This window comes from Streptomyces sp. NBC_01317, from assembly GCF_035961655.1.
In the GTDB taxonomy this organism is placed as follows: domain Bacteria; phylum Actinomycetota; class Actinomycetes; order Streptomycetales; family Streptomycetaceae; genus Streptomyces.
In genome coordinates this window covers 4830328-4945670 of the sequence record NZ_CP108393.1, presented here as the reverse complement: position 1 = coordinate 4945670, position 115343 = coordinate 4830328, and the positions used below count along the sequence as shown (strand labels likewise).

Genomic DNA, 115343 nt, shown 5'->3' with positions numbered 1-115343 from the left:
CCTGCGGAACCCCGCCCTTGGGCTCTTCGCTCTCCGGGGCCCGGCCCTGAGGGACTTGGCCCACAGGAACCTGGCCCACCGGAGCCTGACCCTGCGAGGGCTGGTCCTCGGACACCCGGCCCTCGGAAGCCGCACCCTCCGGGAGCCGGCCCTGCAAAGCCCGCCCGCCGAACGCCTCGTCCTGGGGGACCTGGCTCCCGGGAGCCTGACCCCGCGAGGCCTGGTCCCCGGACACCCGGCCCTCGGAAGCCGCACCCTCCGGGAGCCGACCCTCCGGCGCCCGCCCGCCGAACTCCTCGCCCCGCGAAGCCCGACCGCCCTCGGACACCCCGGCCTCAGGAGCCGAGTCCTGCGGGATCCGGTCCTGCGGAACCTGACCCTGCGAAGGCCGCCCGTCGGACGCCTCGTCCTGCGGAGCTTCGCGCTGCCGGACCTGACCCTCCGGGGCCCGCCCCTGTGAGGGCTGGTCCTCGGGCGCCCGGCCCTTCGGAGCTTCGCCCTGCGGGAGATGACCCTCCGGCGCCCGCCCGTCGAGGGCTTCGCCCTGCGGGACCTGGCTCCCCGGAACCTGTCCCGGCGACGGCCGGTCCTCGGACGCCCGGCCCTTGAGAGCCGCGCCATCCGGGAGCCGGTCCTCCGGCACCCCGCCGTCGGACGCGTCGCCCTGCGAAGCCCGGTCACCCTCGGACGCCCCGGCCTCAGGAGCCGAGTCCTGCGGAGCCCTGCCCTCGGATCCCCCGCCCTCCGGGACCCTGTCCTGCCCAACCTGATCCCGCGGAGCCCGGTCGCCCTCCGCCGCACCGGCCCCAGAGGCCCGGTCCCCCGGAGCCCCGCGCTTCGGGATCCGTACCCCTCGGGTCTCCGGGACCTCCCGGACACGCGGTGTCTCCCGGGCGTCCGGTGTCTCCCGGGCCGACGCGGCCTCGCGCGTCTCCGGAGCGGGCTCCCCGGTCCTCCGGGCCCCCTCGCGGTCCAGCTCTCCGGTCACCGTCCGCAGCACCTTCGTCGCGCCGTCCGCGGGGGTCTCGGGCGCGGCTTCGCGGAAGACCGCCAGGCGCGGGTCCCGTTCGCCCGGAGTCGTCTCCCCCGACGACTTCTGCTGCTCCGACTTGCCGGGGGACTCGCCCGCCACCGCGTCTCCTTCATGTCTCATACGGCACCTCGCGCGACGCGCCGTACTGTCCGAACCATCTACGAGTTTCCTGTCCGGAACCGCTGTCCCGGTGCTAGACGAGAACGACATACATAACGGTTCCCGCACAAAGCACCCAGGCACTCTCGACAGACCATTGTGAGAGGGGTCACCCTGTCATTCATCCACGCGGGGAGGCATGGATGGGCAAGAGCCGCAGAACAATTCCGGAGGAGCTTCTGCTTCTCGCTCTGGACCCGGCCACGGGTACCACAGCGCAGCCGCAGTCGCTCGACCTCGGCCTGGCCGGGGCACAGCTAGTAGAGCTGGCTCTGGCAGGACGGATAGCCCCCGATGGGGATCGTATCGCCGTGGTGATGCCACGGCCGACCGGAGATCCGACTCTGGACTCCGCACTGGAACTGCTGCGCAGACGCGGCAGCCCGGTTCGGGCTGTCCATTGGATTGGCGGGCCCCGCCTGGGGCTGCGCCAGACTTACCTCTCGCACCTGGAGCGGTGCGGCATGGTGCATGCCGTTTCGACCCAGATGTGTGGAGTGCTGCCGACGACTCGCTACCAGGCGACGGAGACGGCGATCAGCCGGGAGATCAGGGCCCGGCTGGACAGTGCGATCCGCACCGGCGTACCGCCGGACCCGCGGACCGCGGCGCTCGCCGCGCTGGCCCACGCGGTCGGACTCGGCAAGCACCTGTACCCCGGGAACGAGGGGCGCTCGTCGCGCTCCCGCCTCCGGGACCTGATCAGACACGACCCCATGGGCGGTCTTGTGGCGCACGCCGTCATGGACGTCCAGAACGGTGCGGGCGCTCAATCGCACCGCGGCCAGCCGGAACGGAGCGCGCAGGGCGCTCCCGCCGGACGGCCGGGGGGCGTGCCGATGCAGCCGCATCACGTGAGTGGCATGGCTCGCGTCGCAGCGCACTGACCGTCGTACGTACGGACAGTCGTACGGACAGTCGCGCTGACAGTCGCGCGCCCGCGCCACACCACGCGGGTCGGTAACGCCGCACCTGTTGTTCCGTCTTGACCGCACCGCCGCAGAACCGCACCACCACGCAATCCGCCGCACCGTCGTCCCCAGACCCGGTTCGGGAGCCGCACAGGACACGCGGGGCAGACCTGACTCCAGGGCTGCCCCGCGTGTTGCGTTCCGGGCACCCGCCCACGCCTGTGGCCCTCCGGCGCCGCCCCCGCGCGGAAACCGGCGTATTCGTCTCTGTGGCCGTTTTCCCGCGCAGTTGGGACCTTTGGTGGCAGTCTGCTGAGCAGTAGATACGTACAGCTATCAGCTATGCAGCCGGAGGTGCAGTTTCCCGTGGCGCCCAACGTCAACCCCACCGTCAGGCGACGCCGATTGGGACAGGAGCTTCGACGGCTCCGTGAGCTCAAGGGCATGACGGCCGAGGAGGTGGCGGAACGCCTGTTGGTCTCCCAGTCGAAGATCAGCCGTCTGGAGAACGGCCGCCGCTCCATCAGCCAGCGCGACGTCCGCGACCTGTGCGGCGTGTACGAGGTCGAGGACACCCGCATCGTCGACTCGCTGATGCAGATGGCCAAGGACTCCCGCCAGCAGGGCTGGTGGCACGCCTTCGGCGACATCCCGTACAGCGTGTACATCGGCCTGGAGACCGACGCGGCCTCGCTGCGCGTGTACGAGCCCCAGGTGGTCCCCGGGCTGCTCCAGACCCGCCGGTACGCCGAGGCGCTCATCAACGGCGCGCTGCCCGAGTCCGCGGCCGGCGACGTCGAGAAGCGGGTGGGGGTACGGATCCGCCGCCAGGACCGCGTCACCACCACTGAGGAACCGTTGCGCCTGTGGGCCGTCGTGGACGAGGCGGCACTGCGCCGGGTCGTCGGCGACCGCCAACTGATGCGAGAGCAGCTCGAATACCTCGTGGAGCAGTCCCAACTCCCGCATGTGACCGTGCAGGTGCTGCCGTTCGACATGGGCGCGCATCCCGGCATCTCGGGTCACTACGCGATTCTCGAATTCCCGGACGCGTCCGACTCCAGCGTGGTCTATATCGAGGGCGTGACGAGCGACCTCTATCTGGAGAAGGCGAATGACGTGCAGCGGTACAGCGTGATGTACGAGCATTTGCGCGCGCAGGCCCTGAACGTCGACCAGACACGGCAGTTCATCGCGGAAATCGCCAAGGAATACGCCCGCTGAGGCGGTCGGGGGGCGGCGGCCGCGCGCCGGCCGCCCCCCGGCACCGCTTCCGGCATCACTTCCCAGCAGCTTCCCAGCAACTTCCCCGCAGCTTCCCAAATGTCTCGTACGTCCATTTCCCCGCCGGGGTGAGGGCACGCTACACCTCAACCGCCCCAACGCGGAAGGCTGCCCTCCGATATGCCATCCGGATGAGTGAACGCCCGTCCCGCCCATCGAGGCGGACGAGTAGCGTCGATCATGCCAGCAGGAAGTTGGCGTGATGTTCCACCACTTGCTGAACCGGAGCGAACATGGCAATTCTTCAGGGCGCTACGGACACGTGGACGAAGTCCTCGTATTCCGGCGGTAACGGCGCTTGCGTCGAGGTCAAATCACCCGAGGTCCAGTCCATCGCCGTACGGGATTCAAAGGCACCCGAGGGTCCCTCGATCTCCTTCGTCCCCGCATCGTGGAATTCCTTCGTCCAGGAAATGAGCAGGGGCGCGTTCGACATCGGCTGATCGCGGCCGCGTTCGCACCCCCCTTCGCACCCCAAGGTGAGAGCCCTCTCGACCGGTCCGCCGTCCTGGCCGAGGGGGCTCGGCCATGCCCCAGCGCCTTACCGCCTCACTTCCCCACTCCCTCACCCGACCGCACGGGACCCGCATCCCGGCGGTCGTCTTTTTTTGCCTCCGAACGACCGGACGCTTCGAACGTCGGCCTCATCGACCTCTTCGAACTCTGACGAAGTGCTCGCTCATCGTGTGGTCGTCGTCACGTTCACGACAACGCCCCGTAGAGTCAAGAACAAGTAAAATCGTTCGGCTTTCTGATCCATGTTCACATTTATGACCTCGGGAGGCCTTGACCCGCCGCCGCGCCAAGCGGTTCAATCCCCGAAGTCCCCGCTCCCGCACGGGGCCACCGCTGATCCGGACGTACTGACGAAGAGCATCGACGTTCACAAGGCGGACCCCTGGAGGGGGCACATGAACAGCCTCGACTGGATCGTGCTCATCGCATACTTCGGTGTGATGGTCGCGATCGGCATCTGGTCGCACAAGCGCGTGGACAACGTCAGCGACTTCTTCACCGCCGGCGGCAAGATGCCGTGGTGGCTGTCCGGCATCTCGCACCACATGTCCGGCTACAGCGCGGTGATGTTCACCGGCTACGCGGGCATCGCGTACGTCTACGGCGTCACGTCCTTCGTGACCTGGTCCCTGCCCATCGCCATCGGCATCGGGATCGGCTCGAAGCTCTTCGCGCCACGCCTCAACCGGCTGCGCTCGCGGCTGCACGTCGCCTCGCCGCTGGAGTACCTCAAGAACCGGTACGACGTGAAGACGCAGCAGGCGCTCGCCTGGTCGGGTCTGCTGCTGAAGATCGTGGACGTGGGCGCCAAGTGGGCCGCCATCGCCACCCTGCTCTCCGTCTTCACCGGACTCTCCCTCAACCAGGGCATCCTCATCACCGGTGTCATCACGGGCATCTACTGCACGGTCGGCGGCCTGTGGGCGGACGCGCTCACCGAGCTGGGCCAGTTCATCATCCAGCTCTTCGCCGGGATCGCGATGCTCATCGCCGTCATGGGCAAGCTCGGCGGCTTCAGTTCGCTGTGGACGGTGTGGGACAAGCTCCCCGACGGGCACGCGGACCCGGTGGCGGGCCCGTACACCGTGACGTTCCTGCTGGCGTTCCTCTTCATCAAGACCTTCGAGTACAACGGCGGCATGTGGAACCAGGCGCAGCGCTACATGGCGACCGCCAACGCCCGTGAGGCCACCCGCTCGGCGCGGCTGTCCTCCATCCTGTGGCTGGTCTGGCCGCTGGTCCTGTTCTTCCCGATGTGGTGCGCCCCGCTGCTCGTGAAGGCGCAGAAGCCGGACGCCTCGGACTCGTACGCCCTCATGGTCGAGCAGCTGCTGCCGCACGGGCTGCTGGGCCTGGTCATCGTCGGGTTCTTCTCGCACACCATGGCGATGTGCTCCTCCGACGCGAACGCCATCTCGGCCGTCTTCACCCGCGACATCGCGCCCGCCCTCTCCAAGGCGGCGCGCGGCTGGTCGGAGCGGGCAGGGCTGGCGGCGGCGCGGCTGTCGACGATCTCGTTCCTGGCGCTGTCCATGGCGATCGCCACCCAGGTCAACTCGCCGACGTTCAAGGACATCATCACCGTGGTCATCAAGTGGGTGGCCGGCCTGATGGGTCCGATCGCGATCCCGTTCATGCTGGGTATGCTCAAGACCTTCCGCAGGTCGGGTCCGACGGCGGCGCTGGTCAGCTGGGCGTTCGGCCTGCTGGCCTTCTGGCTGGTGAACTACCCGATCAACTGGAACGTCGACGGCGGGGTGCCGCTCCAGTACCAGGTGTCGGTCCCGCTGGCCGTCTCGCTGGTGCTGTACATCGTGATCGGCTTCCTCAAGCCCGAGGACACCCCGGAGCGCGATGTGCTGCTGGCGCGGATCAACGGCCAGGGAGACGGGGACGGTTCGGGCCTGACGGCGGCGTCGCTGAACCTGCCGGGGCAGGCGGAGCCGCGGGACGCGAAGGTGGTGGGCGGGAAGGCGTCGTCGGACGGCTGACCGCTGGCCCGGCGGTCGCGTACATGAGTACGTGAGCGCCGGGCGGGCTTCGGTTCGTTCCAGGCCCGTCCGGCGCTCCGTACGCCTCGTTCAGCCCCTCGGGTAGCGCGCCAGCCAGCCGGACACCGCGACCGTCGGGCTGTGCAGGGCGGGCCCCTGCGTCATCTCCATCGCGAAGTCGTCGGCGAGTTCGAGGAGGGTCGGCCGGCCCTCCAGCTCCGCCAGCCAGGCCGGCGGCAGCGCCGTCTCCCCGTGCAGGGTCCCGAGCAGCGCCCCGCACAGCGTGCCGGTGGCGCCGGACGGGCCGTCGTGGTTGACGGCGAGGCGCAGCCCGTGGCGGATGTCCTCACCGACGAGCGCGCAGTACACGGCGACGGCCAACGCGTCCTCGGCGGCGCGTCCTTCGCCGAGTTCGGCGATACGGTCAGGACCCGGAATGCCCTGTCGTACGGCGCCGAGCGCCGCCTGGAGGGCCTGGGACACCGGTTCGTGCCCCGGGCGCGGGCCGAGCAGCAGCAGGGCTCGCGCCACGGACGCCTCCAGCGCCTCCCCCCGGGCCAGACCGTGCACGATCACGGCGAAGGCACCGGCGGAGAGGTACGCGGTGGGATGGCCGTGCGTCTGCGCGGCGCACTCCACGGCGAGCTGGCACACCAACTGCGGCTCCCACCCCACGAGCAGGCCGAACGGCGCGGACCGTACGAGCGCCCCCGCGTCCCTCGCGGTGGGGTTCTTGGGCTTGTCGAGCGTGCCCATGACGGTGTCGCCGAACCCGGTCAGGCACGAGATGGTCGGGTCGCGGCGTACGTACAGCCACTCCTCCTGCGCGAGCCAGCCGTTGTCCTTGCGGCGGAGGTCCGGCCCCCAGTCGCGCTGTGTGGCCGCCCAGCGCAGGTGCGCGCGGTGCACGTCGGTCGGCGGGTGCCAGGCGCCGGTGTCCCTGCGGACCTGGGCGCGGATCAGTCCGTCCACGGTGAAGAGGGTCAGCTGGGTGGCGGCGGTGATCGCACCGCGGCGGCCGTACGCGCGTACGTAGTCGACCACGGCGTCCGAGCCGTGCACGCCCCGGATCTCGTCGAGCGTGAGTCCCGCGACGCCCGCCCCGAGCGCGTCCCCGACGGCACCACCGAGCAGACAGCCCCGTACCCGGCTGCGAAAGTCCTGCTGCTCCGCGCGCCCCCAGACGGCGGCTCCGGACGGTGTGCTCACGCGCCCCTCTCCCTTCGCCGCGCCTCGCGCCGCACCTCTCGGCGGCTCGGTGCGCAGCACTGTAATCGAACGGGGACGGGGGGTGGCGGCGCGGGCGGAAGCGGCGTGATCTAGACGCTGTCTTGTCGGTGATGCCGGGCTCGTGAGAGTGCGGCGGCCGATTCCGCGCGTATCTGTTCCCGGTATTCGATGGCCCACGCGTAGTCGGGGCGCAGCGCGATCGCGCCGTCCAGGTCCGTCAGTGCCTCGGCGACGCGGTGCAGGCGGTGGCGGGTGGCTCCGCGGCCGGCGAGGGCCGAGGGGTGGGTGGGGTTGAGCGTCAGGGCGCGGGTCAGTTCGCGGTCCGCTTCCTCGTAGCGGCCCGCGAGGCGGTGGATGTCGCCCCGCTCCGACGCGATCCAGTCGCTGTCCGGCGCGATCTCCGCCGCCCGGTCCAGGTCGGCGACGGCCCGGTCGTGCTCACCCAGGGCGCAGAACAACCGCCCCCTGCGCACCAGCGCCCACAGGTAGCGGCCGTCCAGGGCCACCGCGCGGTCGAGGTCGGCGAGGGCCTCGGTGTGGCGTCCCAGGCGGTGCAGGGCGCTGCCGCGGACCGCCGTCGCGTACGCGTCCCCCGGCGCGGCCTCGATCGCCCGGTCCAGCAGGGCCACCGCCTCCTCGTACCGTCCCGCCGCGCGCAGCGTCTCACCCCAGGCCCGGAGGATCTCGGGGGTGTCCGGGGCCAGTTGGCCGGCGCGGCGGAAGTCGGCGAGGGCCGCCGGGGTGTCGCCGCGCCCGCGGTGGGTGACGGCCCGGTCGAGGTACGCCTCGTACCGGCCGGGGACGAGGGCGAGCGACCGGTCGAGGTCGGCGAGCGCCGGCTCGTACCGGCCCTCGGCGCTCAGGACCCGGCCGCGTATCCGGTGCGCGACCGCGCGGCCCGCCGTGTCCAGGGCGCTGCCGTCCAGGAGGAGGCCGAGGGTGGTCCGTACGCCCGTCCCTACGCCTGCGTCGTCTTCGTCGAGCGCGGCGCCGAGCCGCCGGCCCCACTCCCGTACCACCGCGTCGTCCGTGTCCTCCCCCGCCTCCGCCAGCGCCAGCGCGCAGCGCCGTGCCGCGCCCACGCTCTCGCGGCAGGCCTCCGCCACGTCGCGCAGGGCGGCGGCGAGGGCCGTCCCCGGGTTCGCGCAGAGGGAGTGGTACGTCTCTTCCAGGCGCAGCGCGCGCCAACGGCCGCTCTCCCAGCGGTCGTCCGCGCGCGGGCCCGTCTCCTCCTCTTCCCGCCAGGCGGCGAAGCGGCGGGCGAGCGCGGTGTGGCGGGCGCTCCAGCCGCGCGGCGAGCGGGTTCTGCGCAGGCGGAGCATGGGGGCGCGGACGACGTCGTGGTAGCGGAGTCCGGCGGCATGCGCGGTGGTCTTCGCGCTGGCCTTCGCGCTGGTCTTCGCGCTGGTCTTCTCCGTGACGAAGGGCAGGGCGCGGAGCCAGTCGTACAGTCCCGCCGCGTCCTCCCCCGCGTCCTCCCCCGCCTCCGCCTCCTCCACCACCGCCAGGAACACGTCCTCGTCCAGTCCGCGCGGCAGCGCGCACTCCAGGGCGACGCGCCTCCGCAGCGGATCCCGCTCCCACTTGAGGAAACGGTCGACGGCGGTCGCGCTCGGGTCGCCGACGTCGTCCGGGTCGGCGGGGCGGTTCTGGGCGAGGGTCGAGACGAGGACGGGCAGTCCGCCGGAGAGCCGCAGCACCTCCGCCACCACCGTCTCCTCCGTGACGGACCTCGCCGCGAGGAGCCTGCGTGTCTCGTCCTCGGTGAAGGGGTCGAGGCGTACGTCCGTCATGAAGTCGGCGAAGCCGTCCCACAGAGTGGTGTCGAACGGTTGCCGGCCGGCGAGGGTCACGACGACCTGGAGGGGGAGCTTCCCGTACCGCTCGGTCGTCATCAGGTCGTGCAACCAGCCGCCCAGGAAGGGTGCGGTGCGTTCGTACGTGTCGAAGAAGAGCGTGATCCAGGGGACTTGGCGGAGGACCTCCGTCAACTCCCCGACCAGGACGGGCGTCAGGACCTGGTCCGGGGTCAGGACGAGCCGTACGTCGTCGGGGTTGCGGAACCGCGCGCTGAGCGCGGCCCGCAGCCGGTCGGCCCCCTCGGCGAGGTGGGCGGTGTCCAGCACTCCGGCGAAGGCCCCGACGACGGGGACCATGCCGAGGCCGATGGTCCCGGCGGTGGCGAGGGCGGTGCCGGCGGCGGAGGGCGGCGGGCGGCGCTCCTCATTGCCCGTCTCCCCCGTCTCCGCCGTCTCCGCCGGATCGGCGAGCGAGGCGGACTCCGCCTCGTGGCGGCGTTGCCGGTACGTCTCCAGGAGCCGGTCGAGCCGCTTGAACGGGTGCCCCTGGCGGGCGAATTCGGCACTGAGGGCGGCCAGGGCCTCGGGCACGCTGTTGGCGGCCTCGTCCACGTACGCGGTCAGCGCGTCGCACTCGCGCGCGGTCTTCTCCCACTCCCGGACGAGCGAGGTCTTGCCGACGCCGGCGATGCCGTGGACGTGGAAGAGGAAGCGGTGGGCCTCGTCGTCGGGGGCGAGGCCCAAGTTGTCACGGAAGGCGCCCAGTTCGGCCCGCCGCCCGACAAACCGCTGCCGCCGCCGGATCAACTCGGCCATGGACACCTGCCCATGCCCACTCCCCCGCCCCTGCTCCCGCCCCGCCATACGCCTCGGCCCCTCCCCGTCACGGTCGCTCCAGTGTGGCAGCCGGGCGGGGAGGGGCCGAGGGACCCGAGGGGGGTCAGCAGAAACAGGGTTCGTGGCCGAAGCCCACTCCGGGCAGGTCCCTCGCCGAGAGCGTTCCGGAGAAGACCCTCACCTCGTCCACGGCGCCGTGCAGGTACTCGCCCCACCCGTCGGCGGTACGACCACGTCCGACCTGGAGGGGGCCCGTGCTCTTCCACGCGTGGTCGAAGGTGACGAGGGAATCGCCCTGGCCGCCCTCGCCGTCCACGTACAGACGGAGCTCTTCGAAGACCTCGTCGTGGACGACGGCCACGGTGTGCCCGATCCCCTGTCCGCCGTCCGCCATGGCGAACCGGCTCAGAACGGTCTCCTCCGCGCCCTGTTCGTCGGCGTGGGACATGACCAGTTGGAGCTGCGACGTCGACGGTTCGTAGCGGACCTTGAAGGCGTCCGTGTTCGTCCCGCCCTGGGACAGCACGGTCATCGGGCGGTCCGGCTCACTGTCGGCCAGGCGGAACACGGCGGCGACGGTGAAGCTCTCGTCCGTGCCGACCACGGGTCGGTCCGTCGCGGCGAAGCCGGTGACACCGTCCAGTTCCAGGTGGCCGCGGCCCACGAGGGCGTCGAAGGGGCTGCTGTAGATCGAGGTGCCGGGTCCCAGGACCAGCGGCGCCCCGCCGTGAGTGTCCTGGGCGAGGCCGTCCGACGCGCTCTCCAGCGCCCAGTGCCCGAGCTCCTTGGCCTTGCGCAGGGGGAGCGCCGTCACCTCCTCCGGGACCACGACCCGGTCGAAGACCCGGACGTCACCGATCTCGCCCTGCCAGCGCTCCCGGTAGCCGTCGGCGCCGCGTGCCCTGCCGATCTGGAACGCTCCGGGGCTCGCGACGGCGGTCGCCCGCTGTTCCGTACCGACGTCCCGGCCGTTGACGGTGAGCCGCAGCAGGCCGGTCTCGGCGTCGTACTGACCCAGTACGTAGTTCCACTCGCCGGCGTCCGGGTCGCCGCCCGACACGCGGGCACCGCCGAAGGCGAACGACCACACCGGCGCGCCGTCCTCGACACGTGATCCGAGGGTGAACCCGGGTGCCGCGCCCGCGTCCTGGCTGGCGATCGTCCGGGTGCCCTCCAGCTGACCGGACCGCACCCAGGCGCCCACGGCGAAGGTCTTCGTGGTGTCGATCACTGATGCGTCCGGAGTGAGGAAGCCGTGGCCCGAACCGTCCAACCGGACCACCGAGGTGAGGGGCGTACCGGACGGCCCGGTGGCTCCGAAGGTGACCCCGGTCCCCGCGCGGGCGGCGGGGCCGGTCACGGCGGACGCGGCGGTGGAGCCCGCCGCGTCGGCCAGCGTCCATCGCGCGACGGGGGCGTCCGGGCCGTTCACCTTGAAGGAGAAGGTGGTGCGGTCGCTACCGTTTCCGGCGCGGTCGTACGCCTGCACACTCAGCGTGTTGACACCCCACTTCAGCGGAAGGTGGCGGATCGCCACCGGGCCACCGGGCACGTCCGGCCGGACGGTGACCGGCACGCCGCCGATGAAGTGGTACATGTACGAGACGACCTCGTCCGAGGGCGAGTCGACGGTGAACGTCGCGTACCGGCCCGCCCCGCCCGAGGCCACCGTGTCGTCAGGGAAGTCGGGAGCCACCACCACGGGCTTCTCGGGTGGTGTCCTGTCGTACACGAACTCGCAGGCCGGGCCGTCGCCTTCGTCGCTCCAAGGGGAGAGGGCCCTACCGTCGTCCGCGCGGACCCGCCACGAGATCACCGTCTCCGCGGGAATGTCCGACGGGAACCGCAGGGTCCAGAAGTCGCCGGAGCGTTTTCCCGGGGTCGTGTAGGTCTTGCGCTGCTCCACACCCGAGTCGTCCCGCCACCACAACTCGAACTGCGCGCTCAGGGTGTCGGGCAGGGTCTGGCCCTGCCCCAGTTGGTCATACAGAGTGGCCCTGACCGTCGGAGCGACCCGCACAACGGGCCTGTCCACGCCCTCGGCGCACTCCTTGCCCTCGGTGAGCAGATCCGCCGCCACCGGCTGCCTCGGCGGCAGATTCTCGGCAGCCGTCGCCGCCACCGCCCCGCCGTGTCCCGCCACCACCGCCGCGACGGCGAGTGCCGCCGTCGCGAGGCGTCTTCGGCCTGCGTGCCTGGTCATGTGCTGTCCCTCCCCTTCGGCCGCCGGGTCTCGACGGGCCGAAGGGGACACTAACAACGAGCACTGGCACAACCCACCGGTTTTCAGACCTCGTTCGGCACCAGCGGCAGCAGTTCCGGCAAGTGGCCGTCCGAGGCCTTCGCCGCCGCCACCCGCTCCTCCGGGACCTCGCCGTACAGCGTCGTCCTCGGGCGGGACGGGCGGCCCGCCGCGTCGGCGATGGCGATCAGGTCCTTGACCGAGCGGTACGAGCCGTAACTGGAGCCCGCCATGCGGGAGATGGTCTCCTCCATCAGCGTGCCGCCCAGGTCGTTCGCGCCGGAGCGGAGCATCTCCGCCGCGCCCTCCGTGCCCAGCTTCACCCAGCTCGTCTGGATGTTGGTGATGTGGGGGTGCAGGAGGAGGCGGGCCATCGCCATCACCGCGCGGTTGTCGCGGTCCGTCGGGCCGGGGCGGGCGATGCCGGCCAGGTAGACGGGGGCGTTGGTGTGGATGAAGGGCAGGGTCACGAACTCCGTGAAGCCGCCCGTCTCCTGCTGGATGCGGGACAGGGTGCGGAAGTGGCCCAGCCAGTGGCGCGGCTGGTCGACATGCCCGTACATCATCGTGGAGCTGGAGCGGATGCCCAGCTCGTGCGCCGTTTTGACGACCTCGATCCACGTGGCCGTCGGCAGTTTGCCCTTGGTGAGGATCCAGCGCACCTCGTCGTCCAGGATCTCCGCCGCCGTACCGGGGATCGAGTCAAGTCCCGCTTCCTTCGCCGCCGTCAGCCACTCGCGGATCGAAAGGCCCGTGCGCGAGGCGCCGTTGACGACCTCCATCGGGGAGAACGCGTGGACGTGCATGCCCGGGACGCGCTTCTTCACCGCGCGCGCGATGTCGAAGTACGCCGTCCCCGGCAGGTCCGGGTGGATGCCGCCCTGCATGCAGACCTCCACCGCGCCCACCTCCCACGCCTGTTCGGCGCGGTCGGCGACCTGGTCGAGGGAGAGGGTGTACGCGTCGGCGTCCGTACGGCGCTGGGCGAAGGCGCAGAAACGGCAGCCCGTGTAGCAGACGTTGGTGAAGTTGATGTTGCGCGTGACGATGTACGTGACGTCGTCGCCGACCACGTCCCGGCGCAGCGCGTCGGCGATACGGGTCAGCGCGTCCAGCGCCGGACCGTCCGCGTGCAGCAGCGCCAGCGCCTCGTCGTCGGTCAGCTTCGTCGGGTCCGAAGCCGCCTGGCTGAGGGCCTGCTTCACGTCCGCGTCGATGCGCGACGGCACCATGCCGGGCGCGGCGGCCTCGCGCAGTTCCTCCCAGTCGCCGTAGACATGGTCGAAGTCGTCACGGCGGTCGGACGTCCGGCCCTCCGTGTCGATCGTGTGGTGCAGATCCGTACGGCCGGAGGCGGTGAAGCCCTCGTCCGGCTCCTGCCAGGGGATGCCGGCCGGGGTGACGTCCTCGCGCGCCAACCCCGTCTCCGGGTCGGACAGCGCCCGGACATGCGGCATCAGCCGGGGGTCCAGCCACGGCTCGCCCCGCTGGAGGAACTCCGGGTAGATGGTGAGCCGTTCACGCAGGACGAACCCGGCGGCGGCGGTCCGCTCGGACAGTTCGTCCACCATCGGCCACGGGCGCTCGGGGTTCACGTGGTCGGGGGTGAGCGGCGAGACACCGCCCCAGTCGTCGATGCCCGCGCCGATCATCAGCGCGTACTCGCGGTCGACCAGGTTCGGCGGCGCCTGCACGCGCGCCGACGGGCCCATGATGTGCCGGGTCACGGCGATCGCGGCGGCCAGTTCGTACAGATCGGCGTCCGGCATCCCGCGCATGGCCGTGTCCGGCTTGGCGCGGAAGTTCTGGATGATGAACTCCTGGAGGCCGTGGTAGGCCCGGCTGGTCTTGCGCAGCGCGAACAGCGCCTCGGCGCGCTCCTCGTACGTCTCCCCGATGCCGATCAGAATCCCGCTGGTGAAGGGGACGTTGGAGCGGCCCGCGTCCTCCAGCACCCGCAGCCGCACGGCCGGCTCCTTGTCGGGCGAGCCGTGGTGCGGGCCGCCCGGCTCGCTCCACAGCCGGGTCGCGGTGGTCTCCAGCATCATGCCCATCGACGGCGCGACCGGCTTGAGCCGCTGGAGGTCGGTCCACGTCATGACCCCGGGGTTGAGGTGGGGCAGCAGCCCCGTCTCCTCCAGGACGCGGATGGCCATGGCCCGTACGTACGCGAGGGTGTCGTCGTACCCCTCGGCCTCCAGCCACTCCCGCGCCTCCGGCCACCGGTCCTCGGGCCGGTCGCCGAGCGTGAACAGCGCTTCCTTGCAGCCCATTTCGGCGCCGCGCCGGGCGATGGCCAGGACCTCGTCGGGCGAGACGAACATGCCGTGCCCGGCACGGCGCAGCTTGCCGGGCACGGTCACGAACGTGCAGTAGTGGCACTTGTCGCGGCACAGCCGGGTCAGCGGGATGAAGACCTTGCGGGAGTACGTGATGATCCCGGGGCGGCCGACCGCCTCCAGTCCGGCGTCCCGGACGCGGGCGGCCGAGGCGCAGAGGTCGGCGAGGTCGTCGCCGCGCGCCTGGAGGAGGACGGCGGCCTCGCCGACGTCCAGCGCGACGCCGTCCCGGGCCCGTTTCAGCGCCCGTCGCATGGAGTTGGCCGTGGGGGTGGCGGGGGCGGTGGGGGCACTGGGAGTGGTGGGGGCTTCGGCGGTCGGCGCGTCGGCCCGGGTGTCGGCCTGCGCTGCGGTCGGTCGTCCGGCCCTGGGCTGATCAGGCGCGTGCGTCGTCATCCTTCGAGGATACGTACGCCCGCGTGAAAGGGCCGGGGCCTCCGTCCGGACAACCGGGGCGGGTACGGAAGCGGGTACGGAGGGGGCTACCGAAGCGGGTACGGAGGCGGGTGGACGTGCCGCGAGGCTTGCGCGACCTCCGGACCCGCAGTAGAAGACAACCAAGATCTCACCTGCGGGGGACATGGCCCGGCCGACCCCCACGGCACACCCCGCGCGCGAGTGACCCGCCCCCACTCAGGGCGGTACGGACCCCTGTCCGCTCATTTCCCCTCGTCCCCCCACACGCTGTACCTGAGGAGTTCTGATGCGTTCTCTTTCCCCTGCCCTTTCGCGGACCACTCCGCCGACCACCTCGCCGACCACTCCGGCAGCCGGTGCGCCCGCGCGGCGCCGCCGCCGCAGGACCGCCCTGCTGGGCGCGGCGGTGACCGCGGCCTTCGTCGCCGGCCTCATGGCCCCCGCGTCCGCGTCCGCCGAGTCCAACGGCGGTCTGCGGATCATGCCGCTCGGCGACTCGATCACCGCCGGCTCCAACATCGCGGGCGCCTACCGCAACCGCCTGTGGGAGCGCGCGGCGGCCGACAAGCGCCTGGTCGACTTCGTCGGTACGCAGTACCACGGGCCCACCTCGCTCCCCGACCGCGACAACGAGGGCCACTCCGGCTTCCGTATCGACCAGATCGACGCCCAGGTCGTCGACTGGGCGAAGCGCGCGAATCCCCGTACGGTCCTGCTGCACATCGGCACGAACGACATGACGCAGAACTACGACCTCGCCGGGGCGCCGGCCCGGCTGTCCGCCCTGATCGACCACCTCACGGCCGCCGCGCCGAACGCGGACGTCTTCGTCGCGAGCATCATCCCCTTCACCAACCCGGGGGTGGAGGCGCGGGGCAAGGCGTACAACGCGGCGATTCCCGGCATCGTGAACCAGTGGGCGCAGAAGGGCCGCCGCGTCCACTTCGTCGACATGCACAGCGCCCTCACGGCCGCCGACCTCGCGGACGGGGTGCATCCCACGGCGACCGGGTACGCCAAGATGGCGGACCGCTGGTACACGACGTTGCGGACGGGGCCCTGGATCTGACGGCCGCGTAGCCCTTGGCGCTTAGCAAAGCAGCACCACGGCCGCGCCACCGACCACCGGGCCGGGCGGCGCGGCCGTTCGCGGATACGTGTCCTGCCGCGCACCGATCCTCCGCCGCCTGCCCGCCATCCGCCCATCCCCCTCCCTTGCCCACCGGTTCACGGCCGGCCCCCAGACTTCACGGGCACGATCTCGCGACCGCTTGTGTCCTTCTCGACCGCCGGGGGAATCGCCGCCATGCAGCTGGACGACACAGACACCAATGCCCACACCGACTCCGACAACACGCCGGACCGACGGACGCTCCTGATGACGGGAGCCGCCGCCGCGCTTACGTTGAGTACCGTGAGTTTCGCGAGCCCAGCCTCCGCCGACGGCAACAACGACGACCCCCTGACCGGCGACGACGTCCCCCACGTCACCAGAACCGTGCGCGGCACCCTCCCGCCCGGCTCCCCCGACTTCGTCTACCTCCCGGTGGAGATCCCGCGCGGCGTCCGCGAGATCCACGTCTCGTACGCGTACGAGCGCCCGGCCGTCCCGCCGGGCACCCAGGGCAACGCCCTCGACATCGGCATCTTCGACGAGCGCGGCACGGCTCTCGGCGGCCGGGGCTTCCGGGGCTGGTCGGGCGGCGCCCGCACCGAGTTCTTCCTCCGCGCCGACGACGCCACCCCCGGCTACCTCCCCGGTCCGGTACTGGCCGGCACCTGGAACATCGCGCTGGCCCCGTACACCGTCTCCCCGCAGGGTCTGGCGTACGAGGTCACCCTCACGCTCAGCCTCGGCGCGCCCGGCACCACCCCCGCCCCCAGCTACCCGCCGCGCCGGGCGAAGGGGCGGGGCCGGGCCTGGTACCGGGGCGACTGCCACCTCCACTCCGTGCACTCCGACGGCCGCCGCACCCCGGCCGAGATCGCCGCGCTCGCCCGTACGGCCGGCCTCGACTTCATCAACACCAGCGAGCACAACACGTCCGCCGGGCACCGCGCGTGGGACGGCCTGTGGGGCGACGACCTGCTGATCCTCACCGGCGAGGAGGTCACGACGCGCAACGGCCACGTCCTGGCGATCGGGATGGACGCCGGTACGTTCGTCGACTGGCGCTACCGGGCCCGCGACAACCGCTTCGGGCACTACGCCCGCGAGATCCGCCGCGCGGACGGTCTGGTCGTCCCGGCGCACCCGCACGCGACCTGCATCGGCTGCAACTGGAAGTTCGGCCTCGGCGACGCGGACGCGGTGGAGGTGTGGAACGGCCCGTACACGGTGGACGACGAGGTGTCCCTGGCGGACTGGGACAACACCCTTGTCGTGGCGGCCCGTTCAGACCATTCAGCCATGGCCTGGACCCCGGCGATGGGCAACAGCGACGCCCACCGCGACCCGGACGCGATCGGCACCCCGCAGACGGTGGTCCTCGCCGAGGACCTGACCCGCGAGGCGATCCTCGCGGGCATCCGCGCGGGCCACAGCTACGTCGCCGAATCGGCCCGCGTCTCCCTGACGTTCACCGCCTCGGGCGGCCGGGGCGCCCACGCGGGCATCGGCGAGCGGCTGCGCGTGGCGGACGACGCCCCGGTGACGGTACGGCTGGAGGTCACCGGCGCCCCGGGCTGCACCGCCCACTTCGTCACCGACCAGGGCACGCTCCACACCACGACGCTCCCGGCCTCGGGAACCGGCACGGCGGAGTGGCGCACGACACCCGCGTACGCCACGTACGTCCGCGCGGAGGTCCGCCACCCGGCCACGATCCCGGGCCTGCCGGGCCCGCTGGCTGCCTTCACGAACCCGGTGTTCCTGGGCGACTAGCGGAGCCGGGGCCGACCCCGTACCCACCGCCCGCTAGCATCCCGATCATGACAAGTCGGGGGTGGTGGCGGACGGTTGCCGTGACAGTGGTGGCGGTGCTGGCGGCGGTCTGCGTCTCCGGCTCGGAGCCCCCGGACGTCATCCGCACGGCGTCGGACCTCGGCCCCCTGCCGTCCGACCGCTACGACTACACGCCGGAGGACTACCAACGGGAGAAGCGGGCCTCGGGGTTGCTGGTCCGGCGGTGCATGGCGGCCCGCGGCCACCAGGACTTCCCGCTCGACCCGCGGTATCCCAGCGACCCCCAAGTGGCCACCCTCACCGCGGTCAGCACCGAATACGGCCTTCTCGACCTCGACGCCGCCCGTCGCTGGGGCTACGGCTGGGATCCGGCGCGGCAGCGGTCCGACCTGCCGAGGGGCCGCCGCATGACCGCCGCCGAGTACGCGGACTGGCCCGCGTGCAACGCCGAGGCGGGCCGACCGCTCATGCGCGGGGTCGACATCAAGCGGGACTGGCTCTACGCGAACACGCGGACGACCGGGATCAACAAGGCCGTCAAGGGCGACCCGCGGCTCCGCGCGGCCTGGGACGTGTGGTCCCGCTGCCTTGCGGAGCAGGGATTCGGCACGTACGCCGACCCCGTCGCGGCGTACACGGACGACGCCTGGCAGCGGGACAACGAGGGGAACACCCGTCATACGCGGCGGGAACGGGCCACCGCCGTCGCGGACGTCACCTGCAAGCGCCGCCACCACACGGCCGAACTCTGGCGCGACGCGAAGGAACGGGCGCAGGCCGCGGACATCGCACGGCATCGCGACCGCTACACCGCCGGGCTGCACGCGCTGCGCACGTACCGGGCCAACGTCTCCGAAGTGCTGCGGAAGCTCGGTTAGGGCCTGACCTCGCCCTATCGGAGCCGACGGTACGGAAAATGACGCAGGCGCCGGCGTCGCCCCGCTCGGCGGTATCGGCGGTATCGCTCACCTTCCAGTCCCGGCCCGGACACGATCCTGTTGAAGCCTTGTGCAGACCGGTCCTCCCTGCTGACGCGCCCACCTCCGACAAGGCAGACTGTCGAAGGCAATAGGCGATATCGGAAGTAGCGATACCGGTGGGGCGATACCGCGAAAGCCTCACCGGCGGCGGTGATACGGCAGCGGCAGGAGCGGGGGGCAGGGAGCCATGGACCGTGACGGCGGGCCGCGTGGAGCGGATCAGCGGGCCCAGGTGACGCCCGGTGGGACGGATGAGGCCGGCGAGGCAGGCGGCGCTCTTCGGTTCAGCCTGCTCGGGCCCGTCCGTGCCTGGCTCGGGAGTGAGGCCCTGCCCACCGGGTCGCCGCAGCAACGCGCCCTGCTGGCCGCCCTCCTGCTCCGCGAGGGCCGTACCGCCACCGCCGGGGAGCTGATCGACGCCCTCTGGGGTGACGACCCCCCGTCGCAGGCGCTCGCCGCCGTACGGACGTACGCCTCCCGCCTCCGCAAGGTGCTGCCCGGCGGGGTGCTGGTCAGCGAGTCCGGTGGATACGCCCTGCGTGCCAGACCCGACGCCCTCGACCTCGGTCTCGCCCAGGAGTTGGCGGCCGACGCGGAGAAGTCGCGGGCCGCCGGGGACCGTTCGCAGGCGCGGGCGCTCCTCAACAAGTCGCTCGGGCTGTGGGACGGGGAAGCTCTCGCCTCCGTACCGGGGCCGTACGCCGAGACGCAGCGCACCCGGCTGGAGGAGTGGCGGCTCCAACTCACCGAGACCCGGCTCGACCTGGACCTGGAGCTGGGCTGCCACGCCGAGGCCGTCTCCGAGCTGACCGCCCTCACCGCCGCGCATCCCCTGCGGGAGCGGCTGCGCGAACTGCTGATGCTGGCGCTGTACCGCAGCGGACGGCAGGCCGAGGCGCTCGCCGTCTACGCCGACACCCGCCGCCTGCTCGCCGACGAACTGGGCGTCGACCCCCGGCCCGAACTCGCCAAGCTCCAGCAGCGGATCCTCCGGGCGGACGCGGAGCTGGCCCGCCCGGTGGAGGAGCCCGCGCCCGTCCACACCGTCATGCGCCCCGCGCAACTGCCCGCGAACGTGCCGGACTTCACCGGTCGCGCCTCCTTCGTACGGGAGCTGGGCGACCGGCTCGCCGCCGCCGACGGGTCCGTGATGGCGGTCTCCGCGCTGGCCGGCATCGGCGGGGTCGGCAAGACGACCCTCGCCGTCCACCTGGCGCACGAGGCCCGGCCGCACTTCCCCGACGGCCAGTTGTACGTGGATCTCATGGGCGCCGGGCCCCGGGCGGCCGAACCGGAGACCGTACTGGGCGCTTTCCTGCGGGCGCTGGGCACGCCCGACACCGCCATCCCGGACACGCTGGAGGAGCGGTCCGCGCTCTACCGGTCGACGCTGGACGGCCGCCGCATCCTCGTCCTCCTGGACAACGCGCGCGACGCCGCGCAGATCCGGCCGCTGCTGCCCGGGACGACGGGCTGCGCGGCGCTCGTCACCAGCCGGGTCCGGATGGTCGACCTGGCGGGCGCGCACCTGGTCGACCTGGACGTGATGTCGCCGGAGGAGGCGCTCCAGCTGTTCATCCGCATAGTCGGCGAGGAGCGGGTGAACTCGGAGCGCAAGGCGGCGCTGGACGTCGTCGGCGCGTGCGGGTTCCTTCCGCTGGCGATCCGGATCGCGGCGTCACGGCTGGCGGCCCGCCGCACGTGGACGGTGTCCGTCCTGGCCGCGAAACTCGCCGACGAGCGGCGGCGGCTGGACGAACTCCAGGCCGGCGACCTGGCGGTCAAGGCCACGTTCGAACTGGGCTACGGGCAGCTGGAGCCGGCGCAGGCGCGCGCGTTCCGGCTGCTGGGGCTGGTGGACGGCCCGGACATCTCGCTGGCCGCCGCCGCTGCCGTACTGGACCTGCCGCCGCACGCGGCGGAGGACGTCCTGGAGTCGCTGGTCGACACGTCCCTCGTGGAGTCCGCCGCGCCGGGCCGCTACCGCTACCACGACCTCGTACGGCTCTACGCGCGTGCGTGCGCCGAACGCGACGAACACCCCCCGGCCGGGCGGGAGGCGGCACTGTCACGGCTGCTGGACTTCTACCTGGCGACGGCGGCGAAGGTCTACGCGATCGAGCGGCCCGGCGACCGGCTGGTGGACCACCTGGAGCCGACGGCGTACGAGGGCCTGTCGTTCGACGACCGGCACGACGCGCTCGACTGGCTGTACGCGGAGGCGGACTGCCTCCTGGCCTCCGTACGGCAGTCCACCGGACCCGGCGTGCTGCGCCGGGCCGTCGATCTCCTCTGGGCGGCCAAGGACTTGGGCGAGTCGGGCGCCAACTCCAAGCAGTACGAGTCCTCGGCTCTCGCGGTCCTGGAGGCGGCCAGGGCCGCCGACGACGCGCGGGCCGAGGGGCGCGCGCGGACGGCGCTGACCAACGTGCACCTGGTGGCCGGGCGTTTCAACGAGGCCGACGAGGAGGCCAGGCTCGCCATGCTGCTGGCGGACAAGGCCCGGGACCCGCTGCCCAGTTGCTGGGCGCCCAACGACCGCGGCATCATCGCGATCTACCAGGAGCGGCCCGCCGAGGGGGAGGGCTTCCTGCTCCAGGCGATCGAGAACTTCCGCGCCGACAACAACCTCGTCGGCGAGGCGAGCGCGCTGTGCAACCTCTCGCGCATCCACCTGTCGCTCGGCCGGACCTCCAGCGCGATCGAACTGGCCCAGCAGGGCATCGACATCTACGACGACATGGGGCTGACGCTGCGCCTGGCGAACGGCCGGTACGCCCTGGGCATCGCCCTGACCCAGGCCAACCGCCTGGCCGAGGCGCTCGACCAACTCACCGAGGCGCTGGAGCTGTTCCGCGACAACCGCCAGCCGTTGTGGGAGGGCGTGACCCATTTCCGCCTGGCCGAGGTCCACCTGGTCGCCCGCCGCCCCACGCTCGCCGCGTCCCACGCCGAACAGGCCATCGCGCTGCGGGGCATCGGCGGCGAGTGGCGGCGCGGGACGGTGCTGACCGTGCTCGGCAAGGCGCTCGACAGCATCGGCCAGTCGGGCCGGGCCCGCGCCTGCTGGCGGGAGGCGCTGGACATCTACGAGCGGCTCGGCTCCCCCGAGGCGGAGGAGACCCGGAGCCTTCTCACGCCCCTCGCGGCGGCGTGAGGTCAAGATCACTGGGCTCGTTCATCGTTCGTTTATCGGCGCACGGCAGTCTTACGCCCATCGAACCGTCGCGTCGGGGGGCAGACGGTCGATGGGGGGGAAGCCGGGCCACTTCTGCGGAACGGCTACGGGAGCCCGACCGACAGTCCCCGGGGGAATTGTCGGTCGGGCGTCCTTGATCATGTATCAAGACAGATAGGGGAGTTGACGACGATGAGCGACGTTACGAAGCCTGCCAAGAAGCCTGTGGACGGCCTGAAGCCACTCGACAACCACGCGTCGGGCGCGGAGGTGGGCGGCACGACCACCACGCCGAAGCCGCAGCCGGTCGCCGCGGGCGACATCGCCACGCTCGACAACCACGCCTCGGGTGAAGAGATCACCACGATGGACAACCACGCGTCCTCCCCGCCGCCGAAGCCGTGAGCTGAACGACCACGACGGGGGAGGAGCGGCCGCGGCGGCGCGGAGGGGGAGCCGCCGCGGCCGCTTCTTGCACGACGCTTCTTGCACAGCGTTTCTTGCACGGCGCTTCACATACGACGGCCGAGGGGCCGGGCGGGTCGCCCGGCCCCTCAGTCATGCCTCAGCTCGCGACGCGTGCCGTCGCCGCGCAGTCGGTGACGTTCCTGACCACCTTCGGGCTCTCCATGCGGACCCGTACCGTCGTGGACTCGCCGCTGTCCAGGGTGACTTCGGTGTCCGCGTTGTCCAGTACGGCGCCCGTCGCGCCCCGGAAGTCCACGTCGACCTCGTAGGTCGCGGTGGTGCCGGTCGGGGCCTGGACCCGTACCGTCGCGTACGTGACGGCCTTCCGCTTGCCCTTGGCCTTGCGGACGCAGGTGACCACCTCGGCCACGACGTCGCTTCCCGAGGTCGCCCCGGCGGTCGGGGCGCTCGTGTACGAGTCGCCCGACGAGTAGTCCGCGTCGGTGCCGGAGTCCGAGTCGTAGTCCGAGTCGGATCCGTTGTACGAAGAACCGTTGCTCTTCTTGGAGTTGGAGCAGCCTCCCCCGCCGCCGCCCGACCCCTTGCTCTTGCCGCTCTTGCTTCCGTGGCCCGACGAGAAGCCCGTCAGAGCCAGGACCACCGCGACCAGCACCGCCGCGAATTTCAGACGTCGACGTATCAAGTCCGTTTCTCTCCCCCGTTGTCGCTCATGGATCGACACCGACGCTACCGCGCCCCGCCACCCCCGCGCCCGGTGGCCGTCCCCTTCACCGCGTCCAGCGCGTACACGCAGCGGTCCTTGCTGCACGCGTACACCACACCCCGCCGCGCCACCGGCGACCCGGTGATCTCGCCGCCCGTCGCCAGCTTCCAGCGCAGCTGGCCGCCGCTCGCGTCCAGCGTGTACAGCACGTGGTCCGCCGAGCCGAAGTGGAGTCGGCCGTCGGCGACGACCGGAGCTCCGATCACCTCGCCGCCCGCCGCGAACCGCCACTTGGGCGTGCCCGTCACCGCGTCGAGCGTGTAGAGCGCGCTGCCGCTGCCGACGTGGACGTTGCCGTCCGCCACCAGCACCGGCTCGATGGACTGGCGGGACTCCGTGGCGATGCGCCAGCGGTCCTTGCCGTTCGCGGCGTCGAGCGCGTACACCGTACCGAGGTAGTCCGCGAGGTACACCCCGCCGCCCGTCACCGCGGGCCCCGGCGCGAAGGCCGGGGGCGAGAGGAAGACCGCGGGGGCCTCGAAGTGCCAGTGGACCCGGCCGCTGACGATGTCGATCGCGAGCACGCGCGTCCCTGCGGAGACGTACAGCCGCCCGTCCGGCGCGGGCCTGACCCGTACCGGCACACCCCCGCAGGACGCGGCGTCGCCGACGGGGTACGACCAGCGCTCCGCGCCGGAGCGCGCGTCGAGCGCCCGCAGCCGGGCGTCCTGCCACACGTACACCGTGTCGTCGAAGACGGCCGGACCGGCCTCCGGCGTCTCGAAGTCCGTCTGGGCACCGGACGTCTCCCACAGCTTCTGCCCGCCGGCCGCGTCCCAGGCCTGTACGCCGCCCCCGCGCGTGCCGGTGACGACCGTGCCCCGGTCGACCTTGAGGGAGTACACCCAGGCGTCGGTCTGGAGGCGCCAGCGCTCGCTGCCGTCCTGGCCGTCGAGGGCGTACAGCGTCGGCCCGTCCGAGGCGTGGATACGGCCCCCGGCCACGGCCATCGCCCAGGCCACGTCCCGTGTCTTGAACTGCCGGCGCCCGCTGCCCACGTCCAGCGCGTGGACCTCGAACGACGTCACGTACAGCAGATCGCCGTCGACGACGGGGGTGCCCCAGACGTCGTTCGACATCCGGAACCGCCAGGGGCGCCAGCGCCCCGGCGCGCCGTCCGGCGCCTGCGCGGGCGCCGGGACCGGCGGGACGACCGGGCTGGTGACGCTCTCCGCGCCGGCGACGGTGAGGCCGGCGGGCGGGCGGATCCAGCCGGTGGCGGGGCCCGCTTCGGCGGCCACCGCGCCGCGCGCGTCCGCGACCCGGGGGCCCGGCCCGATCGGCACGGGCGAGCCCGCGAGCCGTACCGGACCGGCGGCGGCCGGGGACTGCGGAGACTGAGGGGACTGCGGCGACTGCCCCGCCGGGAAGGACGCGGGCGGGGCCGGGCGGGTCCCGCCACCGCCGCGCGGGTCGTTGCCCTGGCGCCGGGCGGACTGCCACTCCGGGTGGTGCGGCGGACGGGGCGGCGGGGGCGGCAGCACGGGCGCCGGAGGCCGTACCGCCGGTACGGGAGCGGGGCCGCGCCCGCCCGCCCTCCGGCGCTCGATCATGGCCGTGGCGAGATCCGGCAGCCACGCGGACGCCGTACCGCTGTCGTCGCTGCCCGAGGCGAAGAGGTGCGGCGCCAGCTGGGCCTGGAGGTCGGCGGGCGAGGGGCGGCGGGTGGCGTCCATCTGCATGCAGGAGTCGATGAGGGGTCTCAGCTCGTCCGGCAGGCCCTCCAGGTCCGGGCCCTCGCGCAGCAGCATGAAGACCGTCTCGACCGGATTGCCGCCGTGGTAGGGCGCGTGCCCGGTCGCGGCGAAGACGAGGGTCGAGCCGAGCGAGAAGATGTCGCTGGCGCCCGTGACACTGCGTGAGTCCCTGGCCTGCTCGGGCGACATGTACGCGGGGGTGCCGACGGCGACGTTGGTCATGGTCAGCCGGGTGTTGGAGACACCGGAGGCGATCCCGAAGTCGATGACGCGCGGGCCGTCCTCCACCACCAGGACGTTGGAGGGCTTCATGTCACGGTGGACCAGATTGGCGCCGTGGATGGACTGGAGCGCCTCGGCGATCCCCGCCGCCAGCCAGCGCACCGCCTGGGCCGGCATCGGACCGCACTCATTCACTATTTCTTCCAGCGAGGGCGCCGGTACGTAGGCGGTGGCCAGCCAGGGCACGGCGGCCCGGGGGTCGGCGTCCACGACGGCGGCGGTGTAGAACCCGCTGACGGCGCGGGCGGCCTCCACCTCACGCGTGAAGCGGACCCGGAACAGCTGGTCCTCGGCAAGTTCGGTACGGACCGTCTTGATCGCGACCCGGCGTCCCGATGCCGAACGCGCGAGATAGACCAGCCCCATGCCGCCGGCACCGAGCCGTCCCAGCACCTCGAAAGGGCCGATACGCCTCGGGTCGTGCTGCGTCAGCTGCTCCACTTGCCTGCCACCTCCCCGTACGGGCCACAAAGGTACGGCCCCGTGCCCCCTGATTCTTCCTGTCGGAGGCATCGGTTGCGAACCCGGGGGCGGATCGGAGTGTCCTACCGCGATCCGGACACCACGTGTGCCCCGCGCTTACGCCGATTGCTCCGCTTCCTCGTCGCTCTCCGCGCTCTCTTCGCTTTCCTGCGTCCCCGCCCCGGGGTCCGGCTTCTCTTCCGGTTCCTCCAGTACGGCGAAGGACGCGCCCTGGTTGTCGTTGAACACCGCCATCCGCCCGTACTCGATGTCGAACGGCGGGGCCGTCACCCGGCCGCCGAGCCGGACGACGGCGGCGGCCGTCGCGTCGCAGTCGGCCACCGCGAAGTAGCTGAGGAAGTGGCCCGGCATCTCCACCGGGAAGGCGTCGGTGATCACGCTGCGGCCGCCGATCGCGGTGTCCGGGCCCGGTTCCGTACCGGCCGGGGACCACATGCGGAAGTCCACCGCGTCGTCGGACACGTCCGTGCCCCGGAAGCCGAAGACGGTCTCGTAGAAGGGGTCCACGCTCGCCTTGTCGCGGGTGTAGACCTCGGTCCAGCAGAAGGATCCCGGCAGGCCCTTCTTCTCGAAGCCCGTGTTGTCCCCCGTCTGCCAGAGGCCGAAGACGGCGCCGGCCGGGTCCGCCGCCAGCGCCACGACGCCGAGCACGCCCAGCGACATCGGCTCGCGCACCATCTGGCCGCCCGCGGCCGTGATCGTACGGCTGAGGGCGGCGGCGTCGGGGGTGGCGAAGTAGACGCCCCAGACGGTCGGCATGCGGCCGTCGCGCTTGGCGGTGAGGCCGGCCACGCGCTTCCCGTCGCTGAAGGCTTCCGCGTAGCGCCCGGGGGCGGGAGTGCCTTCGCCGCCGCCGCCTTCGCCACTGCCGCCACTGCCGCCGCCTTCGTCACCGTCGTCGCCGAAGGTCCAGCCGAACAGCTCTCCGTAGAAGCGCTTGCCCGCCTCCAGGTCGGGAAGCGACACATCCACCCAGCACGGCGTGCCTTCCGCGAATGCGGCCATGAGCCAGGATCCTTCCGTGCGCCTTCCGCGTGTGGTGCCCGTCACAGCCAAGTTAAGGCGCTACGGGGCGGGGCGCAGGCCAGGAAAATAGAACATATGAGCCATTAAGATGACATCACCCCTGTGGGCGCTTGGATCGCGCACCAAAGTTGTCCACCGAAGTTGTCCACAGGCTGTTGATAACACTATTGGCGGGCGGGGTGGTGCCGATCTGGTTCCGAAGCACTTCCGGAGCCATACGAACCCGGGCGGACCCCTGGGGACCCGTACGCGGAAGGGGTGGTTCCCCATTTGCAGTCGGTCAAATCGCGCTCAGATCACCCGTCGGTAAGCTGACGGCATGACAGGACAAGTACGCACCGTCGACGGCCGCGTGGCTGGTCGACGCGGCCAGGCGACGCGGCAGAAGCTGCTCGACTGCCTCAGCGAGATGCTCAGCTCCTCGCCGTACCGGGACGTCAAAGTCATCGACGTCGCCCGGAAGGCGGGGACTTCACCTGCGACCTTCTACCAATACTTCCCGGATGTCGAGGGCGCCGTCCTCGAAATCGCCGAGGAAATGGCCAAGGAGGGCACCGGGTTGACCGGACTGGTCTCCGGCCGCTCCTGGGCCGGCAAGGCCGGCTGGCAGACATCGGAAGATCTGGTGGAAGGTTTCCTCGACTTCTGGCGCAAGCACGACGCGATCCTGAGGGTCGTCGATCTGGGCGCCGCGGAGGGGGACAAGCGGTTCAACAAGATCCGCATGAAGGTCCTCAACTCCGTCACCAACTCCCTTACGGATTCCGTGAAGGAGCTCCAGTCCAAGGGCCGGGTGGACAAGGACGTCAGCCCGGCGGCGCTGGCCGGTTCCCTGGTCGTCCTGCTGGCCTCGGTGGCCTCGCACCAGAAGAGCTTCCAGGGCTGGGGTGTGAAGCAGGCCGAACTGAAGCCGAACCTGGCGCTGTTGGTGCACCTCGGCATCACCGGCAGGAAGCCCACGAAGTAATCGCGCCGCGCGAGCCGGCGCAGCGGCCGGCGGGCACGGCACGGGCGTGCCCCACTTCCCCTGTTTTCCCCGTCTCCCCGTCCTGTCACGCCGGCGGCGGATCAGACGACTGATCCTCTGATCCCCGCCGGCGCTCCCGTCCCAGGAGGGGGCGGAGGTCAGGCCGTGTGGGGGCGAATGCCAGGCCGTACGGCGGCATCGGTCCGTGCGTGCGTGGCGGCGTCAGGCCGTATCGGCGGGAAGCAACCGTTCCACCAGCGCGGCGAGCAGCGCGCCCGCGTGCGGGTGGGTTCCAGCCGCATTTCGAGCAGGGCGCGGTAGCCCGTACGCAACGCGGTGACCCGTTCCACCACCTCCCCCTCTTGCACCAGCTCCACCAGCCACGCACGGGTGGCGGGTCCCTCGGCCATGACGGCCGGCGTCGCGTTGCCGGGGCGCGGCCGCTCGTAGATAGGGCCGCCGGCCTGAGTGAGAGGTCGTCGCGGCCGGCGAAGCAGTTGGGCGCGGTGCCGCCGGGGGGTGGAGGCGGCCGGGTTGAATGGCGTGCATGGACGACGAACGAGGCGAGGGCCAGGACGAGCGCCGGGGCGAGCGCCGGCAGGAGGCCTTCCGTGCGCTGTTGCGCGCCCAGCGCGTCTGGGACACCGAGCTGCCCGCCTTCGACCCCGCCACCGCACCCGGCGAACCGCTGCCCCTCTTCCACCGGTGGTTCGCCGAGGCGGTGGCGGCGGGCCAGCCCGAGCCCCACACGATGACCCTCGCGACCGCCGACGAGCGGGGCCGGCCCGACGTGCGGACCCTGATGCTGCACGACGCGGATGTACGGGGCTGGCACTTCGCGACCCACGTGACCAGCGCCAAGGGCCGCCAGCTGGCCGCCCGGCCCGAGGCCGCGCTCGGCTTCTACTGGGCGGCGCAGGGCCGTGCGGTACGGCTCCGAGGGGCGGTGGCGACGGCCGACGCGGCGGAGACCCGGGCGGATCTGCGGGCCAGATCGAAGGGCGCGCTGGCCGCCGCGCTGGTGGGGCGCCAGAGCGAAGTCCTCGGCTCCCTGGAGCAGTTGGCGCGGATGAGCGAGGACGCGTGGGAGCGGGCCGGACACGATCCGGCGCCCGAGGCCCGGTCCTGGACGGGGTACGTACTGGTGCCGGACGAGGTGGAGTTCTTCCAGGGCGACGCCCGCAGACAACACGTACGGCTGCGCTACCGGCGCGAAGGCGCCACCTGGGCAAGGGAGTTGCTCTGGCCCTGAGCTTGTCGTCCAGCCTCCGGTCAGATTCGGCTGCCGGAGACTCCGTGATCATGCTCCAGGGGTGGTGGGCTTCGTCGCGCCGAGACCCTGCCCCGTACTCGGAGCCCGCCCACATGACCGCCGGCGTGCCCAGCGCGTGCGGCGTGCCCTGCGGGCGGGGCGTCCCCGCAGCCGGCCGCGAGAGCCAGGACGACCGCGAGAGCGGCGGTTCGGGCGGCGTGCCGCAGTACGGTCGTTCCACGGACGGCGAATGCTTGTGGTTGACGGACCGGGGGGTGGGGGCGTGCTCCGAGGCGCCTTATGCCAAGCGGTTGCGCAGCTCTTCGGTCTGGGTGGAGCGGCGTTGTGTCTCGCACAGGGCCAGGGCCTGTTCCCATGCTTCGCGCGCTTGGTCCGGCCGGTTCATGGCGTGGTACGTGTCGCCGAGGTTGGTGAGGGTGTCGGCCTCGTTGTAGGTACTGCCGACATGGCGGAAGAGCGACAGCGCCTGCCGGTAGTGGTCCAGGGCTTCGGTGTGCCGTCCGGTGTGGTGGGCGATGTAGCCCAGGCTGTCGTGAGTTGACGCCTCGTCACCGCGCTGTCCGTCCGCGCGGAAGAGGGCGAGGGCCTGTTCGCAGTGGTCCTGCGCCTCGGAGTGGAGCCCGAGTTGGGCGTGCATCCAGCCGACCGCGTTGAGCTGGTTGGCCAGCCAGACGGGGTTGTCGAGCCTCCGGTACAGGCGCAGAGCGCGGACGGCGTGGTCGAGGGCCTTCTCGTCGTCCCCGTGTTGTTCCCAGGCCCGGCCGAGGGTGCGGCAGATGTGCGCCTGGCCGGCGAGGTCGTCAGTCTGCTCGGACAAGGTGAGGGCCACGTGCAGGTGGTCCAGGGCCTTGGCGTGCTCTCCGGTCTGTGCGTGGGCCTGTCCCAGACGCCAGTGGGCCAGGGCCCGGGGAACGGGAGCGCTGCCATGGCGTTCGGCCGCGGTGAGGGCGGCACGCCAGACGGCGAAGTAGTCCTGTAGGTGGTGGCCGCCCAGGTGGTAGGAGATCAGTGTCCAGGCCAGCTGCCACACCTGCGCGTACCGGCCCTGCTCCAGGGCGAGGATCTGGGTGGCCAGCAAGCAGGAATGTTCGGTGGAGAACCACTCCAGCGCGGCTGCCGTGTCCGCCAGCGGGAGCGGGGCGCAGCCCGGGGCGGGCGAGTCCAGTTCGGGCCGGAAGGGGGTGTGCGGGCCGTCGAGGAGCTGGTTGGCGGCGAAGGCCGTGTGCAGATGGAAGTCGACCAGCCGGGTCAAGGCAGCGGCGGTGGAAGTGTCACCGGCAGCGGAAGTGTGGGTGTCCGTGTCGGTGTCTGTGTCCGTGTCGGTGTGAGTACGGGTGTCAGGGACCTGGCCCGCGTCGCCCAGTTCGGCGGCGAACAGTCCGATGAGGTCGTGCATGCGATAGCGGCCGGGGCGGTACTGCTGGATCAGATGCGCGGCCTCCAACTCGGCCAGGAGTCGGCGGGTCCGGGGCAGGGGAAGAGCCGCGAGGGAGGCGGTGGCGGGCAGACCGATGTCCGGGCCCGGCGCCCGCCCCAACAGGGCGAACAGGCGGCCGGCCGGCGGGGTCAGGGCGCGGTGGGAGGTGGAGAACACCGCGCGCAGGTTCACGGACACGTCTCCCGTGGTCAGCGCGTCGAGCCGGCCGGTGGCCGACCGGAGTTCCTCCGCGAGGACGGCGAGAGGGAACCCGGGATGCGTGACGGCGCGCGCGGCCACGATGCCGAGGGCGAGAGGGAGACCCGCGCAGTGCTCGACCAGGGCGTCGACCGCCTCGGGTTCGGCCGTGGCTCTGTGCGCGCCGAGATGACGGGTGAGCAGCTCGCGGGACTGGTCCGCCTGGAAGGCGTCAAGGCTGACGAGGCCCGCGCCGTGCGTGGTGACAAGGGAGGCGAGGCGGTCACGACTGGTGATCAGTACGCGGCAGGACGGGCTTCCGGGCAGCAGGGGACGGACCTGGTCGGCATCGCGCGCGTTGTCCAGCACGATCACCATGCGCCGCTCCGCGAGCAGACTGCGGTAGAGGCCCGCCTGGGCTTCCAAGTCGGCCGGAACGGCGTCAGGGTCGACCCCCAGAGCGCCCAGGAATCCGCGCAGGGCGACCGCCGCCGGCAAGGGTGCCGAGGACGGCTCGAAGCCGCGCAGGTTCACGTACAACTGCCCGTCAGGGAAGTGTTCCACGTTGTCGTGCGCCCAGCGCAGCGCCAGCCACGTCTTGCCGACCCCGCCGATCCCACCGATCGCGGAGATCACCACGGCGCTGCTCCGGGAGGTCCGTTGGACGTCAAGGGCGTAGGTGAGCTGCCCAAGCTCTCGGCTCCGGCCGGTGAACACCGGTGGGGAGGAGGGGAGTTGACGCGGTGCGCCGCGTAACGCGGACGGCGGCGCGGCCGGGGCGGACAGCGCGGCGGCGCCGGTGAGTATCTTCCGGTGCAGCTCCCGGAGCTGCGCGCTGGGGTCGGTGCCGAGTTCTTCGGCGAGCCGTTCCCGGGTGCGCTCGTAGTGCGTGAGCGCGTCGGCCGGGCGGCCGCACCGGTAGAGGGCGAGCAGGTACTGGACCGCCAGGCGCTCGTCTAGGGGTTGATCGGTGACCAGCTTCGCGAGCTCCGGGAGGATCGCGTCGTGGCGGCCGAGGTGGAGTTCCGCCTCGTACAACTCGGCCAGCAGGCCCAGTCGTTCCTGGTGGAGACCCGCTCTGTGCCGGGCCGCCCAGTCGCCGCCCACGTTCCCCAGCGCCTCACCGTGACAGAGTTCGGCGGCCCGGCGGTAGAGGTTCCGGGCCTCCTGGTGGTCCTGCTGTCCCGCGGCCTTGCCACCCCGCTGGACCAGCGCCCGCATCACGTGGACGTCGACCTGTTCCGGGTCCAGCGCCAGAACGTAGCCGCCCGACTGCTGGGCCAGCGGAGAGCTCGTCCCCGCAGAACCACCGCCGTGGTCCAGCAACTTACGGAGCCGGGCGACGTAACTGTGCAGGCCGGCCCGGGCCGCGCGGGGCGGGGCGTCGTCCCACACCCGCTCGATCAAGGTGTCCACGCTGACGAGCCGGCCGCTCTGCAACGCGAGAACCGCCAGGACGCACGCCTGCTTCGCGGGACCGGCGGAGACGTACGCGCCCTCAGCGGTCTCCACCATGATCCGGCCGAACAGGCGGATGCGGGGCTGAGCGGAGACGGGGCTCTCGATACGGCTCATCCGGCAACCGTCTCACAACGCGGTCCCGCCATCCTCCCGGATTCCGGCCGCCTGGCGGCCGGAATCCGGCTGCCGGGCCGGCGACCTCACCGCCGCACCTCCCCCGGCCCGTACGACCCTAGTAGGCGGGAGAAGCTGACGAGACACTGTCTCCTGACAGGCGATCCCGACCGCGTGCCGGCGGGGTTCGACAGGTCGGCTGCGCCGGCTCTGCCAGTAATCCGGTGACGGGATGTCAGTACCCCTTGATAGACAAGGGCCATGGATGCCGAAGCTCTTCCGCAGTCTGTAGATCACCCTTCCGAGGCCTCGTTCAGGCAGGGCTGTCTGGCCCATGAGTCAGGGCAGTGGGAGCACGCCCAGGAACTGTTCGAGGAGGCGGTTCGTGGTTCGGGCCCGCAGATGCTCTGGCGCGTGGCAGAAGCCTGCCTGTACTGCGACGAGGCGGCGTCGTGGATGCGGCGGGCCGTGGTCACGGAGAGCGAGCCGGGCGGTATCACGGTCGGCCCCGAGGCATTCGGGATCCTTGGGGGCCATGGCGACGCGCTGGTGCAGAACTGGGGGATCGTCGTCGAGTCGGACGAACCGGCCCGCGCGGTCACCGCACTCACCGCTGCGAAACCTCGGCTGATGCGCGTGTTCGAGGACGGCCGCGAACTCTCTCCGGAGGAGGCCGAGGTCCTCTGGGACGAGGCCTCGCCTCCCTACAGTCCCAACTACGCCGCCGTCGAAGCCACAGTGCCCCGCATCTGGATGGACTGCAAGGACGGGATCTACCCGCACATGGCCCGCACCGCACTGCGCGTCGTGGCCGACGAACTCCGCAAAGCCGGGGTGCGGCAGGCACACCTGTTCAGCCCTTCCCACCGCTAGGGCGTGTCCAGGGGAGCATGGCGTCCCCACTACTAGGAGTGGGGACGCCCGCGGAGGGAGCGGCTTACACGTAGACCCACAGGTGGAAGCGGCCGTCCGCCATCGGCCCACGGCACTGAGGACGCTGCCCCTGGTAGGCGAGTTGGGCGGCTCGGCCGTCACAGAAGGTTCGGTTGGGGAAGGTCTCCCCGGTGTGGATCCACGTGGCGGGAACGGTGGCCGAAGCGGTGGCGGCGGAGGCCTCCGCCGTGGCCGCACCGGCGGTGGCGGGCAGCGCCATGGCGGCGACCGCGGCAACCGCCGCGACTGCGGCAGCAGTTCGTGATCTCATTCAGTCTCCCTGGTTGATTCGGGCACGTGGCAACCATGGCGAAGAGACCTTGGGGAAACCTTGGGAAACCCTTGGACACGTGAACGCACCCGGGGCCGCCGCTCGTTCCGCGACGCGACGCCGGTACGCCCACGCTCGGCGTCCTCGCGGACAGGGCGCGAGGATTGGGCAAGAGTCCGGGAGGATCGGTCTTTCCCCGGGTCGGGGGCGGCGGTTGGCTGGGGGTGACACATCCCGTACGGAGCCAATCGGACTCCGCAGGCCCAGGAGGCACCCCATGAACGTGGCCGTCGTCACCGGCGCGAGCTCAGGCATCGGGCAGAGCGCGGCTCTTCACCTCGCCCGGCGGGGCGCCGGCGTCATCCTGACGTACAGCTCCAACGAGCACGGGGCCCAGGACACCGTCGCGCGGATCGAAGAGCAGGGCGGTACCGCCGTGGCCCTGCGCCTGGACCTCGGCGACAGCGCCGGATTCCCCGCCTTCCGGGCGGAGGTGGCCGATGTGTTGCGCCGTACCTTCGAGCGGGATTCCTTCGACCAGCTGGTCAACAACGCCGGATTCGCCGGGATGGCGATGATCGAGGACGCCCTGGAAGAGGAGTTCGACCGGCTCACACGCGGTCTGTTCAAGGGCCCCTTCTTCCTCACCCAGGCCCTGCTGCCGCTCCTGGCCGACGGGGGCGCCGTCGTCAACGTCACCAGCAATTCCGCCCTGCCCCACGTGACCGCGCCGGGATACTCCGTCTACGCGGCCCTCAAGGGCGCCCTGGTCGTGCTCAGCCGCTACATGGCCAAGGAGTTCAGCGCCCGGGGCATCCGCGTGAACTCGGTCGCCCCGGGCGCGACCGTCACACGTTTCGCCGGTGACGCCTTCGCCAAGAACCCCGAGATCATCCCGGAGCTGGCGAAGTCGTTCGCTCTCGGCCGGGTCGGCGAGCCCGACGACGTGGGCATGGTCATCGCGATGCTGGTCTCCGAGGAAGGCCGCTGGATCACCGGTCAGGACATCGAGGTCTCCGGCGGGCAGAACCTCTGAACCCCACCTCTGACGCCGACGCCCGGGTGAGCGGTCACCAGGCCGCTCCGCGCGACACCGGCACCATGGATCCGCTGGACGAGATGCGCGCTCTCCTGCTCCGGCGGGCGCCCGCCGACATGACCACGGCGATCGACGGGGTCCGGGCCTGCCGGTTCGACCGTACGGACGCTCCCACGCCCGGCATGTCCGGGACCGTGCTCGCCGTGATCGCCCAGGGCCGCAAGCGTCTCGCGCTGGGCGAGCACCGCTACGAGTACGGGCCCCGCCAGTACCTCGTCGCCTCCGCCGATCTGCCCGTCACCGGGCACGTCGTCGACACCAGGGACACCAGAGACACCGGCGCCACGGACACCGGCGCCAGGGACACCGGCGCCACGGACACCGGCGCCGGGGACACCGGGCGGCCCACCCTCGGCTTCGGCATGACCCTCAGCCCCGCCGTCCTCGCCGAACTCCTCCTGGCGGCCGACCCCCACGACCTGCCGCCCCCCGCGGACACCACCGCGCCACCCGGCATCGCGGTCTCCACGGCCCCGCCCCCGCTGCTGGACGCCGTCGTACGCCTGCTGCGGCTCCTGGACCGGCCGGCCGACCGCAAGGTCCTCGCCCCGATGATCAAACGTGAAATCCTCTGGCACCTCCTGCGCGGCGAGCAAGGGGGCGCCATCCGTCAACCGGGCCTGGCGGACAGCGGTCTGGCCCACATCAACCGCGCGGTGCGGCGGATCCGGGAGAACTTCGCCGACCCGTTCCGCGTCGAAGACCTCGCGCAGCTCGCGGGCATGAGCGCGTCCGCCTTCCACCGCACCTTCCGGACGGTCACCGGCATGAGCCCCATCCAGTTCCAGAAACGCATCCGCCTCCAGGAGGCCCGGCTCCTGCTGGCCGGCCGCCCGTCCGACATCAGCGGTGTCGGCCTCCGCGTCGGCTACGACAGCCCCTCCCAGTTCAGCCGCGAATACCGCCGCCTGTTCGGCACACCGCCCAGCGAGGACACCACCCTGCGCGCTCCCTCGGCGGAACACGCCACCGCCCTGCCCTGACGGCCCCATCGGCCCTGATGTCCCGCTGCGCTCGCCCCGGAGCGTGGTCTCAGCCCCCCAGCGAGACATCCAGCAGTACGTCCGGGTCCGTGGCCAGCCTGGCGTGTTGGTGGACGTCCTGGAAGGCGTCCGTACGGCCGGAGGCGAACATCCCGTCCCTGATGGTGCCTTCGTACGGGTAACCGCACCGCTCCGCGATCCGGCACGAGGCGTCGTGGCCCAGCGCGTGGCCCAGGTCGATCCGGTGCAGGCCGACCTCCTCGAACCCCCACCGGCCGCACACCGCCAGCGCGCGGCTGGCGACGCCCTTGCCGCGGGCCTCCGGCAGGACCCAGTACCCCACACGCGCGCTACGCATCCGCAGGTCGATCAGGGCCAGGCCGACATGGCCGAGGATCCGCCCGTCCACCGCGTCGGTCACGCAGAAGTGCGCCATCTCGCCGCTCTCCCGGCCCTCCGCGCGCTGGCGGATGTGCTCCGCCGCGCCGGCCTCGTCGGTGACGGGGACGAGCGGGGTGTTCCAGCGCAGGAACTCGGGGTCGGTCTGGCCGCGCACCAGCGTGGCCTCGTCGCCGGTACGCCACGGGCGCAGACGGAGGCCGTGTCCGAGGATGTCGGCCGGTGGGGGGAGGCGGCGGCGGTCGTTGTATATGTCGTGGTTCACGCGCCCATTCAACCTCTCGCCACTCGACCTCTCACCACCCCGCGTGATCGATTCGCAACCGAACCCCGGCTTGACCGAGACCAAACAATTGGTGTCGCGATTACGCTCGGTACATGGCCGCCGACACCGACCCCAGCACCGACCTGCCCGTGTACGTCATAGGCGGTGGCCCGGGTGGGCTCGCCGTCGCCGCAGCCCTGCGCGAACGGGGCGTACGTACCGTCGTACTGGAGAGGTCCGAGGCCGTCGCGGCCTCTTGGCGCCGCCACTACAGCCGGCTGCGTCTGCACACCACCCGGCGGAAGTCGGCACTCCCGGGGCTCAAGATCCCGCGTTCGGCCGGGCGTTGGGTGGCACGGGAGGACGTGGTCCGCTACCTGGAGACGTACGCGGAACACCACACGCTCGAAATCGTCACCGGTGTAGAGGTCACGCGGATCGAGCGCGCCCCGGGCGGTGTCGGCTGGTTGCTGCACGCGACGGGCGGACGGCAGCTGACCGGGCGCGGAGTGGTCGTGGCGACCGGCTACAACCACACGCCCAAGCTGCCCGACTGGCCCGGACGCGAGGCGTACGAAGGGGAGTTGCTGCACGCGGGCGAGTACCAGGACGCGCAGCCGTACGCGGGCAAGGACGTGCTGGTCGTCGGCGTCGGCAACACGGGCGCGGAGATCGCGGTCGACCTGGTCGAGGGCGGCGCGGCGCGGGTACGGCTCGCGGTGCGCACCGTCCCGCACCTCGTGCGCCGCTCGACGCTGGGGTGGCCGGCGCAGTCGTCCGGCATCCTGATCCGCCGCCTGCCGGCCCGGCTCGTGGACCCGCTCGCCTCGCTCCAGGCCCGGATCGCCCTCCCCGACCTGACGTCGAAGGGCCTGCCCCGGCCGGACACGGGCCTGCTGTCGCGGGCGCGCGAGGGCGCGATTCCGGTGCAGGACGTGGGCCTGGTCGACGCGGTCCGCAAGGGCCGGGTGGAGCCGGTCGCGGCGGTGGAGTCCTTCGAGAAGGACAAGGTCGTCCTCGCGGACGGCACCCGGATCGCCCCGGACGTGGTGATCGCGGCGACGGGCTACCGGCGCGCCCTGGAGGGCCTGGTGGGCGACCTGGACATCCTGGACGCCCGGGGCCGCCCCCGCGTCCACGGCTCCCGCACCGCCCCCGACGCCCCCGGCCTCCACTTCACCGGCTTCACGAACCCGATCAGCGGGATGCTCCGCGAACTGTCCCTGGACGCGCGGCGGATAGCGAAGGCGCTGTCCCGGTGACCGGTGGGTCCGCCGGGGCCGGGAGGCGTACGACGTAGCACGTATCGAGTACGAACTCGGTGTCGCTGTACGTGCGCGGCGCGAGGCGCTCGGGACGCCCCCGGCGCAGCCGCGATCCGGCCCCTCACACCCGCACCGAGGCCGCGCCGCCCCAGTAGTAGGACGGCGCACCCGAACGGCAACACGCCCCGCGCCCGGCGCGCCGCCGCTCTCACGCCACCGCCACCACCGCCGGCTTGACCGGCGGCACGCGGCGGATCACCAGCGCCATCAGCGCCGCCGCCGCGCACAGCGCGCCCGACGCGTACCAGACCACGTCGTACGAGCCGAAGACGTCTCGCGCGACGCCGCCCGCGAACGCGACGACCGCCGCGCCCACCTGGTGGGAGGCGAGGACCCAGCCGAAGACGATCGCGCTGTCCTCGCCGTAGTGCTCGCGGCACAGGGCGATCGTCGGCGGGACCGTGGCGACCCAGTCCAGGCCGTAGAAGATGATGAAGAACAGCATCGGCGGATGCACGGCCGGCGCCAGCAGCATCGGCAGGAAGAGCAACGAGACGCCGCGCAGGGCGTAGTAGACCGCCAGCAGCCGCCGCGCCTCGAAGCGGTCGGTGAACCAGCCGGAGGCGATCGTGCCGATCACGTCGAAGACCCCGATGACCGCGAGCAGCGAGGCCGCCGCCGTGATCGGCATGCCGTGGTCGTGTGCCGCCGGTACGAAGTGGGTCTTGACCAGGCCGTTGGTCGAGGCGCCGCAGATGGCGAAGGTCCCGGCCAGCAGCCAGAACGGCCCGGTGCGGGCCGCCGACACCAGCACCTTGACCGCTCGCCGCGCCGCCCCCGGCACCGGCCCCGGCTTGGGTACGTAGGTCTCCGCGCCGTACGCCGCCAGCCCGACGTCCGCCGGGTGGTCCCGCAGCAGCAGCCAGACGAACGGGACCACCGCGATCGCGGAGAGCGAGACCGTGATCGAGGCCGGCCGCCAGCCGTGGTTCTCCACCAGCCAGGAGAGGAACGGCAGGAACACCAGCTGCCCGGACGCGCCCGCCGCCGTGAGGATGCCGGTCACCAGTCCGCGCTTGGCGACGAACCAGCGGTTGGTGACGGTCGCCGCGAAGGCCAGCGCCATCGAGCCGCTGCCGAGGCCGACCAGGACGCCCCAGAACAGGACGAGTTGCCAGGCCGCCGTCATCCAGACCGTGAGCAGCGCGCCGACCGAGATGATCGTCAGGGCGACGGCCACCACCCGGCGGATGCCGAAGCGGTCCATCAGCGCGGCGGCGAACGGCGCGGTCAGCCCGTACAGCGCCAGGTTGACCGAGACGGCGAACCCGATCGTGCCGCGCGACCAGTCGAACTCCTTGTGCAGCGGGTCGATCAGCAGTCCCGGCAGCGAGGCGAAGGCCGCGGCGCCGACGATCGTCACGAACGTGACGACGGCGACGAACCACGCCCGGTGGATGCGGCCCGGGGCGCGGGGAGCGCCGGTGGCCGTCGCCGGGGGCGCGGGAGCGTCGTCCGCGGAACGTTCGGTTGTCTGTGTCACGTCAATCAGGATCTCGGAGGCCGGGGACACGGGCGAGTGGCCCGACGGACAGCGTTCGCTAGGATCGGGCCATGGGAGGAGAGAAGAGGATGCGCTCGGTGACCCCGGCGCCACCCCTGGAGAAACGTCACTTCACGCGCCTCAGCCCCCGCACCGGCCGCGCCGCCAGCAGCACCCCGCACACCCCCACGTTGATCACCGCTCCCGCGACCAGCACGTCCCGTACCCCGATCGACTCCGCCACCGGGCCGGCCAGCGCCCGGCCCACCGCCAGCATGATGAGCGAGCCCGCCACGTCGTACGCGTGCAGCCGGTTGAGCGCCTCGTTCGGGATCTGCGTCTGTACGGTCGTCGACCACATCACCAGCCAGAACGCCAGCGAGACCCCGCCCACGAAGAAGCCCCCGGCGAGGACCGGCACCGGGACGTCGTACGCGAGCACCAGCACGTTCGGGATCACCCCGAACAGCGCGAACGTCCCCGCGAAGAGCGGCCGGCGGGGCCGCAGCCGCATCGCGATCAGCGCGCCCACCACCTCGCCCGCGCCGTTGAAGGTCATCATCAGCCCGTACATCGCGGAGCTGTGCCGGTCGGTGACCACCACCGCCTCCAGCGGGGTGATCGGGCCGAGCACGGTGATGCCGTACACCGACCACACCGCGATGACCCCCCACAGCCAGGAACGGGCCCGGAACTCCCGCCAGCCGCCGACGAGTTCGGAGAGCATCGACTCCCCCTTCACCGGCTCCATGGAATCCATCCGGATGAAGAGGAAACAGATCCCGCTGATCCCGAAGGTCGCCGCGTTGACCCCGAAGATCATGCCGGGGCCGCCGAACCCGGCCAGCGCGCCCGCGATCGCGGGACCCGCCATCGCGGTCACCGACTCCGCGACCCGCAGCACCGCGTTGCCGCGCTGCACGTCGGGCGCCATCAGCGGCAGCATGCTGGCCACACCGGGCTGGAAGACGGCGGCGCCGAGGCCGTTGAGGGCGCTCAGCGCGTACACCAGCCAGAGCGGCGGCGCCCCGGAGGCGAACGCGCCGGCCAGGACCACTGTGCTGACCAGCCGCACCACATCGGCGAGGACCATCATCCGGCGCGGGGTGAAGCGGTCGGCCAGCACCCCGCCGACGATCACGAACCCGGCGAAACACACCATCCACGAGCCGAGCGCGAAGCTGACGGCCGAGGCGCCGTGCCCGGTGTCGAGCAGCCCCGCCGCGAGGGCGACGGGCACCATGCCGTCGCCGAAGCGGGCCACGGTACGGGCGAGGAAGAAGAGCCGGAAGTTACGGTTCCAGAGCGTGGCCCCCGGGTCGACGTCGTGGTCGTCCGGCGGGGCCGGCAGCGGTTCGGGGGAGGCCTGGGCCGTTATGTGTGGGTGGGTCACAGACTTGTGGGTCACAGAAGGGACAGATATCAAGGAACTGGTCTGGACCACCAGGGGGTATCCAGCACGCGGACCACGGAACGGCAGCCGGGCAACGACCGGACAGCGACCCGACAGGAGAGAGCGCCATGCAGGACCGACCGCCCCACCGCGTCGTCGTACTGGCCCTCGAAGGGCTGCTCCCCTTCGAACTCGGCATCCCCCACCGGATCTTCGGCCGCCCGGCCGACGCGGAAGGCAGGCCGCTGTACGAGGTCGTCACGTGCTCGGTCCGGCCCCCGGGACCCGTACGTACCGATTCGGACTTCTCGATCCTCGTCGAGAACGGGCCCGAGGCGCTCGCCACCGCCGACACCGTGATCGTCCCGGCCTCGTACGAGCTGGGTCCGGTCTACGACGAGGGCCGTCTCACCGAGGAGTTGGCCGCCGCCTTCGCGCACCTGCGGCCCGGCACCCGGCTGGTCTCCATCTGCACGGGCGGCTTCGTGCTGGCGGCGGCCGGGTTCCTCGACGGCCGCCCCGCCACCACCCACTGGTCCAGCGCTGCCCACTTCCAGCGGCTCTTCCCGCAGGTCAAGGTGGACGCGGACGTCCTGTTCGTGGACGACGGGGACGTGCTGACCTCGGCGGGGGTCGCGGCGGGGATCGATCTCTGCCTGCACATCGTGCGGCGCGACCACGGCACGGCGGTCGCCAACGACGTGGCGCGCCGGACGGTCGTCCCCCCGCACCGGGACGGCGGACAGGCCCAGTACATCGAACGGCCCCTGCCCGAGCCGCAGTTGGCCTCCACCACCGGGGCGAGGACCTGGGCGCTGGTACGCCTCCACGAACCGATCCAGCTCCGGGACATGGCGGAGCAACAGTCCATGTCCGTACGGACGTTCACGCGCCGCTTCCGTGAGGAGACGGGGATCAGCCCGGGGCAGTGGCTGGTGCGGCAGCGGGTCGAACTGGCCCGGCACCTGCTGGAGTCGACGGATCTCTCCGTCGACCAGGTGGCGCGGGACGCCGGCTTCGGCACGGCCCAGTCGATGCGCCAGCACCTCCAGTCGGCGCTGGGTGTCGCGCCGACGGTCTACCGCCGTACGTTCCGGGCGGGAGCGGCACCCGCCGGGTGACCCGGGGGCTCCCGCTCCCGCGCGTACGCCTCATGCCGTACGGGTCACGGCCCGCGACGACCGGTAGGCGGGCGCGGGCGCCGGAGAGGCCGGGACCTTCGAAGGGGGAGGCGGGGAGAGGGGGGCCGGCGGCCTGGCGGGCCGGGAGGTGACGGCCGGGGGTGGCGGCGGAGTGGCCTCGGCCGCGAGGGCCGCGCGGGGCGGTTCGGGTGTCCCCGCCGCCGTACCCGCCGCTGTCCCCGTACCCGCATCCGATCCCGTCGCCGACTGCGGCGTACATCGGTCCACTTCGCACCAGATGCGCTTGCCCGCTCCCTCCGGCTGCCAGCCCCACCGGTCGGCGAGTCCGTCGACCAGTTCGAGACCGCGGCCGTTGGTGGCCTCGCTGGTCGCGTGGCGCGGGCGCGGCGGGCAGGCGCTGGAGTCCGCGACCTCGACCCGTACGGTCCCCGCCTCCGCCGCGCCCGAGCCGAAGAGCATCCGCAGCACGGCCGGACAGCCCGTGTGCACCACGGCATTGGTCACCAGCTCGGAGATCAGCAGGATCAGCGTCTCCGCGACCGGCTCGTCATCCTCCATCCCGGAACCCACGAGCCTCGACCGGGCCCACCGACGGGCCCGCCCCACCTCCGCGGGATCGGGCCCAACCTCCAACTGAACCAGAAGCACCTGCACCGCTCACACCATCCGAACCGGCGGACACATCGCCTCGCGCGTCGACAAGGTCCTCAACAAGGTCACAGAACGTGATTCCCTTGCGACACAGCATGGTTGACGTACAGTCACCGCAACAAGCGCTTCGGGCATATTCCAGCGCGAAGGAGTACGCGTGGTGCATACTGTGCGACGCACGTCACGGGGAGTCGAACACGGGCGCGCACGGCGCCCTGACGGCGTGCGAGCGGCGCGCATTCGGGCTTCCGGCGCCGCCGTACCGGCAGCACCGCGACCCTCGCGCCTCAGGACCTCTCGCACCCGAGCGAGCGTACCGGAGCACCCGCGCGACTCCGGGCCGTGACGGCCCGCCGTAAGGACACAACCCGGTATCGACCTCGGAGCGCGGGCGCTCACCACACAGGGTGACGCAAAAGAGTGCTGAGGCCAGAGCTTTTGGGCGCGGTCGACCCGGTGTCGGCCCGGTGTCGGAGCGCCGGGCACCGGCGCCCTCTCAGAGCCGTCGGGCACAGGTGGGGGCCGGGTGGTCGGCCGGCCCCGGCACTGTCAGGGCTCGGGCGTGACGTAGTACGCCGCGAAGCCGGTGAGGATCTCGTCCTCCTGGATCCGCCCGTCGCCGTCCGCGTCGAGGGCGGCGGCCGCCAGCGCGGCGGCGTCCGGGGCGACACCCAGGACGCGCAGCGCGCGCTCGGCCGCCGCCGGGGTGACGCCGTCACCGTCCTCGTCGGCCACGGCGATCACCGCGTGCAGGAACGGCCGGGCGATCTCGGCGAACCGCTGCGGGCTGTCGCGCAGCCGCTTCACCGCACCGGTGATGAACTCCTGCTTGCTGACACGCTGGTCGCCGTCGACGTCCGCGATGCCCGCCATGCCCTGCCAGAACGCCTCGGCCCCGCTGTAGAGCGCCTGCCCCTTGTCGGAACGTGCCGTCACACCGAACTCGGCGAGCAGGTGCGCCGCGGCGCCGCTGAAGTCCTCGCGGTCGATGAAACCGTTGCCGTCCTGGTCGAAGGCCGCGAACCGGCGGGCGATCTTGCCCTCGTACTCTGTGCTGTCCATGGCGGGAGCGTACGACGACGGACCGCCGTCGTGTGGGGGGTCAGGCGGACAACGGCCTGGCCCGGACCTCCACGGCGCTCGCCACATCGGGGTAGATCTGGAACAGACGCCGGACGCCGAGGGCGGCGAGGACCCGGTTGACATGGGATCCCTCCTCCGCGCCCCGGGCCGGCAGGACGATGTGCAGACTGCCCCCGCAGGAGCGGATCAGCCGGCGGGCCGCGATCAGGACGCCGACCCCGCTGGAGTCGCAGAAGAAGACCTGCGAGAGGTCGAGCACCAGCGCGTGGCGACCCGCCGCGACGGCGTCATGGACCCGCTGGCGGATCTCGGGGGAGGTGATGAGGTCCAGCTCGCCTGTGATGCAGAACACGGTCCACGGTCCCCGCTCGGTCTCGTCCACCTTGAGCGTCACGTGCCCGAACCCCTCTCTTCAGTTTGTGGGGGATTCCGGGGCTCTCCTCCAGCTCCCCCATGGACTGGGGCGTTTCCCTGCCTCATCTCCGCCAAACGAGATCGATGAAGAGTGGCGCGATCCCGACTCCACCCGGCCGAAGAGGGGCGCACTTGACGTAAAGGGGCGTGCGTTGTCGGTCCCGCCGACTACATTCGAAGAGGCAGCGGGCTGCCGCGTCATGGGGGACAGTGACACGGAAGCGGAAGAAGAGAAACGGTAGAAGCGGAAGCGGGGCAGAGGCAGCGGCACGGCCGGCAGGCCGAGGACAGGGGTGGGGGTCGCATGGCGAAGGAGACACCGCCCCGCTGGGACCGCAGGATGCAGCAGCGGCTCTCGCGGGGCGAGGCCGCCGCGCTCGGTGAGCTGTACGACCGGTTCGCGTCGCTGGTGCACAGCCTCGCCCACCGGGTGCTGGACGACGACGCGGACGCGGACCGCGTCACCCGCGAGGTCTTCGGGCACGTGTGGGAGAACCCGGACGCGTACGACCCCCGGCAGGGCTCCCTGCGGTCGTGGGTGGCCAGGCTCGCCCGGCAGAAGGCCGTGGAGCGGCTCCGGCAGACCGAGTCCGCCGCGTACGAGGCGGCCGGTCAGGACACGGCGGAGGGGCTGGCGGAGCTGGAGCTGAAGGTGCGCCGGGCCGCCGCGGCGGCCCGCGCGGACTACATAGTCAGCTCGATGCCCACGTCCTTGCGGGACGCGCTGGAACTGGCTTATTTCCAGCGCAGGGACTACCGCCAGACCGCGGCGGACCTCGGGGTCACGGAGGACGAGGCACGCCGCCGGCTGAGGCTGGGACTGCAACTGCTCTCCACGGCCAACACTCAAGCGCTGGAGGGCTTCTCGCCTCCGGGGAACGGACGCTCCCTGTGACCGGCCCGCTGGACGGCGACCGCGGTGACGGGCGGGCCGGGCCCGACGGGCCGGGTGGCCGCCAGAGGCGTTTGCCCTGGCTGCCGGGTCCGCGCGCGGCCCCCGACGACCTGGAGCCGGGGCCGATGACCCGGCCTGCGCAGCCGGCAGGGCCCGGCACGCTTGGCCCGCCCGCGCCCATGCCTGCCCTGCCCGCGCACCCGGATCCCCCGGAGCCTGCCGACCCACCCGAGCCCGGCGGCCCACCCCAGTCCGGCGGTACGTCCCCGTCCGACGGCCCACCCGCATCCGGCGGTACGTCCGCCTCCGACCGGGCCGGCAAGCGGCACGAGGGCCTGTCGCACCAGGTGCTCAAGTCGCTCCTCGGCGCCTGGGCGCTCTCCGCCTGCTCGGCCGAGGAGACCGACCTGGTCGAGGCGCACCTCACCGAATGCGCCCCCTGCGCCGACGAGGCCCTGCGGCTGAGAGACGCCGTCGGGCTGCTCCAGGACGACCGCAGCCTCGATCTCGACCCGATGCTCCGCTCCCGGGTGCTGGAGAACTGTCTCGGCCGGCGCCCCGCCCGCATCCCCGTGCCCGGCTGGGCCGCTTCGTACGACGCCGAGACCGCCCGGCTCGACGCGCTGCTGCGGGACTTCGGCGACGACGAGTGGCGTGCGCCGGTGACGCTCAAGTGGTTCCAGGACGAGCGGACCGCGTCGCGGAGGACAACCGTCGCCGGGGTCATCGGCCATCTGATGGCCGTGGACGGCCTGGTCTCCGCCGCCCTCGGGCTGGACGACCCGCTCGCGGCCCCGCTCGGCGAATCGCTCGGCGCGCCCGTGCCCGTGGCTCCGGCGGACCGTACGGCGCGCTTCTGGCGCGACTCCGCGTTCCCGACCGCCCCCACCGTCCGGGGCCCGTGGCGCGAGCAGAGCCACACCCTCATCCGCACGGTGTCCTTCGCCGGGCGCGGGGCCGCCGAACTGTCCGTGTCGTACGGGGACTTCGCGCTGCCCCTGCGGGACGCGCTGCTCGACCGCGCCTTCGAGTGCTGGGTGCACGGCGGGGACATCGCGGAGGCGGTGGACTATCCGTACGACCCGCCCTCGGGACCTCATCTGCACCGGATGGTCGACCTGGCGGCCCGGCTGCTGCCCGCCGCCCTCGCCGCGCGCCGCCGGGGCGGTCTCGCCTCCCCCGCCCAGGGGCTGGTGATGCCCGGCGCTCCCGGCCGGTCGCTGCACCTGGAGGTCGAGGGCCCGGGCGGCGGGGACTGGTACATCCCGCTCGACTCCCCCGCCGCCGTCGGCTCCCGCGAGCTGGCCGTGGCCCAGATCGCCCTGGACGGCGTGGAGTTCTGCCAGCTCGTGGCGGGCCACGTGTCGCCGGAGGAAGCGGCGGCGGGGCAGGACGGTGACCGCGAGGCGATCAGGGATGTCCTGCTCGCGGCGGCGTCGATGAGCCGCCTCTAGGCGGTGGCCTCTGCCCGGTGTCCGTTGCGCTTACTGATTGTCCTCAATCGCCGGACGGGCTGGGTTTGTCGTGGTGACGGGGGCCGGGGCCTGCGGAGGTACGTATGTCCGGACTGCATGTTTTACGGCGCCTCAGGAACTCGTCCAGTTCACCGGTAGCCACGCGCCACAAAACACGCTTTACGTCCGGACACACGCACCTCCTCCGACCCCACCCCCCTCACGCCGAGGGTGAGCCGAACGACCCCGCCGGCCCGGGGAGCCTCGCCTCCGCCCGGTGGACAGTGCCGCTTACCAACGTCCTCAAACGCCGGACGGGCTGGATGGTGCCCCTGCCCGGTGCGCGCGCGGCTTACCAATGTCCTCAAACGCCGGACGGGCTGGAGTGTGGCCTCTGCCCAGTACGCGAGCGCGGCTTACCAATGTCCTCAAACGCCGGACAGGCTGGATTTTGGCCTCTGCCCGGTGCCGGGTGCGGGTTACCGCGTCCTCAAACGCCGGACAGGCTTGATTTGCCTTGACGCGGGCGTGAAAGGGGGACGGGCAGGGGTCGTGTCCGGAACGTAGAGCGTGTTTTGTGTCGCGTGGCGAACCCGAACCAAACAAGGTCCCGAACGCGACGTAAAACATGCAGTGCAGGACACGACCCCTGCCCGGCCCCCGGCAACAACCCGCACCCAAACCACCGGGCCGCAGCGGGCACAACCAAGCCCGTCCGGCGATTGAGGACAATCACTAACCCGCACCCGAGCGCACCGGGCAGACGCACAAACAAGCCCGTCCGACGACTGAGGACAACACGGAACCGCCTCAGGCGAAAACGACCGTCCGGTGCCCGTTCCGCAGGATCCGCCGCTCCGCATGCCACTTCACCGCCCGCGCCAGCGCCCGGCACTCCACATCGCGCCCGATCGCCACCAGTTGCTCCGGTGTCACCCCGTGGCCCACCCGCTCGACCTCCTGCTCGATGATCGGCCCCTCGTCCAGCTCCGCCGTCACGTAGTGCGCGGTCGCGCCGATCAGCTTCACCCCGCGCGCGTGCGCCTGGTGGTACGGCTTCGCGCCCTTGAAGCTCGGCAGGAAGGAGTGGTGGATGTTGATGATCCGGCCGTTCAGCTGCTTGCACAGGTCGTCCGAGATGACCTGCATGTACCGCGCCAGCACCACCAGCTCGACCTCCTCCGCCCGGACCAGCTCCAGCAGCTCCGCCTCCGCCTCCGCCTTGGTGTCGGCGGTCACCGGGATGTGGTGGAAGGGGATGTCGTACGAGGCGACCAGTTCGGCGAAGTCGGTGTGGTTGGAGACCACGGCGGCGATGTCGACCGGGAGCGCGCCGGTCCTGGACCGGAAGAGCAGGTCGTTCAGGCAATGCCCGAACTTGCTGACGAGCAGCACGATCCGCATCCGCTGGTCGGCGTTGTGGATCTCCCAGTCCATCCGGAACGCGTCGCCCACGGCGGCGAAGCTCGCCCGCAGCTTCTCCAGGGTGGTCACCGGCGTCTCGGCCGAGAAGTGCACCCGCATGAAGAAGAGACCCGTGTCGTGGTCCCCGAACTGCTGGCTGTCCTCGATGTTGCAGCCGGTGATGAAGAGGTAGCTCGACACGGCGTGCACGATCCCCTGCTTGTCCGGGCAGGACAGCGTGAGGACGTACTGCTGCGTTCGCGAGGGGGTGGTCATGACGTCAGAGGATCCCACATCCTCCGGGCACGGGCCGGTTTCCGCCAGAACGTGGACAACACGCGGAAGAGCCCGGGCCGGACGGCCCTACGCGCTGCGCGTCATGATCCGCAACACGTCCAGCGAGCGCGGCAGCTCGTCCGGATCGTCGCCGTCACTGGCCGCCAGCCGTACGTGCGCCTCGCGGGCCGCCCGTACCGCCTCCGGCCACCCGTGGTGCTCCAGATAGGCCGACACCGGCGCGTCCGCCCCCACCTGGTGCATGATGCGCAGCACCCGCAGCACGGCGAGATCGACCAGCGCGGCCTCTCCGGAGTCGCGGAATATGGTGCCGACGTATTTCTCGGCGGACCAGTTGTCCAGCCAGGTGTCCTCGACCAGCCGGTAGACGGCGTCGGTGACGTCACCGAACCCCTCCCGGCCTGGCAGCCAGTACTCCTGGTGGAAGACGGGATCGGAAAGCATATGCAGCGCCGAGCGCACATTGGTGCGCCAGCGCCACCACGGCATGTCATTGAGCGGCATGCCGCCCATGGTGGGGGAGCGACGGGCAGGACGGGAAGAGTTCTCGGAACCTTGCTGCACGGTCGTTGATCGTACGGTCCGTCCGCAGACGGAGATCGCGACCCCCGCAATTCACCTCGCCGCCACCGGATGTTGCGGCACCCTCACTCCGTCGTTACCCAGGAGGCGGAAGGGTCTCTACCTATGACAGGTCGGCGACGCCCCATCACTGTCCGTACGCACACGAATACCTGGAGCGCGAGGATCCGCGCGCTGTGTACGGCGGTGGCGGGAGCCTCGCTGATCACCGGCTGCGGTGTGATCCCCGGCACCTCGGGCGGTTCGCCCTCCCCCATCACCGTGATGACCTTCGCGCCCGTCGGCACGAACGCCACCAACATGCCGGGCATGCCGGCCATGGCGAAGGCGTACGCCCGCTGGGTCAACGCCTCGGGCGGTCTCGACGGGCACGAGCTGCGCGTCCTCACCTGCAACGAGCGCAACGACTCGTCGGCCGCCGCCAACTGCGCGCGCCGGGCGGTGAAGGAGGACGCGGTCGCGGTGGTCGGCTCGTACAGCCAGTTCGGCAAGGAGATCATGGCGCCGCTGGAGGCCGCGTCGATCCCCTTCATCGGCGGGTACGGCATGTCCGAGGAGGAGTTCACCAGCTTCCTCTCGTACCCGGTGAACGGCGGTCAGGCGACCCTCCTCGCGGGCAACGGGCGGCAGCTCGCCCCCGACTGCGACCACACCGCGCTCGTACGGCCCGACACGATCACCGGCGACGACCTGCCCGACCTCCTCGACTCCGGTCTGGCCCACGGGCGCAGGGCCTCGGCGGCGGACATACGCGCGGCCGAGGACGCGACGGACTACACGAAGCCGGCCGAGCAGGCGCGGGAGCGCGCGGGGGACGGCGGGTGCGTGACGGCGGTGCTGGGCGAGAAGACGGAGACGTTCTTCGACTCGTACCGCCGGGTCCCCGAGGACGGCAGGAACGTCCGGGTCTCCTCGGTGCTCGGCAGCGTCGGGCAGCCCCTCATCGACAGTACGGGCGGGAAGAACGGCCCCTTCGAGGGGGCGCTCCTCACCGGCTGGTACCCGGTGGCGACGGATCCGGCGTGGAAGCCGATGCGGGACGTGATCGAGAAGCACGCCTTCCAGGACGACGCGATCGACCCGGCGGACCCGGGGGTGCAGACCACGTGGATCGCGTACACGGCGCTCAAGACGGTCGTCGAGTCGATCCATGAGGACGTGATCACGCCCGGGAAGATCACCAACGCGCTGGACCGGGGCGTCACGGTGGACACCGGCGGCCTCACCCCGCCCCTGCGCTGGCGGTACGAGGACATGCTGGGCGCGCCGGGCTTCCCGCGGATCGTGAACCGGGACGTCACGTTCCAGGTGGTACGGGACGGCCGGCTGATCGCGGAGCGCAAGGGCTTCGTGGACGTGGGCAGGACGCTCGGGTCGTAGCGCGCGGCCGACGAGGGGCCCGGGGGCCCGAGGACCGCGGTCCTCGGGCCCCCGGGCCCCTTCGCTACAGCTGGGTCGAATCCCGCTGCGAGAGGTCGTACTTGCTCGCGATGCCGTTCCACAGGCCCGAGGCCTTGTTCTTGGCCGCCGTGGCCTCGCCGCTCGCCTGGTTGCCCTTGGCCGCTTCCCGGGTGGTACGGGCCCGCCCCTGCTTGCAGCCCTTCCCCGTCCGGGCCTCGCGGGCCCACTGCGCGTAGTGGTCGTCGGCGGAGGCCGACGCCTGCCAGGCCGTGGTCAACGAGGACGCCAGCTCCTGGTGGTCGGGCAGTTTGTCGATCGGCAGGGACTTCAGCCGGGTCACCAGGTCCCTGCGCTGCACCGCCGCGTCGTGCAGGTCGGTCGCCGCCTGGTCCAGGTTGCTGCACGTCTTGATGTCGTTGACCGCGCGGATCACCGTCTCGCGGCTGTTGTTGCTGTCGCCCAGCAGCTTGTCGAGCCCCTCGGCCTGCGCCTTCACGGGATCGGCCGCGTCCTGGGTGGCGGGCTGGGAGGCGGGGGTGCTCTCCGACGCCACGTTCTTCCCGGTGTCCTGCGGGCCGTCGTCCCCGCCGCTCATCAGCGCGCCCGCGCCCAAGCCGAGCACGGCGCAGCCGACGACCACCGCCGCGATCAGCGGGCCGCGCGACCTGCGGCCGCCCGTGTCGCGCCCCGGCGGGGGCTCATAGGGAGGGGAGGGGGGCTGCTGACCGTACGGCTGGGGGGCGCGGCCCTGCGGCGGGCGGCCCCGGCTCACGTCGATCGCGGGCATCTGCTGCGTGGAGTTGGCGCCCGAGCCGTCGTCCGTACGGAAGAGGTTGTCGAACTCGGCGGGCGGCGGGCGGTCGCCGGGCTCGCCGGGGCGCACCGCGTACGAGGGGTCCTGCGCGGGTACTGGGGCGATGAACTGGGTGGCGTCCGCGTCCGAGCCGTGCGCCGGGACCGGTGCGATGAACTGCGTCGCGTCCGAGGAACGCTCCGGGGGCAGCAGGCCGGGGCCGGGGCCCTGCGGGACCGGTGCGATGAACTGCGTGGCGTCCGCGCTGCCCGCGGCGGGCACGGGCGGCAGGAACTGGGTGGCGTCGGCGTTCCCGGCGGCGGACGTCTCGGCGGGGAGCGGATGTCCGTACCCCTGGGACCCCTGGGCCTGGTCGTAGGACTGGCCCTGCCCGTAACTCTGGCCGCTCTGGCCGTACTGCTGGTCCTGATGGCTCTGGTGGCCCTGACCTTGACCGTACGGCGGCTGCTGATCCTGCCCGTACGGCTGACCCTGCCCGTATCCCTGATCCTGGCCCTGTCCGTACCCCTGCGGCTGCCCCTGGTCCTGCCCGTACGGCTGGTACGGCTGCTGGGCGGCCTGCTGCTGGGGCTCCGGGGGCTGCTGGGCGCCGTAGCCGCCCTCGCCGTACCCCGGCTCCGTCCCGGGCCGTCCGCCGCCGTCCTGCGGCCCCCAGGGCTGTCCCCACGGCTGGCCGCCCGCCGGGGCGACCTGCTCCCCGGCGACGCCCCCCGCGACGCTGGGCGGAATCCAGGGCTCGCTGCCGTCGCCGGGCAGCACGACGCCTTCGTGCGCGGGGCGAGCGGCCGGGTACTCCCGCTCGTCCCCTTGTCCGCTGTGCGTCACCGGGACTCCTACGTCGTGGAACGTGTGGACCTACGGAAATCGTCGGTTCACGCTACCGGGTGAATCACGGGCTCTGCCACGCCCGTGGATCCGCTCCCGTTCCGTCCCGCCAGGACACGGCTGTAGCGACCGAATTCACCCGTTCTGCCGGTGACTTGATATGCACCACACCCTCACACCCGCAGACCTTCGCCCCCTTCTACCCCCACCGCACTCCCCCACTCCCCCACGCTCCCGTTCACGCACGCCCCCACGCCCGCGCTCACGCCGCCTGGATCTCCAGCCGGGCCGTGAACTCACGGACGGACGGCTCGCTCCCGTACGGCTCCAGGCGCTGCTGGAGGTCGTCCAGATACTCCGCGCCCCGGCTGGAGCGCAGCGTCCCCATCAGCTCGATCGCGCGAGTACCCGTCCGGCACGCCTCCTCGACCTCCCGCTGCTGGACCTGTGCCGTGGCGAGCAGGACCATCCCGATCGCCCGCCGGCGTGCCCGGGACTCCGGATGGCCGTCGATCGAGTCCCCGGCATGCCGGGCCGCGGCGTCCGGCCGGCCCAGGTCGCGGTAGCAGTGCGCCAACTCGTCGGCGAGATAGGCGTGGTCGAAGTGCGCGATCCACTCGGGGTCGTCACCCGAGCCGTCCTCCGCCTGCTCCAGCGCCGCGAGCGCCCGGCCCGCGACCTCCTGGCACTGGCGCAGATCGCCCATGAGCGCGTGCCCCCGCGCCTCCGCCGCGTAGAACATGGCCTGCGCGCGCGGCGGGACCTGCCCCCGCGCCCCTTCCTGCGCGGCTCTCGCCAACTGGGCGATCTCCCGCGGATTCCCGAGCTGCGCGGCCAGATGACTCATGGACGCGGCCAGTACGTACCCGCCGTACCCCCGGTCCCCCGACGCCTGCGCGAGCCGCAGCGCCTGGATGTAGTACCGCTGGGCGAGGCCGGGCTGGCCCGTGTCGACCGCCATGTAACCAGCCAGCTCCGTCAACCGGGAGACGGCGGCGAAGAGCCGGCGGCCGACCGATTCGCGGTACGAGCCCGACAGCAGGCCCGACACCACGCTGTTCAGGTAGTGGACCAGGACCGGGCGGACATGGCCGCTGCCGAAGCGGTGGTCCAGGTCGATCAGCGCCACGGTCATGGCCCGGACCGCCTCGACGTCCGAATCCCCCACCCGCGCGCCGGTGTTCCGCGCGACCGCCGGGTCCGCGCCCGTGATCAGCCAGTCCCTGCTGGGCTCGACCAGCGCGGACGACGCGACCGCCGAGCCGGACAGGAAGTCGCGGCGCCCCACGTCGCTGCGCCACAACTCGCAGACCTGCTCGACCGCGCCGACGACGGTCGGGGCGAACTGGAGGCCGACGCCCGACGCGAGGTTCTTGCCGTTGGCCATCCCCGTCTCGTCGATGGTGACCGTACGGTTCAGCTTCCGGCCCAGCGCCTCGGCGATGACGCCGGGCGCCCGGCCGCGCGGCTGCTGCCCGCGCAGCCACCGTGCCACCGATGTCTTGTCGTAGCGCAGGTCGAGGCCGCGCTCGGCTCCGACCATGTTGACCCGCCGGGCGAGCCCGGCGTTGGAGCACCCGGCTTCCTGGATGAGTGCTTGGAGCCGTTCGTTCGGCTGGCGCGCGACGAGAGGCCTGGCTGCCAATGGATACCCCCTGTGGCCGCAGTGATCAGCTCACTGATCACTGCCCGGCAGAAATGCAGAGAATGCGCGGCTTGGGCTGAATCGGCGATATTTAGAGGAACCTCATGAAACATGGCGTGTTTTGGCCATGCGGGTGTACTTGCTCTGATGTGGGCCGCACCTGTCCCATCGTGCCCGACCACGGACGGTGCGTACCCGCCAACCGGCCTCCGCGGGCCCGCGCGCCCCCGTCCATGCATCCATGCGCCCCACATGCGGGTCGGCGCGCGGTACGCCCGTAACCGGAGGTGACGGCGGGAGTTGTGCTCTGCGTGGAAGAGACCCTCGGCGTCACGGGCGCGGCACAGATCCCTCATCAGCGTGGCGAACTGCCGCTGGACTGCGCGGTGCGGTACACGGAAGAACGGCACTGGGACGTGTTCCCCGGCACCTGGCTGGAGGCGGTGGCGGGCACGGAGCGTTGCTCGTGCGGCGACCCGGCCTGTGCCTCGCCGGGGGCGCACGCGACGGGCGCCGACTGGGCGCAGCAGGCCACGGGCAGTGCGCCCGCGGCGCGTCGGCTGTGGTCGGAGCGGCCCCGGGCCGCGGTCCTGCTGCCGACGGGACGTACCTTCGACGCTCTGGACGTACCGGAGTCGGCGGGATTCCTGGCGCTCGCCAGGATGGAGCGGATGCGCCTGACGCTCGGTCCCGTGACCTGGACCCCGGACCGGCGGCTGCTGTTCTTCGTCCTGCCGGGCGCGGCCCTCAAGGTGGACGGCCTCGTGACGGCGCTGGGTTGGGTGCCCGCCGCGATCGACCTGGTCACGCACGGCGAGGGGGAGTACGTGGCGGCGCCGCCGACCCGCCTCGGCGGCCACGGGGCGGTGCAGTGGGCCCGCCGCCCCACCCCGGCCAACCGCTGGCTGCCGGACGCCGACGAGCTGATCAGCCCGCTGGCGTACGCGTGCGGACGGGACGCGGCGGCGGAACGGGCGCGAAAGAGCTGATCACGCCCGGGCAGACACAGCCGACGGGCGTACGTAGGGTGGTCGTCCCGGTCGGTACGGGAACCGGCGCGGGGAGACCGAGAGGTAGTGCTCCATGCCGGAAGAACAGCACGGACCGGGCAGGACGTCCGCGACAGCGGGCCCCCCGGTGGACATAGGAACAGCTCCGCCCGTCGTGGGGACGGCCCCGCCCGCCACGGAAACGGCCCCGCCGGCCGTCCAGGTCGAGGGACTGTGGAAGCGCTTCGGCGAGCAGATCGCCGTCGCGGGCATCGATCTCGCCCTGCCGGCGGGCAGGTTCGTCGGACTGGTCGGGCCGAACGGCGCGGGCAAGACCACCACCCTCTCCATGGTGACCGGCCTGCTCCGGCCCGACCAGGGACGGGTACGGGTCGCCGGGCACGACGTGTGGGGCGACCCGGTGGCGGTCAAGGCCCGCATCGGGGTGCTGCCCGAGGGCCTGCGGCTCTTCGAACGGCTCTCCGGGCGTGAACTCCTCGGCTACACCGGGCGGCTGCGGGGGCTGCCCGGCGCCGAGGTCGACCAGCGGGCCACCCAGCTCCTCGACGTACTGGACCTGGCGGGCGCGCAGCACAAGCTCGTCGTGGACTACTCGACGGGCATGCGGAAGAAGATCGGGCTCGCCGCCGCGCTCCTGCACAACCCCGAAGTCCTCTTCCTGGACGAGCCGTTCGAGGGCGTCGACCCCGTCTCCGCGCAGACCGTGCGGACCGTGCTGGAGCGCTACACCGAGTCGGGCGCGACCGTCGTCTTCTCCAGCCATGTGATGGAACTCGTCGAGTCGCTGTGCGACTGGGTCGCCGTCATGGCGGGCGGCCGCATCCGCGCGCAGGGGACGCTCGCGGAGGTACGGGGCGGCGCGCCGTCCCTCCAGAGCGCCTTCCTCGAACTGGTCGGCGCGCACGGGCGCGGGACCGGGGAGACCCTTGACTGGCTGGGCGGGGCCCGGTGAACACGGCCGCGCTGACCCCGCTCTTCGTACGGCTGAAGCTCTCGCTCCTGCGCAACGGGCTACGGCAGTCGTCCGGCCGCAAGGCCGTGTATATCACCTCGCTCGTCATCACCCTGCTCTTCGCGGCGCTTCAGCTCCTCGGCCTCGTCCTGCTGCGCGGGAACGCCCACGCGGCCACCGTGACCGTGCTGTTGGCCGCCGTACTGGCGGTGGGCTGGGCGGTGATGCCGCTGTTCTTCCCCGGCGGCGACGAGACCCTCGACCCGACCAAGCTGGTGATGCTGCCGCTGCGCCCGCGCCCGCTGATCGGCGCGCTGCTCGTGGCGTCGCTGGTGGGGATCGGGCCGCTGTTCGCGCTCTGCCTGCTGGTCGGCTCGGCGGTGGCGTCGGCGCGGGGCGCGGCGGGGGTGGCCGCGGCGGTGGTCGCCGTACCCCTGGCGCTGCTCGTGTACGTGGCGCTGGCGCGGGCGGTCGCGGCGGCGAACATCCGGCTGCTGACCTCGCGCAAGGGCCGTGACCTCGCGGTCCTGAGCGGGCTGGTGATCGCGGTCGGCGCGCAGTTCGTCAGCTTCGGGGTCCAGCGGCTCGGCGACGCGGGCGGCCTCGCGGAGCTGACGCCGGCGGCGGACGTCGTACGGTGGCTGCCGCCGGCGTCGGCGCTGGGGGCGGTGGACTCGGCGAGTGAGGGCGCGTACGGAAGCGCGGCGCTCCAACTCCTCTTGTCCGTCGCCGCCTTGGGCGCACTCCTCTACGCCTGGCAGCGGTCGCTGGTGAAGCTGATGACGGCGCCGGACGGCTCCACGCTGTCGGCGGCGGAGCCGACGCGGAAGGGTTCGCGGTCCCTCCTGTCCTTGCCGTCCTCGCTCCGGCTGCCGGAGGGGCGTACCGGCGCGGTGGTCGTACGCAGCCTGCGGTACGCGTGGCGGGACCCGAAGACGAAGGCGGGCTGGGTGACGTCGCTGGCGGTGGGTCTGATCGTGCCGCTGCTCAACGCGGTGCAGGGGAGCGGGTCGATCTATCTGTCGCTGTTCGCGGTGGGGATGATCGGGGTGCAGATGAGCAACCAGTTCGGGCAGGACACCTCCGCGTTCTGGATGGTGGCCCTGACGATCTCCTCCCCGCGCGACGCGTACCTCGAACTGCGGGCGCGGGCGCTGGCGTTGCTCCTGGTCTCGGTGCCGTACTCGCTCCTGGTGGTCGTACTGACGGCCGCGGTCCTGGGCGACTGGGGCGCGCTGCCCGAAGCGCTCGGCCTCTCCTTCGCCGCACTGGGCGCGCTGCTGGCGACGGGCGCGGTTTCTTCCGCGCGCCTGGCGTACTCCATTCCGCAGGACAGCGGCTACAAGAACGTGGCGCCGGGCCAGGCGGGGCTGGCGTGGCTGTCGATGCTGGGGGGTGTGGTGGTGGCGGGAGCGGTGTGTGCGCCTGTGGTGGCCGTGACGTTTTGGCTCGATGCCGGGTGGGTCTTGCTGCCGCTGGGGGTGGCGTACGGGTGCCTCGTGGCCGAGGCGGGGCTCCGTGTGGCGGCGCCCCAGACGTCTCGGCGTCTGCCGGAGATCCTGTCGGCGGTAAGTAAGGGTTGACGCTGGCTGCGCTTGGTTGTGGCCTCTGCCCGGTGTCCGTTGCGCTTACTGATTGTCCTCAATCGCCGGACGGGCTGGGTTTGCCGTGGTGACGGGGGCCGGGGCCTCCGGAGGTACGTATGTCCGGACTGCATGTTTTACGGCGCCTCAGGAACTCGTCCAGTTCACCGGTAGCCATGCGCCACAAAACACGCTTTACGTCCGGACACACGCACCTCCTCCGACCCCACCCCCCTCACGCCGAGGGAGAGCTCAACGACCCCGCCGGCCCGGGGAGCCCCGCCTCTGCCCGGTGGACAGTGCCGCTTACCAACGTCCTCAAACGCCGGACGGGCTGGATGGCGCCCCTGCCCGGTGCGCGCGCGGCTTACCAATGTCCTCAAACGCCGGACAGGCTGGAGTGTGGCCTCTGCCCGGTACGCGAGCGCGGCTTACCAATGTCCTCAAACGCCGGACAGGCTGGATTTTGGCCTCTGCCCGGTGCCGGGTGCGGCTTACGGATGTCCTCAAACGCCGGACGGGCTTGATTTGCCTTGGCGCGGGCGTGGAAGGGGGACGGGCAGGGGTCGTGTCCGGAACGTAGAGCGTGTTTTGTGTCGCGTGGCGAACCCGAACCAAACAAGGTCCGGAACGCGACGTAAAACATGCAGTGCAGGACACGACCCCTGCCCGGCCCCCGGCAACAACCCGCGCATACGCAACCGGCCCGCAGCGGGCACAACCAAGCCCGTCCGGCGATTGAGGACAATCAGTAAACCGCACCCACCCGCACCGGGCAGACGCACAAACAAAGCCCGTCCGGCGATTGAGGACAAAAGCACGGCCGCCAGGCCAAGGGCGCTACGGCGCGAGGACCTCGTCCAGGAAAGGCTCGATCGCCGCGCGCCACGCGTCCGGGCGGTCGTAGTGGACCAGGTGGCCCGCATCCGCGACCTCCGCATACGCACCCCGCGGCAGCACCCGCACCATCTCCTGCGCCTCCGCCCGCCCCAGCTCCCCGTCCAGCCCCCGCACCACCAGCGTCGGGCACCGGACCTGCGCCAGCTCCTCCCAGTGCGCGTCGTACACCCACGTCTCCCGCGACGTCAGCATCTGGCGGCGCGAGAACACCGGGCCCCAGCCGTCCGCGCGCTCCGCCATCACCTCCGCGTAGAACTCCCCCCGCGCGGGCGTCGCGCGCTCCACCCACGGATCGTCCTCGCCGAACCACTTCCTGACGTCCGCCAGCGTCGCGAACGGGACCGGCCACGTCTTGAACCAGTCCTCCCACTCCCGCTGCGACGCCGCGCCCAGCGCCGACGCCCGCATGTCGCAGATGATCAGCGCCCGCACCAGGTCGGGCCGCTTCGCCGCGAGCTGCCACGCCGTCAGCGCGCCCATCGAGTGCCCGATCAGGGTGACCGGCGCGAGCCCGAGCTGTTCGACCACGGCCTCCGCGTCGGCGACGTACGCCTCGCGGGTGAAGGGGCCCTCCGCCGGCTTCTCGCTGCGCCCGTGGCCCCGCTGGTCGAGCGCGACCGCGCGGTGCCGCTCGCCGAGCCACCGGGCCGTCGAGGCCCAGTGCGAGGCGCGGCCCATGAGCCCGTGGAGCAGTAACACGCCGGACTCCCGCTCGCCGGACTCCCCGCCCCGCTTGGGCGGCTCCCCGAACTCCCAGGCGGCGAGGCGTACCCCCTCGGCTCCGGTCACATCGATGCGCTGAACCATGCGTCCTGGCACCCCCTTCGGTCCTGAGTGGTCGAGTCCGACCCCGCCAGACTATCGAACTCCCATTCGAAAACGCCGTTCTGGTCTACAACACCGCTCGTTCGAGTGACCCCGCTCGGGGATTGCCGGTCGCACCCGAGGGGAGATGTTCTCCGGGAGGCGGACCACTCGGGGATGAGGGTCCGAAAGCGCCGACCCTGGGAGCTCGGGGCTCCGGGTCGGCGCGGGGGAGGAAGGGCTCCGGTGCCATGAGGCGCCGGAGCCCTCTCCGTACGGAGGAGAGGGGCAAAGGGAGGGGGGAAGGGGAGTGCGGCGCGCGCCCAGCGCACGGGGCGTCACCGGAGGGCGACGCGGCGTACCCGTGTCCGTACCCCCACATCACCGCTCCCTCCCCGAGGTCTGCCTGACATATGCCCCGGCGGACAGCCCGGCACGCGCCCTCGGCGCTCAGGACAATGACGCGCGCCCCCGCACACCCCAACGCGCCAAGCGCTCAGCGCTTGGCCACGAACACGTGCGACGCCACCTCCGCGTCCAGCTCCGCCGCCTCGCCGCTGCTCCCGACCAGCACCCCGCCGGGGGACTCCGTCACGCTCACCACGGACCCGGGCTGCACCCCGGCCCGCCGCAGCGTGTACATCAGCTGGGCGTCGGTCTGGATCGGCTCGCCGATCCGCCGCACCACCACCGTCTTGCCCTCCGCGCCCGGATCCAGCTCCGCCAGGCTCACCATGCCCGCGTCGAGGAACGGGTCGGCCTCCGCCTTCTCGCCCAGCTCCTCCAGACCCGGGATCGGATTGCCGTACGGCGACTCCGTCGGGTGGCGCAGCAGCTCCAGGACGCGCCGCTCCACCGCCTCGCTCATCACGTGCTCCCAGCGACACGCCTCCGCGTGCACCTGCTCCCACTCCAGGCCGATCACGTCGACCAGGAGGCACTCCGCGAGCCGGTGCTTGCGCATGACGCGGATCGCCAGCCTGCGCCCTTCCTCCGTCAGTTCGAGATGCCGGTCGCCCGCCACCTGGACCAGGCCGTCGCGCTCCATGCGGGCCACGGTCTGGCTCACCGTGGGCCCGCTCTGGTCCAGCCGCTCGGCGATCCGGGCGCGCATCGGGACCACACCTTCCTCTTCGAGCTCAAGGATGGTGCGGAGATACATCTCCGTGGTGTCGATCAGTCCGGACATACGTGCCCCTCGATAATCGTGCGCTGGCCCTGACCCAATTCTGACGCATACCGCCGACAACCGTGCCGTGCCGGAGGCGCCGATGCGGCGGCGGCCCGCGAAAGCGGGCGGGAGACGCACGGGAGACGGGCGGGAGACAGGCGGGAAGCGCACGGGAAGCGTATTGACAGAGCAATGGTCCAGACCTCAACGTGATCCGCGGCACCGGCATTCCCCCACCTCCCGCCCCACCCCTGGAAGGGCTCCCCCATGAGCGAGAGCAAGCTGGCCGATCAGTTCTTCGACGCCGCGATCGGCCTGCTCCAGCGCGTACGGGACACGGAGTCCGCGAACATCGCCGCGGCCGGGCGGGCGATCGCCGACACCGTCGCGGCCGGGGGCCGGCTGTTCGCCTTCGGTGCCGGGCACTCCTCGCTCGCCGCGCAGGACGTCGTCTACCGCGCGGGCGGCTTCGCCCTGATGAACCTGCTGGCCGTGCCCGGTGTCGTGGGCGTCGACGTCATGCCTGCCACACTCGGCTCGGCGCTGGAGCGGGTGGAGGGCCTGGCGACGACCGTGCTCGACGCGAGCCCGGCCACCGCCGGGGACGTCCTGGTGGTCATCTCCCTCTCCGGGCGGAACATCCTGCCCGTCGAGATGGCGTCGCACGCGCGTGCGCTCGGCCTGACCGTCATCGGCGTCACGTCGGTGGCGTACGCGAGCAGCACCGAGTCCCGCAACTCCCTCGGCGGCTTCCTCAAGGACCACTGCGACATCGTCCTCGACAACGGGATCGCCGTCGGGGACGCGGAACTGACCGCCGACGGCATCGAGGCACCCTTCGCACCGGCGTCGACGGTCGTCACCAGCGCCCTGATGCAGGCGATGATGGCGGCGGCGGCCGGCGAACTCGTCGAGCGCGGCACCGAGCCTCCGCTGCTGCGATCGGGCAATGTGGACGGCGGGCCCGAGTGGAACGTACGGGTGATGACCGAGTACCGCGACCGGATCTTCTACCGCCACTGACGACACCGGCGGTACGGGAAGACACGGCCGGGGTCCCTGGGAATCGCTCCAGGGGACCCCGGCCGTTCGTTTTACGTGAAAACACTACTTTGCGTCACCCGCGCGCCGCTTGGCGAAATTTTGATCTTTCACGCGAAGGTAATGCTCGGGCAAAGTAGAGGAAGCTCAGGTGTTGCATCATCAGAGCTGTCGGCCCGACGGCGCACACCATCGTGCCGTTTGCCGTACGGAATCCGGAAGAAGAACCCAGGAAGACCGATCCGCGCCGGGGAAATCCCAGGCGGACGGCGGCACCACGGAAAGGGCGAGCTGTGAGATCCCGACCCGACCGCGTGCCCGCCGTCAGACGCCGGACCGTTTCGGCCTGACCCGGCTTCCCGGACGACCCCACGGCGGCCGCTCCACCGGCCTCCTCCCCGCCGCGACCCGGCGGGAGCAGCGGCCACAGGCCGCCCAGGACGTCCACCCGCTCCACCCTTTCCACACCCCCCACTGACCCGACCACACCGCGCCCCGGCCAGACCGAGGGTTGCAGGAGGCAGGCCATCATGAAGTCACTCATCGACCACGCCCGTTCCTTCTCCGTCCAGGTGGCGGAGCGTCCCGAGGAATTCCGAGAACTCGCCGCGGGGCAGACCCCGCAGGCACTCTTCATCACCTGCTCGGACTCACGGGTGATTCCGTCCCTGATCACCGGCGCCCGTCCCGGCGAGCTCTTCGAGCTCCGTACGGCGGGCAACATCGTCCCCCGCTACGACGAACGGCGCCCCAGCGGCGAGACCGCGACCATCGAATACGCGCTGCGTGTGCTCGGCATCCGCGACATCGTCGTCTGCGGGCACTCCCACTGCGGGGCGGTCGGCGCCCTGGTGCGCGGCGACGACCTCTCCGCCCTGCCCGCCGTCAGAGGCTGGCTCGACCACGGAGTGCCCTCACTGCCGGCCGGCCAGGGCCTGGCCCACGCCGTCCGCCACCACGCGGCGGCCCAGCTCGACACCCTCCGCGGCTATCCCTCCGTGCGGGAGCGGATCACCGAGGGCACGCTCGCCCTGCACGCCTGGTACTACGAAGTGGACACCGGCGCGATCAGCGCCCACCGGCCCGACCTGGGCGGGGAGTTCAGACCGCTGTGACGGCGACACCGCCCGCACGGCGCCTTCCCCACCACTCGTCCGCTCTCGGACCGCACAGCTAGGAACCCTCGTCATGCTCACGCTGTTGAAGGACCCCCGGGTCCTGAGGCGCGACATTCTCGCGTCCCTCGTCGTCTTTCTCGTCGCTCTCCCCCTGTGTGTCGGCGTCGCCGTCGCCTCCGGGGTCCCGGCCGAACTGGGCCTGGTCACCGGTATCGTCGGCGGGCTCGTCGTCGGCTTCCTGCCGGGGAGCTCACTCCAGGTCAGCGGCCCGGCCGCCGGCCTGACCGTGCTCGTGTACGAAGCCGTGAAGGAGTTCGGCACCGGCGCGCTCGGTGCCATCGTGCTCGTCTCCGGCCTGCTCCAACTGGCCCTGGGCGCGCTCGGGTTCGGCCGCTGGTTCCGGGCCATCTCGGTCGCCGTCGTCCAGGGGATGCTCGCGGGCATCGGCCTCGTCCTCATCCTCGGACAGGTGTACGCCATGGCGGACACCGCGCAGCCGTCCGGCGGCCTCGGCAAACTCGCCGGGCTGCCCGGCCTGGCCTGGGACATCGTCACCGACGGTACGACGCTCACCGCGTTCCTCGTCGGCGCGGGGACGGTCGCCGTCCTGGTGCTCTGGCCCCGCTTCCCGGACCGCGTGCGGGCCGTCCCGGGTCCCCTGGCGGCCGTCGCGCTGGCCACCGGGGTGACGATCGTGTTCGACCTGCCGCTCGCCAAGGTGGAGGTACGGGGGCTGCTGGCCTCCGTCCAGCCGCCGGGCCTCGGCGACTTCGGCGTGCTCGCCGGGGTCGCGGGTATCGGCACCCTGCTCGCCTTCACCCTGATCGCCTCCGCCGAGAGCCTGTTCAGCGCCGCCGCCGTCGACCGGATGCACGACGGGCCGCGTACGAACTACAACAAGGAACTCATGGCGCAGGGCGTGGGGAACACGGTCTGCGGGGCGCTCGGCGCGCTGCCCATGACCGCCGTCATCGTCCGCAGCGCCGCCAACGTCCAGGCAGGGGCGCGGACTTCGCTCTCCCGCATCCTGCACGGCCTGTGGCTGCTGCTGTTCGCGGCGCTGCTCCCGGCCGCCATCGGTGTCATCCCGCTCGCCTCGCTGGCGGGTGTGCTGGTGTACGCCGGCTGCAAGCTCGTCCCGGTGAAGGACCTGGTGCCGCTGTGGCGCGAGCACCGGGGCGAGGCCGTGGTCCTCGCGATCACGGCGGTGGCGATCCTCGTCACCAACCTCTTCGAGGGAGTGGTCCTCGGACTGCTCCTCGCGGTGGTGAAGACGGCGTGGGAGATCTCCCACCTGCACGTCGACGTACGGGAGCTGACCGGCGGCCGGCTGGTGGTGTCGGTCACCGGCAACGCCACGTTCCTGCGACTGCCGCGGATAATGGAGGAGTTGGAGGACCTCCCGAAGGACCGTCCCATCGAGCTGGACCTGATGGGTCTGCGCCACCTCGACCACGCGTGCCGCATCGCGCTGGAGAACTGGGCCCTGCGGCACAACGACGCGGAGACGGAGCCCGTACGGCTGCTGCCCCCGGCGGCGGCGGTGCCACGGGCCCGGGGCGTGGACGAGAGGACGACGGGCTCGGGCTGACGGCCTGACGGGCTGACAGCTTGACGGCCTGACGCCCCCGCCCCTCCCGACACACCGTTCCCCGACCGCCGGACGGGCCCTGTCGGCCCGTCCGGCGGTCTTCGGCCCGCGCGCTACTCGCGTAGCTCTCGTGCGAGGTCCAGGGAGGCCGCCACCCGGAGCGTCACGTCCTCCGCGTACACCGCGTCGGGGCGTTCGAACGCCGGGCGGCTCGCGCTCCGCAGGAACGTCACCACGCCCAGCGACCTCCCCCGGCTCCTCAGCACCGTGCACAGCGCGTGCACCGTGTCCGGCGGCCACTGCCGCGACACCGCCCACGTGGGCGGTGCGGCGGCGCCGCCCGGCGCGCTCGCCCGGACCGAACCGATCCGGTCCATCGCCTGGAGCGCCGGGTGCCCGTCCCCGTACCGCACCGGAATCCCGCCCGTGACCAGCGGCATGCCCGGCCCCACACCCCCGCCGGAAGGCGTCGCCGCCGCCCGGACCAGCCGTACCGGCGCGTCCGTCGCCGAGGCGACAAACGCCGCCGGGCGGTCCCCCTCGACCACCAGGTCGAGCAGCGCGTGGTCCGCGAAGCCCGCCAGCGCGAAGTCCAGATGGACCGTCGCCGCCTCCGCCGGGTCCTCGCACTCCGACGCCGCCCGCGCGGCCCGGTGCAGCTGACTGGAGCGGAACCGCAGCCGGTCCGCGTCCTGCGCCGCCAGCTTCGTCTCCGTGATGTCCTGGAACATCCAGCTCACGCCCAGCGGCACCGGCTCCTCCGCCAGCGGGGACGCCAGCCGCAGGAACCCGCTGCGCCAGCACCGGCGCCGCCGGCCGCCCTCCGCCGTACGGACCGTGACCCACAGCTCGACCAGGTCGCGGGGCGCGCCCTCGGCCAGGACGTGGTGGAGCGCGCCCTCGACCTCCTCGACGCCCTGGGTGATCAGCTCGCCGAGGGGCCGGCCGAGCACGGACGTACGCCCGGAACCGAGCGCCCGCGCCGCGTGCGCGTTGACGACGGTCGGCCGCAGGTCGACGTCGAGGAGGACCACACCCCAGGAGGCCTCGTCGAAGAGGGCCTCGCTGAGTGCTATGGACCGTTCCAGATCGATCTGCGCGTGGACCTCGCTGAACGCGCAGTACACCCCCGCGGGCTTGCCGTCCGCGGCGCGCACCCCGGCCGACTGGGTCCGTACGAGCACCCGGCCGCCGTCCTTGCGCAGCAGCGCGAACTCGTGGACCTGGCGGCCCGGCGCGTCCATCGCGGCCATCAGCCTGCCCTGCACCTCGCCGGCGTCGGCCGTCCGCACCGCCCAGCCCGCGAAGCCGTGCCGGCCGACGGCCTCCGCGGCCGACCAGCCGAGGACCCGCTCCGCCTCGCGGTTCCAGTGCGTGATCACGCCGCCCGCGTCGAAGGCGCAGAGCGCGGCGTCCATGCCGTCGAGCAGGGCCGCGAGCAGGTCGGAGCCCGGACCGTCGCGCGCCGGTTCCGGTTCCGTTTCCGGTACGGCTCCGGCACCGGGGCCGGAGCCGGGCGCGGAACCCGGCTCGTCCGGCCCGGGCGCGCTGGTGGTCCCACTTCGAGAAGCACTCATCCTGGCACCCCCTGGCAGGACGTCTCCGCCGGTGCTGTCGCACGTCCGATCATTCAACTTGAACGTGACTCAGCACACACATCGTTCCCCGAAATCGCCTCGTCCAACAAATCTCGGTGGCCTTCAAAATTCACTTGAGCATGCCCGGAGAGGCGCCTAACGTTGCATCCACACCGAAAGGAGGTGATCCGGAACATGATTTCAGTCCGGACAAGTGAGGTGGCTGCGGGCTAACGGCCTGCCAGTCGCACTCTTGAAGTGCTCGGCCGGTCGCCGGCCGAAATCCCAAGCAGTCACCCGACCCGCAAGCCGCCGGTATGTCCGGCCGGCTCCCTCCTCGGAGGGACCACGGCTTGCGGGTCGTCTGCGTGCGCGGGCCTCTTTCCCGCCGTACGGCAGAAGGTCGCGGAAGGCCTTACGGGCAGAGCCGCTCCACCCGCCAGTCCTTCCCCTCGCTCACGTACCGCAGCCGGTCGTGCAGCCGGTTCTCGTGCCCCTGCCAGAACTCGACCGTCTCGGGGACGACCCGGAACCCGCCCCACCCCGGCGGCACCGGCACCTGCTCGCCCTCCGGATAGCGCGCCGCCAGGTCCTCGTACCGGGCCAGCAGCTCCTCCCGCGTCCCGATCGGGCTGGACTGGTCGCTGGCCCACGCGCCCAGCTGCGAGCCGTGGGGGCGGGTGCGGAAGTACGCGGCCGTCTCGTCGCGGCCGACCCGGTCCGCCCGGCCGGTCACGATGACCTGGCGGGCCAGCGGGTGCCAGGGGAAGAGCAGCGAGACGTACGGGTTCGCCCCGATCTCCCGGCCCTTGCGGGACGTGTAGTTCGTGTAGAAGACGAAGCCCCGGGTGTCGTACGCCTTGAGGAGCACGGTGCGGGAGGACGGGCGGCCGTCCCGGGTGGCCGTGGACACGATCATGGCGTTCGGCTCGTGCAGACCGCCGGACACGGCGTCCGTGAACCAGCGGGTGAACTGGTCCATGGGCGCGGGGGCGAGGTCCGTCCCCAGCAGCGGCATGCTGCGGTACCGCTCGCGCATGACGGCGGGATCCGGGGCCTCGGACGGCTGGTCCGAAGGCCGGTCCGAAGGCCGGTCCGAAGGCCGGTCCGAAGACACGTCGGACGGCACGTCGGAAGGCAACTCTGAAGGCAGGGAGTCAGGCACGTGCCTCATCTTGCCGCAGGGGCGAGTCTTCCCGGCACGGAGTGCCACCAATCCTCCCCGGATGAAATCGGGCACTGTGCCGGATATCACGCTTCCCCGCATCGGAGGAACCCGCCAAAATCCAGGGGCGGGGCACTGTCGCCTTCCCACATCGGAAGCCGCCGTTCCCGCCTTCCCGACGGTGGGTGACCATTCGCCGTTCGGGGCATCACCGGGGTGACCGGACCGGTACCACCCGTCGCACACATCATGAGGAGCCGCCTGATGTCCGACTTCGTACCCGGACTCGAAGGAGTCGTCGCTTTCGAGACGGAGATCGCCGAACCGGACAAGGAGGGCGGATCGCTCCGCTACCGGGGCGTCGACATCGAGGACCTGGTGGGGCAGGTGTCCTTCGGCAACGTCTGGGGACTGCTGGTCGACGGGGCCTTCGACCCGGGTCTGCCGGCCGCCGAGCCCTTCCCGATCCCGGTCCACTCCGGTGACATCCGGGTGGACGTACAGTCCGCGCTGGCCATGCTCGCGCCCGTCTGGGGGCTCAAACCGCTCCTCGACATCGACGAGGCCACGGCCCGTGACGACCTGGCGCGGGCCGCCGTGATGGCCCTGTCGTACGTGGCCCAGTCGGCGCGCGGTCAGGGCGTGCCGATGGTGCCGCAGCGGGAGATCGACAAGGCGGGGAGCGTCGTGGAGCGCTTCATGATCCGCTGGCGCGGGGAGCCCGACCCCAAGCACGTGAAGGCGGTCGACGCGTACTGGACGTCGGCGGCGGAGCACGGCATGAACGCCTCGACGTTCACCGCCCGGGTCATCGCCTCGACCGGCGCGGACGTCGCCGCGGCGCTGTCGGGCGCGGTGGGCGCGATGTCGGGGCCGCTGCACGGCGGCGCCCCGTCGCGGGTGCTCGGCATGATCGAGGAGATCGAGCGTACGGGCGACGCGTCGGCGTACGTGAAGCAGGCGCTGGACAAGGGCGACCGGCTGATGGGCTTCGGCCACCGCGTCTACCGGGCGGAGGACCCGAGGGCCCGCGTCCTGCGCCGTACGGCCCGCGAACTGGACGCGCCGCGCTACGAGGTGGCGGAGGCGCTGGAGAAGGCGGCGCTGGAGGAACTGCACGCGCGCAGGCCGGACCGGGTGCTGGCGACCAACGTGGAGTTCTGGGCGGCGATCGTGCTGGACTTCGCGGAGGTCCCGGCCCACATGTTCACGTCGATGTTCACGTGTGCCCGTACGGCGGGCTGGTCGGCCCACATCCTGGAACAGAAGCGCACGGGCCGCCTGGTGCGGCCGTCGGCCCGCTATGTGGGCCCTGGGACGCGGACGGTCGAGGAGATCGAGGGCTTCGGCGGCCTCTGAGGCGCGTGACCGGGTCGCGGGGACGGGGTGGGGGCGAGTGGCGGGGGTCGGGTGGCGGGGCGGCGTTCAGGCCGGTCCGCCACGCGACCCACCACCCGACCCCCCTCCCGCCCCGTCTCCCGGCCCGCTCCCCGGGCCGCCCAGCACCCCGTCCAGGATGTGCGACCACTGCGCCACCACCCGCGTGCGGCGCGGGGTGTCGTCCGTCAGGAGTGTCGCCAGGCCCAGGCCCCGGGCCATGTCCAGGAGGCCCTGGACCGTTTCGCGTACACCCGGTACCGACTCGTCCGCGCCCAGGAGGGCGACCGCGCTGCGGTGGGCCTCGCGGCCTACCCGGGCTTCCAGTTCGGTGACGCGGGGGCGGAGTTGTTCCTCGTCGGAGGCCGCGACCCAGAGGTGGAGGGCGGCGCGGAACAGCGGGCCCGTGTAGAGCGCCACGATCCCCTCCACCGCCTGCCTGCGGTGGGCCCGGCCGGCCGGGACGAGGGCGCGCAGGGCGGTGGAGCGTTCCTCCGCCACGTACTCGACCGCGGCCGTGAACAGGTCCTCGCGGGTGGGGAAGTGGTGCTGCGCGGCGCCCCGGGAGACCCCGGCGCGCTCGGCGACGACGGAGACCGTGGAGCCCGCCCAGCCGTGTTCGGCCAGGCAGGACACGGCCGCCTCCAGGAGCCGCAGCCGGGTCGCCCGGCTGCGGTCCTGCTTCGGGGCGGCTACCGCACCCATGCCGCGTCCCGCCGTTCCAGGAACGCGGCGACGCCCTCACGGGCCTCCGCCGACACGAAGAGCGAGGCCGAGCGCTGGACGAGATCCTCGGCGTGGTCGTCGAACGCCCGCAGCACGTCCGCCGTCAGGAGCTTCTTCGCTTCCGCGAGGCCCTGCGGGGACGCCCTGCGCAGCCCGTCGAGTACGGGCGCGAGCGCCGCGTCCACGTCGTGGGCCGCCTCGGTGAGGATCCCCGCCGCGACCGCCGCCGCCGCGTCGAACCGTTCACCGGTGAGGTAGTAGCGGGCCGCCGCCCGGGGCGCGAGCCGGGGCAGGAGCGGCAGCGAGATCACGGCGGGCGCGACGCCGATCCGTACCTCGGTGAACGCGAAGTCCGCGGCCGTACAGTCGGCGAAGGCGAGGTCGCAGGCGCCGAGCAGCCCCAGACCGCCCGCCCTGACTTTGCCGGTGACCCGCGCGACGACGGGTTTGGGCAGCTCCACGATCTGCCGCATCAGGGAGACGAAGGTGTAGGGGCTGGCCGGTTCCTTGAGGTCGGCGCCCGCGCTGAAGGTGGTGCCGGTGTGGGCGAGCAGCACGGCCCGTACGGCGGGGTCCGCGGCGCAGCCGTCGAGCGCGGCGCGGAGCGCGTCGACGAGCCGCGCCGACAGGGCGTTGCGGTTCGCGGGCGAGTCCAGGGTGAGGGTGGTGATGCCCCGGTCGTGGGCGGTGGTGACCAGGTCGTCCGTCACGTGGTGATCTCCCTCTCGCGGTCCCTCAGTTGGCGCCTGAGGATCTTGCCGGAGGCGGCGCGGGGCACACCTCCGATGAACTCGACCCGGCGGATCTTCTTGTACGGAGCGACGCGTTCGGCGACAAACGTCATGACGGCGTCCGCGCCGAGCGTCTCCGCACCGGGTCGACGGACAATGTAGGCCTTCGGGACCTCGTTGCCGTCCGCGTCGTACACACCGATCACCGCCGCGTCCGCGATCGCGTCGTGGGTGAGGAGCAGCGCTTCGAGTTCGGCGGGGGCGACCTGGAAGCCCTTGTACTTGATGAGTTCCTTGACACGGTCCACGACGAACAGCCAGCCGTCGGCGTCGGCCCGGCCGATGTCCCCGGTGTGCACCCACCCGTCGGCGTCGATCATCGCGGCGGTGTCGCCGGGGCGGCCGAGGTAGCCCTTCATGACCTGCGGGCCCCGGATGAGGATCTCGCCCTCGCCGCCGGTGGCCACGTCCGTGTCCGGGTCGTCGAGGCGGACGACGCGCATCTCGGTGCCGGGGAGGAGCTTGCCGACGGCGCCGGGCGGCGGGTCGGCGGCGGCCAGCGGGACGATGTGGGTGCCGGGCGACAGCTCCGTCATGCCGTACGCCTGCCGTACGGGCGGGAGGTTCAGCCGGGCCGAACAGGCCGCCGCCAGGCGGGAGTCGAGCGGGGCCGCCGCGCACAGGACGTACCGGAGCGAGCTGAGGTCGTACCGCGAGACGGCCGGGTGTTTGGCGAGGGCCAGCACGATGGGCGGGGCCACGTACAGGCCGGTGATGCGGTACTTCTCGATCGCGGCGAGGAACTGGTCGAGGTCGAAGCGGGGCAGGACGACGACGGTCGCGCCGCCGCGCAGGGGCGCGTTCATCAATGCGGTGAGGCCGTATATGTGGAAAAACGGGAGTACCGCGAGGATGCGGTCGCCGGGGCCCATGGGGACGACGGGTTCCATCTGCGCGAGGTTCGTGGCGATCGAACGGTGGGTGAGCATGACGCCCTTGGGGACGCCGGTGGTGCCGGAGGAGTACGGGAGGACGGCGATGTCCTCGCCGGGGTCGAGGGGGACGGTGAGCTGGGGCGCCGTCGAGCGCGCCAGGTCGCGGACCGAGCGGTGTCCGACGGCCCGGTCGCAGACGAAGATCTCCTCGATGCCGCCGATCAACTCCGCCGAGCGGCGGGCCACTTCGAGGAGCGGCCCGACGGTGACGATCCAGCGGGCGGCCGCGTCGCGGAGCTGGGTGGCCAACTCCTCGGCGGTGGCGAGGGGATGGGCGGTGGTGACGGTCGCCCCGGCACGGGTGGCGGCGTAGAACACCGCCGGATACACGACCGTGTTGGGGCTGTGCAGGGCGAGGACGTCGCCCTTGCGCACCCCGGCGTCGGTGAAGGCGGCGGCGAGGGCGCGGTGGTACGTGTCGAGCTGGGCGTACGTCGTGCTCGTACCGTTCGTGCCGTCGACCAGGGCCACGGTGTCGCCGAACTCGGCGGCGCGGCCGAGGACGGCCTCGTGGATGGGCAGATCGACGGCCGGGACATCCGCGTACTCGCTGTGGAAGATCATGACGACCCCTTCGACGCTTCTACGCTTCGGCGCTCCGACGCGCGCGACACGAACGCGCGGCCGCGACATGAACGCCCAGAATCGCGTGTCCTAGTAGGACTTGGGGAGACCCAGGGACTGATGGGATATGTAGTTCAGGATCATCTCGCGGCTGACGGGCGCGATCCGGGCCACGCGCGCGGCGGTGACCAGCGAGGCGAGGCCGTACTCCCGGGTGAGGCCGTTCCCGCCGAGGGTGTGCACGGCCTGGTCGACGGCCTTCACACAGGCCTCGGCGGCGGCGTACTTGGCCATGTTGGCGGCCTCGCCCGCCGCCGCGTCGTCGCCCGAGTCGTAGAGGTGGGCGGCCTTGCGCATCATCAGGCGGGCGAGTTCCAGCTCGATGTGGGCCTGGGCGAGGGGGTGGGCGATGGCCTGGTGCGCGCCGATGGGTTCCTTCCACACCTGGCGGGTCCTGGCGTACTCGACGGCGCGGTCGAGGGCGTAGCGGCCCATGCCGAGGGCGAAGGCGGCGGTCATGACGCGCTCGGGGTTGAGGCCGGCGAAGAGCTGGAGGAGCCCGGCGTCCTCGTCGCCGACGAGGGCGTCGGCGGGCAGCCGTACGTCGTCCAGGACCAGTTCGAACTGCTTCTCGGCGGCGTGCAGTTCCATGTCGATGGGGGTACGGGTGAAGCCGTCGGCGTCGCGGGGGACGATGAACAGGCAGGGCTTGAGGCGGCCGGTCCTGGCGTCCTCGGTGCGGCTGACGACGAGCGTGGCGTCGGCGATGTCGACGCCGGAGACGAAGACCTTGCGTCCGTTGAGGATCCAGCCGCCTTCGCCGTCCTTGCGGGCGGCGGTGGTGATGCGGTGGGAGTTGGATCCGGCGTCGGGTTCCGTGATGCCGAAGGCCATGGTGAGGGAGCCGTCGGCGAGGCCGGGGAGCCATTGCCGCTTCTGCGCGTCGGTGCCGAAGCGGGCGATCACGGTGCCGCAGATGGCGGGCGAGACGACGAGCATGAGGAGCGGGCAGCCCGCGGCACCCAACTCTTCCAGGACGAGGGAGAGTTCGACCACTCCGCCGCCTCCGCCGCCGTACTCCTCGGGGAGGTTCACGCCGAGGTAGCCGAGCTTGCCGGCCTCGCGCCAGAGGGTCTCGCGGTCGAAGTCCCTTCCGTGGCGGCGGCCGAGGGCGGAGACGGCGGCGCGGAGGGCGGTGTGTTCGCCGGACTCGATGAAGGTGCTGCCGGGGGTGGCGCTTTCCTGGATGGGGTTTTCGGGGGCTGCGTTTTCGGGGCCCGTACGGTCGGCGCTGCGGCTCATGACGGCTGGTCCTCCGGGGCGGGGTCGGTGACGACGACGGCGAGCAGGGCGCCCAGTTCGACCTGGCGGCCGGGGGCGGCGTGGAGCGCGGTGAGGGTGCCGGAGGCGGGGGCCGTGACGCGGTGTTCCATCTTCATGGCCTCCAGCCAGACGAGCGGCTGCCCGGCGGTGACGCGGTCTCCCTCGGCCAGCCCGTCGGCGATCCGTACGACCGTGCCGGGCATGGGCGCGAGCAGCGAGCCGGGGGCGGTGGTGGCGCTCGGGTCGGTGAAGCGGAGGTGGGCGGGGAGGCGGTACGACCCGTGGGCGGTGTCGACGTACACGTGGTCGCCGTATGCCGGGTCGCCGTATGCCTGCTCGGGGTTCGCCGGGTCGCCGTACGCCGAGACGTGGAAGTTCCGTACGACACCGTCGACTTCGAGGCGTACGAGCCGCTCGGAGAAGCTGACGACCCGGACGGCGTCGTCCTCGACGCGGACCCCGTCGCGGGTGACCCGGTAGCTGATCTCGTGGTCGCCGTAGGTCTTGCGGTGCGGCTGCGAGGCGAGGTTGCGCCATCCGCCGAGGCGGGCGGGCACGGTGGTGGCGGCGCGCCGGGCGGCGGCGTCGGCGAGGGCGGCGGCGACGGCCGCGTGCCGTTCGCCGTCCCCGGGGGCGGGTGCGGTGAGCGCGTCGAGGTGGCGTTCGTAGAACCCGGTGTCGGGGTGGCCGCCGAGAAGGTCGGGATGGGTCAACGACCGTACGAGCAGCTCCCGGTTGGTCCCGGGGCCGTGGATCCGGGCGCGGAGCAGCGCGTGCCCGAGGCGGCGCAGGGCCTCGGCGCGGGTGGGGGCCCAGGCGACGACCTTGGCGAGCAGGGCGTCGTAGTGCGGGCCGATGCGGTCGCCGGGGCCGTAGCCGGTGTCGGTCCGGAGGCGTACGGCGTCCTGGGCCGTGCCGCGTCGGGGCCGTAGCCTCTCTGCCTCCCCTTCCCCCGCCGCCTCCGCCTCCACCGACAGCTCGTGCAGGACCCCCGTCTGCGGGGCCCAGTCCCGGGACGGGTCCTCCGCGTACAGCCGTGCCTCCACCGCGTGGCCGTACGGCTCCGGCGGCTCGGGCGGGAGCGGGGCGCCCTCCGCCACGGACAGTTGCAGCGCCACCAGATCGAGGCCGAACACCTCCTCGGTGACGGGGTGTTCGACCTGGAGGCGGGTGTTCATCTCCAGGAAGTACGGGCGTCCCTGCGGCGAGATCAGGAACTCGACCGTCCCCGCCCCCCGGTACGCCACCGTGCGGGCCGCCGCCACCGCCGCGTCCGCCAGGCCGGTGAGCAGTTCGGCCGGCAGTCCCGGCGCCGGGCTCTCCTCGATGACCTTCTGGTGTCTGCGTTGCAGCGAGCAGTCCCGGGTGCCCAGCGCCCACACCGTCCCGTACGCGTCGGCGAGGATCTGCACCTCCACGTGCCGGCCGCGTTCCACGTACGGCTCCGCGAAGACCTCGCCGTCGCCGAACGCGGACACGGCCTCCGCCGAGGCCGCCGCCAACTCCTCTTCCAGAGCTGCCAGTTCACGGACCACCCGCATGCCTCTGCCGCCGCCCCCGGCCGCCGCCTTGAGCAGCAGGGGGAGGTCCGCCTCCGTGGCCGCGCCCGGATCCACCGGCGCCAGCAGCGGCACGCCCGCCGCGCCCATCAGTTCCTTCGCGCGCGTCTTCGACGCCATCGCCTCGATCGCGGCCGGCGGCGGCCCGATCCACACCAGGCCCGCGTCGAGCACCGCCTGCGCGAACTCGGCGTTCTCGGAGAGGAATCCGTAGCCGGGATGCACGGCGTCGGCGCCCGCGGCGAGCGCCGCCTTCACGATCAGGTCGCCGCGCAGATAGGTGTCGGCGGGCGCGGCCCCCGGCAGCCGTACCGCCGTGTCCGCCTCCCGTACGTGCAGGGCGTCCGCGTCCGGGTCGGAGAAGACCGCGACCATTCCGATGCCCAGCTCCCGGCACGTACGGAAGACGCGGCACGCGATCTCGCCCCGGTTCGCGACCAGGACGCTGGTGATCATCACCCTCTGGGTCATCCGCGTCCGCACAATCTTCGTCATCGCTCGCCTCACATCCGGAAGACGCCGAAGCCGCCCCGCACTCCCGCGACCGGCGCGGTGTGGAGGGCGGACAGGCACAGGCCGAGGACCGTGCGGGTGTCGCGCGGGTCGATGACCCCGTCGTCGTACAGCCGTCCGGACAGGAACAGGGGCAGGGACTCCGACTCGATCTGCCGCTCGACCATCGCGCGCAGCGCCGCGTCCCCTTCGTCGTCGTACGGCTGCCCCTTCGCCGCCGCCGAGGCCCGCGCGACGATCGAGAGCACCCCGGCGAGTTGCTGCGGGCCCATCACCGCCGACTTGGCGCTCGGCCACGCGAAGAGGAAGCGCGGGTCGTACGCGCGCCCGCACATGCCGTAGTGCCCGGCGCCGTACGAGGCGCCCATCAGGACCGACAGGTGCGGGACGGTGGAGTTCGCCACCGCGTTGATCATCATCGCGCCGTGCTTGATGATCCCGCCCTGCTCGTACTCCTTGCCGACCATGTAGCCGGTGGTGTTGTGCAGGAACACCAGGGGAATGTCCCGCTGGTTGGCGAGCTGGATGAACTGCGCGGCCTTCTGCGACTCCGCCGAGAACAACACGCCCTGCGCGTTGGCCAGGACGCCCACCGGATAGCCGTGCAGCGCGGCCCACCCGGTCACCAGGCTCGTCCCGTAGAGCGGCTTGAACTCGTCGAAGTCCGAGCCGTCGACCACCCGGGCGATCACCTCGCGCGGGTCGAAGGGGATCTTGAGATCCCCCGGCACGATGCCCAGCAGCTCGTCCTCGTCGTACTTCGGCGGCGCGGCGGGTCCCGGATCGGGCTGCGCCTTGCGCCAGTTGAGGCGGGCGACGATCCGGCGCGCCTGCCGGACCGCGTCCTGCTCGTCCACGGCGAAGTGGTCGGCGAGCCCCGACGTACGGGCGTGCATCTCCGCGCCGCCGAGCGACTCGTCGTCGCTCTCCTCGCCCGTCGCCATCTTCACCAGCGGCGGCCCGCCGAGGAAGACCTTCGACCGCTCCTTGATCATGACGGTGTGGTCGGACATGCCGGGGACGTACGCCCCGCCGGCCGTGGAGTTGCCGAACACCACGGCGACGGTGGGGATTCCGGCGGCGGACAGCCGGGTGAGGTCGCGGAAGAGCGCGCCGCCGGGGATGAAGATCTCCTTCTGGGAGGGGAGATCGGCGCCGCCCGACTCGACCAGGCTGATGAGCGGCAGGCGGTTGGTGTACGCGATCTCATTGGCGCGCAGGGCCTTCCGCAGCGTCCAGGGGTTGCTCGAACCCCCGCGTACGGTCGGGTCGTTGGCGGTGATCACACACTCGACGCCCTCGACCACACCGATGCCGGTGACCATCGACGCGCCGACCGGGTAGTCGCTGCCCCAGGCGGCGAGCGGGGACAGTTCGAGGAACGGGGTGTCCGGGTCGAGGAGCAGCTCGATCCGCTCCCGGGCGAGCAGCTTGCCGCGCGCCCGGTGCCGGGCCACATACTTCTCGCCGCCCCCGGCGAGCGCCTTGGTGTGTTCGGCGTCCAGTTCGGCGAGCTTGCCGAGCATCGCCTCACGGTGCGCGGCGTAGTCGGCGGACGCCGGGTCGAGCGCGGTGGGGAGCACGGTCACAGCAGGACCTCCGGGAGGTGGGCGTACCGGCCGCGCAGCCACTCGCCGAGTGCCTTGGCCTGGGGGTCGAACCGGGCCTGGGCGGCGACACCTTCGCCGAGCAGGCCCTCCACGGTGAAGTTGAGGGCGCGCAGGTGCGGCAGGACGTGCCGTACGACCGTCAACTCCGCGCTCTCGGGGATGAGCCGGCGGAAGAGGTCGACCGTCAGCTCGTGCGCCAGCCACCGCCAGGCGCCCTCGCTCCTGGCCCAGACGCCGACGTTGGCGTCGCCGCCCTTGTCGCCGCTGCGGGCGCCCGCGATGAGGCCGAGGGGCGCGGGGAGGGTGGCGAGGCCGGTGGGGAGGGGTTCGGGCAGGTCGTCGACGGGCTCTGGGACAGGGTCAAGCTCCTTGGTTTGTACGGGAGTTGGTACCCGCACCCGCTCGCCGTCCGGCAGAACGGCGAGGTGGTCGACCTCCGCCGCGTCGACATACGCGGACTCGAACACCCCGTAGGGGGCGCCCTTTCCGGGCGGGGCCGTGACGTGGAAGCCGGGGTAGCTGCCGAGGGCCAGCTCGACCACGGCCCCGCTGACGGCCCGCCCCACCGCGTCCGGATCGCTGTCGCGCACGACGAGCCGGAGCAGCGCGCTGGCTGTCTCCTCGGTGGGGGCGTCGGCGTGGTCCGTCCTGGCCAGCTCCCAACGGACCTCGGCGGGGGGCGTGTTGCCGTTGCCACGTGTCGCGCCGAGCGCGTCGGTCACCTGGTCGCGGACCAGGTCCGCCTTGGCCTCGATGTCGAGTCCGGTGAGGACGAAGACAACCTCGTTGCGCCAGCCGCCGATCCGGTTGAGCCCGACCTTGAGCGTGGGGGGCGGCGGCTCGCCGCGTACGCCCGAGATCCTGACCCGGTCGGGCCCGTCGGGTGTCAGCCGTACGGTGTCGAGGCGGGCGGTCACGTCCGGCCCCGCGTACCGCGCCCCGCCCGTCTCGTACAGCAGTTGGGCGGTGACGGTGCCGAGGTCCACGACACCGCCCGTACCGGGGTGCTTGGTGATGACGGCGGTCCCGTCGGCGCGGATCTCGGCGAGCGGAAAGCCGGGATGGCGCAGGCGGCGGGGGTCGTGGTCGGTGAAGAGGGCGTAGTTGCCGCCGGTCGCCTGGGTCCCGCACTCCAGTACGTGCCCGGCGACCACCGCGCCGGCCAGCGCGTCGAGGTCGTCGGGTGCCCAGCCGAAGTGGGCGGCGGCCGGTCCCGTCACCAGCGCGGCGTCCGTGACGCGGCCGGTGACCACGATGTCGGCGCCGGCCCGCAGGCACGCGGCGATCCCGGCGCCACCGAGATAGGCGTTGGCCGTCAGGACGCCGTCGCCCCAACTCCCCTTCGTCAGAAGGTCGTCGCCCTCGACGTGGGCGACGCGGACCGGCACCCCGACCCGCTCGGCGAGCGCGCGGACGGCCGCCGCGTGACCGGCGGGGTTGAGGCCGCCCGCGTTGGCGACGATCTTCACACCGCGCTCGTGGGCGAGCCCGAGCCCTTCCTCCAGCTGCCGCAGGAATGTCTTGGCGTACCCGGCGGCGGGGTCGCGCTGCCGGTCCCTGCCGAGGATGAGCATGGTCAGCTCGGCGAGATAGTCGCCGGTCAGGACGTCGAGGGGGCCGCCGGTGAGCATCTCGCGCAGGGCGTCGAAGCGGTCGCCGTAGAAGCCGGAGGCGTTGCCGATGCGGAGGGTGTGCGGGGCGGCGCCGGTTATGGGGGAGTTGGTCGTGGGGGCGCCTGTCTTCGGAATGCCCGTCATCTCGGCTCCTCCCCCTTCGGCGCGCGGCCCGCGCCCGGGAGGCCCGCGAACGCCTGGGCGATGTCCAGCCAGCGGTCCGCGTCCGGGCCGTGTGCCCGGACGGCGAGGTCGGCGCGGTGGGCCCGCCGGGTCACCAGCAGGCCGAAGTCGAGCGCGGGTCCGGTCACGCGCTGGGGCGCGTCCTCGGGGCCGTACGCCCACAACTCTCCTCCCGGACCTGTCAGTTCGACGCGGAAGGGCTCGGGGGGCGGTGGCTCGTCCCGTACGGAGTAGGCGTAGTCGCGGGTCCGTACCCCGATCCACGCGATGTGCCGCAACCGGGCGGTCGGCGCGCGCCGCACGCCGAGGGTGTCGGCGATGTCCTGGCCGTGCGCCCAGGTCTCCATCAGGCGCGCGGTCGCCATCGAGGGGGCGCTCATGGGAGGCCCGTACCAGGGAAAACGGGCGCCGGGCGGGGTGTCGCGCAGGGCGTTCCACAGGCGGTCGCGGCCCGTACGCCACCGGGTGAGGAGTTCGCCGGGCGGGAGCGCGGCGCCCTCCCGCGCGCCGTCGTCCACGAAGGAGGAGGGGGCCGCGAGGGCTTTGCGCGCCTCCGTGGCGAAGGCCCGTTTGTCGGTGAGCGAGAGCAGCGCGGCGCTGTCGGTCCAGGTGAGGTGCGCGATCTGGTGCGCCACGGTCCACCCGGGGGCGGGGGTGGCCAGGGCCCAGTCCCGTACGCTCAACTCCCCCACCAGGCCGTCGAGTTCGTCGCTCTCGCTGCGCAGATCGTCCAGGACTGCGGCAGAGTCGGACACGGGTGCGCTCCCTCGGACTCGGACACGGCGGTGTGCGTGTCCCGGAGCATCTCAGGGGCCGAAGAAACAAGCAAGCGTGCTTGCTTTACTTGTCGGCGCCTGCTCCGGCGCTCCCGGTCGCGGTGGCCGCAGCGGCCGCGCGGGCCGCCGCCCGCTTCCCCGTCCCCGCTTTCCGCCGCCCCACCTGCGTCCGTACCGCCCCCATGCTCGCCACGATCACCAGCGCGATCGCCAGCGCCTCGGTGGTGGAGAGCGCCTGGTCCAGCAGGAGGAACCCGGCGCTCGCCGCGATCGCCGGCTCCAGGCTCATCAGTACGGCGAAGGTCGAGGAGGGCATGCGGCGGAGGGCGAGCAGTTCCAGGGTGTACGGCAGGACGGACGACATCAGCGCGACCGCCAGCGCGAGCCCGAGGGTCGACGGCACGATCAGCTTGGACCCGGATTCCACGATGCCGAAGGGGAGCGCGATCAGCGCCCCGACCCCCATGGCCAGCGCGAGACCGTCGGCCTGCGGGAAGCGGCGGCCCGTCCGCGCGCTGAAGACGATGTACGCGGCCCACATCGCGCCCGCCGAGAGCGCGAACGCCGCGCCCAGCGGATCGAGCCGGTCGAACCCGCCACCGCTGAGCAGCAGCACCCCGGCCAGCGCGAGCCCCGCCCACAGGACGTTCACCCACCGCCGGGAGACGATCACGGAGAGGGTGAGCGGGCCGAGGACTTCGAGGGTGACGGCCGCGCCGAGGGGGATGCGGTCGGCGGACTGGTAGAAGAGCCCGTTCATGGCGGCGAGGACCGTACCGAAGACGACTACCGTGCCCCAGTCGGCGCGCGAGTGCCCGCGCAGGGTGGGGCGGCAGAAGGCGAGCAGGACGACGGCGGCGAGCGCGAGCCGCAGCGAGACCACGCCGAGGGCGCCGGTACGGGGCATCAGCAGGACGGCGATGGCCGCACCGAACTGTACCGAGAGCCCACCCCCGATGACCAGCGCGACGGGCCCGAGGGAGCGGGAGGGGGACGCGGCCTCCGGACCGCCCCCGGCCTCCGGGGCACCCGAAACCTCCGGCACCACGACGGAAGCGGTGGCGGATGCGGCGGCAGCGGTACGCGGCTCATCCACCGAAAACCTCCAGGATGTCGTGGTCGGGCAGGCTGACGTCCCGACTCACGTTACGGCTCCGCGCTTCAGCCGTGAAATGCCTTTTGGACTGCCGTTATGCTCCGCACGCATGAGCATCGAGCTGCGTCATCTCCGCTGCTTCCTGGCCATCGCCGAAGAGTCCAGCCTGACCAGGGCGGCGGCCCGGCTGCACCTCACCCAGCCCGCTGTCTCCCGCAACCTCGTCGCGCTGGAGAAACACCTCGGCGTACGGCTCGCCGAGCGCTCCACCCACCACCTCGCCCTCACGGCGGAGGGCCGCGCCTTCCGCGAGCGGGCGGCGGCGGCCGTCGCGGCGTTCGACGACGCCCTGGACGCCGGCCGGCTGCGGCGCCGGCCGCTGCGGCTGGGGCACGCGTGGTCGGCCTTCGGCCCGTACACCACACCGCTGCTGCGGCGCTGGGAGCGCGAGCACCCGGAGACGCCGCTGGAACTGCTCAGGATCGACGACCGTACGGCGGGGCTGATCCGGGGCGAGGTCGACGCGGCGCTGCTGCGGGGACCCGCGGTCCTCGGGACGCCGGGCCTGGTGACGGAGCTGCTGTTCACGGAACCCCGCGTCGCGGCGGTCCCGGCCGACGGCCCGCTGGCCGCGCGCCCGACGCTGACCCTGGCGGACCTGGCGTCCCAACGAATCCTGGTGAACACCGTCTCGGGCACGACGACCCCGTCCCTGTGGCCCCCGGAGGCGGGCCCGGTGACCACGGTGACGGTGGCGAACACGGACGACTGGCTGACGGGGATCGCGGCGGGCCGCGGGGTGGGCGTGTCGAGCGCGTCGACGGCGGACATGCACCCCCACCCGGGAGTCGCCTACCGCCCCCTCCCCGACGCCCCACCCCTCCAGGTCTTCCTGGCCTGGCGCGAAGGCGCGGCCCACCCGGCCACCCAAGACCTGGCCACCCTGGCCTGGCAACTGGCCACGGGCACGTAGGCCCCCATTCACGGGGCCGGTCTCTACGGGCCAGGCTCCACGGGCCGGGCTCCACCGGCCGGTCTCCACCGGCCGGTCTCCACGGGCCGGGCTCCACGGGCCGGTCTCTACGGGCAGGCTCCACGGGCCGGTCTCTACGGGCCGGGCTCTACCGGCCAGGCTCTACGGCCCCTCCGGCCGCCGGTCCAGCGCCTCCGCCAGGACTTCGGCGAGGTGGCGGGGGTGGTGGTCGGTCAGGTGGGTCAGTTGGGTGCGGCAGGAGAAGCCGTCTGCCAGGAGTTCGGCCTCGGGGGGTGCTGACCGTACCGCCGGGAGCAGTTGGTCTTCCGCGACCGCCGTCGATACCTCGTAGTGGCCGCGCTCGAAGCCGAAGTTGCCTGCCAGGCCGCAGCAGCCTCCGCTCAACTCGCCCGTGAGGCCCGCTCGTTCGCGGAGTCTGCGGTCCGCCTCCTCGCCGAGGACCGCGTGTTGGTGGCAGTGGGTCTGGCCGGCGACAGGGCGGTTCAGTCGGGGTGGGCGCCAGGTCGGGGCCTGTTCCTCCAGGGTTTGGGCGAATGTTCTTACCGCTGCGGCCAGTTGGGGTGCTCGGGGGTCGTCGGGCAGTAGTTCCGGGAGGTCGGTGGTCAAGGTGGCCGCGCAGCTCGGTTCCAGGACCGTCACCGGGCCGCCCGCGTCCAGGACGGGTTGCATGTGGTCCAGCGTGCGGCGCATGACCTTGCGTGCCTGGTCCAGTTGGCCCGTCGAGACGTACGTCAGGCCGCAGCACACCCGGCCCTCGGGCACCGCGCAGCCGATTCCCGCCGCCTCCAGCACCCGGACCGCCGCGCGCCCCACCTCCGGTGCGAGGTGTTCGGTGAAGGTGTCCGGCCAGAGGGTCACCCGGGGAGCGGTGGGGGTGCCGGTCCCGTTCGCCGGGCGGCTTCGCAGCCATCGGGTGAACGTCTCCGGGGCCAGGGTCGGGAGGGTGCGTTCCGGTGCGATTCCCCCCGCCCTCTTCGCCACCGCCGCCAGCAGCGGCACCCGCGCCGCCGCGTTCAGTACGCGGGCGAACGGGGCCGCCGCCCGCAGCCACACCGGCAGCCGGCCCATCGCGTAGTGCGCCGCCGGGCGCAGCCGGCCCCGGTAGTGGTGGTGCAGGAATTCCGCCTTGTACGTGGCCATGTCGACGCCCACCGGGCAGTCGCTCCGGCACCCCTTGCACGACAGGCACAGGTCCAGCGCGTCCCGTACCTCTGTGGAGCGCCAGCCGTCGGTCACCACCGGGTCGGTCACCACCCGATCCCTGTCCACCCCGCCCGCCTCGCCCGCGAGCATCTCGTGCAGCAGCCGCGCCCGGCCGCGTGTCGAGTGCCGCTCCTCGCCCGTCGCGCGGAACGACGGGCACATCACCCCCGCGCCCTCGTTCGGCCCCGCGACCCGGCACTTCGCCACGCCCACGCAGCGCCGTACCGCCGCCGAGAAGTCCCCTCCCCCGTCGGGACCGTCGTGCGGATACGCGAACACCACGTCGACGGGCTCGCGCGGCAGTACGGCGAAGCGCAGGTTCTCGTCCAGCCGCGCCGGGCGCGCCAGCACGCCCGGGTTCATCCCGCCCGCCGGGTCCCAGACGTCCTTGAACCGGCCGAACAGCGCGACCAGTTCGGGCCCGTACATCGTCGGCAGCAGTTCGGCCCGCGCCAGCCCGTCGCCGTGCTCCCCCGACAGCGAGCCCCCGTGCGCGACGACCAGCGCGGCCGTCTCCTCCGAGAAGCGCCGGAAGCGCCGTACGCCGTCCTCGCCCAACAGGTCGAAATCGATGCGGACATGGATGCAGCCGTCCCCGAAGTGCCCGTAGGGCGTGCCCCGCAGGCCGTGCTGGGCGAGCAGCGCGCGGAAGTCGCGCAGGTACGCGCCCAGCCGGGCCGGCGGCACCGCGCAGTCCTCCCAGCCGGGCCACGCCTCGCTGCCGTCCGGCATCCGGGTCGCGGTCCCGGCCGCGTCCTCCCGTACCCGCCACAGCGCGCGCATCCCGGCCGGATCGTCCACGACCGTGCCGTCCAGCGCGTCCGCCGCGCGGAGAATCGCCCCGGCCGCCGCGCGCGCCTCGGCCGCCGTCGCCCCGCCGGTCTCCACGAAGAGCCACGCGCCGCCGCGCGGCAGCCCGTGCCGCCCGTCGCGCCCGTCGCCATACCGACCATCGCGCCCGCCCCGTACCAGGTCCTCCGCCATCCCCTCGACCGTGAGCGGTCCGTACGGCAGCAGCCCCACCGCGGCCTCGGCGGCGGCGCTCTCGTCCGGGTAGCCGAGGACGGCGAGAGCGCGGGCGGGCGGTGACGCGACGAGCCGTACGGTCGCTTCCGTGACGACGCCGAGCGTGCCCTCGCTGCCGCAGAAGGCGCGGGCGAGATCCACCCCGGCCTCGGGGAGGAGCGCGTCGAGCGCGTACCCGGAGATGCGGCGGGGCAGCCCGGCCGGGTAACCGGTCCGCAGCAGCGCCAGATTCCGGCCGACCAGATCCTCCAGGCCCCGCAGCAGGGCGGCCCCACCGGCCCCGCTCGCACCCGCCCCCGGCCACCCCCGCCCCAGGCTCAGTTCCGCCCCGCCGTAGGTAAGGACGGACAGCCGGTCGACGTTGTCGGCCGTCGTCCCCCACGCCACCGAATGCGCCCCACAGGAGTTGTTGCCGATCATCCCGCCGAGCGTGCACCGGCTGTGCGTCGACGGATCGGGTCCGAAGGTCAGACCGTACGGCTGTACGGCGTCCCGCAGGTCGTCCAGGATCACACCGGGCTGCACCACCGCCGTGCGCGCCTCCGCGTCCACCGACACGATCGACCGCAGATGGCGGGTCAGGTCGAGCACCACCCCGACCCCGGTCGCCTGTCCCGCGATGGACGTACCGGCCCCGCGCGGCAGCACCGGTACGCCGTACTCGCGGCACACCGCCAGCGCGGCGGCCACGTCCGCCGCGTCGCGCGGGGCGACCACGCCCACCGGGACCCGGCGGTAGTTCGACGCGTCCATGGTCATCAGGGCCCGGGCCGCCGTCCCGAAGTCCACCTCTCCGCGCACGGCGCCCTCCAGCGCACGCGCCAGCGCGGTCGCGCCCGTGTCCCTCGTGGATCCCGGTCCCTCGGACTTCTCAGCCTGGTCAGCCATGGTCCCAGGATGCCCCGGCCGCCCCCGCGAACCCGGTACATGAGTGGCACACGTACGGCATATGCCCGACGCACACCCGGTCCGCCCCTGGTTCACTTGTCGGCCACAGCACCTTCAGCTGACGGAAACACATAAGGAATCGAACAAAAATTTCCCAATTCAATCGTCAACTCTCCTATAGTGACCTCCGTTTGTGCGGTGCGCTGGGCCAACTTCACCGACCCGGAGGGCAATCCCCGATGACCGGCACCCCCGATGCCCCCACCGGCGCGGCCAGACCCACCGACAGCGGCACCCTGAAGATCGCCATCGTCGGCGGCTTCGGCGTCGGCAAGACCACCATGGTCCGTTCCATCAGCGAGATCCGTCCCCTGAACGCCGAGGAGACGATGACCCGCACCGTGGAGATCGACGCCCTCGCCGACCTCGACGGGCTCGGCAGGAAGACGGCGACCACGGTCGCGTTCGACTTCGGCCGGATCTCCCTCGACCAGGGCTCGGCGCACGACCAGGGTTCGGTGCTGTACGTGTTCGGCGGCCCCGGCCAGGAGCGTTTCTCGTTCCTCTGGGACCGCCTCTTCTCCGGCACGTTCGGCGCGGTGGTCCTCGTCGACACCCGCCGCGTCGCCGACGCCCGTCACACCATCGAGCGATTGCAGGCCGACGGAACGCTCTTCATCGTCGCCTGCAACGACTTCGGCGGCCCGTTCCGTACCGAGGAACAGGTGCGCGAGACCCTCGGCCTGACCTCCGACGTCCCACTGGTGGAGTGCGACGCGCGGGACCGCTCGTCCAGCAAGTACGTCCTGATCACCCTGATCGAATACCTGGCCGCCCGCGTCTCATCCGACGGACACGGCTGTCCGGCACCGCGCGCGAGGCACTAGGCTCCGGCCCGTGGCCGATATCCAGATTCCTGCTGACATCAAGCCCGCCGACGGCCGTTTCGGCGCAGGCCCCTCCAAGGTGCGGACGGAGGCGGTGGACGCGCTGGCGGCCACCGGAACGTCGCTGCTCGGCACCTCGCACCGCCAGGCTCCGGTGAAGAACCTGGTCGGCGCGGTGCGCGACGGTGTGCGGAGCCTCTTCGACCTGCCCGACGGGTACGAGGTGATCCTGGGCAACGGCGGCTCGACCGCCTTCTGGGACGTCGCGACACACGGCCTGATCGAGAACAAGTCGCAGCACCTCTCGTTCGGTGAGTTCTCGTCCAAGTTCGCCAAGGCGTCGAAGCTCGCGCCGTGGCTGGCCGAGCCGACCGTCATCTCCACCGACCCCGGCTCGCACCCGGACCCGAAGGCCGAGGAGGGCGTCGACGTCTACGCCCTCACCCACAACGAGACCTCCACCGGTGTCTCCGCGCCCGTCCGGCGCGTCGCGGGCGCCGACGCCGGCTCGCTGGTGCTGGTCGACGCGACCTCCGGCGCGGGCGGCCTGCCGGTCGACATCACCGAGACGGACGTCTACTACTTCGCCCCGCAGAAGTCCTTCGCCGCCGACGGCGGCCTGTGGATCGGCGTCTTCTCGCCCGCCGCGCTGGAGCGCGCCGCGCGTGTGCACGGCTCGGGCCGGCACGTCCCCGAGTTCTTCTCGCTGCCGACCGCGATCGACAACTCGCTCAAGAACCAGACGTACAACACCCCCGCCCTGGCCACGCTCTTCCTGCTGAACGAGCAGCTGACCTGGATCAACACCCAGGGTGGTCTGGACTGGGCGGTGAGCCGCACGGCCGCGTCGTCGAGCGCGCTGTACGGATGGGCCGACGCGTCCAAGTACGCCACCCCGTTCGTGGTCGACCCGGCGAAGCGCTCGCAGGTCATCGGCACGATCGACTTCGCGGACGAGATCGACGCGACGGCCGTCTCCAAGGCCCTGCGCGCCAACGGCATCGTGGACACCGAGCCGTACCGCAAGCTGGGCCGCAACCAGCTGCGCGTCGCCATGTTCCCGGCGGTCGACCCGGCGGACGTGGCCGCGCTGACGGCCTGCGTCGACTATGTGATCGAGCGGCTCTAGCCTCCCAAGGTGCGTTCGAGGGGCCCTGGTACGCGGTTCACGCGGCCGGGGCCCCTCGCCGTTCACACCGTCCGTCCGCCCGGCCGGTCTCAGCCCTTGCGCCGCAGCCGCTTGAAGCCGAAGAACAGCACCGCCGCGCCCACCAGCACCACCGCCCCGACCGTCACCTTGCCCTCCTCGGCGTCCGTGCCGGGGCCCCCGGCCGCCCCGCTCCCGCCCGATGACGTACCACCGCTCCCCGAGGACGAGCCGCCGGAGTCCTTGTCCAGGTCCACCCGCTCCACCCCGCTCTCCCCGCCCTCGGAGCCGAACATCAGCGCGCTGCCGTCCGCCGTGTACGTCACCGACTCGGCCTGCCCCTGGATGGGCGCGCGCACGCGGTGGTCGGCGCCCAGCCGGCCGTTCTTCCAGGCGTACCCGCGCGCGCTGAAGTACGAGCGCAGCACCAGCTCCTTGCCGTCCGGCGAGAACGCGCCGTCCGTCACCCACGGCACCTCCCCGATCCGCCGGAAGACGTTGGTCCCCGTCGCGGTCAGCCGCGCCGGACCCTCGTACAGCCCGCCGCCGTCCTCGTTCTTCGAGGCGATGTAGACCCGCCCGGTCTTCGGGTCGACCATCAACGCCTCGGCGTCGCGCGGCCCGTCGGCGTACTTCACCGTGAACTGGGTGGCCCGGACGGTCGCGTCCTTGAGCTGCTCCGGCTCCGGGAAGCGGTAGATCCACACGTGGTCCCAGCTGCCGCCCAGGTTGTCCCCGATGTCTCCGACGTACACATCGCCGTCGGGCCCGACCGAGATCGCCTCCACGTCGCGCGGGTCGCCGACGCCCCGGAGGGTGATCGTGGCGACCGTCTCACCGGTCCTGGAGTCGACCGCGTAGACGTACGGTCCGTCGTCGCTGTCGTTGTGGGTCCAGTAGACGCCGGGGTGGGCGCGGCTCGCCGCCAGACCGCTGGACTCGGTGATGCGCGGGTCCCTGATCGTGAAGTTCCGGTCGGGGGCCTGGTCGTCGGCGGTGGCGGCCGAGGCACCCGGCGCGGATATGCCGAGCAGGGCGGACACACCGACGAGCAGGGTGGACACACCGAGCAGTACGGTGGAAACACCCGCGAAAACACCGGAAAGACGCAGGCCAGGGTGGCGCGGAAGCGAACGCATGCCCCCAGCCTGCCATCCCGTCCCGATCGGGGATGATGACCCGATGCGTTTCATGTTCGTCGGCGACTCCATGACCATCGGCCACGCCGGCGACTTCACCTGGCGCTACCGGATGTGGCAGCACCTCGACGCGTCCTTCGGCGGTCCGTACGAGATCGTCGGCCCGCGTACGGAGTTGTACGACCTGCTCGCCGAGGCCCCCGTCTCGCACGCCTACGGCGCCCCGGACTTCCCCGGCGTCATCTGGCGGGCTGGGGCGAGGGCTGGCAGCACCTCACGCCCTTGATCCGCGATGCCGTGAGCACGCACAGGGCCGACATCCTGCTGATCTCGCTCGGGCTGATCGATCTCGGTTTCTACACGGACAGCGACCAGACCGCCGAGCGGGCCCGGCTGTTCCTCTCCGAAGCGCGCGCGGCGAATTCCCGGGTCAGGGCCGTGGTGCTGCCCGTCATACCGAACGTGCGCGCCGACACCGACCCCGCCTTCGCCGCCGAGGTCGCCCGCTTCAACGAGCAGCTGGCGAAGGCGGTCGCCGACCTGGACCGGGCGGGCTCGCCCCTGCTGCTGGCGTCGCGCCCGCCGTCGTACGACATCCACCGCGACACGTACGACGGCACGCATCCCGCCCCGTCGGGCGAGCACAAGCTGGCGGGGGCGTTCGCGGACGCGATGTACGAGGCGTGGGGGCTGGGGGCGCCGTACGAGGCACGGGCCTGACATCGGCGCGCGGACAACCCCAGGAGGGTCGGTGCGTCAGTCAGGCGACCCGGACGTCCGGCGCCGGAGAGACAGGCTCAGGGGCCGACAGATGGGCCCGGGTGGGCAGCAGCAGCGGCGTGCCGAGCAGCAGGACACCGGACACGGTGATCGCCGCGAGCGGGCTGGTGAGCGTGGCGAGAATCCCCCAGATCACCATCAGGGCGGCATGCAGCAGCTTGCTCGCGGCACTCCACGTACTGAGGATCTGGGCGGTCCGGTGGACGGGAGTGCGTCGCAGGCGCTCCGTCGCGTAGACCGGGTTGAAGATCCCCATGCAGGTGATCAGCAGCCCTTCGACAACGATCACGACGAGGAGCCCGGGGACCCCGGGACGGACCAACGCCAGCCCGAGCGGGAACACCGAGCGCAGCCAGCCGGAGACGGTCATCACCCGGTGCCGGCCGTAGCGGGTCACGAGGCGTGCGGAGAGGCGGGCGCCCACGAAGCCGCCGAGGGCGGGGATGCCGAAGGCCAGACCGTACTGCCAGGCCGGGAAGTGATACTGGCCCAGCAGGAGGACGGACAGGAGCGGGGCGGTGGCCATGATGAGGCCGCCGACCAGGATCGAGTTGAGGAACAGACGCCTCAGCGTGGGGTCGCGGAGGATGAACCGCCAGCCGTCGAGGAACCGGCCTCCGCGCGGCTCGGTGGACCGGTCGCGGGGCTCGGCGGACCGGTCGCGGGGCTCGGCGGACGGGTCGCGGGGTGTCACGACATCGCCTCCCCGGATGCGGAGGATTCCGAGGGCGGACAGCAGGTAGCTGAGGGCGTCGGCCAGGACCGTGACGACCGGGCCCAGCAGCCCGATGAGCGCACCGCCGAGGGGCGGCCCGGCCGCCGTCGCGACCCAGCTCGTGCCCTCGAATCTCCCGTTCGCCATGAGGAGGTGGTCCCGGGGGACGAGATGTTTCAGGTACGCGCCGGACGCGGCGGTGAAGGCGATGCCCGCGGTCCCGGAGACGACCGAGACAACCAGCAGTTGACCGTACGACAACATGCCGAGCAGGTACGCGACCGGAACGCTCGCCGTCGCGGCGCACCGGACCAGGTCCATGGCGATCATCACCGGACGCTTGGCCCGGTGCTCGATCCACGGCCCGAGCGAGAAGGCGGCCACCGCCGCGACGGCGAGTCCGGCCGCCTCCAGGAGCGACACGGCGAACGCCGACGTGTCCAACACCTGGACCGCGATCAGCGGATACGCGCCGAAGGCGATCCACGTCCCGTACGTACTGACGGCGTAGGCCGACCACAGCCGACCGAAATCGGACCCCAAGCGCTCGCGCACGCGCCCCCGCCTCCCTCACCACAACCGACCTTCGGGCCCCCGCATCACACCGCGCGCACCGCCCCCGGATCAAACAACCGAATCCGGGTGAGTCACAACCATCAGTTGTGCGTACATAAGCTGCGCTCATGGATACAGAGGCGGTGCGATCGTTCGTCCGGGCGGCCGAACTGGGGCAGCTGCGGCACGCGGCCGACGAGCTGGGCGTGACCCAACAGGCCGTGTCGAAGCGGATCGCGGCCCTGGAGCGCGAAGTCGGCGTGCGGTTGTTCACCCGTACCGCCCGAGGGGTCGAGCTGACCCTCGACGGCCAGGCCTTCCTCCCGCACGCCCGGAACCTCGTCACGGGTGCCGAGCGCGCGATCACCGCGATCAGGCCGGGGTCGCGCGCCCTGCGGATCGACGTTCTCGGCCTGCGGTCCGCGCAGGCCGTCCTCCTCCACGACTACTGGCGGTCACGTCCCGGAACCGACCTCGACGTGGTGACTCTCCGGGGCAGCGACCCGCGCGAGGCGGTCGCCGCCGTGCAGGCGGGCGACCTCGACGCGTCGTTCCGCTCGGTCACCGATCCGGCCGCGCTGCCGGGCGACGTACGGATGATCCACGCGTTCGACTCCCCGCTGGAACTCCTCGTCGGCCCGAGGCACCCGCTCGCCGCCGCGCGGACCCTGGCCCCGGACCGGCTGCGCGGGCACCGGATCTGGGTGCCTGGCATCGCGCCGGGCAGCGAATGGGCTGAGTTCTACGACGAGTTGGCCACCGACTTCGACCTCCGCGTCGACGCGGCGGGGCCGAACTTCGGCGACGAGGTGCTTCTCGACATCCTCGCGGACTCCGCCGACGTGGCCACCCTCGTGGGCTCGCGCGACCGGTACCTCTGGCCGACCTCCCACGACCTGCGCCGCATCCCGGTGGTGGATCCGACGCTCGCGTACCCGCTCTCGCTCCTCCTCCGCCGGTCGAATCCGCACCCGGGACTCCGGGCGGTCATCGATCACTTCGGCGGCCTGGCCCCGCTCCCCGGGCGGGTCTGGCGCCCCTCCTGGGCGCCCGCACCGGGTCGTACGGACCTCACACCTCCACCAGCAGCTCCCGCAGCCCCCTGATGACGTACCCCGGGTTCCACCCGGGCTCGGCGGTCAGCCGCAGGTCCGGGGCCCGGCGCAGCAACGCCCCGAAGGACGCGACGAGTTCGAGCCGGGCGAGCGGGGCGCCCAGGCAGTAGTGGATGCCGGCGCCGAACGCCAGATGCGGGTTCTCCGTACGGCCGAGGTCCAGGACGTCGGGTCGGTCGAAGCGGGCGGGGTCCCGGTGGGCCGAGCCGAAGAGGAGGGCCACCTCGCTGCCGCGCGGAATCACCGTGCCGCCGATCTCGATGTCGTCCAGCACCCACCGCTCGAACATCTGGAGCGGGGTGTCGAAGCGCAGCAACTCCTCGACGGCGGAGGGCAGCAGTCCGGGCAGGCCGGCGCGCAGGCGGGCCATTTCGGCGGGGTGGCGGAAGAGGGTGAACCAGCCGTTGGCGGTGGTGTTGACCGTGGCCTCGTGGCCGGCGTTGAGCAGCAGCACGCAGGTGGAGATCATCTCCTGCTCGCTCAGCCGGTCCTCGTCGTCGTGGGCGGCGATGAGCGCGCTGATGAGGTCGTCCCCGAGGTCGCGGCGGCGCCGCGCGATGAGCCCGCGCAGGTACGAGGAGAACTCGGCCGACGCCTCGACCGCCCGCCGGGCCGTCTCCTCGGTGGGGTTCAGCTCGAACATCCCGCAGATCGCCGACGACCAGGGCCGCAGCAGCGGCCGGTCCGCCTCCGGGACGCCGAGCATCTCGGCGATCACCGCGACGGGCAGCGGCTCGGCGACGGCGGCGACCAGGTCGCCCCCGCCGTCGGCGACGAACCCGGCGACCAGGTCCTCCGCGAGCCGGGTGACGGTGGGCGCGAGCCGCTCGACGGTACGCGGGGTGAAGGCCAGGGAGACCAGCCGGCGGATGCGGGTGTGGTCGGGGGCTTCGAGGTCGAGGAGGCCGTTGCCGTTGAGGGTGTGGAAGGGCTCGTGCGCGGCGGGCGGGGCGGTGCGGCCGAACTCCTCGTGGGTGAAGCGGTGCAGGTACGTACGGCCGAGGCGCCGGTCGCGGAGCAGGGCCCGTACGTCGTCGTAGTGCGGGACGAGCCACTGCCCGGTCGGCTCGAAGTACGTCACGGGCCCCTGGGCGCGGAGGCCGGCGTAGGCCGGGTAGGGGTCGGCGATGAACGCGGGCTGCCAGGGGTCGAACGCGGGGGCGGTACTCATACGGCCCAGGGTAGAGGGGGGTCGTACCCGTGGGCCGGGGTGATATCCGTGGTCGTACCCGTGGGCCGGGTCGTACCCGTGGGCCGGGTCGTACCCGTGGGCCGGACGGGCTTCCCCGTCCGTCCGGCCCACGGAGGATGTGCGGGTCAGGGACGTGGCCCCACCACCGCCCCCGAGGCCGTGTCCGTCACCGTGATGGCGACCGCCGGGCACGAGTCGGCGGCGTCCAGCAGCACCTCCGCCGGGTCCGCCTCCGCCGCGCCCGGCACCACCGCCGCCGTCGCGCTGTCCAGCTCGAACCGGTCGGGGGCGAGCGCGGCGCACATCCCCGAGCCGATACAGGCGTGTTCGTCCACCTCAAGGTGCCAGGTCATGCCGTCACCACCCCACCGTCATCCGGCGCGGGGCGCGCACGATCATCTGGTCCTTCCACTCGATCTCCCCCACCACCCGCAGCCCGGGCATCTTCGTCACCAGGGCGTGCAGCGCCTCGTGGAGTTCGAGCCGGGCGAGCTGCGCGCCCAGGCAGTGGTGCACGCCGTGTCCGAAGCCGAGGTGCTGGTTCGCCTTGCGGTCCAGCCGTACCTCGTGCGGATTCTCGAACCGGCGCGGGTCCCGGTTGGCCGGGCCGATCGCGACGAGGACGGGCTCGCCCTTGCGGACCAGGACCCCGCCGACCTCGATGTCCTCGGTGGCGTACCGGGCGAATCCCCCGGCCACACCGAGCGGGATGAACCGCATCAACTCCTCGACGGCGGTGGGGATCAGCTCGGGCTCGATGACCAACCGGGCCCATTCCTCGGGGTGTTCGAGCAGGACGTGTACGAAGTTCGGGATCTGCGAGGCGGTCGTCTCGTGTCCGGCGATGAGGATCGCGATGCACATGTCGACCAGTTCGATCTCGGTGAGCCGGTCCTTGACGTCCTTGGCCTCGATGAGCGCCGACATCAGGTCGTCCCGCGGATCGGCCCGGCGCGCGGCGACGTGTTCCGCCATGTAGGCGCGCAGGGCCACCTGGTTGGCGTGCTGCTCCTCCGCGTCGAGGATGCTGGTCGAGAGGGCCGCGTCGCTCCAGGCGCGGAACTTGGGCCGGTCGCCGGCCGGTACACCGAGCAGTTCGCAGATGACGGCGACGGGCAGCGGGAGCGCGAACTCCTCGACCAGGTCGGCCGTACCGCCGCGCGCGAGCAGCCCGTCGAGCAGTTCGCCGGTCAACTGCCTCACCCACGGCCGTAATCCTTCCACCTGGTGCTTGGTGAAGGCGCGGGAGACCAGGGTACGCAGCCGCGTGTGGTGGGGCGGGTCCATCGAGAGGATGTTCTCCTCGATGACGGCCGGGGTGAAACGGGGTTCGTCCTTCTCCAGCGACATGGCGCGGGAGAAGCGGAGATCGCCCAGCACGAACCGGGCGTCGGCGTAACGGGTGGCCAACCAAGCCGGTTCGCCGTACGCCAACTGGACGCGGATCATGCCCTCGGCGTCCTGTGCGGCGGTGTACGCGTCGTCGAGGCCGAGCCCCCCTCCGTCGTTGAACGGGTACGGGACGGGGGCGGGGGCGGAACTGGAGGCGGGTACGGCTGCGGGGGGTGTGCTCAAGGTGACTCCCACTCGAACGGTCTATCGAGCCTGGTCATGGGCTCGTTGAGGTAGCTGTCCGGAGTTTGCAAGCAGACGCTTACAACGCTAGGCAGGCCGTCGGGGAGGCGTCAAGACGGCCGTCCCCGGGCGGCTCGGGCGCTACGGTGTGCGCTGGGAGGGACCGTGGCCGAAAAACAACAACCCCGCCGCCGCGACGCGGCCGGGACCCGACAGGCGTTGCTCGATGCCGCCACCACCCTCTTCGCGGAGCGCGGTTTCGCCCGTACGACCGTGCGGGACATCGCGGAACGCGCGGGGGCGAACCAGTCGTTGATCTTCCGCTACTTCGGCTCCAAGGCCGCGGTGTTCGAGGCGGTGGCGGCCCGCGAGGGCCGGGCCCAACTGGACACCACACCACTGGAGAAGCTGCTCGACACCACGCTGCGCAGCATGCTCCGCGACGAGCCGGGCCAGCGGCGCGACCACACACTGGTGACCTTCCTGCGCTCGCTCGGCAGCGAGGGCCCGGCGGCCACCATCGCCGAACAACTGGGCGCGGACTACGCGGGCGCGCTTTCCACCCTGACCGACGCCCCGGACGCGACGCTGCGCGCCCAACTGATCCTCGCGTGGCTGGTGGGCATCGGCCTGGTCCGCGACGTCAGCCGCATGGAGCCGTTGGCGGGGGCGGACGCGGACGAGATCTGCGCGCTGTTCCTGACGGCGGCGCGGACGCTGTTGGAACGCACCGAATGAGAGAGACCGCCCCGCGGACAATCCTCCACGCCCCGGCCACGGCGACGGCCCCGGCGCTGACGCTGCGCCCGTGGCGGGAGGGGGACCTCCCGGCCCTCATCGAGGCGTACGACGACCCGTTGATGGTCCGGTCGACGCAGAACCCCGTGAGGGGCGAGGCGGGGGCGGTCCGCTGGCTGGAGGAGCGGTCGCGGGGCTGGACGACGGGGACGCGGCTGAGCTTCGCCGTGTTCGAGGAGGGGCGGTTGGCCGGACATGTGGTCGTCAAACGGCCGGGACCGATGGCGGGCGCTTCGGGCGCTTCCAGCGCTTCGGAAACGGCGGAGGTCGGCTACTGGACCGTGGCGGCGGCCCGGGGGCGCGGCGTGGCGCCGCATGCGGTGGAGACGGCGACGGTGTGGGCATTCACCACCCTTGGCAGCCCGGTGGTGAACCGGCTGGAACTGCTGCACCAGGTGGACAACCGGGCCTCGTGCCGCGTGGCCGAGAAGGCCGGCTACGTGTACGAGAGAACACTCGCGCCGCACCCCCCGTTTCGGTTGGAGGGCCACTTGCATGTCAGACACCGGTGAGGGGGGAGGGGGGGTGGGAGGGGGGTGAGGGGGGGTGAGGGGGCGGGGGATTTCGGGTGCGGGTTCGGGCCGAGGGGTAGTCGGGGGTGGCCGGGTTGTGTGGTTCGGGTGGGGCCGCCCCTTGCGGTTGAGTGTCGCGGTTTCGGGCCGGGCGTCAAGGGCGCTCCTGCGGAGCGTCGGCTTCGCCGATTCCACTGCGCTCCACCCTTGACACCCGCCCCGAAACCGCAAGGGAAGGCTGGGGGGGCGGCCCGGGGGAAGGGTCCCCGACAATCCCCGGATGCGGTTGGGGTTTCGTCGCGGGCCTCGGCTCTCGGCGGGGCTTTGCGCACCACCTGAATGGGGCGGTGGCCACTCGTCTCGGCGGCTGACAACCGTCCGTTGGCGGGTGTGCAAGCACCGTGTCTGAGATCCGTGGTCAGCTGCGGGGTCGGGCAGGGCCCCGGGCAGCCCTGGTGACCAATACACCCCATTCGCCCAGGCTTTGAGGCCTGCTGAGGGCCTCTTACCCCTGGTCTTGCGTCCTGTGTTTCGTTAAGGGGCTCCGACAGCACACAACCCACCGAAACGGGCCCGGCGACCGCCCCACCCACCACACATGCCCCCACCACCCACTCAGCTCCGGCTTGACGCCCGCGTACGGGCCGGTGGGCGGCAGTCGGCCGCCAAGACTGCCCACCACCACACCCCACCAGGCCAAATGCACCAATTGCCCTAGCTTTGAGGACTCCCGGGGGCTCCTCCCGCCCGGTCTTGTGTCCTGTGTTGCGTTAAAGGGCTCTCACAGCAAACAACCCACCGAAACAGGCCAGACCAGCCGCCTCCCCCCACCACCACCGCCCCACCACCCACCCACCACAGACACGGTGCCTGCACACCCGCCAACAGACGGTGGTTGGCCGCCGAGACGACTCGCCACCGCCCCATTCAAGTGGTGCGCAACACCCCGCCGAAAGGCGCGGACCGCGACGAAACACCAGGCACAGACGGGCCCTCCGGGGACCCCTCCCCCCGGGCCGCCCCCCTCCGCCTTCCCTAGCGGGGCCGGGGTGGGCGTCAAGGGTGGAACGAAGTGGAATCGGCGAAGCCGACGCGACGCAGGAGCGCCCTTGACGCCCACCCCGGCCCCGCGACAATCAACAACAAGGGGCGGCCCCACCCGAACCACACAACCCGGGTGCCCCCGACTACCCCTCGGCCCGAACCCGCACATCAACCGAACAGTCACCGCCCCACCCCGCCCCACCCCACCCCGCCCCGCCCCCTCCCGCGCTCTAAGGTCGGGACCGCCCACCCCGCCCCCGCCCGCAGGAGCACCTCCATGCCGCAGCCCATACCTCAGCCCACCCCCGCCCCCAACCCACCACCCCCCGCCACATCCCCCGACTACCCGCACTACCCGCACTACCCGCACTCCCCGCACTATCCGCCCGTCGAGCCCTACGACCACGGGCTGCTCGACGTCGGGGACGGGAATCTTGTCTACTGGGAGGTCTGTGGGAATCCGGCTGGCAAGGCCGCCCTCGTCGTTCATGGCGGGCCGGGGTCCGGGTGCAACCCCACCATGCGGCGGTACTTCGACCCGGCCCGCTACCGCGTTGTCCTCTTCGACCAGCGCAACTGCGGGCGCAGCACCCCCCACGCGAGCGATCCCGCCACCGACCTGCGGCACAACACCACCGACCACCTGATCGCCGACATGGAACGGCTGCGCGTCCACCTCGGCATCGACAAGTGGCTGCTGTACGGGGGGTCCTGGGGCTCCACACTCATCCTCGCGTACGCCGAGCGCCACCCCGAGCGCGTCTCGGAGATCGTCATCTCGGCCGTCACCACCACCCGCCGCTCGGAGATCGACTGGCTGTACCGGGGCGCCGGCCGGATCTTCCCCGAGGAGTGGGAACGCTTCCGCGACGGCGTTCCGGAGGACGAGCGGAACGGTGGTGGCCTCCAACGCCACCACCAAGGCCACCGCCAACGCCACCTCGGAGGTGGCCCAAGAGGTGGCCCAGGAGGTGGCCCAGGAGGTGGCCCAGGAGGCAGCCCCGGAGGCGACCCCGGCAGCGACCTCTTCGAACTCCTCGCCGCCTACGCCCGGTTGACCGAAAGCCCCGACCCCGCCGTACGGGAGCGGGCCACGGCCGACTGGTGCGCCTGGGAGGACGCCGTGCTCTCCCAGGAACCCCACGGCTCGGCCCGCCCGTACAGCGACCGGCCCCCGGCCGCCCGCCTGGCCCTCGTCCGGATCTGCGCGCACTACTTCTCCCACGCCGCCTGGCTGGAGGAGGGTTCGCTGCTGCGCGGCGCGGACCGGCTGGCGGGCATCCCGGGGGTCCTCGTCCACGGCCGGTTCGACCTGGGCGGGCCCCTGGTCACCGCCTGGGAGTTGGCGCGCGCCTGGAAGGACGCCCGGCTGGTGATCGTGGAGGACGCGGGGCACAAGGGCAGCATCACCGAACGGCTCGCCGTACGGACGGCGCTGGACGATTTCGCGGGCCGGTAGAGGCGGCGCCCGTACAACCACGCCGAGTGGTCAAGCGGCGGACGGGGGCTTGCTTCGAGTGCGCTCGAACGCGTTGGCTAGTGCGACATGAAGTACACGCAGCTCGGACGCACGGGACTCGAGGTCAGCCGACTCGTCCTCGGGACGATGAACTTCGGCCCGCTGACGAACGAATCCGACAGCCACACCATCATGGATGCCGCCCTCGACGCGGGCGTCAACTTCTTCGACACCGCCAACATCTACGGCAGGACGGCGGGCAAGGGCCGTACCGAGGAGATCCTCGGCACCTGGTTCGCCCAGGGCGGCGACCGCCGTGACAAGGTCGTCCTCGCCACCAAGCTGAACGCGTACATGGGCGAGGGCGACCAGGCGTGGCCCAACCACCACAAGCTCTCCGCCCTCAACATCCGCCGTTCGGTGGAGGCCAGCCTCAAGCGGCTCCAGACCGACTACATCGACCTCTACCAGTTCCACCACATCGACCGTGCCACCCCGGTCGAGGAGATGTGGCAGGCGATCGACACCCTGATAGCCCAGGGCAAGATCCTCTACGCGGGGTCGTCCAACTTCCCCGGCTGGAAGATCGCCCAGACGAACGAGACGGCGCAGCGCCACGGTTCGTACGGCCTGGTCAGCGAGCAGTGCCTGTACAACCTCGTCGAGCGGCGCGCCGAGATGGAGGTCATCCCGGCCGCACGTGAGTACGGCCTGGGTGTCCTCCCGTGGTCGCCGCTGGCCGGTGGCCGGCTGGGCGGCGTGCTGCGCAAGGAGCGCGAGGGCACGGCGTCCGGGGGCCGTTCGGGCGGCGGGATCACCGACCCGGCCGTCCGGGCGCAGATCCAGTCGTACGAGGACCTGCTCGACAAGCACGGCATCGACCCGGGCGAGGCGGCGCTGGCCTGGCTGCTCACCCGGCCGGGCGTGACGGGCCCGATCTCGGGGCCCCGGACCCTGGAGCAGCTGGAGTCCGCCGTACGCGCGGTGGACCTGGAGCTGTCGGACGAGGTGCTGGCGTCGCTGGAGGAGATCTTCCCCGGCCCCGGCGAGTCGCCGGAAGCCTTCGCCTGGTAGTCGGCGGTGGTGGGGGTACGCGGTGACACCGCGTACCCCTGGTCGTCGGCGGCCCGGCGTCCAGGGCGTGTCCGGCGGACAGGCCCTAACCCCCGACAGCCGCCGCGACAGCCACGATCACGAACATCAGCACCAGCACGCCGGCCATGATTTGGTTTCGGGTCTTGGGGTTCACCTGTCGAGGTTACGTCGGGCGGGAGCGACACCCTCGCCCGGGGGGCCGCCGGGGCCCGCCCCGAGCGGGCAACGCGCGACCGTCTCGTAGCGCGGAACCTGGCCCGGCCTCCACCCCACCCCCGCCGTCCCAGGCAACCGGCTGCGTACGAGCGCCAGCTCGGACACCTCCCAAGGCGTCCCTTCGAAGCCGCCCAGCGCCTCGACGTACGGCCGCAGGCCGTCCCCGGCACCGTCGTCACCTCTTTCCCGCTCCGTACGAGCCAGGGTGAGGTGAGGCTGATAACGCCGGTGTTCCTCCATCGGCACCCCGGCCCGCCGCGCGGCGGCATCCGTCCGCTCGGCGAGGAGCCGCAACGCGTCGAGCCCCCCGGCGGCCCCGGCCCACAGCGCCCGCCCGCCGAAGTGCCCACTGCCGTGGACGCGCAGCGAGAAGGGCTCGGTACGGTACGCGGCCCGCCCCAGCCGCTCGGTCAGCTCCGGCACCACCGCGTCGTCCACCTCCCCCATGAAGGCGAGCGTGAAGTGCCACCCAGCCTCCCCGGTCCACCGCAAAGCACCCGCACCACGACGCTCAAGCTCCCGCAACGCCCCCACGGCACCGGCGAGTTCCGCAACGACGTGATCAGGCGGCAACACGGCGGCGAAGAGTCTCATACGCCCAGCTTCCCCGGCCGAGCCCCCGCTCGTAACCCGGTCACCGCGCCCAGCGTTGTACCGCGCGGCTGCCACATTGCCCGGCAGCGGGGAGGAGCGCCACGATGACCGTCGTAGAGAGCGAAAAGCTGATTCTGGACATGCTGTTCGAACGACTTGAGCAGATGCCCGTCCCCGAGGGTTACAAGGTCGAGATTGTCGGGGGGGGGGAACATCCACATGTCGCCACAACAGGACGCCCACAGGGAAATCATCCGCCGCGTGGTACGAGCCCTGGAGGACAGGTTCGGCGTGGGCGTCAGGGTGCTCTCAGACGTGCGGATCAATTTCCCCGGCCCCCAGAACGGATTCGCACCGGACGTGGCCAGACTCGCCGACGGCCCCAAGAAGACGGCGTATGCGGCGGCCGAGGTCCCGGTGTACCTGATCGCCGACCCCTACACCCGCCGCTGCCACGTCTACAAGGAGCCGAAGGACAGCGACTACACCGCCGAGCTCATCGTCCCATTCGGCAACGAGATCGACCTGACCGGTACCAGCGTCGATCTCAGGCTGAGGACCGCGGACTTCCCCCGCGACTGAGCCTCGCGCCCCCATCCGCCACCGTGGCCCTGACCGGCATCCGCCGTCTCAGGGCCACACGCGTACCCCCGCCGCCTCACACCGTCGCCGGCACCCGTTCCCCCGCCGTTCTCGGTACGAGGTCCACGTGGGGGCGGCCGCCCCGGAGGTCGATCTTTACGCGGACGCCGACCACCCGGGTCAGGATCACGCCGATCGTGGCCGCCGCGATCAGGGAGACCGCGCCGCCCGTCGCGAAGCCGACGCGGGCTCCGTACGTGTCCGTCACCCAGCCCAGGAGCGGGCCGCCCACCGGGGTGCCGCCGACGAAGACCATCATGTAGAGGCTCATCACCCGGCCCCGCATCGTGGGGTCGGCCGCCATCTGGACGCTGGTGTTCGCGCTGATGTTGGTCGTCATGCCGAGCATCCCGATCGGCAGCAGCAGCAGCGAGAAGAGCCACACGGACGGCGCGAAGGCGACCAGGACCTCCAGCAGTCCGAAGCCCACGCCCGCCAGGATCATCAGGCGCAGCCGCGAGGAGCGGCGGCGGGCCGCGAGGAGGGCCGCGGCCAGGGAACCGACCGCCATCAGGATGTTGAAGAACGAGTACAGCCCGGCCCCGCCGCGGAAGATCTCGTGCGCGAACGCCGTCAGCCAGATGGGGAAGTTGAAGCCGAACGTGCCGATGAAGCCGACGAGGACGATCGGGCCGACGAGTTCGGGCTTGCCCCGTACGTACCGCAGTCCCTCCCGCAACTGTCCCTTGCCGCGCGGCACCCGCTCGACCTTGAACAGCTCGCTCTGGCGCATCAGGAGCAGTCCGGCGAGCGGCGCCAGGAAGGAGAGACCGTTCAGGAGGAAGGCATATCCGCTGCCGACCGTCGTGATCAGCACACCCGCGACGGCGGGGCCGATCAGGCGCGCCGACTGGAAGTTCGCCGAGTTGAGGCTGACGGCGTTGCGCAGCTGGCTCGGGCCGACCATCTCGGAGACGAACGACTGCCGGCTCGGGTTGTCGACCACCGTCACCATGCCGAGCAGGAACGCGATCAGGTAGACGTGCCACACCTGGACGTGGCCGGACAGGGTCAGAAGGGCGAGGGAGAGTCCGCAGAGTCCCATGGCGGCCTGGGTGACCAGCAGGATCTGGCGCTTCGGGTAGCGGTCGGCGATGACGCCGCCGTACAGACCGAAGAGGAGCATCGGCAGGAACTGGAGCGCCGTCGTGATACCGACGGCCGCCGAGGAGCCGGTGAGGCTCAGGACCAGCCAGTCCTGGGTGATGCGGGACATCCACGTACCGATGTTGGAGACCACGGCGCCCGTGGCGAACAACCGGTAGTTGCGGATCTTGAGGGACGAGAAAGTGCCGCCCTTGGTGGGGGTGGGGGCGGCGTCCGTGCTGATGGTGCTGGTAGTGCCGGTGGTGCTCGTACTGCCGTTACTGCTGTCGTGGGCGGATTGCGGTGCGGGGGCGGAGTCTGCTCCGGATCCCGAACTCAACGTGGTTTCGCCTCCTTGCGGCGCGCGGGTCAGCGGTGGCGGATCAGAGGTGGGCGAGCTTCTCCAGGACAGGGGCGGCAGCGCGCAGCTTCGCCCATTCGTCCTCGTCGAGGCCCTCGGCGAGGGAAGCGAGCCAGACGTTGCGCTTGCGGCGGCTCTGTTCGAGCATCGCCTCGGCCTCTTCTGTCTGGCTGACCACCTTCTGCCGACGGTCGTCGGGATGCGGCTCCAGCCTGACCAGGCCCTTCGCTTCGAGCAACGCGACGATTCTGGTCATCGACGGCGGCTGTACGTGCTCCTTGCGGGCCAGCTCCCCCGGGGTGGCCGAGCCACAGCGGGCGAGGGTGCCGAGCACCGACATCTCGGTGGGGCTCAGCGACTCGTCCACACGTTGGTGCTTCAGTCGCCGGCCCAGCCGCATGACGGCGGATCGGAGAGCGTTCACGGCGTCGTCGTTCTCGTCACCGTGGGACAGATCAGGCATGTATTTAGCGTAACTCATTACTCATGCTAAATACCACCGGGGGTACGGGCCCGCAAAGACCACTCGAACGAGTGAGAATGCCGTCGAAAGCGACACCAGGGGGCGGGTCCGCCCCCGACCCTGGACCGCATGGGATCGACAGTGCTCAGCCTGCGGATAGACGGTGAGCTGCTCGACCGGCTCAGGCGGCATGCCGCCAGACGGGGGATGAGCGTCCAGGACTATGTGGTCAGGACGCTCGTCCGGGACGACTTCGACGAACGGTTCCAGGCGGCCGTGGACGAGACGGAGAAGTTCTACGGGGTGCCGTAGGGGGCGTCGCAGGGATGTGCGGCGGGCGGGTGCCTCAGGCCGGACAACCCCGACCTACACTGCCCCCATGACCGGTTCCCCGACCAGATCCCCCCAGCGTGAGGCGCCCGAGCCCCTGGAGGGGCCGGTTGTCGGCACCGTCGTGGGCGGGACGATCATCTGGTTCGTCCTCTTCCTCGTACAGCTGCCGTTCTACGGATGGTTCAGCGATCACGGGCACACGTGGTGGATCTGGACCTGCCTGGCCGGCGCCGGCCTCGGTCTGATCGGCATCTGGTACGTACGGGGGCGGGACGCGGCGCTCAAGCGCGCGGCGGCGGAAGGCACCTCCGGGACCTGAGGGGCCCGGGGGACCTGAGAGGCCCGGCGGAAGATGCCTGTCGGGGGCATCCGTACCGCCACAGGATCATCCGTCTCCTCCCAGGGTCGGATCTTCGCGGAGCAGGCCCGGATCTTCGCCCCGCCAAGCGGGAAAAGCCGCCCCCGGGTCGTACCGTCGGAACCATGACTCAGCGGGCCCGGCGGGCGACAAGTGGGACCGACGGCCCGGAACCGGGCGGCGGCGCGTCACCCACCCCGGACGGTCAGGACAGCCAGGACGGTCAGGACGGTCAGGACAGCCAGGACGGTCGGAACGCCCCGGACACACCCGACCGCCGCGCCTCCGGCCTGACCGCCGCCGAGGTCGCGGAACGGGTCGTCCGCGGCGAGGTCAACGACATCCCCGTCCGCAGCAGCCGCTCCACCGCCGACATCGTCCGCGCCAACGTCTTCACCCGCTTCAACCTGATCATCGGGGTGCTCTGGGCGGTCATGTTCTTCGTGGCGCCGATCCAGGACACCCTCTTCGGCTTCGTGATCATCGCCAACACCGGCATCGGCATCGTCCAGGAGCTGCGGGCCAAGCACACCCTCGACGGCCTCGCCGTCATCGGGGAGGCCAAGCCCGTCGTCCGGCGTGCCGGAGTCGCCGCCGCCCTCTCCACCTCGGAGATCGTCCTCGGCGACCTCATCGAACTGGGCCCCGGTGACAAGGTCGTGGTCGACGGGGAGATGGTGGAGGCGGACAGTCTGGAGATCGACGAGTCGCTGCTGACCGGCGAGGCCGATCCCGTACTGAAACACCCCGGCGATCCCGTGATGTCGGGCAGCTTCGTGGTCGCGGGGGGCGGCGCGTTCCGGGCCACGAAGGTCGGGCGGGACGCGTACGCGGCCCAACTCGCCGAGGAGGCTTCGCGGTTCACGCTGGTCGACTCGGAGCTGCGTAACGGCATCAGCACCATCCTCAAGTACGTGACGTGGATGATGATCCCGACCGCGGCCGGCCTGATCATCAGCCAACTCGTCGTCAACCGGAACAACTTCAAGGACTCCCTGGCCAGGACCATCGGCGGCATCGTGCCGATGATCCCGGAGGGCCTGGTCCTGCTGACGTCGGTCGCCTTCGCGATCGGGGTCGTACGGCTGGGCCGCCGCCAGGCGCTCGTACAGGAACTGCCCGCGATCGAGGGGCTCGCGCGCGTCGACGTCGTCTGCCTCGACAAGACGGGGACGCTCACCGAGGGCGGGATGTTCGTGAGCGAGTTGCGGCCGCTGGGCGATGCGGACGAGTCGTACGTACGGCGGGTCCTCGGCGCGATCGGGGCGTCCGACCCCCGGCCCAACGCCAGTCTCCAGGCGATCGTGGACGCCTACCAGGACGGCAGGGCGCCCTGGAAGGCGACGGAGGCGCTGCCCTTCTCCTCGGCGCGGAAGTACAGCGGGGCGGCCTTCGACGAGGGGGACGGCGGGGTCTCGGGGTGGCTGCTGGGCGCCCCGGACGTACTGCTGCCGGACGGGGATCCGGCACTGGCGGAGATCGACCAGCTCAACGAGCAGGGGCTGCGGGTGCTGCTGCTGGCGCGGGTGGCGGGGGACGCGGCCGCGGCCGGGCTCACCGCCCCCGACGTCGCGGTCGGCGCGAAGGCGACCGCTCTTGTCGTCCTGGAGCAGCGGCTGAGGCCCGACGCGGCGGACACCCTCCGGTACTTCGCCGACCAGCGGGTCGCCGCCAAGGTCATCTCCGGCGACAACGCGGTCTCGGTCGGCGCGGTGGCCGCGAAGCTCGGCCTCCCGGGTGCGGAGCACACGGTCGACGCCCGCCAACTCCCCACCGACCCGGAGGAGATGGCCGACGCGATCGAGGCGGGCACGGTCTTCGGCCGGGTCACCCCGCAGCAGAAGCGGGAGATGGTCGGCGCGCTCCAGGCGCGTGGCCACACGGTCGCGATGACGGGGGACGGCGTCAACGACGTCCTCGCCCTGAAGGACGCGGACATCGGGGTCGCGATGGGGTCGGGCTCCGAGGCAACGCGGGCCGTCGCCCAGATCGTGCTGCTCGACAACAGCTTCGCGTCGCTGCCGTCGGTGGTGGCGGAGGGGCGCCGGGTGATCGGCAACATCACGCGGGTGGCGACGCTCTTCCTGACGAAGACGGTCTACTCCGTGCTGATCGCGATCCTGGTGGCGTGCTTCCAGGTGGAGTACCCGTTCCTGCCCCGGCACCTGACGCTGCTGTCGACGCTGACGATCGGCATCCCGGCGTTCTTCCTGGCGCTGGCGCCGAACAAGGAGCGCGCGAGACGGCATTTCGTACGGCGGGTCATGCGGTACTCGGCGCCCAGCGGGGTCATCGCGGCGGCGACGACGTTCGCGACGTACATGCTGGCGCGCGGCTACTACAGCGGCCCCGGCTCGCTCCGGGCGGAGACGAGCGTGGCGACGCTGACCCTGTTCCTGGTCTCGATCTGGGTCCTGGCGATCATCGCCCGCCCGTACACGTGGTGGCGGCTGTTGCTGGTGGTGTCGATGGTGGTCGCGTTCCTGGTGGTGCTCGGGGTGCCGTCGCTTCAGCACTTCTTCGCGCTGAAACTGGTGGGGACGACGCTGCCGTGGGCGGCGGTGGCGATCGCGGTGGTGGGGGCGGTGCTGCTGGAGGTGGCGTGGCGGTGGGTGGACCGGCATTTCCACCAGGCGGTGACGGCGGCGGCGTAACGAGGAAGCACACGAAGCGGACGAAGCGAAGAGGCCCGCCCCGGACGGATGTCCGGGACGGGCCTCTCACGTCACTGCTCCGAGGACTACTTCACGTCGACGTAGTCACCGGCGACGTTGATCGCGGGGGTCGTGGCCGTACCGACGAAGCTCCACCGGTAGTAGCCGTCGACCGTCGCCTTGGTCGTCGTCTTGAGCGTGCCGGTCGTGGACGTCTTGACGCCCTTGACGTTGGTGTACGCCGTGCTGGTCTTCTTGCGGAACTGGAGGATGACCGACTGCGTCGAGTAGCCGGCGTACTTCCCGGTGTCCCAGTTCGCACGCGACAGCTTGCCCGTGACCGTGACGGTCCCGTTCTTCTTCACGGGCTCGGGGGCGGCGTTGACCGTCAGCTGCGAAGCCCGCTGGATCTTCACGGTGCCGAACGCGTCGACCTTGGTGTCCTCGCCGTCCTTCGAGGTCACCCAGGCGCCGACCTTCCAGGTCGTCGCGTCCTCGTTGATCAGTTCCTCGGAGGGAACCGTCACCGTGAGGGAGCAGGTGGACGTGGTGGCGCCGGCCGCCTTGCAGGTGGCGGACTTCTCGTTCTGGTAGAAGGCGTAGATGGGGTTTTCCGGGGACGTGCCACGCCAGATGATGGTGGAGAACCCGTCGATGCCGGAGTCGTCCGTCGCGGTGACGGAGATCGCCACCTTCTTGCTGTTGGTGGTGCCGACCACGATCGGCTTGCCGCCGTTGATGACGATCTTGCTGATGACCGGAACGGCGGCCTTCGCCGCGAGCGAGCGCTGTCCCGCCTTCGGAAGCCCCGCGCGCTGCTCCGCCGAGAAACCGTAACGGTCGCTCACCGGGAAGTCGCCACGGGACGGCGACGCCTGGGAGGCCTGCGAGGCCGGGATCGCGAGGGCGGACAGGGCCAGGGCGCCGGACACGACGGCGACGGTGGCGCGAATACGCATATGTGTTTACTCCCCGTGGAAGTGTGCGGGTCTGATGACCCACACACCAGACCCGCAAGCCGAACCGATGGTTGTACACACGCGCGAAGGTTTTGCGAAGATCGCCAACTGCCCCGGCGTGCTGGGGGCGATCAGGACAGGCCCTGGGGGCCGGACTACTTCACGTCGATCGCGTCGCCCGTCGCGCTGACCGCCGGGGTCGTGGCCGTACCGGCGAAACTCCAGCGGTAGGAGCCGTCGACCGAGGCCGTGACCGTGGTCTTGAGGGTGCCGGTGGAGGACGTCTTGACCGTCTTCACCGTGGTGTAGGCGGTGGCGGACTTCTTCTTGAACTGGAGCTTCACCGACTGGGTGCCGTAGCCCGCGTTCTTGTTGGTCTCCCAGTTGGCGCGCGACAGCTTGCCGGTGACCGTGACGGTCTTGCCCTTCTTGACGGGCTCCGGGGTGGCGTCGACCGTCAGCTGGGAGGCGCGCTGGAACTTGACCTTGGACGCGGACTCGTCCAGGCCGGGCTCGTCCACGTCGATGTCGTCGTCGTTGCCGTACGCCAGCGCGAGCACGTTCCAGGACGTGGCGTCGGCGTTCTTCAGCTGGGTGGGCTTGATCGTGACGATGCCGGTGCAGGTCGTCGTGGTCTTGTTGACGACCTTGCAGGCGACCGAGTTGGGGTCCGGGTCGAACGAGTCGGCGTTCGTACCCGACCAGAGGCCGACCACGGCGACCGCGACACCCGACGCGTCGGTGGCGGTGACCGAGAACGGCACCTTCCTGCTCTTGGTCTCCGTCGCGGTGACGACGATCGGCTTGCCGCCGTTCACGGAGGCCTTGGTGATCACGGCGGGCTTGTTGGCCGCCGCCGCGAGCGCCGAACGCTTCAGAGAGGGCGCGGCCGGGGCCGCGTGGTCCTTCGCGATGTCCTGCACGGCACCGGTCAGGTGCGCGATCGCGGCGTGGGCGCCGTCCTGCTGCGCGGCCTGGGAGGCCGGTGCGGCGAAGGCGGAGAGCGCCAGTGCGCCGGAGGCCGCGGCGATGACGGTGGCACGAATACGCATGTGTTCCCCAAGTACTGGTCCTGCGAGTCTGGGTGACTCGCAGGACCAGACCGGAAACTCTGGCCAATGGTTGTACCCATGGTCGTTCTTTTACAAAAACCAGAAACACACCGCACTTGGCCGAAACTCAGTCGAACCAGCGGTCCCGCTCCAGCTCCTCCGTCCGCGACGGATCCTCCAGCAGCGCCGCCACCTCGAACCGCCGCGGCCACTGACCCGCCGCCCACGCGAGCCCCGCCGCCACCCCCTCCACCGTCGCCGCGTGCACCACACCGTCCGGGGTGCGGCGCCAGTCGAGTTCGACGCCCCCGGCGACCAGTTCCTCGTGCTCGACGTACGTCTCCGGTGTGCCCGCGCCCAGCAGGGCCCGTACCGGCTCCGGTACGTCGTGCTGCTCGCCCTCCGTCGTGACCTCCGCCGGGACCGTCTCGCCGAGCCGCCGTACCTGCAACAGTTCCGCCAGCTCCCCCGCACGCGAAGGCGATACGGGCAGCAGCGCCAGCCCGCCCGCCAGCGGCAGCAGATCGGGCGCGTCGGCGATCACCGCGTCCCCCGCGTCGACCACCCGTACCTCACCGTCCACCACCACGCGCAGCTCGTCCGGCAGCGTCACCTGGTCCGGGTCGAGGTCCGCCAGCGCGGTGTACAGGGCGTGGAGCTGCGGCGCGCTCACCGTCCTGTCCGGGTCGGCGAGCCGGCCCAGCAGCTCGGCCGCGCCGCCCGGTTCGTCGAGGAGGGCGGCGACGGAGGTCCGTACCCCCAGCGCGTGCAACACCTGCGCGTCGTCAAAGCCCGACGCGTCCACCGGGTCGTAAAGACCGCTCAGCAGCGGATCGCCGCCGGCCGCGCGCAGACCGGCGGGGCGGCGGCCGTCCAGGACGGGATGGTCCCGGAGCCACCACGCCGTGTAGGACCGTACGGACTCCGTCGTGCCGTCGGGCAGCAGGACCCGTACGGACTGCGTCAGCGCGTCCCGCAGCGGCGGGCGGGCGAGCAGCGCGAGGGCCTGCGGCCAGGCGTCGTCGTCCACCAGGTCCAGGTCCCGTACGGCCACGATCTCGGTGGCGACCGGCGGCACCGGCGTCTCCGGCAGCCGGTCGAGCACGTCCTCGCACCAGACGTCCACGGCGTCGAGCAGCCCGGCGTCGTCCGGCTCGGCGAAGTCGCCCTCGCGGGGCTCCAGTTCGTCGGGGTCGAGGACCACGTCCGTGGCCCGTACGAGGGCGAAGGTGGCGAGCACACCGCAGGCGGCCAGCGGCTGCTCACCCCACTTGGCGGCCAGGTCCCCGTCGCACAGGGCGAGTTCGTCCTCCCGCATGAGCGCGGCGAACGGGCTTCCCGGCAGCACGAGTTCACCGGCGGGCGCCAGCTCGCCGTCCTCGTCGGTCAACGCGAGGGCGGCCAGCCAGGGTTCGTCGCCCGGTTCGAGCCCGGCGTCCCGCACCAGCCGCAGGACGGTCTCCGCCAGCTCCTCGGCGTCCAGCGTGTCCGCGTCCTCGTCCCAGATGTCCCCGGCGTCCATGGAGGCGGCAACGGCGTTGCGTACCTGGGGAGTTGTCAGGACGGCCCGTGGGGTCGCCGGCATCGCCCCCAGCTTCTCCAGCAGCGGGTGGGCGGCGTCGGGGTGCGCGACCTTCAGCCCGAGCCGGGCGAGATCGGCGGGCGCCTCGGTGTCGGGGAACGGCAGCAGGATCTGCCGGGGCCCGATCGTCGTACGGCCGTTCGCGAGCGGCACGGGCAGCCCGGACAGCCGGTCGGGGTCGACGCCCGCGAGGGTCTCGTACAACCGCCGCCACCACTCGGGCGGGCGCTCCGCCCCGGCGATCCGGTCGATGGCGTCGCCGAGCGGCAGCCGCCCGACGCCGAGCGTGCGCAGTTCGGTGCGGCGCTCGAACCCGGCGGGCAGCAGGGTGGGCAGCACCTCCGCCAGGACGCGTACGGTGTCGGCGCCCCCGCCCTCCACGACCTCCGCCTCGAACGGCCGCAGCGCGGTCAGTTCCTCGCTGGGCCCGGCGGGCGCGAGGAAGGCGACGCGCGGCAGCCGCTCCAGGATCGCCGCCCGCAGCCGCCCGTCCAGCTCCCCCTTGCCGAGCGGCCCGGGGACGAGGTCGATCGTGCCGGTGGAGACGGGCTCCCAGCCGCCGAGCAGCTCCGCGTACGCGTCGGCGGCCTTGCCGACGACGAAGTCGGTGAGCGCCCCCGGCGCGGTGTGCCGCCGGCTCGGGTCGAGCGGGAACGACGCGATGAGCAGCGCGGGCACGCCGAGAGGCTCGTCGGTGGGGGTGGGGGCGTGGACGACGGGGGCGGTACGGGGGCGGGCCGGCGCGCCTTCCTCGTCCACGGGCACGGCCCAGGTGACGGCCCAGTGCGGCCGCAGCCGCTCCTCGACGGGCCGTCCCTCCAACAACTCCGGCGCGGTGGCACCGTCCCGACTCACCACGCGCCACCGGTGGATGTCCCCGCCGCCGGCGCTGTCGTCGACGTGGACGTAGGGCCCTTCGACGGACCGCCGCAACACGCGCTCCCCACGGGGGGTCTCAACAACAACCTCAGCGAGCCCAGGCAGGGTAAGCAACAAAGCATCGTCAATCCCGTCCAGCAGCCGCTCGACAAGATCGAACGCGGCGGCGTCCCGCAGGGGCAGGACGACGACGGTGTCGTACCCCTCGGGCGGCGCGCCCTCGGCGGGCAGGGGCAGTCGCAGCAGCGGTACGTGCCCGTCGCGGCGGCGCAGCTCGTCGCCGAGCGCCGGACTCCCCTGCGCGGCCTCCGCGGCCAGCTCCCGCGCCTCGTCCAGCGACCACCGGACACCACCGTGACGCCCGAGGACGGCGGGCTCGTCACTGACGGCGAGCACGGCGGCGAACCCGACACCGAACCGCCCGACGGCCCCTTCGTGCCCTTCGCGCTTGGCGGAGGCGCGCAGCGTACTGAGCGACTCGACACCGGCGGCGTCGAGGGGCGCCCCGGTATTGGAGGCGCTGAGCACGGCGGGCGCGTCGCCGTCACCCCCCACGAGCCGAAGCCGCAACCGCCCACGGCCCTGCGCGTCGCTCCCGCCCCCACTCCGCCTACTGGCCGCATCGGCAGCATTCTGAGCAAGCTCAACAACCAACCGGTCGCGGTACCCGCCGAGCGCGAGGTCCTCCTCGGCGTTGGCGTCCTCCCGGAACCGCGCGGGACTGGCCCCCCAGGCGTCAAGCACCCCACGCCGCAACCGCCCCGTCCCGAACGGGTCGGCCCCCTCGGTCGTCCTGACGCTCACGGCATGACTCCACTCTTCGGCTGACCGGACCTACGCGGCCGAAGGTACCGCGCGAGCCCCTCCCCGCGTCGTCGCGGGGTACGACGACCGAATCTCCTCGCGGAAGTGCACAGGCGCGACGCCCAACCCCGCCACCAGCCGCGCGCTCTTCGCCGCCTGTGGCGAGTGCGACGACTGGTGGTGGGCGGAACAACTCGCCTTAGACGTCGGCGCATTGAGTCTGGATTGTGCCCGGGTTGCGCCGCCCGTGCGGGTCAAAGATGTCCTCAAGCGCCGGACGGGCTTGAAGTGCCCCCGGCAACAACCCGCACCATGGCCACCGGCCCGCAGCGGGCACCACCAAGCCCGTCCGGCGATTGAGGACAAAAGCCGGCCGCCAGGCCCCCTACGACTGCCCCAGCGGAAACGCGTCCGTCGCCATCGAGTCCATCACCGGCGGCAGCGGCCGCAACGGTGGCGGCATCACCGCCGCCTCCGAGTGACCCCCACACCCGTACGCCAGCGACACCACATGCCCGTCCGCCGGCGAGAACTCGTTCGCGCAGACCCCGAACGCCTGTCTCAGCGACCCCGCCAGCGGCAGCAGGAACCCGCACGACACGCACGGCGCCGGCGCCGCCTGCGCCATCGGTGTCTTCGCGCCGAAACTCTCGTCCCAGCGGTCCGCCGCCAGGTGCAGCCCGTACCGGGACAGCACCCGCGCCCGGCGCATCCCGAGCTCCTCCGCCACCGCGGCGATCGTCCCCCGCGCCGTACCGGACGGCGAGCCGGGAGAGGACTCCGGCGACCACTCCGCCTCCGGCGCGTCCGGCGCCTCAGCCTCCGGCGCCTCCGCCTCCACCAGGTCCGCGAGATTCTGCGGCGTCACCCCCGACGCCACCACCGAGTTCGGCGGCGCCGACTCCTCCGCGTTGTACCCGGGCTCCAGCCGCAGATCCTCCGCCTCGGTCGGCAGCAGGTCCCCGGGGCCCATGTCGCCGGGACGGAGCCGTTCGCTCCACGGCACCCATTCGGGTGCCAGCAGGGAGTCCGGGCCCGGCAGCAGCACCGTCTCGTCCAGCGTGACGAGCTTCGCGCGGGACGCGCGGGTGACCGTCACCGCCCAGCGCCAGCCCCGGTAGCCGGGCTCCTTGCATTCGAAGAAGTGGGTGACGACCCTGTCCCCGTCGGCCACCGCCGTCACATGTTCCCCGACAACACCAGGGAAGGCCGCCTCCTCGGCAGCCGACCGGGCGAGGTCTACCGCCTCGGCGCACAGACGGTCAGGGGTTCGGCTTCGCGTCGTCGCAGCACTCACAGGTCTCGCTTCTCTCCTACGCCGTCTCACGGGTGCGCCGGCCGAGTAGCGATGTACGAGCCGAGGGCGGAGCGGACCAGAGGGCCGCATCGACGTCCACGCCCGACCTCTTCCCGGGCACACCTACCGTCATCCATTCTGCGGGATGGCGAAGAGGCGCGCGGCCGAGAACAACCGCCGGTGGCGCGCTACGCACGCTACCCCCTCTCTCGCTCCCCGCCCACCTGCACGCCGTCTTTCCCGCACTTCCGGCCACACCGCAACAATGCCGTAACCCTGGCGGGGCCGGGCCGGAGGCGGGTTGCGGCGAATTTCGGCCCACTCCGAGAGTTTCCGGCGCGTCAGCCCGGAATCCCCGATTCAGCCTGACCCACGCCGCCCCGCCCCGGCGGAAACACGCGCGCGCGACCGGATGAACACCCTCCGCCCTCCCGGTGACACCCACGGTGACACCCCCCGCTCCTCCGTCATGGCACTGTCACGGCCCCGTCATCGACGGGATCGGTTCGCTTCCCCTGCGGGTGGGGCACTATGACGGGGTGGCAGCCGCAAGGTCGTCCGACGACGCCGGCCCGCTCCGCAGGACGGGGCGGGCTGTCGGCCATGCCCTGCGCCTGCCGTTCACCGCCTCCGCCCGGGGCATCCGCAGGGCCACCCACGCGCACGGAGCCGGCGAGTCCGGGCTCGGCAAGCTGATCGAGCTGCACGCCGTGAACGGCGCCGGCGACGTCATGATCACCGTCGCCCTCGCGTCGACCGTCTTCTTCTCCGTACCGACCGACGAGGCACGCGGCCGCGTCGCCCTCTACCTCGCCGTCACCATGGCGCCCTTCACCCTGCTCGCTCCCGTCATCGGCCCCCTCCTCGACCGGGTCCCGCACGGCCGGCGCGCCGCGATGGCCGCCGCCATGCTGACCCGGGCCATCCTCGCCATCGCCATGTCCACGTTCGTCGCCACCGGCGGCCTTGAGCTGTACCCGGCGGCCCTGGGCGTGCTCGTGGCCTCCAAGGCGTACGGAGTGGTCCGCAGCGCCGTCGTACCGCGCCTCCTGCCCCCCAACTTCTCCCTCGTACGGGCCAACTCCCGGGTGACCCTCGCCGGACTGCTGGCCACCGGTGTCGCGGCCCCGATCGGCGCGGGCCTCCAGATCGTCGGTCCGCAATGGCCGCTGTACGGCGCGTGCCTGATCTTCACCGGGGGCACGATCCTGGCGTTCACCCTGCCGCCCAAGGTCGACTCGGCGAAGGGTGAGCGGAAGGCGCAGCTGGTACGGCACGGCGAGAAGCGGCCGAGTCTGCGGTCCGTAGGCCCCTCCGTCCTGCACGGGCTCCAGGCGAACGCCTCCCACCGCGCCCTGTCCGGCTTCCTGACCTTCTTCCTCGCCTTCCTGCTGCGCGAGCACCCCCTCGCGGGGCAGAGCGCCGCCGTCTCCCTGGGCATCGTGGGGGTCTCCGCCGGGGTGGGCAACGCGCTCGGTACGGCCGTGGGCTCGCTGCTCAAGTCGCGCGGCCCCGAGCTGATCATCGCCACGATGCTGGGGCTCGCGCTGACGGCGGCGATCTTCGCGGCCGTGTTCTACGGGGGTCTCGCGGTGGCCGTGCTGGGCGCGGTGGCGGGCCTCACCCAGGCCCTGTCGAAGCTGTCGCTGGACGCGACGATCCAGCGGGACGTACCGGAAGAGGTCCGTACGTCCGCCTTCGCGCGCTCCGAGACGCTGCTCCAGATGTCCTGGGTGGTGGGCGGCGCGATCGGGATCGCGCTGCCGCTGAACGGCTCGCTGGGCATGTCCGTCGCCGCGGGCATCATGGGGCTCGGCGCGCTGGCGGCGGTACGGGGGCTGATCCGCACGTCGCGACCCGCCCCGGCCCAGCACCTCGGGCACCAAGGCTGACGGCAGGGGCGGCGGGAGGGACCATGCCCACCCGGCATGCCCGCCCCCGGCGCGGCGCGGACTCCGGCGACCGATAACCTTCGGCCCATGACCGTTGCGTTCTTCTCTGGTAGGGGCCGCCGGGCCGGCGCCGCCCTCGGCGCTGTGTCCGCCGGACTCCTCGTCCTCGCCGCCTGTGACAAGCCGACGCCGCTCGCGACCGTGACCGTCGGCGACGACTCGTGGAACAGCGGGGCGGACTGCTACAACGACGGCAAGGCCATCGCGCAGAAGGACCTCCTGAACTGCGTCAAGAAAAAGGCCGGGAACACCGTCAAGGTGAACTCCACCGACGAGGTCCACCTCGGCGTCGAGCCGTCCATCGCGGACCACAGCTGGGCCGTCATCGTGGACGGCACGCCGGTCTTCGACGAGCCGACCAAGAAGACGTACCGCACGATGACGGCCGCCGCGTTCTTCGCCCCCGACCCGCAGACCGGCCAGCCCGCGCCGACGACGCGCCAGGTCAGCTTCCTGAAGATCGACGGCAAGACGTTCAGCGGCGTGTGGAACTTCACCTTCAAGAAGACCTCCTGACGCTGCCCGACCTCCTGACCCCGTCCCGGACCCCCAAGCCGACCCGCCGGAGGCCCCCGCCATGCACGTCCTCGTAGTGACGGCGGTGGCGGCCGAGGCGGACGCCGTCGTCGCCGGACTCGCCGGTTTCACCGCCCTCGGGCTGCGGGAGATGACGGGCGGGTACGAGTTGCGGGGCCACGCCCAGTACATGCCGCGCCCGGCGTCCGTGCGGATACCGGTCGTGGACGTGCTGGTGGGCGGGGTCGGCCCGGCCGCGTCGGCGGCGGCCACGGCGACCGCGCTGGCGTTCTCCACCTACGACCCGCCCTACGACCTGGTCGTCTCGACCGGCATCGGCGGCGGTTTCGCGTCACACGCGCCCCTCGGCTCGCTCGTCGTCTCCGACGCGATCGTCGCCGCCGACCTGGGCGCCGAGACCCCCGACGGCTATGTGCCGGTGGACGAACTGGGTTTCGGCCGTACGGTCCACCGCCCCGCCCCCGCGCTGTCGGGCCGGGTGGCGAAGCTGCTGGCCGCCGATCCCGCGGTCCGGGTGGTCCTCGCGCCGGTCCTCACCGTCTCCACCGTGACCGGTACGGCCGCCCGCGCGGCCGAGCTGACCCGCCGTCACCCGCGCGCCGCCGCCGAGGCGATGGAGGGGTTCGGTGTCGCGGAGGCGGCGGCGGGGCACGAGGTCCCCTGTCTGGAGATCCGGGCCGTCTCGAACGCGGTCGGTCCGCGCGACCGGGGCGCCTGGCAGATCGGCCCGGCGATGGACGCGCTGCGGTACGCGTTCGCCGCGCTCACCCCCGTCTTCGAGGAGTCGTCATGACGTCACAGCCTCAGCCCGCCACCGGGGCCGGGCCCGCGGCCGCCCGCCCGCTCGACATCGCGTACTCACCCTGCCCCAACGACACCTTCGTCTTCGAGGCCTGGGCCCACGGCCGGGTGCCCGGCGCGCCCGGGCTCGACGTCACTTTCGCCGACATCGACATCACCAACGGCATGGCGGAGCGCGGCGAGTTCGACATCCTGAAGGTCTCGTACGCCGTCCTGCCGTACGTCCTCGACGAGTACGCGCTCCTGCCCTGCGGCGGCGCGCTGGGCCGGGGCTGCGGCCCGCTCGTGCTGACGAAGGAGGCCGGCACCGACCTCACCGGCAGGACCGTCGCCGTACCGAGCGAACGCTCCACCGCCTACCTGCTGTTCCGGCTGTGGGCGGCCGAGATGGTCCCCGGCGGGGTGGGCGAGATCGTCGTCCTGCCGTTCCACGAGATCATGCCGGCGGTACGGGACGGCAAGGTGGACGCCGGCCTGGTCATCCACGAGGCGCGCTTCACGTACCAGAATTATGGCCTGCACTGCCTCGCCGACATGGGCGCGCACTGGGAGTCCACGACGGGGCTGCCGATCCCGCTCGGCGCGATCATCGCGAAGCGCTCGCTGGGCGCCGAGACCCTGCGGCTGCTCGCGGACGCGGCCCGTACGTCCGTACGGATGGCGTGGGACGACCCCGAGGTGTCACGGCCCTACGTCCTGGAGCACTCCCAGGAGATGGACCCGGCGGTCGCCGACCAGCACATCGGCCTGTACGTCAACGAGTTCACCGCCGACCTCGGCGAGGACGGGTACGCGGCGGTGCGCGGCCTGCTCACACGGGCCGCGGCCGAGGGGCTCGTGCCGCCCCTCCGCCACGACGCGCTGCGGTCCGCCTGAGCCCGGCCCTCGGCCGGGCAGCCCTGAGCCGGGCCGGTACGACCCCGCCCCGTCACACGTCCAGTTGGTCCGCCACCGCCCGCAACAGGCCGGCGATCTTCGACCCGTTGGCCTTGTCGGGGTACCGGCCGCGCTCCAGCATCGGCGTAATGTTCTCCAGAACCGTCGTCAGATCCTGGACGATCGAGGCCAGTTCGTCGGGCTTGCGGCGCTGGGCGGCGGCGACCGAGGGCGTCGGGTCGAGGACCGTCACCGACAGGGCCTGGTCTCCGCGTTGACCGGCGACAACTCCGAACTCCACGCGCTGGCCGGGCTTGAGTGCGTCGACTCCGGCAGGGAGGACCGACGAGTGGACGAAGACGTCGCCGCCGTCGTCACGGGAGAGAAAGCCGAAGCCCTTCTCACTGTTGAACCACTTCACCTTGCCGGTAGGCACGTCTGTCCTCGTCCTCGTACTCATCGGTGCGCTGCTGCGCGCGAAAAACGGGTCTGAAACGGGTCTGAAACGGGTCTGAATAGCACTACAGCGGGTCGCCTGACCCGCCACCCCCAAGGCTAATGGTCCAGGCGCCGGTGACAAGACGTTGCCGGTCGGTTCCTGTCAGCTCCTGTTCCGCAGGGAACTACCCTGGTGGCGTGACTGCTACTCCTGCACCCCGCTCGGCTGCTCCCGCGTCCGGCACGGCGGACGAGGCCGGCCCCGGCGACGGCCTGGTCCGGATCGGCGCGATCGTCTTCGTCGTCGGCGCCGTGGCCACGCTGGCCACCGTGGCGCCCCTGTTCTTCGACACCCGCCCGTTCCCGACCGCCGCCTACCTCGTCAGCATGCTGATGGGCGTCGGGTTCCTCATCGCGGGCGCGGGGGTGCTGCGTTCGGTGGCGGCCCAGCGCCGTCAGGCGCGGTCGGCGGCTGCTGAGGTGTCGTCCGCCCCTCCGCCCGCCTCCGCCACCCCCGCCGCGTAGGTACGCAGCCACGCGGGGAACGCCGTGAGGTCCGCCAGGACCACATCGGCCCCCGCCGCACGCAGCTCCGCCTCGTCGCACGGCCCGGTCGGTACGGCGACGGACAGCGCGCCCGCCGCCCGCGCCCCCCGTACATCACCCGT

At 72.0% G+C, this 115343-nt stretch carries 91 protein-coding genes and 2 pseudogenes (1 of these 93 running past the window's edge); 45 read left to right on the top strand and 48 right to left on the bottom strand.

The window, feature by feature from the left end; genetic code table 11:
* The first annotated feature begins 55 nt into the window (after positions 1-55).
* The 5 genes from OG349_RS21385 to OG349_RS21365 all read left to right on the top strand — a co-directional run bounded on the left by OG349_RS21385 (position 56) and on the right by OG349_RS21365 (position 5894).
* The gene (locus OG349_RS21385; protein WP_327236132.1) at positions 56-460 is read left to right on the top strand and encodes a hypothetical protein; all 405 of its coding nucleotides are present in this window, start codon (positions 56-58) and stop codon (positions 458-460) included.
* A gap of 875 nt (positions 461-1335) precedes the next feature.
* Complete coding sequence (locus tag OG349_RS21380) at positions 1336-2079, top strand: GOLPH3/VPS74 family protein (protein WP_327236131.1); 744 nt, start codon at positions 1336-1338, stop codon at positions 2077-2079.
* A gap of 390 nt (positions 2080-2469) precedes the next feature.
* Complete coding sequence (locus OG349_RS21375) at positions 2470-3327, top strand: helix-turn-helix domain-containing protein (RefSeq protein ID WP_327238653.1); 858 nt, start codon at positions 2470-2472, stop codon at positions 3325-3327.
* A 293-nt stretch (positions 3328-3620) separates the two neighbouring features.
* On the top strand, positions 3621-3830 hold the full coding sequence (locus OG349_RS21370) for a DUF397 domain-containing protein (protein WP_327236130.1): 210 nt from the start codon (positions 3621-3623) through the stop codon (positions 3828-3830).
* Positions 3831-4298: 468 nt separating this feature from the next.
* Entirely contained in the window at positions 4299-5894 is a 1596-nt protein-coding gene (locus tag OG349_RS21365; protein WP_327236129.1) for a sodium:solute symporter family protein, read from the top strand.
* A gap of 90 nt (positions 5895-5984) precedes the next feature.
* On the opposite strand, the gene OG349_RS21360 is transcribed toward OG349_RS21365, so the two are convergent.
* The 4 genes from OG349_RS21360 to OG349_RS21345 all read right to left on the bottom strand — a co-directional run bounded on the left by OG349_RS21360 (position 5985) and on the right by OG349_RS21345 (position 14737).
* Positions 5985-7103 (bottom strand): ADP-ribosylglycohydrolase family protein, encoded by a 1119-nt coding sequence (locus OG349_RS21360; protein WP_327236128.1) that lies wholly within the window; start codon positions 7101-7103, stop codon positions 5985-5987.
* Between the two features lie 110 nt (positions 7104-7213).
* Entirely contained in the window at positions 7214-9739 is a 2526-nt protein-coding gene (locus OG349_RS21355) for a tetratricopeptide repeat protein (RefSeq protein ID WP_327236127.1), read from the bottom strand.
* Between the two features lie 124 nt (positions 9740-9863).
* On the bottom strand, positions 9864-11963 hold the full coding sequence (locus OG349_RS21350) for a LamG-like jellyroll fold domain-containing protein (RefSeq protein WP_327236126.1): 2100 nt from the start codon (positions 11961-11963) through the stop codon (positions 9864-9866).
* Positions 11964-12046: 83 nt separating this feature from the next.
* The gene (locus tag OG349_RS21345; RefSeq protein ID WP_327236125.1) at positions 12047-14737 is read right to left on the bottom strand and encodes a bifunctional FO biosynthesis protein CofGH; all 2691 of its coding nucleotides are present in this window, start codon (positions 14735-14737) and stop codon (positions 12047-12049) included.
* 307 nt (positions 14738-15044) lie between these two features.
* Here OG349_RS21345 and OG349_RS21340 point away from each other — a divergent pair, with 307 nt between their 5' ends.
* The 5 genes from OG349_RS21340 (at position 15045) to OG349_RS21320 (ending at position 22226) form a co-directional block, all read left to right on the top strand.
* A complete protein-coding gene (locus OG349_RS21340; RefSeq protein WP_327236124.1) occupies positions 15045-15827 on the top strand; it encodes an SGNH/GDSL hydrolase family protein in 783 nt (260 codons plus the stop codon).
* 237 nt (positions 15828-16064) lie between these two features.
* The gene (locus OG349_RS21335; RefSeq protein ID WP_327238652.1) at positions 16065-17642 is read left to right on the top strand and encodes a CehA/McbA family metallohydrolase; all 1578 of its coding nucleotides are present in this window, start codon (positions 16065-16067) and stop codon (positions 17640-17642) included.
* A gap of 47 nt (positions 17643-17689) precedes the next feature.
* Complete coding sequence (locus tag OG349_RS21330; protein WP_327236123.1) at positions 17690-18541, top strand: hypothetical protein; 852 nt, start codon at positions 17690-17692, stop codon at positions 18539-18541.
* Positions 18542-18830: 289 nt separating this feature from the next.
* The gene (locus OG349_RS21325) at positions 18831-21800 is read left to right on the top strand and encodes an AfsR/SARP family transcriptional regulator (RefSeq protein WP_327236122.1); all 2970 of its coding nucleotides are present in this window, start codon (positions 18831-18833) and stop codon (positions 21798-21800) included.
* A gap of 213 nt (positions 21801-22013) precedes the next feature.
* Positions 22014-22226: a hypothetical protein gene (locus tag OG349_RS21320; protein WP_327236121.1), complete on the top strand. Its 213-nt coding sequence runs from the start codon at positions 22014-22016 to the stop codon at positions 22224-22226.
* Between the two features lie 160 nt (positions 22227-22386).
* Here the strand turns inward: OG349_RS21320 and OG349_RS21315 are convergent, their stop codons facing one another.
* The 3 genes from OG349_RS21315 to OG349_RS21305 all read right to left on the bottom strand — a co-directional run bounded on the left by OG349_RS21315 (position 22387) and on the right by OG349_RS21305 (position 26480).
* Positions 22387-22932: a hypothetical protein gene (locus tag OG349_RS21315; protein WP_327236120.1), complete on the bottom strand. Its 546-nt coding sequence runs from the start codon at positions 22930-22932 to the stop codon at positions 22387-22389.
* 44 nt (positions 22933-22976) lie between these two features.
* Entirely contained in the window at positions 22977-25433 is a 2457-nt protein-coding gene (locus tag OG349_RS21310) for an outer membrane protein assembly factor BamB family protein (RefSeq protein ID WP_327236119.1), read from the bottom strand.
* 138 nt (positions 25434-25571) lie between these two features.
* The gene (locus OG349_RS21305) at positions 25572-26480 is read right to left on the bottom strand and encodes a VOC family protein (protein ID WP_327236118.1); all 909 of its coding nucleotides are present in this window, start codon (positions 26478-26480) and stop codon (positions 25572-25574) included.
* Between the two features lie 340 nt (positions 26481-26820).
* Here OG349_RS21305 and OG349_RS21300 point away from each other — a divergent pair, with 340 nt between their 5' ends.
* Entirely contained in the window at positions 26821-27468 is a 648-nt protein-coding gene (locus tag OG349_RS21300) for a TetR family transcriptional regulator (protein ID WP_161311362.1), read from the top strand.
* Positions 27469-27626: 158 nt separating this feature from the next.
* On the opposite strand, the gene OG349_RS21295 is transcribed toward OG349_RS21300, so the two are convergent.
* Positions 27627-27878 (bottom strand): hypothetical protein, encoded by a 252-nt coding sequence (locus OG349_RS21295; protein ID WP_327236117.1) that lies wholly within the window; start codon positions 27876-27878, stop codon positions 27627-27629.
* A 137-nt stretch (positions 27879-28015) separates the two neighbouring features.
* Here OG349_RS21295 and OG349_RS21290 point away from each other — a divergent pair, with 137 nt between their 5' ends.
* Positions 28016-28720, top strand: a complete 705-nt coding sequence (locus OG349_RS21290; RefSeq protein ID WP_327236116.1) for a pyridoxine/pyridoxamine 5'-phosphate oxidase — start codon at positions 28016-28018, stop codon at positions 28718-28720.
* Between the two features lie 298 nt (positions 28721-29018).
* Here the strand turns inward: OG349_RS21290 and OG349_RS21285 are convergent, their stop codons facing one another.
* Entirely contained in the window at positions 29019-31931 is a 2913-nt protein-coding gene (locus OG349_RS21285) for an AfsR/SARP family transcriptional regulator (protein WP_327236115.1), read from the bottom strand.
* A gap of 261 nt (positions 31932-32192) precedes the next feature.
* Here OG349_RS21285 and OG349_RS21280 point away from each other — a divergent pair, with 261 nt between their 5' ends.
* Positions 32193-32804 carry a hypothetical protein gene (locus OG349_RS21280; protein ID WP_327236114.1) on the top strand — a complete coding sequence of 204 codons (612 nt, stop codon included), beginning with the start codon at positions 32193-32195 and terminating at the stop codon, positions 32802-32804.
* A gap of 64 nt (positions 32805-32868) precedes the next feature.
* Here OG349_RS21280 and OG349_RS21275 read toward each other — a convergent pair whose 3' ends face one another.
* Positions 32869-33135: a hypothetical protein gene (locus OG349_RS21275; protein WP_327236113.1), complete on the bottom strand. Its 267-nt coding sequence runs from the start codon at positions 33133-33135 to the stop codon at positions 32869-32871.
* A gap of 277 nt (positions 33136-33412) precedes the next feature.
* Between OG349_RS21275 and OG349_RS21270 the strand changes: the two genes are divergently transcribed.
* Positions 33413-34171, top strand: coding sequence for an SDR family NAD(P)-dependent oxidoreductase (locus tag OG349_RS21270; RefSeq protein WP_327236112.1), 759 nt, complete (start codon positions 33413-33415; stop codon positions 34169-34171).
* A gap of 65 nt (positions 34172-34236) precedes the next feature.
* The gene (locus OG349_RS21265) at positions 34237-35217 is read left to right on the top strand and encodes an AraC family transcriptional regulator (RefSeq protein ID WP_327238651.1); all 981 of its coding nucleotides are present in this window, start codon (positions 34237-34239) and stop codon (positions 35215-35217) included.
* Positions 35218-35266: 49 nt separating this feature from the next.
* Here the strand turns inward: OG349_RS21265 and OG349_RS21260 are convergent, their stop codons facing one another.
* The gene (locus tag OG349_RS21260; protein WP_327236111.1) at positions 35267-35881 is read right to left on the bottom strand and encodes a GNAT family N-acetyltransferase; all 615 of its coding nucleotides are present in this window, start codon (positions 35879-35881) and stop codon (positions 35267-35269) included.
* Positions 35882-35994: 113 nt separating this feature from the next.
* Between OG349_RS21260 and OG349_RS21255 the strand changes: the two genes are divergently transcribed.
* On the top strand, positions 35995-37143 hold the full coding sequence (locus OG349_RS21255; protein WP_327236110.1) for a flavin-containing monooxygenase: 1149 nt from the start codon (positions 35995-35997) through the stop codon (positions 37141-37143).
* 211 nt (positions 37144-37354) lie between these two features.
* Here OG349_RS21255 and OG349_RS21250 read toward each other — a convergent pair whose 3' ends face one another.
* Positions 37355-38689 (bottom strand): MFS transporter, encoded by a 1335-nt coding sequence (locus tag OG349_RS21250; RefSeq protein ID WP_442806284.1) that lies wholly within the window; start codon positions 38687-38689, stop codon positions 37355-37357.
* Positions 38690-38816: 127 nt separating this feature from the next.
* Entirely contained in the window at positions 38817-40082 is a 1266-nt protein-coding gene (locus OG349_RS21245; protein ID WP_327236109.1) for an MFS transporter, read from the bottom strand.
* Positions 40083-40210: 128 nt separating this feature from the next.
* On the opposite strand from OG349_RS21245, the gene OG349_RS21240 reads away from it, so the two are divergent.
* Entirely contained in the window at positions 40211-41203 is a 993-nt protein-coding gene (locus OG349_RS21240; protein WP_327236108.1) for a GlxA family transcriptional regulator, read from the top strand.
* Between the two features lie 30 nt (positions 41204-41233).
* Here the strand turns inward: OG349_RS21240 and OG349_RS34865 are convergent, their stop codons facing one another.
* From OG349_RS34865 to OG349_RS21225, 3 genes are all read right to left on the bottom strand, one after another.
* On the bottom strand, positions 41234-41878 hold the full coding sequence (locus tag OG349_RS34865) for an ATP-binding protein (protein ID WP_442806283.1): 645 nt from the start codon (positions 41876-41878) through the stop codon (positions 41234-41236).
* A 546-nt stretch (positions 41879-42424) separates the two neighbouring features.
* The gene (locus OG349_RS21230; protein ID WP_327236107.1) at positions 42425-42937 is read right to left on the bottom strand and encodes an EF-hand domain-containing protein; all 513 of its coding nucleotides are present in this window, start codon (positions 42935-42937) and stop codon (positions 42425-42427) included.
* A gap of 40 nt (positions 42938-42977) precedes the next feature.
* Positions 42978-43352: an STAS domain-containing protein gene (locus OG349_RS21225; protein WP_327236106.1), complete on the bottom strand. Its 375-nt coding sequence runs from the start codon at positions 43350-43352 to the stop codon at positions 42978-42980.
* A gap of 324 nt (positions 43353-43676) precedes the next feature.
* On the opposite strand from OG349_RS21225, the gene OG349_RS21220 reads away from it, so the two are divergent.
* Together OG349_RS21220 and OG349_RS21215 are read left to right on the top strand one after the other, a co-directional pair.
* Positions 43677-44267, top strand: coding sequence for a sigma-70 family RNA polymerase sigma factor (locus OG349_RS21220; RefSeq protein WP_327236105.1), 591 nt, complete (start codon positions 43677-43679; stop codon positions 44265-44267).
* A 179-nt stretch (positions 44268-44446) separates the two neighbouring features.
* The gene (locus tag OG349_RS21215; RefSeq protein ID WP_442806282.1) at positions 44447-45721 is read left to right on the top strand and encodes a zf-HC2 domain-containing protein; all 1275 of its coding nucleotides are present in this window, start codon (positions 44447-44449) and stop codon (positions 45719-45721) included.
* Positions 45722-46531: 810 nt separating this feature from the next.
* Here OG349_RS21215 and purU read toward each other — a convergent pair.
* Both purU and OG349_RS21205 read right to left on the bottom strand, forming a co-directional pair.
* Positions 46532-47401, bottom strand: coding sequence for a formyltetrahydrofolate deformylase (gene purU / locus OG349_RS21210; protein WP_327236104.1), 870 nt, complete (start codon positions 47399-47401; stop codon positions 46532-46534).
* A gap of 87 nt (positions 47402-47488) precedes the next feature.
* Complete coding sequence (locus tag OG349_RS21205; protein WP_327238648.1) at positions 47489-47935, bottom strand: SCO4402 family protein; 447 nt, start codon at positions 47933-47935, stop codon at positions 47489-47491.
* Between the two features lie 174 nt (positions 47936-48109).
* Between OG349_RS21205 and OG349_RS21200 the strand changes: the two genes are divergently transcribed.
* Positions 48110-49384, top strand: coding sequence for an ABC transporter substrate-binding protein (locus OG349_RS21200; RefSeq protein ID WP_327236103.1), 1275 nt, complete (start codon positions 48110-48112; stop codon positions 49382-49384).
* 64 nt (positions 49385-49448) lie between these two features.
* On the opposite strand, the gene OG349_RS21195 is transcribed toward OG349_RS21200, so the two are convergent.
* Complete coding sequence (locus tag OG349_RS21195) at positions 49449-51044, bottom strand: hypothetical protein (protein WP_327236102.1); 1596 nt, start codon at positions 51042-51044, stop codon at positions 49449-49451.
* 262 nt (positions 51045-51306) lie between these two features.
* Positions 51307-52689 carry a transcriptional regulator gene (locus OG349_RS21190; RefSeq protein ID WP_327236101.1) on the bottom strand — a complete coding sequence of 461 codons (1383 nt, stop codon included), beginning with the start codon at positions 52687-52689 and terminating at the stop codon, positions 51307-51309.
* Between the two features lie 302 nt (positions 52690-52991).
* On the opposite strand from OG349_RS21190, the gene OG349_RS21185 reads away from it, so the two are divergent.
* From OG349_RS21185 to OG349_RS21175, 3 genes are all read left to right on the top strand, one after another.
* Positions 52992-53678, top strand: coding sequence for a bifunctional DNA primase/polymerase (locus OG349_RS21185; RefSeq protein WP_327236100.1), 687 nt, complete (start codon positions 52992-52994; stop codon positions 53676-53678).
* Between the two features lie 94 nt (positions 53679-53772).
* Positions 53773-54651 carry an ABC transporter ATP-binding protein gene (locus tag OG349_RS21180; RefSeq protein WP_327236099.1) on the top strand — a complete coding sequence of 293 codons (879 nt, stop codon included), beginning with the start codon at positions 53773-53775 and terminating at the stop codon, positions 54649-54651.
* Positions 54648-56234, top strand: a complete 1587-nt coding sequence (locus tag OG349_RS21175) for a transporter (protein WP_327236098.1) — start codon at positions 54648-54650, stop codon at positions 56232-56234. The genes OG349_RS21180 and OG349_RS21175 overlap by 4 nt, the downstream gene beginning before the upstream one ends.
* A gap of 840 nt (positions 56235-57074) precedes the next feature.
* Here OG349_RS21175 and OG349_RS21170 read toward each other — a convergent pair.
* Together OG349_RS21170 and OG349_RS21165 are read right to left on the bottom strand one after the other, a co-directional pair.
* On the bottom strand, positions 57075-57941 hold the full coding sequence (locus OG349_RS21170; RefSeq protein ID WP_327236097.1) for an alpha/beta fold hydrolase: 867 nt from the start codon (positions 57939-57941) through the stop codon (positions 57075-57077).
* Positions 57942-58434: 493 nt separating this feature from the next.
* Positions 58435-59127 carry a metal-dependent transcriptional regulator gene (locus tag OG349_RS21165; protein ID WP_327236096.1) on the bottom strand — a complete coding sequence of 231 codons (693 nt, stop codon included), beginning with the start codon at positions 59125-59127 and terminating at the stop codon, positions 58435-58437.
* Between the two features lie 249 nt (positions 59128-59376).
* On the opposite strand from OG349_RS21165, the gene OG349_RS21160 reads away from it, so the two are divergent.
* The 3 genes from OG349_RS21160 (at position 59377) to OG349_RS21150 (ending at position 62859) form a co-directional block, all read left to right on the top strand.
* Entirely contained in the window at positions 59377-60132 is a 756-nt protein-coding gene (locus OG349_RS21160) for an SIS domain-containing protein (protein WP_327236095.1), read from the top strand.
* A 548-nt stretch (positions 60133-60680) separates the two neighbouring features.
* Positions 60681-61265, top strand: a complete 585-nt coding sequence (locus tag OG349_RS21155; RefSeq protein ID WP_327236094.1) for a carbonic anhydrase — start codon at positions 60681-60683, stop codon at positions 61263-61265.
* Positions 61266-61338: 73 nt separating this feature from the next.
* On the top strand, positions 61339-62859 hold the full coding sequence (locus tag OG349_RS21150; protein ID WP_327236093.1) for a SulP family inorganic anion transporter: 1521 nt from the start codon (positions 61339-61341) through the stop codon (positions 62857-62859).
* Between the two features lie 113 nt (positions 62860-62972).
* Here OG349_RS21150 and OG349_RS21145 read toward each other — a convergent pair whose 3' ends face one another.
* A complete protein-coding gene (locus tag OG349_RS21145) occupies positions 62973-64436 on the bottom strand; it encodes a PAS domain-containing protein (protein ID WP_327236092.1) in 1464 nt (487 codons plus the stop codon).
* 415 nt (positions 64437-64851) lie between these two features.
* Positions 64852-65475: a pyridoxamine 5'-phosphate oxidase gene (gene pdxH / locus OG349_RS21140; RefSeq protein WP_327236091.1), complete on the bottom strand. Its 624-nt coding sequence runs from the start codon at positions 65473-65475 to the stop codon at positions 64852-64854.
* A 390-nt stretch (positions 65476-65865) separates the two neighbouring features.
* Between pdxH and OG349_RS21135 the strand changes: the two genes are divergently transcribed.
* Positions 65866-66960, top strand: coding sequence for a citrate synthase 2 (locus OG349_RS21135; RefSeq protein WP_327236090.1), 1095 nt, complete (start codon positions 65866-65868; stop codon positions 66958-66960).
* Positions 66961-67026: 66 nt separating this feature from the next.
* On the opposite strand, the gene OG349_RS21130 is transcribed toward OG349_RS21135, so the two are convergent.
* From OG349_RS21130 to OG349_RS21090, 9 genes are all read right to left on the bottom strand, one after another.
* Complete coding sequence (locus OG349_RS21130) at positions 67027-67683, bottom strand: TetR/AcrR family transcriptional regulator (protein ID WP_327236089.1); 657 nt, start codon at positions 67681-67683, stop codon at positions 67027-67029.
* Entirely contained in the window at positions 67671-68414 is a 744-nt protein-coding gene (locus tag OG349_RS21125) for an enoyl-CoA hydratase family protein (protein WP_327236088.1), read from the bottom strand. The genes OG349_RS21130 and OG349_RS21125 overlap by 13 nt, the downstream gene beginning before the upstream one ends.
* A complete protein-coding gene (locus OG349_RS21120; protein WP_327236087.1) occupies positions 68411-69994 on the bottom strand; it encodes a 4-coumarate--CoA ligase family protein in 1584 nt (527 codons plus the stop codon). The genes OG349_RS21125 and OG349_RS21120 overlap by 4 nt, the downstream gene beginning before the upstream one ends.
* Positions 69995-70084: 90 nt before the next feature.
* A complete protein-coding gene (locus OG349_RS21115; protein ID WP_442806281.1) occupies positions 70085-71296 on the bottom strand; it encodes an acyl-CoA dehydrogenase family protein in 1212 nt (403 codons plus the stop codon).
* The gene (locus tag OG349_RS21110; RefSeq protein ID WP_327238646.1) at positions 71293-73332 is read right to left on the bottom strand and encodes an ATP-binding protein; all 2040 of its coding nucleotides are present in this window, start codon (positions 73330-73332) and stop codon (positions 71293-71295) included. The genes OG349_RS21115 and OG349_RS21110 overlap by 4 nt, the downstream gene beginning before the upstream one ends.
* A gap of 47 nt (positions 73333-73379) precedes the next feature.
* Positions 73380-74978 carry an acyl-CoA carboxylase subunit beta gene (locus OG349_RS21105; RefSeq protein ID WP_327236086.1) on the bottom strand — a complete coding sequence of 533 codons (1599 nt, stop codon included), beginning with the start codon at positions 74976-74978 and terminating at the stop codon, positions 73380-73382.
* Positions 74975-76756 carry an acyclic terpene utilization AtuA family protein gene (locus tag OG349_RS21100; RefSeq protein ID WP_327236085.1) on the bottom strand — a complete coding sequence of 594 codons (1782 nt, stop codon included), beginning with the start codon at positions 76754-76756 and terminating at the stop codon, positions 74975-74977. Before OG349_RS21100 ends, OG349_RS21105 begins: the two co-directional genes overlap by 4 nt.
* Positions 76753-77550: a TIGR03084 family metal-binding protein gene (locus tag OG349_RS21095; protein WP_327236084.1), complete on the bottom strand. Its 798-nt coding sequence runs from the start codon at positions 77548-77550 to the stop codon at positions 76753-76755. The genes OG349_RS21100 and OG349_RS21095 overlap by 4 nt, the downstream gene beginning before the upstream one ends.
* 85 nt (positions 77551-77635) lie before the next feature.
* On the bottom strand, positions 77636-78667 hold the full coding sequence (locus tag OG349_RS21090; RefSeq protein WP_327236083.1) for an EamA family transporter: 1032 nt from the start codon (positions 78665-78667) through the stop codon (positions 77636-77638).
* A 109-nt stretch (positions 78668-78776) separates the two neighbouring features.
* On the opposite strand from OG349_RS21090, the gene OG349_RS21085 reads away from it, so the two are divergent.
* Positions 78777-79640: a LysR family transcriptional regulator gene (locus tag OG349_RS21085; RefSeq protein ID WP_327236082.1), complete on the top strand. Its 864-nt coding sequence runs from the start codon at positions 78777-78779 to the stop codon at positions 79638-79640.
* 162 nt (positions 79641-79802) lie between these two features.
* Here OG349_RS21085 and OG349_RS21080 read toward each other — a convergent pair whose 3' ends face one another.
* Entirely contained in the window at positions 79803-82778 is a 2976-nt protein-coding gene (locus OG349_RS21080) for an FAD-binding and (Fe-S)-binding domain-containing protein (protein ID WP_327236081.1), read from the bottom strand.
* 239 nt (positions 82779-83017) lie between these two features.
* Between OG349_RS21080 and OG349_RS21075 the strand changes: the two genes are divergently transcribed.
* Together OG349_RS21075 and serC are read left to right on the top strand one after the other, a co-directional pair.
* A complete protein-coding gene (locus OG349_RS21075; RefSeq protein ID WP_327236080.1) occupies positions 83018-83665 on the top strand; it encodes a GTP-binding protein in 648 nt (215 codons plus the stop codon).
* Positions 83666-83675: 10 nt separating this feature from the next.
* Positions 83676-84794 (top strand): phosphoserine transaminase, encoded by a 1119-nt coding sequence (serC, locus tag OG349_RS21070; RefSeq protein ID WP_327236079.1) that lies wholly within the window; start codon positions 83676-83678, stop codon positions 84792-84794.
* 89 nt (positions 84795-84883) lie between these two features.
* Here serC and OG349_RS21065 read toward each other — a convergent pair whose 3' ends face one another.
* A complete protein-coding gene (locus tag OG349_RS21065) occupies positions 84884-85951 on the bottom strand; it encodes a WD40 repeat domain-containing protein (RefSeq protein ID WP_327236078.1) in 1068 nt (355 codons plus the stop codon).
* 43 nt (positions 85952-85994) lie between these two features.
* Here OG349_RS21065 and OG349_RS21060 point away from each other — a divergent pair.
* A pseudogene (locus OG349_RS21060) lies at positions 85995-86671 on the top strand (GDSL-type esterase/lipase family protein).
* A 40-nt stretch (positions 86672-86711) separates the two neighbouring features.
* Here OG349_RS21060 and OG349_RS21055 read toward each other — a convergent pair.
* On the bottom strand, positions 86712-88001 hold the full coding sequence (locus OG349_RS21055; RefSeq protein ID WP_327236077.1) for an MFS transporter: 1290 nt from the start codon (positions 87999-88001) through the stop codon (positions 86712-86714).
* Between the two features lie 128 nt (positions 88002-88129).
* Between OG349_RS21055 and OG349_RS21050 the strand changes: the two genes are divergently transcribed.
* Positions 88130-89107 (top strand): LysR family transcriptional regulator, encoded by a 978-nt coding sequence (locus OG349_RS21050; RefSeq protein WP_327236076.1) that lies wholly within the window; start codon positions 88130-88132, stop codon positions 89105-89107.
* Here OG349_RS21050 and OG349_RS21045 read toward each other — a convergent pair.
* The 3 genes from OG349_RS21045 to OG349_RS21035 all read right to left on the bottom strand — a co-directional run bounded on the left by OG349_RS21045 (position 89073) and on the right by OG349_RS21035 (position 91883).
* Positions 89073-90287 (bottom strand): cytochrome P450, encoded by a 1215-nt coding sequence (locus OG349_RS21045; protein WP_327236075.1) that lies wholly within the window; start codon positions 90285-90287, stop codon positions 89073-89075. The genes OG349_RS21050 and OG349_RS21045 overlap by 35 nt on opposite strands.
* 146 nt (positions 90288-90433) lie before the next feature.
* The gene (locus OG349_RS21040) at positions 90434-90661 is read right to left on the bottom strand and encodes a ferredoxin (RefSeq protein ID WP_327236074.1); all 228 of its coding nucleotides are present in this window, start codon (positions 90659-90661) and stop codon (positions 90434-90436) included.
* Between the two features lie 4 nt (positions 90662-90665).
* The gene (locus OG349_RS21035) at positions 90666-91883 is read right to left on the bottom strand and encodes a cytochrome P450 (RefSeq protein WP_327236073.1); all 1218 of its coding nucleotides are present in this window, start codon (positions 91881-91883) and stop codon (positions 90666-90668) included.
* 165 nt (positions 91884-92048) lie between these two features.
* On the opposite strand from OG349_RS21035, the gene OG349_RS21030 reads away from it, so the two are divergent.
* The 4 genes from OG349_RS21030 (at position 92049) to OG349_RS21015 (ending at position 96770) form a co-directional block, all read left to right on the top strand.
* The gene (locus OG349_RS21030) at positions 92049-92621 is read left to right on the top strand and encodes a TetR/AcrR family transcriptional regulator (RefSeq protein WP_327236072.1); all 573 of its coding nucleotides are present in this window, start codon (positions 92049-92051) and stop codon (positions 92619-92621) included.
* The gene (locus OG349_RS21025; RefSeq protein WP_327236071.1) at positions 92618-93193 is read left to right on the top strand and encodes a GNAT family N-acetyltransferase; all 576 of its coding nucleotides are present in this window, start codon (positions 92618-92620) and stop codon (positions 93191-93193) included. The genes OG349_RS21030 and OG349_RS21025 overlap by 4 nt, the downstream gene beginning before the upstream one ends.
* Before the next feature lie 1321 nt (positions 93194-94514).
* Positions 94515-95696, top strand: coding sequence for an alpha/beta fold hydrolase (locus OG349_RS21020; RefSeq protein WP_327236070.1), 1182 nt, complete (start codon positions 94515-94517; stop codon positions 95694-95696).
* Between the two features lie 87 nt (positions 95697-95783).
* Positions 95784-96770, top strand: a complete 987-nt coding sequence (locus OG349_RS21015; protein WP_327236069.1) for an aldo/keto reductase — start codon at positions 95784-95786, stop codon at positions 96768-96770.
* Between the two features lie 171 nt (positions 96771-96941).
* Here the strand turns inward: OG349_RS21015 and thpR are convergent, their stop codons facing one another.
* Positions 96942-97601, bottom strand: coding sequence for an RNA 2',3'-cyclic phosphodiesterase (gene thpR, locus OG349_RS21010; protein WP_327236068.1), 660 nt, complete (start codon positions 97599-97601; stop codon positions 96942-96944).
* Between the two features lie 104 nt (positions 97602-97705).
* Between thpR and OG349_RS21005 the strand changes: the two are divergent.
* Positions 97706-98183: pseudogene (locus OG349_RS21005) on the top strand (Uma2 family endonuclease).
* 76 nt (positions 98184-98259) lie between these two features.
* On the opposite strand, the gene OG349_RS21000 reads toward OG349_RS21005, so the two are convergent.
* Both OG349_RS21000 and OG349_RS20995 read right to left on the bottom strand, forming a co-directional pair.
* Positions 98260-99573 carry an MFS transporter gene (locus tag OG349_RS21000; RefSeq protein WP_442806405.1) on the bottom strand — a complete coding sequence of 438 codons (1314 nt, stop codon included), beginning with the start codon at positions 99571-99573 and terminating at the stop codon, positions 98260-98262.
* A gap of 139 nt (positions 99574-99712) precedes the next feature.
* Entirely contained in the window at positions 99713-100153 is a 441-nt protein-coding gene (locus tag OG349_RS20995; protein WP_167031570.1) for a MarR family winged helix-turn-helix transcriptional regulator, read from the bottom strand.
* Between the two features lie 129 nt (positions 100154-100282).
* On the opposite strand from OG349_RS20995, the gene OG349_RS20990 reads away from it, so the two are divergent.
* From OG349_RS20990 to OG349_RS20980, 3 genes are all read left to right on the top strand, one after another.
* A complete protein-coding gene (locus tag OG349_RS20990; protein ID WP_161309965.1) occupies positions 100283-100465 on the top strand; it encodes a ribbon-helix-helix protein, CopG family in 183 nt (60 codons plus the stop codon).
* 67 nt (positions 100466-100532) lie between these two features.
* Positions 100533-100805, top strand: coding sequence for a DUF2530 domain-containing protein (locus OG349_RS20985; protein ID WP_327236066.1), 273 nt, complete (start codon positions 100533-100535; stop codon positions 100803-100805).
* Between the two features lie 164 nt (positions 100806-100969).
* Complete coding sequence (locus OG349_RS20980; RefSeq protein WP_327236065.1) at positions 100970-103498, top strand: HAD-IC family P-type ATPase; 2529 nt, start codon at positions 100970-100972, stop codon at positions 103496-103498.
* A gap of 86 nt (positions 103499-103584) precedes the next feature.
* Here the strand turns inward: OG349_RS20980 and OG349_RS20975 are convergent, their stop codons facing one another.
* The 4 genes from OG349_RS20975 to OG349_RS20960 all read right to left on the bottom strand — a co-directional run bounded on the left by OG349_RS20975 (position 103585) and on the right by OG349_RS20960 (position 110071).
* Positions 103585-104457, bottom strand: coding sequence for a DUF5707 domain-containing protein (locus OG349_RS20975; protein WP_327236064.1), 873 nt, complete (start codon positions 104455-104457; stop codon positions 103585-103587).
* A 155-nt stretch (positions 104458-104612) separates the two neighbouring features.
* Positions 104613-105509, bottom strand: a complete 897-nt coding sequence (locus OG349_RS20970; RefSeq protein ID WP_327236063.1) for a calcium-binding protein — start codon at positions 105507-105509, stop codon at positions 104613-104615.
* A 127-nt stretch (positions 105510-105636) separates the two neighbouring features.
* Positions 105637-108774, bottom strand: coding sequence for a sacsin N-terminal ATP-binding-like domain-containing protein (locus OG349_RS20965; protein WP_327236062.1), 3138 nt, complete (start codon positions 108772-108774; stop codon positions 105637-105639).
* Between the two features lie 385 nt (positions 108775-109159).
* Complete coding sequence (locus tag OG349_RS20960; RefSeq protein ID WP_327236061.1) at positions 109160-110071, bottom strand: DUF3027 domain-containing protein; 912 nt, start codon at positions 110069-110071, stop codon at positions 109160-109162.
* Between the two features lie 539 nt (positions 110072-110610).
* On the opposite strand from OG349_RS20960, the gene OG349_RS20955 reads away from it, so the two are divergent.
* From OG349_RS20955 to OG349_RS20940, 4 genes are all read left to right on the top strand, one after another.
* On the top strand, positions 110611-111963 hold the full coding sequence (locus OG349_RS20955; RefSeq protein WP_327236060.1) for an MFS transporter: 1353 nt from the start codon (positions 110611-110613) through the stop codon (positions 111961-111963).
* Positions 111964-112050: 87 nt separating this feature from the next.
* Positions 112051-112539, top strand: a complete 489-nt coding sequence (locus OG349_RS20950) for a DUF2771 domain-containing protein (RefSeq protein WP_327236059.1) — start codon at positions 112051-112053, stop codon at positions 112537-112539.
* A 61-nt stretch (positions 112540-112600) separates the two neighbouring features.
* Positions 112601-113353 carry a futalosine hydrolase gene (locus OG349_RS20945; protein ID WP_327236058.1) on the top strand — a complete coding sequence of 251 codons (753 nt, stop codon included), beginning with the start codon at positions 112601-112603 and terminating at the stop codon, positions 113351-113353.
* Positions 113350-114237: a 1,4-dihydroxy-6-naphthoate synthase gene (locus tag OG349_RS20940; protein ID WP_327236057.1), complete on the top strand. Its 888-nt coding sequence runs from the start codon at positions 113350-113352 to the stop codon at positions 114235-114237. Before OG349_RS20945 ends, OG349_RS20940 begins: the two co-directional genes overlap by 4 nt.
* A 52-nt stretch (positions 114238-114289) precedes the next feature.
* Here OG349_RS20940 and OG349_RS20935 read toward each other — a convergent pair whose 3' ends face one another.
* Entirely contained in the window at positions 114290-114673 is a 384-nt protein-coding gene (locus OG349_RS20935) for a cold-shock protein (protein WP_161312687.1), read from the bottom strand.
* Between the two features lie 122 nt (positions 114674-114795).
* Between OG349_RS20935 and OG349_RS34860 the strand changes: the two genes are divergently transcribed.
* Entirely contained in the window at positions 114796-115200 is a 405-nt protein-coding gene (locus OG349_RS34860) for a hypothetical protein (RefSeq protein WP_442806280.1), read from the top strand.
* Here the strand turns inward: OG349_RS34860 and OG349_RS20925 are convergent.
* Positions 115131-115343: the final stretch of an HAD family hydrolase gene (locus tag OG349_RS20925; RefSeq protein WP_442806279.1), read on the bottom strand. It continues 480 nt past the right edge of the window; only the last 213 of its 693 coding nucleotides appear in the window; its start codon lies beyond the right edge, outside the window — the gene reads right to left on this strand; the stop codon is at positions 115131-115133. The genes OG349_RS34860 and OG349_RS20925 overlap by 70 nt on opposite strands.

Coding starts and splice junctions, on each gene's coding strand:
- OG349_RS21380 (WP_327236131.1), top strand. CDS start 1,336: ATGGGCAAGAGCCGCAGAACAATTCCGGAGGAGCTTCTGCTTCTCGCT.
- OG349_RS21370 (WP_327236130.1), top strand. CDS start 3,621: ATGGCAATTCTTCAGGGCGCTACGGACACGTGGACGAAGTCCTCGTAT.
- OG349_RS21365 (WP_327236129.1), top strand. CDS start 4,299: ATGAACAGCCTCGACTGGATCGTGCTCATCGCATACTTCGGTGTGATG.
- OG349_RS21355 (WP_327236127.1), bottom strand. CDS start 9,739: ATGGCCGAGTTGATCCGGCGGCGGCAGCGGTTTGTCGGGCGGCGGGCC.
- OG349_RS21350 (WP_327236126.1), bottom strand. CDS start 11,963: ATGACCAGGCACGCAGGCCGAAGACGCCTCGCGACGGCGGCACTCGCC.
- OG349_RS21345 (WP_327236125.1), bottom strand. CDS start 14,737: ATGACGACGCACGCGCCTGATCAGCCCAGGGCCGGACGACCGACCGCA.
- OG349_RS21340 (WP_327236124.1), top strand. CDS start 15,045: ATGCGTTCTCTTTCCCCTGCCCTTTCGCGGACCACTCCGCCGACCACC.
- OG349_RS21335 (WP_327238652.1), top strand. CDS start 16,065: ATGCAGCTGGACGACACAGACACCAATGCCCACACCGACTCCGACAAC.
- OG349_RS21330 (WP_327236123.1), top strand. CDS start 17,690: ATGACAAGTCGGGGGTGGTGGCGGACGGTTGCCGTGACAGTGGTGGCG.
- OG349_RS21325 (WP_327236122.1), top strand. CDS start 18,831: ATGGACCGTGACGGCGGGCCGCGTGGAGCGGATCAGCGGGCCCAGGTG.
- OG349_RS21320 (WP_327236121.1), top strand. CDS start 22,014: ATGAGCGACGTTACGAAGCCTGCCAAGAAGCCTGTGGACGGCCTGAAG.
- OG349_RS21305 (WP_327236118.1), bottom strand. CDS start 26,480: ATGGCCGCATTCGCGGAAGGCACGCCGTGCTGGGTGGATGTGTCGCTT.
- OG349_RS21300 (WP_161311362.1), top strand. CDS start 26,821: ATGACAGGACAAGTACGCACCGTCGACGGCCGCGTGGCTGGTCGACGC.
- OG349_RS21295 (WP_327236117.1), bottom strand. CDS start 27,878: ATGGCCGAGGGACCCGCCACCCGTGCGTGGCTGGTGGAGCTGGTGCAA.
- OG349_RS21290 (WP_327236116.1), top strand. CDS start 28,016: ATGGACGACGAACGAGGCGAGGGCCAGGACGAGCGCCGGGGCGAGCGC.
- OG349_RS21285 (WP_327236115.1), bottom strand. CDS start 31,931: ATGAGCCGTATCGAGAGCCCCGTCTCCGCTCAGCCCCGCATCCGCCTG.
- OG349_RS21280 (WP_327236114.1), top strand. CDS start 32,193: ATGGATGCCGAAGCTCTTCCGCAGTCTGTAGATCACCCTTCCGAGGCC.
- OG349_RS21275 (WP_327236113.1), bottom strand. CDS start 33,135: ATGAGATCACGAACTGCTGCCGCAGTCGCGGCGGTTGCCGCGGTCGCC.
- OG349_RS21270 (WP_327236112.1), top strand. CDS start 33,413: ATGAACGTGGCCGTCGTCACCGGCGCGAGCTCAGGCATCGGGCAGAGC.
- OG349_RS21265 (WP_327238651.1), top strand. CDS start 34,237: ATGGATCCGCTGGACGAGATGCGCGCTCTCCTGCTCCGGCGGGCGCCC.
- OG349_RS21255 (WP_327236110.1), top strand. CDS start 35,995: ATGGCCGCCGACACCGACCCCAGCACCGACCTGCCCGTGTACGTCATA.
- OG349_RS21240 (WP_327236108.1), top strand. CDS start 40,211: ATGCAGGACCGACCGCCCCACCGCGTCGTCGTACTGGCCCTCGAAGGG.
- OG349_RS21230 (WP_327236107.1), bottom strand. CDS start 42,937: ATGGACAGCACAGAGTACGAGGGCAAGATCGCCCGCCGGTTCGCGGCC.
- OG349_RS21220 (WP_327236105.1), top strand. CDS start 43,677: ATGGCGAAGGAGACACCGCCCCGCTGGGACCGCAGGATGCAGCAGCGG.
- OG349_RS21215 (WP_442806282.1), top strand. CDS start 44,447: ATGCCTGCCCTGCCCGCGCACCCGGATCCCCCGGAGCCTGCCGACCCA.
- purU (WP_327236104.1), bottom strand. CDS start 47,401: ATGACCACCCCCTCGCGAACGCAGCAGTACGTCCTCACGCTGTCCTGC.
- OG349_RS21205 (WP_327238648.1), bottom strand. CDS start 47,935: ATGGGCGGCATGCCGCTCAATGACATGCCGTGGTGGCGCTGGCGCACC.
- OG349_RS21200 (WP_327236103.1), top strand. CDS start 48,110: ATGACAGGTCGGCGACGCCCCATCACTGTCCGTACGCACACGAATACC.
- OG349_RS21180 (WP_327236099.1), top strand. CDS start 53,773: ATGCCGGAAGAACAGCACGGACCGGGCAGGACGTCCGCGACAGCGGGC.
- OG349_RS21170 (WP_327236097.1), bottom strand. CDS start 57,941: ATGGTTCAGCGCATCGATGTGACCGGAGCCGAGGGGGTACGCCTCGCC.
- OG349_RS21165 (WP_327236096.1), bottom strand. CDS start 59,127: ATGTCCGGACTGATCGACACCACGGAGATGTATCTCCGCACCATCCTT.
- OG349_RS21160 (WP_327236095.1), top strand. CDS start 59,377: ATGAGCGAGAGCAAGCTGGCCGATCAGTTCTTCGACGCCGCGATCGGC.
- OG349_RS21155 (WP_327236094.1), top strand. CDS start 60,681: ATGAAGTCACTCATCGACCACGCCCGTTCCTTCTCCGTCCAGGTGGCG.
- OG349_RS21150 (WP_327236093.1), top strand. CDS start 61,339: ATGCTCACGCTGTTGAAGGACCCCCGGGTCCTGAGGCGCGACATTCTC.
- OG349_RS21145 (WP_327236092.1), bottom strand. CDS start 64,436: ATGAGTGCTTCTCGAAGTGGGACCACCAGCGCGCCCGGGCCGGACGAG.
- pdxH (WP_327236091.1), bottom strand. CDS start 65,475: ATGCGCGAGCGGTACCGCAGCATGCCGCTGCTGGGGACGGACCTCGCC.
- OG349_RS21135 (WP_327236090.1), top strand. CDS start 65,866: ATGTCCGACTTCGTACCCGGACTCGAAGGAGTCGTCGCTTTCGAGACG.
- OG349_RS21130 (WP_327236089.1), bottom strand. CDS start 67,683: ATGGGTGCGGTAGCCGCCCCGAAGCAGGACCGCAGCCGGGCGACCCGG.
- OG349_RS21120 (WP_327236087.1), bottom strand. CDS start 69,994: ATGATCTTCCACAGCGAGTACGCGGATGTCCCGGCCGTCGATCTGCCC.
- OG349_RS21115 (WP_442806281.1), bottom strand. CDS start 71,296: ATGAGCCGCAGCGCCGACCGTACGGGCCCCGAAAACGCAGCCCCCGAA.
- OG349_RS21110 (WP_327238646.1), bottom strand. CDS start 73,332: ATGATCACCAGCGTCCTGGTCGCGAACCGGGGCGAGATCGCGTGCCGC.
- OG349_RS21100 (WP_327236085.1), bottom strand. CDS start 76,756: ATGACGGGCATTCCGAAGACAGGCGCCCCCACGACCAACTCCCCCATA.
- OG349_RS21085 (WP_327236082.1), top strand. CDS start 78,777: ATGAGCATCGAGCTGCGTCATCTCCGCTGCTTCCTGGCCATCGCCGAA.
- OG349_RS21080 (WP_327236081.1), bottom strand. CDS start 82,778: ATGGCTGACCAGGCTGAGAAGTCCGAGGGACCGGGATCCACGAGGGAC.
- OG349_RS21075 (WP_327236080.1), top strand. CDS start 83,018: ATGACCGGCACCCCCGATGCCCCCACCGGCGCGGCCAGACCCACCGAC.
- OG349_RS21065 (WP_327236078.1), bottom strand. CDS start 85,951: ATGCGTTCGCTTCCGCGCCACCCTGGCCTGCGTCTTTCCGGTGTTTTC.
- OG349_RS21050 (WP_327236076.1), top strand. CDS start 88,130: ATGGATACAGAGGCGGTGCGATCGTTCGTCCGGGCGGCCGAACTGGGG.
- OG349_RS21045 (WP_327236075.1), bottom strand. CDS start 90,287: ATGAGTACCGCCCCCGCGTTCGACCCCTGGCAGCCCGCGTTCATCGCC.
- OG349_RS21040 (WP_327236074.1), bottom strand. CDS start 90,661: ATGACCTGGCACCTTGAGGTGGACGAACACGCCTGTATCGGCTCGGGG.
- OG349_RS21025 (WP_327236071.1), top strand. CDS start 92,618: ATGAGAGAGACCGCCCCGCGGACAATCCTCCACGCCCCGGCCACGGCG.
- OG349_RS21020 (WP_327236070.1), top strand. CDS start 94,515: ATGCCGCAGCCCATACCTCAGCCCACCCCCGCCCCCAACCCACCACCC.
- OG349_RS21015 (WP_327236069.1), top strand. CDS start 95,784: ATGAAGTACACGCAGCTCGGACGCACGGGACTCGAGGTCAGCCGACTC.
- thpR (WP_327236068.1), bottom strand. CDS start 97,601: ATGAGACTCTTCGCCGCCGTGTTGCCGCCTGATCACGTCGTTGCGGAA.
- OG349_RS20995 (WP_167031570.1), bottom strand. CDS start 100,153: ATGCCTGATCTGTCCCACGGTGACGAGAACGACGACGCCGTGAACGCT.
- OG349_RS20990 (WP_161309965.1), top strand. CDS start 100,283: ATGGGATCGACAGTGCTCAGCCTGCGGATAGACGGTGAGCTGCTCGAC.
- OG349_RS20985 (WP_327236066.1), top strand. CDS start 100,533: ATGACCGGTTCCCCGACCAGATCCCCCCAGCGTGAGGCGCCCGAGCCC.
- OG349_RS20980 (WP_327236065.1), top strand. CDS start 100,970: ATGACTCAGCGGGCCCGGCGGGCGACAAGTGGGACCGACGGCCCGGAA.
- OG349_RS20975 (WP_327236064.1), bottom strand. CDS start 104,457: ATGCGTATTCGCGCCACCGTCGCCGTCGTGTCCGGCGCCCTGGCCCTG.
- OG349_RS20970 (WP_327236063.1), bottom strand. CDS start 105,509: ATGCGTATTCGTGCCACCGTCATCGCCGCGGCCTCCGGCGCACTGGCG.
- OG349_RS20950 (WP_327236059.1), top strand. CDS start 112,051: ATGACCGTTGCGTTCTTCTCTGGTAGGGGCCGCCGGGCCGGCGCCGCC.
- OG349_RS20945 (WP_327236058.1), top strand. CDS start 112,601: ATGCACGTCCTCGTAGTGACGGCGGTGGCGGCCGAGGCGGACGCCGTC.
- OG349_RS20940 (WP_327236057.1), top strand. CDS start 113,350: ATGACGTCACAGCCTCAGCCCGCCACCGGGGCCGGGCCCGCGGCCGCC.
- OG349_RS34860 (WP_442806280.1), top strand. CDS start 114,796: ATGGTCCAGGCGCCGGTGACAAGACGTTGCCGGTCGGTTCCTGTCAGC.